The following is a 112,513-nucleotide window of genomic DNA, read 5'->3' as shown; positions in this document are numbered from 1 at the left end:
CCGGCGGCATCGGTGCGGGCGACGACGCCCCGGCGGGGGCCGCGCTCCTCCCGGTCGACACCGACGGCGACGGCGCGGGCGGCCGCGGCGGCGGGGCCGCGCGGGCGGCCCGGCGGGTCCGGCTCCGCGGCCGGGTCGACCGGCTCGAACGCGACGACCAGGGGCGCCCGGTCGTCGTCGACGTCAAGACCGGGAAGACGGCCACCTCGGCCCGGGCCACCGCCGAGCACCACCAGCTCGCCGTCTACCAGCTCGCAGCCTCGCTCGGCGCGTTCGACCAGCTCGTCGGGGGTGGGGTGGAGCCAGGCGGGGCGCGGCTGCTGTTCCTGGCCGACCGCAAGGCCAACGGGGAGGCGAAGGAGCCGCAGCAGGCGGCGCTGCGCCCGGAGGAGATGGGGCACTGGCGCGACGTGCTGATGACCTGCGCCGAGGACTCGGCGGGTGCGGTGTTCGTCGCCCGCGCCGGGCCGGACTGCGACCGGTGCCCGGTCCGCACCAGCTGCCCCGCGGTCGAGACCGGCCGGACGGTGGTGGACGGGTGAGCGGGTCCGGCCCCGTACCCGGACGGGCCCCGCACCCGGCCGTGCCGGCCCCGCGGTCGGGTCGTGCCGCCGGCCCGGGCTCCACACCTGCGGTGCCGGACCCCGGTCAGGTCGTGCGGACGGGCGGGATCCGGCGGTCGGCGACCCGGTCGATGACCAGCGCCGAGCCCAGCCCGAGTGCGACCGCGGCGCAGAACCCGCCGACGGTGTCGGTGGCGTAGTGTGCCCCGATCCGCACCATGCCCGCGCCGACGGTGCCGCCGGCCAGCAGGGCCGTCGCGGCCAGGGTGGCGACGGCGGGCCCGGTGCGGGCCACCGGCAGCAGCCCCACCAGCAGCAGCGCGACGAGGAGCCCGATCGACACCGCGCCGCCGGTGTGGCCGGAGGGGAAGGCGTAGCCGTCCGCGGTGGCGGTGCCGATGGTCCGGCCGATCAGCGGCTTGAGCACCGTCGTCGCGATGCCGGTCAGGCCGGGGCCGACGACGGCCAGCACGGCCAGACGCCGTCGTCCCAGGTACAGGGCCAGCCCGGCGACCAGCAGCGCGCACAGCACGACCGTCGGCGGGGACCCGAAGGTCACCGCGTCGGCGAGCAGGGAGCCCGAGCGGTGCCCCAGCGCGTCCACCGCGGTGTCGGCGCCCCGGTCGATCCGCCCGGCGGTCGCATCGCCGCGGTAGGCCCAGGCCAGGACCGCGAAGACGGCGACGGCCGCCGCCACGATCAGTGGCGCCGGCCGTCGCAACGGTCCCAGCAGGGACGGGTCGTCGGGGGTGGGGCGCACCCGGCCCAGGCTAGCCCGCGCTGCCGAGCCCCAGTGCGCTCGCCAGCCGTCGCAGGTCGCCCTCCGGCTCGGCCATCCCGCGCGTGATGACCTGGGCGCAGACGTGGTCGGCGCCGGCGTCGAGGTGCTCGTCGAGCCGGGCCGCGACCTGCTCGGGGGTGCCGTGCGCGACGAGCGCATCGATCAGGGCGTCGCTGCCGCCGTCGTCGAGATCGGACTCGGCCCAGCCGAGCCGCTTCAGGTTGTTCCGGTAGTTGACCAGGCCCAGGTAGGGCTTCTCGACGGCCGGGCGGCCCAGGGCGCGGGCGGCGGCGGGGTCGTCGTCGAGCACGACCTTGTGCTCCGGGGCGATCAGCGCTCCGGTGCCGTAGCGCTCGCGGGTCGAACGGGTGTGCTCGGGCGTGGTCAGGTACGGGTGCGTCCCGGCGGACCGCTCACGGGCCAGGTCGAGCATCTTCGGGCCCAGCGCCGCGAGGGCACGCCCCTCGGTGGGGACGCCGAGCTCGTCGAGCCGGTCCACGTAGGCGACGAGCGCCGCGTAGGGGCGGGTGTAGTCGCTGGTGGCCTCGGGGTGTCCGACGCCGATCCCGAGCAGGAATCGGCCCGGGTGCCTCTTCTCGATGCGGTGGAAGGACTCCGCGACCTCGTCGGCGGGGGTGGCCCAGATGTTCACGATGCCGGTGGCCACGGCCAGCGACGTCGTCGCGTCGAGCAGCGACTCGGTCAGCGCGAGGTCACCGGGCGGGGAGCCGCCGACCCACACCGCACCGAACCCGAGCTTCTCGATCTCCACGGCGAGATCGGGGGACAACCCGGTCTCGTGCCGCCAGACGCCGTACCGGCCGAGGGAAACACTCATGGTGGGGACTACCACCGCGCGGGTCCGATCATTCCCGGTCCTACGATGGCCCCTCCACTACGCGAGAGGCTGGAACAGCAGTGATCGACCTCAAGGCGGCCCGACAGGACCCGGACACCTTCCGCACGGCGCTGTCCCGTCGCGGCGCGTCCGCGGACTTCGACGCCCTGCTGGAGGTCGACGCCCGCTGGCGGGAGGCCACCGACCGCGTCGGCAGCCTGCGCGCCGCGGCCAAGCAGCGGCCCAAGGGCAAGCCGACCCCCGAGCAGGTCGAGCAGTTCAAGCGGGAGAAGGAGGAGCTGCGCGCCGCCGAGGACGCCCTCGCCGCCGCCGACGTCGAGCGTTCCGAGCTCCTCGCCCGCATCCCTAACCTGCCCGACCCGACCGCCGCCGACGGCATGGCCGAGGAGGACGCGGTCACCGTCCGCACCTGGGGCGAGCCGCCGGTCTTCGACTTCACCCCGCGCGACCACCTGGACCTCGCGTCGTCGACGGGCCGGGTCGACATGGCCCGCGGCGCGCGGCTGTCCGGGTCGCGGTTCGCCTACCGCTTCGGCGACGTCGCGCGGCTCGAGATGGCCCTGTTCCGCTACGTCATGGACAAGCTCGCAGGCGAGGGCTTCGTCCCGGTGCTCGGCCCGGTCCTGGCGAACGAGCGGGCGATGTACGGCACCGGCTTCCTGCCCACCGAGGCGTCGAACCTCTACGAGCTGGAGAAGGACGGCCTCTACCTCACCGGCACCTCCGAGGTCGCGCTCGCCGGGATCCACATGGACGAGATCGTCGAGCTCGACACGCTGCCCGCGCGCTACGTCGCGTTCTCCACGAACTTCCGTCGCGAGGCCGGCGCGGCCGGCAAGGACACCAAGGGCATGTTCCGGGTGCACCAGTTCGACAAGGTCGAGATGTTCGTCTACTGCCTGCCGGAGAACTCCCGGGACGTGCACGAGGAGCTGCTCGCCCACGAGGAGTCGATCGTGCAGGAGCTGGGGCTGCCCTACCGGGTGCAGAACATCTCCGTCGGCGACCTCGGCAACCCGGCCGCGAAGAAGTACGACATCGAGGCCTGGTTCCCGGTCCAGGAGCGCTACCGCGAGATCACCTCGTGCTCCAACACGACCGACTACCAGGCACGACGCCTGAACGTCCGGTTCCGTCGCGAGGCCGGAGCGCCGACCGAGAACGTGCACACGCTCAACGGGACCGGCGCCACCGCCCGCGCCATGCTCGCCATCATGGAGAACTTCCAGGACGTGAACGGGACGGTCACGGTGCCGGAGGTCCTGCGGTCCTACGGTGCCCCCGCGACCGTCGGTACCCCGCCCGCCTGATCCACGGTCGCAGGCGGGGTGACGCGCGCGACCTCCTGACGGGGCAACCGGACGGGGGCCCGCGCGTCCTGCTTGCGTGGAGGAATCGGGGAGTGGTGCGTCGTGGGCCGGGGAGCGCCCGGACACGTCGCGCCACGCCGCCCCCGCCGGGGCCGACGCCCGCCGGCCCGGCTCCCACCGTTCCGAGGAGCGGCCGGACACCGCGGACTCCGGCCGGCACCGCTCGCCCGAGCCGCCCGTCGACGGACGTCGTGCCGTCGCGCCGTGGCCGACCGGGCGACGGGCCGCGTCGTCCACGCCCCGGACGACGGCACCCGCGGTCCCGCCCGCGCCGCAGCCTGCCGCCCGTAGGACGGTGGCGCCGGCGGGCCCGGTGGACGCGGCGTGGCCGACGGCCGGTCGCCGTGGGCCGGTACCCCCGGCCCGCCGGACGTCGTCGGCAGCCGGCTCTGAGCCCACGCGGCCCACCGCCCGCGGACGCGTCGCCCGCCCCGAGGACATCGTGGCGTCGACCGTCGCCCTGCCCGCCGCGGACCGCACCCCCGTCGACCGTGTCCCGGAGTCCCGCCGCCCCGTACGCGGGGTGCCCGCGCCGTCGCGCCCCGCCCCGGGGACGCGTACCGCCCCGGACCCCGTCCCCGGCCCACGCCGAGCGCCCCGGCCTCCGGCGGCAGCGCAGGCACCCGCGGTCCGGCCCCCCGTGGCGAGGACCCCCGTGGTGCGTGTCCCGACGACGCCGGAGCCGGTCGCCACGACCACCCGTATCCGCCCCACCGACCGCGGGGCCCGTGCCACGGTCGTCCGGGCCGAGATCCCGGACGGTGCCGGACGGGCGGACCGTGCCGGGCGGACCGGACGTCGTGAGCGCCCGGACCGCGCCGTCACCGGCCTGCGCCGCCGGATCGCGCACGGCACCGGAGCGATGGCGCTGGTGCTCGTCGCCGCCGCCGGGCTGACCTGGACCGTGCTCGTCCCGCCGGACGGCACGGCCGTCGCCGCCGACCCGGCGACCTCCGCACTGGACAATCAGCTGCCGCCCCCGCCGCCCCCGCCCCCGCCGCAGCAGTGGCGCCAGGTCGGTGGCGACGAGTTCGACGGCTCCCGCGTCGACCGCTCCACCTGGAGCGTCTACAACTCGCCCGGCGGGTTCGGCAACGGCCTGCGCCGCCCGTCCGCGGTCGGCGTCGGCGACGGCCTGCTCACCGTGACCGCGCGCCCCCGGGCCGCGGGCGGGGGCGTCTCCGGCGGTGTCGCGATGCACGACGGCCGGCTCTACGGCCGCTGGGAGTTCCGCGCCCGCACCGACGTCGGCAACGGCTACAGCCCCGCGATCCTGCTCTGGCCGGACTCCGAGCGGTTCCCCGACGACGGGGAGCTCGACATGATGGAGATCCCGTTCGGCGACCGGCACGCGGCCACCGCCTTCGTCCACTACGGCGCGCAGAACCACATCCTGTCCACCGACACCCCCGGGGACTTCACCCAGTGGCACACCTTCGCCCTGGAGTGGCTGCCGGACCGGATCACCTGGTACGTCGACGGGGTGGAGAAGTGGGAGGTCACCGACCGCCGCGCGATCCCCACCACCCCGATGCACCTGGCCGTCCAGCTCGACCAGGGCCCGGCGTCGGGGTGGATCCCCGGCCCGGACGCGACCACCCCCGACGAGGTACGCCTGCAGGTCGACTGGGCCCGCGTCTTCGCACCGGTCGACGCCGCCGGCCGCTGATCCGCCGCCGGTGCCGGGCCGGGACGGCGCCGGGTGGCGGACCTGTCGGTGACGCCGGGTAGAACGGTCCGCGTGGACCCCACCCCCGCCGAGCTGGCACACGCGCTCGGTCTGCACCCGCCGACCGAGGAGCAGGCCGCGGTCATCGCCGCCCCCGCCGGGCCGGCGCTCGTCGTCGCCGGGGCGGGGGCCGGCAAGACCGAGACGATGGCGGCCCGCGTCGTCTGGCTGGTCGCTACCGGCCGGGTGCTGCCCGAGCAGGTCCTCGGGCTCACCTTCACCCGCAAGGCCGCCCAGCAGCTCGGCACCCGCGTCCGGTCCCGGCTGCGCCGCCTCGCCGGGGCCCGGCTGCTCGACGACCTGGACCCGTCCGGTGCCCGGCGCGCCGCGCTGCTGGCGGGCGAACCCACCGTCGCGACCTACCACGCCTACGCCGGTCGCCTGGTCGGCGAGCACGCGCTGCGGCTGCCCGCCGAGCCCGCCGCCCGGCTGCTCGGCCCGACGGCGGCCTGGCAGCTCGCCCACCGGGTCGTGTCCACCTGGGCCGCGGACCTGGAGATCGACCGGGTCCCCGCGACCGTCACCGGCTACCTGCTCTCCCTGGCCGGGGAGCTGGGGGAGCACCTCGTCGACCCGGACCAGGTGCGGCGCCTCGCCGAGCGGATGCTGCCGGTGCTGGAGCACGCCCCGCCCGGCAAGCGGCAGCGCGCCGAGCCCTCGGCCGGGTACAAGGCCCGCATCGCCGGGCAGCGGATGCGCTGCGAGCTGCTGCCGCTGGTCGAGGAGTTCGCCCGGCGCAAGCAGGCCGAGCAGGCCATGGACTTCGCCGACCAGATGGCCCTCGCGGCCCGGATCGCCGAGGCCGACCCGGACGTCGGGCGGATCGAACGTTCCCAGTACCGGGCCGTGCTGCTCGACGAGTACCAGGACACCGGGCACGCCCAGCGGGTGCTGCTCCGCGCCCTGTTCGGCGTGCCGCCCGGGCTCGCCCCGGAGCCGGACGACGGCCCGGACCACCGCTCGGTCACCGCGGTCGGCGACCCCTGCCAGTCGATCTACGGCTGGCGGGGCGCGAGCGCCGGGAACCTGGCGCGCTTCCGCACCGACTTCCCCGCCGCGGGCGGCGACCCCGCGCCCGTGCACGGGCTGCTCACCAGCTTCCGGAACCCGGCCGAGGTGCTCGTCCTGGCCAACCGGGTCTCCGAGCCGCTGCGGACCGCGCCCGGCACCGTGCGGGTGGGGGAGCTGCGCCCGCTCGACGGCGCCGGCCCCGGCGACGTCCGGGCCGCCCTGCTGCCCGACGTCGCGGCCGAGGTGGCCTGGACCGCCGACGGCATCGCCGAGCGCTGGCACGCCGGCCACGACGAGGGCACCCCGCCCACCGCGGCCGTGCTGGTCCGGCGCCGCTCCGACATGGACGCGCTCGCCGCCGCGCTGCGCGACCGGCGGGTCCCGGTGGAGGTCGTCGGGCTCGGTGGGCTGCTGTCCACCCCCGAGGTCCGCGACCTCGTCTCCGCGCTGCGGGTGGTGTCCGACCCGCTCGCCGGGCCGGCCGCCGTCCGGCTGCTGACCGGGCCGCGGTGGCGGCTCGGGATCGCCGACCTGGCTGCGCTGTGGCAGCGCGCCCGCGAGCTCGTCCCGCACCGCCCGGCCCGCCCCGGGCCGCTGTCGGCCGCCGACCTCGCCCTCGGCGCACTGCCCGGCGAGCAGGCCGAGCAGGCCGGTCTCGTCGACGCCCTCGACGACCCGGGTGGTCCGGAGCGCTACTCCCCGGCCGGGTTCGACCGGATCCGGCGGATCGGCCGTGAGCTCGCCCAGCTGCGCGCCCGCACCGCGGCCCCGCTGACCGACCTGGTGGCCGACGTCGAGCGGACCCTGCTCCTCGACGTCGAGACGATGGCCCGCCCCGGCCCCACCGGCCGGGCGCACCTCGACGCGTTCGCCGACGTCGTCGCGGACTTCGCCGCCGGTGCGGACGTGCCGTCGCTACCGGGTCTGCTCGACTACCTGGAGACCGCCGAGCAGGCCGAGGAGGGGCTGACCCCCGGCGAGGTCGAGGTCGCGCCGGACCGGGTGCAGATCCTCACCGTGCACGCGGCGAAAGGGCTGGAGTGGGAGGTCGTCGCCGTCCCGCACCTGGTCGCGCAGGTCTTCCCCGGCCGCAAGATGTCCGGCTCCTGGCTGAAGGACCCGGCCGCGCTGCCGGTCCCGCTGCGCGGCGACGCCGACGACCTGCCCGGCCTGCACCTGCCCCCGCCCGGCGCCGACCGCAAACAGGTCGAGACCGCGCTCGACGACCACGACGACGCCCTCGACGAACGCCGCCTCGCCGAGGAACGCCGGCTGTTCTACGTCGCGCTCACCCGGTCCGAACGGGTGCTGCTGGTGTCCGGGCACCGCTGGCCCGCGACGGGGGAGAAGCCGAAGGAGCCGTCGGTGTTCCTGACCGAGCTCGCCGAGATCCTGGAGGACCCCGGCGGCTCCGAGGTCGGGGTGCTGGAGCAGTGGGCACCGCCGCCCGAGCTGGACACCGGCAACCCGGCGCTGGGCGTCGAACGGACCGCGCAGTGGCCGCCGGACCCGTTCGGCGACCGCGCCGACGACGTGCGCTCCGGGGCCGACCTGGTCCGTACCGCGCTGCGGGCCCGGCGCCCGAAGCGGCCGCGCCGCGCCGCGCCCGCCGACCAGCTCGCGCTGGAGCTGCCCGCGGCTCCCGACGCGGAGCCCGGGGTCGGCGTGGTCGACGCCGAGGGTGACCCCGAGGGCTGGGCCGCCGACGTCGACGTCCTGCTCGCGGAGCGGGCCGCCGCCGCGCAGCGGCCCACGGTGTCGCTGCCCGGGCGGCTGTCGGTGAGCCGGCTCGTCGAGCTCGCCGACGACCCGGACGCGCTCGCCGTGCGGCTGCGCCGTCCGGTGCCGATGCCGCCCGACCAGCACGCCCGCCGCGGCACCGCGTTCCACGCCTGGCTGGAGCAGCGCTTCGGCGCGGAACGCCTGCTGGACATCGACGAGCTGCCCGGCGCCGCCGACGAGTCGGTCACCTCGGAGGCCGACGCGACCGAGCTCGCCGAGCTGCAGGCCGCGTTCGAGGCGTCGGAGTGGGCGGACCGGCGGCCCGTCGACGTCGAGGTGTCGTTCGAGACGGTGCTGGCCGGGGTCGCCGTGCGCGGCCGGATGGACGCGGTGTTCGCCGACCCCGACGGCGGCTGGACGGTCGTGGACTGGAAGACCGGTCGCCTGCCCGCCGAGGACCGCAGGCAGGCGGTCGGGGTGCAGCTCGCCGCGTACCGGCTGGCATGGGCGGCACTGCAGGACGTCGAACCGGACCGGGTGCGGGCGGCGTTCCACTACGTCCGCGACGGCGTCACCCTGCGCCCGGCGGACCTGCTCGACGCCCGCGCGCTGCACGACCTCGTCGCCGGGGTGCCGACCGTCTCCGCCGCCGAGGGGTAGCCGCAGGACGCGGAGAGCCCGCGCCCCCGGTGACGGGGACGCGGGCTCTCCGCGTGGGGTGGCCTGCGGTCAGTGCGCCTCGGCCTTGGCGATGCCGGCACCGGTCAGCGACCGGACCTCCATCTCGGCGTACTTGCTGCCGTCGTGGCGCTTCTGCCCGATGTAGGTACCGATCACGCCGAGCAGGAACGACAGCGGGATCGACACCAGGCCCGGGTTGGCCAGCGGGAACCAGGCGAAGTCCACGGTCGGGAAGATCGAGGTCTCCTTCCCGGACACCACCGGCGAGAAGACGATCAGCACCAGGGTGCTGATCAGACCGCCGTAGATCGAGAACAGGCCGCCGGTGGTGTTGAACCGCTTCCAGAACAGCGAGTACAGGATCGTCGGCAGGTTCGCCGACGCCGCCACCGCGAAGGCCAGCGCCACGAGGAACGCGACGTTCTGGTCCTTCGCGAGGATGCCGCCGACGATCGCGACCACGCCGATCACGATCGCGGTCCGCCGGGCGACCCGGACCTGGGTGGCCTCGGTGTCCGCGACCTCGCCCCGCTTGATCACGTTGATGTAGACGTCGTGCGCGAACGACGCCGACGCGGTGATCGTGAGCCCGGCGACGACCGCCAGGATCGTCGCGAACGCGATCGCGGCGATGATGCCGAGCAGGACCGGTCCGCCGAGGGCGGCGGCGAGCAGCGGCGCGGCGGAGTTCACCTTGCCCGGCGCGGCCTGGATGGCCTCCGGCCCGACGATCGCACCGGCGGCGAAGCCGATGACCAGGGTGAACAGATAGAACAGGCCGATCAGCCAGATCGCGACCTCGACCGACTTCCGGGCCTCCTTCGCCGTCGGCACCGTGTAGAAGCGCATCAGCACGTGCGGCAGGCCCGCGGTGCCGAGGACGAGCGCGATCCCGAGGGAGATGAAGTCGATCTGCGAGGTCAGCGACGCGCCGTACTGCTGGCCGGGGGCGAACAGGCCCTCGCCCTTCGGCGAGCCGTCCGCGGCGGCCTGCATGATCGACGAGAAGTTGAAGCCGAACAGGGCGAGCGCCCAGATCGTCATGACCAGCGCGCCCGCGATGAGCAGCACCGCCTTGATCATCTGGACCCAGGTCGTCCCGCGCATGCCGCCGATCAGGACGTAGGCGATCATCACGACGCCGACGACCGCGATCACGACGCCCTGGGCGAAGCCGCCCGAGATGCCGAGCAGCAGCGAGACCAGCGCACCGGCACCGGCCATCTGCGCGAGCAGGTAGAAGAACGACACCGCGAGCGTCGAGGTGGCCGCCGCGGCGCGGATCGGGCGCTGCTTCATCCGGAACGCCAGGACGTCGCCCATGGTGAAGCGGCCGGTGTTGCGCAGCAGCTCCGCGACCAGCAGCAGCGCGACCAGCCACGCGACCAGGAACCCGATCGAGTAGAGGAAGCCGTCGTAGCCGTTGATCGCGATGGCACCGGCGATCCCCAGGAACGACGCCGCCGAGAGGTAGTCACCGGCGATCGCGAACCCGTTCTGGGTGCCGGAGAAGCCGCCGCCGGCGGTGTAGAAGTCGGCCGCGGTCTTCTTCGCGTGCCGGCTGTTGACGTAGAACACGATCCCCAGCGTCACGATGACGAACGCCAGGAAGATCGAGATGTTGAGCGCCGGGTTGCTGTCCGCGGTCGCCGCCAGGACGGTCGTGCTCATCGGGTCCCCTCGATCTCTCCGCGGAGCTTCGACGACAGCGGGTCGAGCACGCGGTCGGCGTAGCGGATGTAGACCACGGTGATCGCGAAGGTCGACACGAACTGCAGCAGCCCGAGGATCAGCCCCAGGTTGATGTTGCCGAGCACCGGGGTGGCCATGAAGTCCGTCGCGAAGGTCGCGAGCAGCACGTACAGCAGGTACCAGGCCAGGAACCCGGCGGTCACCGGGAACACGAAGCCGCGCAGCCGCCTGCGCAGCTCCTGGAAGTCGGGGCTCGCCTGCACGGCGCCCCAGTCGGGAGTGCCCGGCGTCGGACCGCCTGGCTGCTCGTCGGACTCGGTCGTACTCACGTATGCCTCCTTGCACAAGCCACGCACGGCCACGGGACCGGACCCAGGAAAGGACCTTCGGGCCGTGTGCGGAACCCCACACGCACGCTCCGGGCGGCCCAAGATGCGAGCGGCCGACGACCGGACGATCGAGCGCGGCACCGAACGACGAGCGGTCTTGACGACAATGTCGCCGCTACGCTAAGGCGCTCACTCCCGATCGGCCAGATGGAGCCGCAGCATCGTAACTTCCGCGTCCGACGGAACGTGATCGCCCAGTGACACGGCGATCATGACGAGGAATGCGCAGGGCACCGACCACAGCGCGGGCTGGGCGAGCAGCATGCCCGCCGTCCCGCCGAGCCCGAGCGCGGCGCCCAGCGCCATCGACCCGACCGTCGCGAGCAGCCCGGTGACCATCCCTGCGTACGCGCCGCGCGCGGTCAGCCCCTTCCACCACAGGCCGAGCACCAGCAGCGGGCAGAACGTCGACGCCGCGACGGTGAACGCCGAGGTCACCGCCGCGCTGACGTCGACGCGCACCATCAGCAGCGCCGCCGGTACGACGGCAGCCGACGCGGCCAGCGCGGTCAGCCGCAGCCGGCGCAGACCCGAGGGCATGAGGTCGTGGGCGAGGGCCCCGGACAGCGCGAGCAGCAGCCCGAGCGAGGTGGCCAGGAACGCGGCGAACGCCCCCGCGGTGAGCATCGCGGTCAGTGCCGCCGCGGTGCCGCCGCCGGTGACCCGGCCGGGCAGCGTGACGATCGCGGTGTCGGTGCCCTGCGAGAGGTACAGCTCGGGGGTGAGCACGGTCCCGAGCAGCCCGTAGACGATCGGGAACAGGTAGAACGCGCCGAGCATCGCGACGGTGATCGCCGCGGTGCGCCGGGCACCGCGCCCGTCCGGACTGGTGTGGAACCGCACGATGATGTGCGGCAGCCCCATCGTCCCCAGCGCTGTCGCGACCAGCACCGACCAGGTCGTCAGCAGCGGCGAGGTGTCGGCGGTGCCGAGCAGCGGCAGCGCCCACTCGGCACCGCCGGGCACCGGCAGCGACGCCCGGTCGCCGCCCAGCTCGGGCACGGCGGCACCGTCGGGGAAGACCCAGACGGCGTCGGCGGCGGCGTGGTGCGGGCCGGGGGCGAGCGGGACCGGCACCCCGTCGACGACCACGACGGTCGGCTCGGTCAGCACGAGCTCGGTGTCGAGCCGGAAGTCGACCGGGGTCGCGGCGGTGAACCGGGTGAACTCCGGCGGTGCGGCCATGTCGGCGCGCAGCTGCGGCCCGGCGAGCAGCAGCAGCCAGATCGCGGGCCCGGCGAACAGCAGGAGCTTGAGTGCGAACTGGAACGCCTGCACGTAGGTGGCGGCGCGCATCCCGCCCAGCGCCAGGGTCAGGCCGACGGCGAGCCCGGACACCACGACCCCGACCCAGTAGTCGACGCCCGACACCAGCGTGAGCAGCTGCCCGGCCGCGACGATCTGCGGCACCAGGTAGAGCACCGCGATCACCACGACGACCACCGCGCAGAACCGGCGCAGCGACCGCGACCCGAGGCGGGCCTCGGCGAACCCGGGCACGGTCAGCGCCCCGGAGCGGCGCATCGGCGCGGCGACCAGCGCGAGCATCAGCAGGTAGCCCGCGGCGAACCCGACCGGGTACCAGAGCGCCCCGGTGCCCTCCTTGATCACCAGTCCGGCGACGCCGAGGAACGACGCCGCCGACAGGTACTCCCCGGAGACCGCGGCCGCGTTGAGCATCGGCGAGGTCCGCCGGGACGCGACGAGGAAGTCCGAGGTGGTGCGCATCGCCGCGACGCCACGTGCCCCGATCAGCACCGTGACCAGCAGCAGGGCGACGACCGCGGCGGCCGTCACGGGCGTTCCGCGCGTTCGGCCCGGCGCAGGTGCCACCACGCCAGCACGCCGAGCAGCGGGTACGGCAGCCAGGCGACCGCGATCCAGCCCAGTGGGAGCCCCCCGACCCGCCACTGGGCCAGGTCCGGCGCGAGCCGCAGCAGCACCGGCAGCCCGAACAGCAGCACCGCGGCGCAGGCCAGGGTGACCACGGCGCGCCGCAGCTGGGCCCGGCGCAGCCCGCGGGCCCGCTCGGCCAGCCCCGGGTCGAGCGCCGCGGCCGGCTGTGTGCGCGGTACGGCGGTACCCCGCTCGGGCGGTGCGCTGACCGCGACCCGGCGCGGGCGGGCGGTCACGGCCGCCCCCGGTCGCTTCCCGGGCCGTCGGGGGCGCGGTGGCCGTCGAGCGCCCCGGCGGTGGCCGCGGCGAGCAGCTGGTCGCGCAGGTCCCGGGCGTGGCGACGACTGACCGGCACGTCACCGGCGTCGGTGTGGGCGAGCAGGCCGCCGCCGGCGTCGCTGCGCAGCTCGCGGACCGCGGGCAGGTGCAGCAGGAAGCTGCGGTGCACGCGGACGAAGCGGTGCGGGTCCCAGTGCTCCTCCAGCCGCGACAGCGGGATCCGCACCAGGTGCGAGCCCCCGGGCAGGTGCAGCCGCACGTAGTCGCCGTGGGCCTCGACGAAGCGGACGTCCTCGCGGCGGACGTAGCGGGTGCGCCCGGCGGCCTCCACCGGCAGCACGGCGAGCTCGTCGACGCGGGGGAGCGCGGGCCCGGCCGGTTCCGGTGTGACCGCCCCCGGGATGCCCGGCCCGGCGGCCGAGCGGCCCGCCCGGGCCCGGTGCACCCGGCCGAGCGCGTCGGCGAGCCGGTCCGCGCCGACCGGTTTGAGCAGGTAGTCGACGGCGCCGAGGCCGTACGCGGCGACGGCGTGCTCCTCGAACGCCGTCACGAAGACGATCTCCGGCGGCGTGGCCATCGCGGCCAGCACCCCGCCGAGCTCCAGGCCGTCCATCCCGGGCATGGTGATGTCGAGGAAGACGGCGTCGAACCGGCCGGTGGGTATCGCGCGCAGTGCCTCGACCGCGCCGCCGGCCCGGGCGACCTCGCCGACGTCGGGCGCGTCGGCCAGCAGCGCGCAGATCTCGTCGAGGGCGGGGGCGACGTCGTCGACGGCCAGCACGCGCAGCGGCTCGGCGGAGGGCGTCACCTCAGATCACCACCCCGGGCTGGAACCGCGGGATCCGCAGCACGATCCGTGTACCCGCGCCGGGCGCGGTCTCGATGACCAGGCCGTGACCGGGGCCGTAGACCGCACGCAGCCTGCGGTCGACGTTCACCAGCGCCAGCCCGGCGCCCTCGGCGGTGCCGGCCAGCACGGCGCGGGCGTGCTCGGGGCTCATGCCCGGCCCGTCGTCGTCGACGGTGATCACGCAGACGTCCCCCTCGGCCTCGCCGCTGACCTGCACCAGCCCGCCGTCGGGGGAGCGCTCGACGCCGTGCTGCACCGCGTTCTCGACCAGCGGCTGCAGCGCCAGCACCGGGACCGGCACCGGCAGCACCTCCGGCGCCACCCGCACCTGCACCCGCAGCCGCTCGCCGAGCACGGCGCGGGCGAGGGTCAGGTAGGCCTCGACCGAGCGGAACTCCCCGGCCAGCGGCACGTAGTCGCCCCGTGCGGCGAGCGAGTGCCGGATGAACTCGGCGAAGGTCTCCAGCAGGTCGCGGGCGCGCGCCGGGTCCGAGCGGACGAACGAGGCGATCGTGGTGAGCGCGTTGTAGACGAAGTGCGGCGAGATCTGGGCCCGCAGCGCACGCAGCCGGGCGGCCTCGGCCTCGGCCTCCCCGTCGGTCAGGCGGGCGCGTTCGAGGGCGTCGGCGACGAAGGCGGCGGTCCGGCGGGCGGCGGCCGACCCGACCCCACCGGCCAGGACGAGCACCGGCCCGTCGCCGACGGGCAGCGCGGTGCGGCCGGCCTCGGTGAGCCGTCGCCCGCGGGCCCGCCCGGCGAGCGCGACGCCGTCGGCGCGGCCGGGGCCCCACCACGAGTCGGGCAGCCCGGGCCGGACCAGGCCCGCCGCCTCGGCGCCGCAGAGCCCGGCGAGCCGGCGCAGCGCCTCGGTCGCGGCGGCGGACCCGGCCGGTTCGCGCAGGCCCGCGGCCACGGCGACGCCCGTCTCGAGGACCTCGGTCGGGTCCGGCCCGGGTGCGGCGCCGCCGCGGAACCGGCGCGCGCTCAACCGCGGCCGCAGCGACGTGCGCGCAGCAGGCGTCACACGTTCGTGGTCCCCCTCGGCCGACACCTGAGTGAGGATAGGGCCCGCGCGGTCGGTGCGGCGCGACCTGGGCGCTAGCCTTCGCACGTGATCGGCTCCACCCGGCTCAGCGAACTCGATCCCCAGGTCGAGGGTGCGCTGCGGATGCCGGACCCGCGGTCGGGCCCGGTGCGCTCGCTGGTGACCCGCCTGGCGATCGCGGTGTTCGCGCTCGGCGCGACGACGTTGATCGTCTTCTTCGGGCGCGACGGCTACCTCGACAACAACGGCGCGGGCGAGATCTCGCTGCTCGACGCCCTCTACTACGCGACGGTGTCGCTGTCGACGACCGGCTACGGCGACATCGTGCCGGTCAGCCCGATGGCCCGCTCCATCAACATCGCGGTGATCACCCCGTTGCGGGTGCTGTTCCTGATCGTCCTCGTCGGTACGACCGTCGAGCTGCTCACCGAGCGCTCGCGACAGTCGTTCCGGATCCAGCGCTGGAGGTCGCGCGTGCGCGAGCACATCGTCGTCGTCGGCTACGGCACCAAGGGGCGCGCGGCGGTGGAGACGCTGCTGGGTGACGACGTGGACCCCGGGAAGATCGTCGTCGTCGACACCGACCGGGCGCGGCTGGACGTGGCCTCCGGGCTGGGCCTGGTCACCGTGTCCGGCAACGCGACCCGCTCCGCGGTGCTGCGCATCGCCGGGGTGCAGCTGGCGACGACGCTGGTCGTCGCCCTGGACCGCGACGACACCGCGGTGCTGGTCACCCTGACCGCCCGCGAGCTGTCCAAGTCGATCTCGATCGTCGCCGCGGTGCGCGAGGCGGAGAACGTGCACCTGCTCCGCCAGTCCGGCGCCAGCTCGGTGATCGTGTCCGACGAGACGGCCGGGCGGCTGCTGGGCGTCGCGACCCGCTCGCCCGCCGTCGTCGAGGTGGTGGAGGACCTGCTCACCCCGGACGCCGGCTTCGCGATCTCCCAGCGCCAGGTCGAGCCGACCGAGGTCGGCGGCTCCCCGCGGCACCTGCCCGACATCGTGCTCGGCGTGGTGCGCGGCGAGCAGCTCCACCGGGTCGACTCGGCCGCCGTCGACGCGCTGGAGCGGGGTGACCAGCTGCTCTACGTCCGCAAGGCGACCCCGCCGGACGAGGAGTAGGCCGCCCTCGACCCGAGCCCTTGACCTGAACCGCACTTCAGGTCGCACGGTGGTGACCATGCGATCACCGACCGGTTACGCCGACCTCGCCGGGCTGATGACCCGGATGACCGGCGACGAGAAGCACGAACCCGCCGCGACCTCCACCCTCGACGTCCTGTGGGTCCTCTACGACCGCATCCTGCGCATCGACCCGCAGCATCCCGACGACCCCGACCGCGACCGCTTCCTGGTCTCCAAGGGGCACGGCCCGATGGCGCTCTACGCCGTCCTCGTCGCCCGCGGGTTCCTCGACGACCACCTGCTCGACCGGTTCGCCGGGTACGACTCGCCCCTCGGGCACCACCCCGACCGCACGCTCGTGCCCGGGGTGGAGATCTCCTCCGGCTCGCTCGGCCACGGGCTCGGACTGGCCGTCGGCACCGCGTCGGGGCTGCTGCTGCAGGGCCGCGACGCGCGCACCGTCGTCCTCGTCGGCGACGCCGAGCTCGACGAGGGCTCCAACTTCGAGGCGATCCAGTACGCGGGCCGTGCCGGGCTGTCCGGGCTGAGCGCCGTCGTCGTCGACAACAGCTCGGCCTCGCACGGCTGGCCCGGCGGGATCGCCGGCCGCTTCACCGCGGAGGGCTGGATGGCCGTCGACGCCGACGGCCGCGACCACGACGCCCTGGAGCGCGCGTTCCGCACCGACCACACCGACCGGCCGCTCGCCGTCGTCGCGCACGTCGAACCGAAGGGGAGCTCCCGATGACCGGCTCTGCTCTGCTCACCGATACGCAGCAGCCCACTCCTTCCGACACAGTGACCCCGCCCGACCTGCGGGAACGCTTCTATGCTCTGCTGCCGGAGCTGATCGCGTCCGACCCGCGGGTCGTCGCGCTGCTGGCCGACATCGGCGCCGGCTACGTCGACGTTCCGCCCGACCTCGCCGACCGCGTGATCAACGTCGGCATCCGCGAGCAGCTGCTCGTCTCCGCCGCCGGTGGGCTCGCGCTGACCGGGATGCGCCCGGTCGTGCACACCTTCGCGCCGTTCCTCGTCGAACGGCCCTACGAGCAGCTCAAGCTCGACCTCGGGCACCAGGGCGTCGGGGCCCTGCTGGTGTCGGCCGGCGGGTCCTACGACATGGCGGGCGCGGGGGAGACCCACTTCGGCCCGCGCGACGTGCCGCTGCTCGACACCCTCGACGGCTGGACCGTCCACGTGCCCGGGCACGCCGACGAGGCGCAGGCGCAGCTGTGGGCCGCCCTGCCCGGTGACGACCGGGTCTACGTCCGGCTCTCGGGCGCGTCCAACGCGCGGCCGTACGGGGCGGGCCCGTCGATGACGGTGCTGCGGCGGGGGAGCCGGGGGACGGTCGTCGCGGTGGGGCCTCTGGCGGACCGGACGCTCGCCGCCGTCGCCGACCTGGACGTGACCGTCCTGTACGCCGCGACCGTCCGCCCGTTCGACGCGGCCGGCCTGCGCGCCACGCTGTCCGAGCCGGACGTCGTGCTCGTGGAGCCCTACCTCGCCGGGACCTCGGTGCGGCACGTCTCCGACGCGCTCGCCGACCTGCGGCACCGGGTCCTCGGGCTCGGGGTCGGCGCCGCCGAGCTGCGCCGCTACGGCAGCCCGGAGGACCACGACGCCGCGCACGGCCTGGACGTCGCGGGCATCCGCCGATCGGTGACGCGCTTCCTCTCGTAGGGTCGGGGCGTGCGTCTGGCCACCTGGAACGTGAACTCCGCGAAGTCCCGGCTGCCGCGGCTGCTGCCGTGGCTCGACGAGCGGGAACCCGACGTCGTCTGCCTCCAGGAGACCAAGCTCTCCGACGACGACTTCGCCGCGGCCTTCGACGAGGCCCTGGCCGAGCGCGGCTACGCGAGCGCGCACCACGGCCAGGGCCGGTGGAACGGCGTCGCCCTGCTGTCGCGGGTGGGTCTGGACGACGTCGTGCGCGGCCTGCCCGACGAGCCCGTCTTCACCGAGGGCGGGCTGGCGGTCCCGGACGCGCGCGCCGTCACCGCGACCTGCGGCGGGCTGCGGGTCACCTCGGTGTACGTGCCCAACGGCCGCAGCCCGGAGGACCCGCACTACGCCTACAAGCTGCGCTGGCTCGGTGCGCTGCGCGAGCTGGTCGCGACGGGCGACCCCGCGTCGACCGTGGTGGCCGGGGACGTGAACATCGCCCCCACCGACGACGACGTCTGGGACCGTTCCCTGTTCGACGGCGCCACCCACGTCACCCCCGACGAGCGGGCCGCGCTCGCCGCGCTGCTCGGGACCGGGCTGCGGGACGTCCTGCGCGAGCGCTGGCCCGACGAACGCGTGTTCAGCTACTGGGACTACCGGGCCGGCCGGTTCCACCAGGACCAGGGGATGCGGATCGACCTGGTGCTGGCCGGGTCGGGCCCGGCCGACCGTCGCGCGGCGGTGTGGGTGGACCGCAAGGCACGCAAGGGGAAGCTCCCCAGCGACCACGCCCCGGTCGTCCTGGACCTCGACGAGGCACCCGACGGCGACGTCGGCCCGGTCGTCCCGCCGCCGTCGGCCCCGGCACCGCTCAGCCGTCGGCGATAACCATTCGCCGCCCGGGTGGGACCTGTCGTGTGGTTCGAGTTGCAACGTTCGGAGTAAGTCGATAGCCCATCAGGCGTACACCGCTACCTCCGGGGGATGACTCGCATGACGACGACCACGAACCACCCGCGCCGGATCAGCCGCACCGTCGGTGCCGCCGTCGCCGCGGCCGCACTCGTGGGGCTGACCGCCTGCGGTGGCGAGACGCCGCAGGTGCCGAACCTGCCCGACAACCTCCCGCAGGTCCCGGGCGTCGGCGACCCGCGCCAGGCCTTCGGCGACGCCCACCAGAAGGCCCTCGGCCTCGCCGCGCTCGGCGGCATCGGTCTGGAGCAGGGCGTCGGGGACAAGGTCAAGGAGCTCGCGCCGCAGGTGCAGGGCGAGGGCCAGCAGATCAACGAGAAGCTGCGGGGGCTGGCGTCGTCGATCGGCGTCTCGCTGCCCGACCAGGTCTCCCCGGAGATCCAGTCCCAGGTCGACGACCTCAAGGCCCGCACCGGCGAGCAGTTCGACCAGGGCTGGCTGCAGGCCGCGCAGGAGCAGGTCGGACAGCTCAGCGACCAGGCCCAGCAGCTGCTGAACGTGCCCGGCCTGCCGCCGGAGCAGCTCGACCAGGCCCGCGCGCAGCTCACGAACCTGGGTGAGCTGACGACCAAGCTGGACCAGGCCGCGGCCGAGGCCGGGGCCACGACCCCGGGCTCCGGCACGGACGACCCCGGTAACGGCACCGACGGGAACGCCGCCGGGTCCGGCGACGGGACCGCGCCCGGTGCGGGCACCGGCAACGGCACCGGCACCGGCACCGGCTCGGCCTCCGGTTCCGGTGACGCCGCGGGCCGGGGCGGCTCCGGTGCGCCCGCCGTCGACGCCGGCACCGGTGGCCAGGCCGCATCGGCGTCCGACGCCGCGCTGCCCGTCGCACTCGGCGGTGCCGGGCTGCTGCTGCTCCTCGCCGGTGCCGTCCGGCTGCGTCGCGCCCGCGCGTGACACCGCGGCGCCGGCGCCCGGCCGGGGGCGTACGGGGAGCGGCCGCGCTGCTGCTCCTCGGCGCCGCCCTGCTGGGCGCCGGCGCCGGTCTCGCACTCGGTGACGACGCCCGCGTCGAGGCGAGCGACCTCGGCGCCGTGCCCGCGGGAACCGCCTCCGCCGCGACGCGTGCGGTGCCGGTGGCCCGGGCGCTGCCGGTCCTGGCGCCGCCCGACCCGGCTCCGCCGGTCGGGGCGCCCGACGCCGCGGCGCTGCCGGGGGAGCCCGCTCCGAGGCCCTCCGGTGCGGCTGCGGCGCCCGCCGCCCGGCCCGAGCCCGTCGGTCCGGCTGCGCCTGCCGCGCCGCCCGCACCTGCCGCGCTCCCAGTGGCGCCTGCCGCTCCACCCGTGCTCGCCCCGCCCTCGGCTGCGGCCGCCGCGCCGCCGGCGGCCGACGCGCTTCCGGTGGGCCCGCTCCCCGGTCCCGGCGACCGCACCGGTCCCCCGCCCCGCTCCACCGGCCCGGCACCCATCGCGCCACGCGAACCGTGGACGGTCTCGGCCGTCTACCCGCTCCCCGCGCCCGAGCCCGGCACCGTGTCTCAGCCGGTCGTCCCGGCCGTCCTGGAGCTCCCCGCCCGCGGCCTGTCCGCCCCTGTCGACGCGGTCGGCACCGCCCCGAACGGCGGGATGGTCGTCCCCGACCGGGTGCGTACGGTCGGCTGGTGGGCCCCCGGTGTCCTCCCGGGCGGCGCGTCCGGGAGCGCCGTGATCGCCGGTCACGTCGACTCGCGCACCCAGGGCATCGGGTTCCTGTCCGTGCTGCCGCAGCTCGTCGCGGGCGAGCCGGTCGTCGTCCGTGACGCCGACGGCCGCACCGCGGTCTACCGGGTCGTCGCGCGTCGCGAGTACGGCAAGCACGACCTGCCCCGCGAGGTGTTCCGCCGCGACGGCGACCCGCAGCTCGTCCTCGTCACCTGCGGTGGGGTGTTCGACCCGGCGGCGGGGAGCTACGAGTCGAACATCGTCGTCTACGCAGTGCCGACCGCTGCGTCCTGATCCGCCCTCGCCGGATACCCGGTCGGGCCCGCGACGGCGACCGCCTACCCTGACCTGCGTGAGCAGCACCGTGACCACCCCGCAGGAGACGACCGAGGCGCCCGAGTTCGCCGCCGTCCGTGAGGCCGCGCAGCGCGCCCGGGCCGCCGCCCCGGCCGTCCGCGCCGCGGGCGAGGGCCGGATCGACGACGCCCTGCGCGCCGCCGCCTCGCTGATCCGGGACCGGGCGCACGAGCTGCTCGACGTCAACGCCGCCGACGTCGCCGCCGCCGAGCGGAACGGCATGGCGGCGGGCCTTCTCGACCGGCTGCGCCTGGACCCCGAGCGGCTGGCCGGGATCGCCACCCAGCTCGAGGTGCTCGCCGCGACCCCCGAGCCGCCCACCGAGTGGCCGGTCCGCACGCTGGAGACCGGCGAGCGGGTGTTCGAGCGGCGCATCCCGGTCGGCGTCATCGGCGCGGTGTTCGAGGCCCGGCCGAACGTGACCGTCGACGTCGCCTCGCAGGTCCTCAAGGCCCGCAGCGCCGCGGTCCTGCGCACCGGGTCCGCCGCGCTCGGCAGCGCCACCGCGCTCGTCGAGCAGGTGCTGCGCCCCGCACTGGCCGACGCCGGGCTCCCCGAGGCCGCCGTCCAGCTCGTCCCGCTGCCCGGCCACGCCGGCGCCGAGGCCCTCGTCGGGTTGCCCGACCTGGTGCCGCTGGTCGTCGTCCGCGGGTCCGGGGACGTCACCCGCAAGCTGTCCGTGCTCGGCGCGACCGCGGGCACCCGGGTGCTCGCCCACGCCGACGGCGGCGGCGTCCTCTACCTCGACGCCAGCGCCACCGAGGCCGACGTCACGCGCCTGGTCACCGACTCGACCGACCGGCTCGGCGTCTGCAACCGGCTGAACCTGCTGCTCGTCGACCGGCCCGCCTACGACACCCTGCTGCCGGTCGCGAAGGCCGCCCTCGACGCCCGCGGCATCGCGCTGTCGCTGCCCCCGCACGACCACCCGCTCGGTCACGAGTGGGCACTGGACTCCGGCGCCGAGGCGCACGTGACGGTCGCCGTCGTCGACGGCCCCGACGACGCCGCCGACACCGCCGCCCGGGAGACCTCCGGCCTGGCCGCGACGATCTGCGCCGCCGACGAGCAGGTCGCACACCGTTTCATCGACCGCTACACCGGTACCGGGGTGTTCTGGAACGCGCCGTCGCGGCTGCTCGACGGCTACAAGCTGCTGGGCCTGCCCGAGACCGGCATCAACGTCGATCACACCCCCGGTCCCCGCGGCCCGGTGACCTACCGCGACCTGGGGCTGCGCCAGTTCGTGATCCTGCCGCCCGAGCACGCCTGACCGGGCAGGTTGCCGGGGGTGGGGGATAGCCTCGCTCCCGTGTCCGTGATCGCCGACAAATCCGCTCTCGAGCTGCACCGGGCCACGCTGGCCAACGGGCTGCGCGTGCTCGTCGTCCCGGACCCGGCCACCCCGGTGGTCGGGGTCTCGGTGCACGTCGACGTGGGCTTCCGTTCCGAGCCGGAGGGCCGCACCGGCTTCGCGCACCTGTTCGAGCACCTGATGTTCCAGGGCAGCGAGAGCCTGGAGAAGCTGGAGCACTTCCGGCAGGTCCAGTCCGCGGGCGGGATCTTCAACGGCTCGACCCACCAGGACTACACCGACTACTTCCAGGTGCTGCCCGGTGCGGCGCTGGAGCGGGCGCTGTTCCTGGAGTCCGACCGGTTGCGCGCCCCGAAGCTCACCGTCGAGAACCTGCGCAACCAGGTCGACGTCGTGAAGGAGGAGATCCGGCTCAACGTCCACAACCGCCCCTACGGCGGGTTCCCGTGGATCCTGCTGCCGCCGGTCCTCTACGACACCTTCCCGAACGCGCACAACGGCTACGGCGACTTCTCCGAGCTGGAGCAGGCGAGCCTGGACGACGCGGCCGCGTTCTTCGACACCTTCTACGCGCCGGGCAACGCGCTGGTCACCGTGCACGGTGACCTGTCCGAGCACGGCGTCGACGGCACCCTCGCCCTGGTCGAGCGGCACTTCGGGGACATCCCCGCCCGGCCCGTCCCGCAGCGGCCGTCGTTCGCCGAGCCCGCCCCCGGCGCGGAGCGGCGGCAGACCGTGGCCGACGCCCACGCCCCGCTGCCCGCGCTGGCGCTCGGCTACCGCGTCCCCGACCCGGCCGCCGAGCCCGACGCCTACCTGGCCCACGCCATGCTCGCCACCGTCCTGGCCGACGGCGAGGCCTCGAGGCTGCAGCGCCGCCTGGTCCACGGCGGCGCCGAGGGAGCGGGCCTGGTCACCGACGTCTCGGCGTCCAACGGCCTGATGGGCGGCCCGTTCGACGCCCGCGACCCCGACACCTTCACGATCACCGCGGTGCACCCCGCCGAGGTGTCCGCGGACCGGGTCACCGCCGCGGTCGACGAGGAGCTGGACCGCCTCGCCGAGCAGGGCCCCGGCACCGAGGAGCTGGAGCGCCAGACCGCCCGCTGGGTCGCCGCCCTGCACCGCGAGGACGACCGCGTCATGTACCGGATGCTCGGGCTCGGCGCCCGCGAGCTGCTCTACGGCCGCGCCGAGCTCGCCGTCGAGCTCCCCGGCAGGCTGGCCGCCCTGACCGGCGCCGACGTCGCCGCCGCAGCCGCCCGGCTGCGTTCGGCCGGGCGGGCCGTCCTGCTGGTCGAGCCGGCCGCCGAACCGACCGGGGACGGCGACGCGTGAGCGCCCCGACCCGTCCCGGCACCGTGAACCACACCGAAGGGGGCTCCGCGTGAGCGCCGCCCGCACACACCGCAGCGCGGAGGAGATCGGCCGCACCGAGCGCGGCCCCCGCCCGCTGCCCGCGCTCGGCCGCACCAAGGAGGTGCCGCTGCCGGACGTGCTCACCGAGACCCTGCCGAACGGGCTGACCGTCCTGGCCGCGCGCCGACCCGGGGTCCCGCTGGTCGAGACCGTCCTGCGTATCCCGGCCGCCTCGCCGGAGCCGGTCGCCGACGCCGCCCGCACCGCGGGCACCGAGGTGCTCGCCGAGACCATCCTGACCGGCACCGCGGGCCGCGACCGGATCGGCATCGACGACGCGCTGGCCTCGGTCGGCGGGGAGCTCGGCGTCGCCGTCGACCCGGAGTACCTGCAGGCGGGCGGCTCCGCGCTGGCCACCGGTCTGCCGACGGTCCTCGACGTCCTCGCCGACGTCCTCACCGCCGCCACCCACCCCGACGCCGAGGTCGCCCGCGAGCGGTCCCGGCTGGCCGAGCGGATCGCCGTCGCCCGCGCGCAGCCGCGCACCGTCGCCCGCGAGGCGCTGATGCGCCGCCGCTTCGGCGACCACCCCATCGTCTCGGAGATGCCGACCGCCGAGGCCGTCGCCGCGGTCACCCCGGAGCGGGTGCGGGAGCTGCACGCCGACGTCGTCGTCCCGGACGGGGCGAGCCTGGTCCTCGTCGGCGACATCGACCCCGAGGCCGCGATCGCCGAGGTCGCCCGCCGGCTCGGGGGGTGGACCGGCGACCACCCCGCCCGGTGGCTGTCCACCCCGCCGGTGCCGCAGGCCGGCGACCTGGAGCTGGTCCACCGGCCCGGCTCCGTGCAGTCCCAGCTGCGTCTCACCGCGCCCGGCCTGGACCGCACCGACGAGCGCTACACCGCGTTCCAGCTCGCGAACCTCGTGTTCGGTGGCTACTTCTCCTCGCGCTGGATGGAGAACATCCGCGAGGACAAGGGCTACACCTACGGCGCGCACTCCGGGCAGGAGTTCGTGCCCGGTGGCGCGGTGCTCGGTCTCGACGCCGACGTCGCCTCCGACGTCACGGCCGCCGCCCTGCTCGAGACCCGCTACGAGCTCGGCCGCATGGTGGCGGTCCCGCCGACCGAGCAGGAGGTCACCTCGGCCCGTCGCTACGCGATCGGTTCGCTGCTGATCTCGCTGGACAGCCAGTCCGCGCTGGCCGGCACCCTGTCCGCGCTGCACGCCGCCGGGCTCGACGTCGACTGGCTCCGGGACCGGCCGCGCCGGCTGGAGGCGGTCACCGTCGACGAGGTCGCCGCGGCCGCCACCGCGCTGTTCGCGCCGACCCGGTTCACCGGGGTGGTCGTCGGTGACGCCGACGTGGTCGGGCCACCGCTCGCCGCGCTCGGCGGCGTGGTCCGCGGAGGCGGGCGATGAGCCCCGGGGACTTCTCCCTGACCGAGGAGCCGGTGCTGTCGCGCAACGCGCTCTCCCGCGACGAGAACCGCCGCCTGGACCCGGCCTACGTGCGCGACACGTGGGCGAAGGCGCGCGTGGTCGTCGTCGACGAGTCCGGACGCACCCCGGTGGACTGGGAGGTCGAACCGGGCCGCGAGTTCCGCGAGGTCGACGCCGCCGCCTGGGACGACGCGGCAGGCCGTGGCGGGCACGTCCGGACCCGCGCGGGCACCGACGTCGCCGCGGAGCCGCCGGCCGAGGCCGTGCTGCTCGGCGAGCGCGAGGGCGTCCCGTACTGGGCGGTGCGCGTCGGGACCGAACGCACCGCCGACAGCGACATCTTCACCGGCGAGGGGGAGTGGGCGGACCTGCGCGCCGCGGGCGCGTTCCTCGACCCCCTCGGGTCCGGGCTGCTCACCGGCGCGGTCGCCACGCTGAACTGGCACGACCGGTCCCGGTTCTGCGCGATCGACGGCACCCGCACCCGCCCGCACAACGCGGGCTGGGCCCGGGTCTGCGACAACGGCCACGAGGAGTACCCGCGCACCGACCCGGCGATCATCTGCCTGGTGCACGACGGCGCGGACCGCGTCCTGCTCGCCCGCCAGCCGGTGTGGCCTGCCGGGCGCTACTCGGTGCTCGCCGGGTTCGTCGAGTCCGGCGAGTCGCTGGAGGCGTGCGTGCACCGCGAGATCTCCGAGGAGGTCGGCATCGCCGTGTCCGACGTGCGGTACCTCGGCAGCCAGGCGTGGCCGTTCCCGCGGTCGCTGATGGTCGGCTTCCACGCGATCGGGGACCCGGAGGTCCCGCTGACGCCACAGGACGGCGAGATCGCCGACGCCCTGTGGATCACCCGGGACACGCTGCGGTCGGCACTGGCCCGCGGCGACTGGGGCACCCGGGACGAGCCCGACCCCGCCGACGGACCGGTGGTCATGCTGCCGGGGAAGGTCTCGATCGCACGCACCATGCTGGAGTCCTGGGCCGCCGCCGGGGGCTGACCCCGCAGACGAAGCGGCGGCCCGCCCCCGGTGAGGTACCGGTGGCGGGCCGCCGCGCTCCGTGGTGGGAGATTAGGGGCAGGTGTCAGACCCCGAGCCGGGTCTTCACCTCGGAGAAGCTGGGGTTCGTCGCGACCGACTCGTCCGGGAAGACGACGGTCGGCACCGTGCGGTTGCCGCCGTTGGCCTTCTCGACGAACGCCACGGCGTCCGGCTCACGCTCGATGTCGATCTCGCGGTAGCCGATGCCGGCCTGGTCGAGCTGCAGCTTGAGACGACGGCAGAAGCCGCACCAGCTGGTCGTGTACATCGTCAGGTCCGCCATACCGTGTGCAACGGGCCCGCCCGCGGGATTCTTCCCGCCCCGCTGTGAGCTGCCCGGCACCCGGACGGGCGGGACGGGCGGCCCGTGACCGTCGGGGGCGGGTGTCAGGATGGGTGGGTGCCGTCCCGATCCACCGCCCGCCCCGCCCGTGCGACCCGCGCCGTGCCGGACCCGGCGGCCCCGATCGGCGCGGACGGTCTGGACCCCGAGCAGCGGGCCGCGGTGCACGCGCCGCGCGGCCCGGTCTGCGTCCTCGCGGGGGCGGGCACCGGCAAGACCCGCACGATCACCCGGCGGATCGCCCACCTGGTGACCTCGGGCCACGTCGCCGCCACCCAGGTCCTCGCCGTCACCTTCACCGCCCGGGCCGCGGGGGAGCTGCGCACCCGGCTGCGCGCGCTCGACGCCTCCGGGGTGCAGGCCCGCACCTTCCACGCCGCGGCGCTGCGTCAGCTGCGCTACTTCTGGCCGCAGATGGTCGGCGGCAGCCCGTGGCCGCTGCTCGACGGCAAGCTGCGGCTCGTCGGCCAGGCGGCCGCCCGCGCCCGGGCCGGCACCGACTCCGACGCGCTGCGCGACCTCGCCTCCGAGATCGAGTGGGCGAAGTCGACCCTGGTCGCCCCGTCGGACTACGCGGCCGAGGTCGCCCGCCGTCGCCGCGACACCCCCGGCCCGGCCGAGCAGGTCGCCGCCGTCTACGCCGCGTACGAGGAGCTGAAGAACGCGAGCGAGCAGCTCGACTTCGACGACCTGCTCCTGCACACCGCGATCGCGCTGGAGGAGCACGGCGGCGTCGCCGAGGAGTTCCGGTCCCGTTACCGGTGCTTCGTCGTCGACGAGTACCAGGACGTCACCCCGCTGCAGCAGCGCCTGCTCGACGCCTGGCTCGGCGACCGCGACGATCTCACCGTCGTCGGCGACGCCAACCAGACGATCTACACCTTCGCCGGCGCCTCCCCCCGGTACCTGCTGGAGTTCCCGCGCCGCTTCCCCGACGCCGCGGTCGTGCGCCTGCAGCGCGACTACCGCTCCACCCCGCAGATCGTCGGCTGCGCGAACCAGCTGATCGGCGCCGCCCGCAACCGGCCCGCCGGGTCCCGGCTGCAGCTCATCGGGCAGCTCCCGCCCGGCCCCGACCCGGACTTCTCCGAGCACGACGACGAGGCCGGGGAGGCCGCCGCCGTCGCGGGCCGGATCCTGACCCTGATCAACGACGGCACCGAGCCGTCGGAGATCGCGGTGCTGTTCCGGATCAACGCCCAGTCCGAGGCGTTCGAGCAGGCCCTGTCCGACGCCGGCGTGCCGTACCAGATCCGCGGCGGCGAGCGGTTCTTCAACCGGCCCGAGATCCGCCGGGCGATGCTCGCGCTGCGGACCGCGGCGCCGGACCAGCGGCCGGGCACCGACCTCGTCGACGTCACCCGCGCGGTGCTCACCGCCCGCGCCGGGCTGACCGACGAGCCGCCGAAGGGTGCGACGCTGCGCGCGCAGTGGGAGTCGCTGCTGGCGCTGGTCGGCGTCGCCGAGGAGCTGGCCGCGGTCGAGCCGCAGGCCGACCTGCGCCGGTTGTGCGGGGAGCTGGAGACCCGCGCCGACCACGCGCAGGCGCCCGTCGTCAACGGCGTCACGCTGGCGTCGCTGCACGCCGCGAAGGGCCTGGAGTGGGACGCGGTGTTCCTCGTCGGACTCGCCGACGGCACCCTCCCCATCGGCCACGCCGGCGACGACGAGGCCGCCGTCGAGGAGGAACGCAGGCTGTTCTACGTCGGCGTCACCCGCGCCCGGCGGGTGCTGTCGATGTCGTGGTCGCTGTCCCGGGCCTCCGGGCGCGGGCCGAAGCGACGCCGCTCGCGGTTCCTGTACGGACTGATCCCGGACTCGCACCCGGCGTCCCGGGTGGCCGGAGAGCGCCGGCCCGGGGGAGCCCGGCCCAAGTGCCGCGTCTGCGGGACCCCGCTGTTCGGGACCACCGCCACCAAGCTCCTGCGCTGCGACGACTGCCCGTCCGATGTGGACCTGGAGCTGCTGGACCGGCTGAAGCAGTGGCGGTCGGCGGCGGCGAAGGCGCAGGACGTGCCCGGCTTCGTCGTGCTCACCGACGCCACGCTCACCGCGATCGCGGAGCAACGGCCCGCCGGACCGTCGGCGCTGGTGGGCATCCCGGGGATCGGCGCGGCCAAGCTGGACCGCTACGGCGACGACGTGCTGCGGGTGCTCGCCGAGCATGCCGCCGAGAGCTCACGACCCCCTCTTCGGTAGGGATCGGCGTGAACTTCCGGCGAGACTTCGAATAATCGGTTGCAGTGCCGTGCGCAGCACTTCTACTGTCGTCGGCACCAGGTGGAGCGCCATGCTCCCGACACAGACGCGTCGCGCGGGAGACCGCGGACGGAACCGGAGGAGGTGACGAGATGGGCACGATCGACACGACCGGCCTGATTGGCACCACCCTGTCCGTCCCGGCCCCGGTGTGCGTCCCGGAGCGGACCGTCGTCGCGCGCGACGTCGCTCACGCGGGCATCGCGGTGTCCGGCGTCCGCCGTCGCCACCAGGGGGTGGCGCTGCTCGCGCCGTCGACGCTCCGCGCCACGGGTGGGGTGTACCCGCTGGGCGGCATGCCGGTCGCGGTCACCGGCCCGATCTTCGATGACAAGTGCACAGCTGCGTTCGTTCCCGGGCGCCGAGGGGGTACCTGACCCTCAGCACCCAGCGAGTCCCATCGGGGCCGCGGAACCCACGCACACGGGTTCCGCGGCCCCGATTTTTTTGTCCCCGATTCCGTCCCGAGAGATGACAGGTCCCGACCGGACCGGTCTGACCAGTTGCAGATGAAGTTCGATCGAGGAGGTCGATCGTGTACGTGCGATCCGTTCCGTGTGACGGCGGAATGATCACCGAGCAGTCCGGCGGCGGCGCCGGACCCGACGAGGTGCGGCTGCGGTCCGTGCCGAGCGTGGGCTCGGCCCTGCCCTGCCGCAACGGCGACGCCGACCTGTGGTTCGCCGAGGCCCCGGCCGAGCTGGAGGAGGCGAAGTCCCGCTGCGGCAGCTGCCCGCTCCGGCAGGCCTGCCTGGACGGCGCGCTGGAGCGCGCCGAGCCGTGGGGTGTGTGGGGAGGCGAGATCTTCGACCACGGTCGGGTGATCCCGCGCAAGCGCCCGAGGGGGCGCCCCCGCAAGGCCGACCTGGAGCGCGACCGGGCCCTGGCCCTGGCCGCCAGCCGCTGACCACAGCCGTACCGGCGCGACGCGCACCGCGGCGCCGCCGACCCACCAGACCCGAGGAGACCGAGACATGAACGACCTGAAGCCGGCACCGGCCGCGCGACCGATTCCCCGCACCGACCGTTCGTCCCACCTCGTGAACCAGGAGAACGTGATGACGCTCATCCAGGAAGCGCTGGCGAGATCCCATCAGCAGGAGGCCCAACGGGCGGCGGCCGAGCACCGGCTCGCACGCCGGCTCACCGCGGGCCGCGGCTGGTCCCGGATCGCGGCCTGGGCCGCCTCCCGCGCCGAGCGGGCGCGGCTGCGCGCCGGCTGATCCCGCCGCCGACCGCAGTGATCGGTGCCCCGTCCGGACCCGCGTCCGGGCGGGGCACCGTCGTGTCCGGGACCTGCCGGTCCGCCGGCGGGAGGGGGCCTGCTCGTCGCTTTGCTCTGCTCACCGATACGCAGCACCCCAGGTCAGGGTGCCGACGACCCGGTGAAGACGTCGGCGAACTCCGCCGATGGCGCGATCTCGGTGATCACGTCGACCAGCACCCCGTCCGGCCCGGCGACGACGAAGTGCCGCTGCCCGAAGTCCTCGTCGCGTACCTGGAGCAGCGCCTCCAGCCCGCCGCGGACGACGAGACGGTCCCACTCGGCGTCGACGTCGTCGACCTCGAGGTTCACCAGCGTCCCGGCGGCGGACCGGCCGCGGTACGCCGTCGGGATCGTCGGATGGTCCCGGTCGAGGACGGCGAGCTCGAAGCGTCCGCGACGGAGGCTGACGTACCAGTCGGTGTCGAAGACGATCTCGAATCGCATCAGGCCGGTCCAGAACGCGCGGGCGGCCGGGACGTCGGCCGTCGCGAGGACCGGGTAGCAGCTGTGGAGCACGGCACCCTCCTATACACATACTCTCGGTATGTGAAATCTATCGACGTACCATCAGTACGTCAAACGGAGAGGTGGCACGGGAGTTCGGCCCGAACAGCGCGAGCGGATCCGGCAGGCGGTGCTGGACGAGGCAGCGCGCCCGTTCCCCCGCAACGGGTACGGCGCGGTCGGGCTGCCGGCCGTCGTCGCCGGGTGCCGGGTGTTCCTCGACGCCGGCACCGAGCCGTCGGCGGCGCGGATCGTGCTCGTCGACGGGCCCGTCGTGGCGGGCCGGGCGCGCCGGCTCCAGCCTGCGCCGAATCGTCGGGGCGGCACCTCCCCACGATGCCCCCGAAGGCTCCGCCAGTGGCGCCGACCTGCGCTGCTGCGTATCGGTGAGCAGAGCAAAGCGACGACAGGACACCCCCGTCCCGCAGGACCGGAGTACCGGAGGGGAGGGGTCAGCCGGTCGGGGCGTCCGGCTCGAACATCTCCGGCTGCCACTCGGCGACGATCTCCCGCAGCCGCACGTGGGAGTCGAGCTGGCACAGGATGCCGACGGTCCCCATCGTCACCCTGTGCACCAGCAGGAACCGCGGGGGCAGGTTCAGCGACCGGCCGATCGCCGCGTCCGGGCTGCGCAGATCACCGACCCGCTCGGCCTGCTTCTGGATCCATCGGCGGCTGAAGTGGAACTCCTCGGACCCCAGCGGCTCGGTGAAGGGTGCGAGGTAGCCGAGGATCTGCTCGGACTCGATCCGGGCGCCGTCGCGGACGAACCCGGCCGAGCGCATCAGGGCCATCAGGTCGCCGCTGCGTCCCTCGAGCGCGTACTTGGTCATCGTGACCAGCTCAGGGGGCATGCCGTCGGGCATCCGGGCGACGGCACCGAAGTCGAGGACGAGCAGACGGCCGTCGTCGAGGATCCCGAAGTTGCCGGGGTGCGGGTCGGCGTGCAGCAGGTGCGCGCGGTCCGGCGCCGAGTAGTGGAAGCGGGCCAGCTGGTTGCCCGCGTGGTCGCGCTCCTCGCGGGTGCCGTCGCGGATGATCGAGGCCAGCGGGCGGCCCTGTACCCACTCGGTGATGACGGCCTTGGGCGCGGACCCGACCACGCGGGGGATCTTCACGTCCGGGTCGTCCTCGTAGAACGCGGCGAACTCGCGCTGGTACGCGGCCTCGTCGCGGTAGTCGAGCTCCTCCTCCATGCGGTCCTTGAGCTCCGCGACCAGCGGCTTGATCTCCATGCCGGGGACCAGCGGCTGCAGGATGCGGCTCATCCGCCCGAGCTGACGCAGGTCCGAGCGCAGCGCCTCCTCGGCGCCGGGGTACTGCACCTTGACCGCGACCTCGCGGCCGTCGCGCTTCCAGACCGCGCGGTGCACCTGGCCGATGCTGGCCGAGGCGGCGGGCGTCTCGTCGAAGTCGGCGAACCGGGACCGCCAGGACCGCCCGAACTGCTGGGTGAGCATGTAGTCGACGTCGGCCATGGGCATCGGCGGCGCCGCGGACTGCAACTTGGTGAGCGCCTCGCGGTAGGGCTCCGCGTACTCGTCGGGCACGGCCGCCTCGAACACGCTGAGCGCCTGCCCGAACTTCATCGCGCCGCCCTTGAGCTCGCCGAGCACCTCGAACAGCTGCTCGGCGCTCTTGGCCGCGAGCTGGGCCGCGATCTCGTCGCGGTCACCACCCGTGAGACGGCGCCCGAACCCTGCTGCGGCACGTCCGGCGACGCCGAGCGGGAGGCCGGCGAGCTTGGCGGTGCGCGAGGCGGTTCTTCGGGGAATGTCGCTCACACCGTGATTGTCCACCCGGCCGGGGGAGTCCCGCACGCCGCGGTGGGCCCCGGTGCGCTGTCCGGTACCGCCGCAGCCGCTGTGCCGCAGGAACAACCGGGTCGGCGGAACCCCGGACGGGTGACGACCGTCGCCGTGTCCGTATCGACCTCCAGCGCCGCACCCCACGACGCGGGCGGCCGGCCGCCGCGCACCGGTCCGTCGACGGCGGCGAGCACCTGGCCGACCGCCACCGCCGCCGTCGCGACCAGCACGTGCGGTGCCGCCGACGACGGCCCGCCGGCCGCGCCGGGCGCCCCCGCACAACCGGGACACGGCCCCCGGCCCGGCAGGACGAGCGGCCCCACCACGCCGCGGCCGTCGCGCAGGGCCACGAACAGGTGCTCCGAGGGAGCCTCCGGCGGCACCTGCCCGTCGCCGGCGAGCACCACCAGGTCCGCGGGCACCCGCCGGGGCGGATCGGTGTCGACACCGGCGTCGCGCAGGAACGAGCGCAGCTCCTCCCCGCGGTCCCGGCCCGGCCCCACCGGCAGCCCGGCCAGCACGTCGTCGGCGCCCGTCACCCCGCCGACCTGCGGGTACAGCTGTCCGATCCCGGCCCGGGCCAGCCCGGCGACGACCGCCACGGCGAGCGCGCCGTCGCCGCGGACCTCGACGAGCGTGCCCTCCCGGCGCCGCCGGACCCGGTCCACGACGTCCGGGTCGGCGAGCAGCCCCGCCCGCCACAGGACGGCGAGCAGCACCGCGACCTCGTCCTCGCCCCGGGTGAGCGCACCGGTCGGGCACGGGCCGTCGGCGAGCCGGTCCAGCGCGTCGACGGCGGCGGGGGACAGCTCCTCCAACAGTCGGGCCCGTGGTGGGCCGGACCCGATCCGGCGGGCCCGTGGCCCGGCCGGGAGGACGGCGAGGTGGGCGGCGAGCGCGAGCCGTGCGGGCAGTCCGGTCACCGGCGCCACGGTGCCCGCTCCGTGCGGCGACGGGGCCGGAACGCGTCCGCGCCGTTCGCATCCGCGAACCGGGGCGGCCTACCCTGGAGGCATGGCGAGTCCCCCGGTAGAGGTCCGACGCAGCGCCCGCCGGAAGCGCATGGTCAGTGCCCGGCGGGAGGGGGAACGGCTCGTCGTGTTCATCCCGGGCTGGATGTCCGCCGAACAGGAACGCGACTGGGTCGCGGAGATGGTGCGGCGCGTCGAGGCGAGCGAGGCCCGCCGCCGATCACCTGGCCGCAACAACGACGAGGCCCTGATGCGCCGCGGCCTGGAGCTGTCGAAGCGCTGGCTGGAGGGGCGCGCGCGGCCGTCGTCGATCCGGTGGGTGCCGACGATGCGCACCCGCTGGGCGTCCTGCACCCCCGACGACGCCACGATCCGGATCAGCGAGCGTCTGCGGGACGCGCCGGGCTGGGTCGTCGACTACGTGCTGGTGCACGAGCTGGCCCACCTGCTGTCCGCCGCGCACGACGACGTCTTCTGGTCCTGGGTACGCCGCTATCCGCGCACCGAGCGGGCCATCGGCTACCTGGAGGGCCTCAACGCGGCCGCGGAGCTCGGCATCACCGGTGTCGACGGCGACCCGGCCACCGCCGACGAGCCCGACGGGGTCGCCGACGCCGACGGTGAGGTCGGCGGGTTCGGCAGGACCGGCCCCGGGAGGGAGCCGGCCCGCGCGACCGGGACCTGAGCCGGGCTCAGGAGTCCTTCCGGTCCGTCCCGTCCTCGCCGTCGGTGTCCTCCGCGGAGGACTTCTCCGAGGTCCCGGGCTCCTCCGGGGCCCCGGACGACTCGGCCTTCCTCTTCTCCGCGTCGGCGGCCATCTGGCGCTCCAGCTCGGCGATCGGGTCGTCCGGGACGGCCCCGCCGGTCGCGCCGCCGCGCACGAAGGCGGCCGGGTCGTCCAGGTCCTCGGCCGACGGGATCAGGTCCGGGTGCGCCCAGACCGCGTCGCGGCCCTCGACGCCGCGCTCGGCGCCCAGCAGCTTCCACAGGTCCGCCGCGGCCCGCAGCTTCCGCGGCCGCAGCTCCAGCCCGACGATCGTCGCGAACGCCTGCTCCGCGGGCCCGCCCGAGGCGCGGCGGCGGCGCATCGTCTCGCGCATCGCCTCGGCCCCGGGCAGCCGCTCGGTCAGCGCCTCGGCGACGACGGTGTCCACCCAGCCCTCGATCAGGGCCAGCAGGGTCTCCAGCCGGGCCAGCGCCGCCTTCTGCTGCGGTGTGTCCTCCGGCTCGAACATGCCGGACTGCATGGCCTCCTGGATCGACTCCGGGTTCGACGGGTCGATCCCGCGGGCGAGCTCCTCGATCCGCGAGGTGTCCACGGTGATGCCGCGGGCGTACTCCTCGACGGCGCCGAGCAGCCGCTCGCGCAGCCAGTGCACGTGGGTGAACAGCCGCTGGTGGGCGGCCTCGCGCGCGGCGAGGAACAGCGTGACCTCACCGGCCGGGCGGTCCAGGCCCTCGGTGAACCGGGCGACGGCCTCGGGCAGCAGTGCGGAGGTGCGCTCCGGGCCGACCGGGATGCCGAGCTCGGTGGAGGTCAGCACCTCCTTGCCGAGCTGCGCCAGGCCCTGGCCGAGCTGGCTGCCGAACGCCATCCCGCCCATCTTGCCGAGCATCCCCAGCATCGGGCCCGCCGCGCCGCGGACCTCCTCGGGCAGGCCCTCGACCCAGGCCGAGGACAGCCGCGTCGCCACCGGGTCGCAGAGCCGCTTCCAGGTCGGCATGCCGGCCCGCACCCAGTCCGACGGCGTCCAGGCCTTCACCTCGCCGCCGGAGGAGGGGAACGACGTCGCCGGGTCGAGCCACAGCTCCGCGAGCTTCACGGCCTCGGCGACCCCGTTGCGCTGGGCGTCGGTGAGCGACGACGTCGACTGCGCGAGCTGCTGGGTGGCGATCCGGGCGGCGAGGTCGTAGTCGACGGGACCGCCGTCGGAGGAGCCGCTGCTGGAGAGCATCTGGCCGAGCTGGGACAGCATCTGCCCGAGCTGGCTCATGTCGAACTGGCCCCCGCCGGGCATACCCGGCATGCCGGGGATCCCGCCCATGCCGAACGCCGCGAACGGGTTCTGGCCCGCGCCGCCGGAGGCATCCGACGGGTCGTCGGACCGGGGATGCGACCCGAAGCCGAACGGGTCCTTCGGGCCCTCGGGCTCGCCCTTCCCGTCCTTGCCCGACGTGCCCCCGTCCTTGCCGGAGGCGTCGCCGGAACCCGAGTCGGGCTGGTCGCCGGGCTCGCGGTCGCGGTCACGGTCGGCGGGGCCGAAGCCGAAGGGGACGTCGCTCATGGCGTCCACCGTACGCGGGCCCGGGGGGTGGTCGCCGCCCCCACAGCCGGTGGATCGGGCCTGGTGGGGCGGTGTTCGCTGCGAGCGGACCGGGGAACTACGAGCAGCCGGCGGGCGTACCGCCGGTGTCGAGGGTGGTCAGCGCGCCGACCGCCTCGTCGAGGGTCCCGACGCGCACGAGCTGGAGGCCGTCGGGCGCGTCCTCGGCGGCCTCGGTGCAGTTCGCGGCGGGCACCAGGAACGTCTGCGCACCGACCTCGCGGGCCTTCAGCATCTTGAACCGGATGCCGCTGATCGGCCCGACCCGGCCCTCGGCGTCGATGGTGCCGGTGCCGGCGACGAACCGGCCGCCGGTCAGCGGACCCGGGGTCAGCTTGTCGACCAGAGCCAGGCTGAACATCAGACCGGCCGAGGGGCCGCCGACGTCGCCCAGGGTGATGGTCAGCTTCTGCCCCTCGGCGGGGGAGGTGGCCGGGGTGATGCCCAGGAAGGCCCGCGCCGGGTCGTCCGGGTGGGCGGCCGGGGTGACGGTGACCTGGCGCGGCGCGGCGTCCCCCCGGCGGACGGTGAGGGTGACCGGCTGACCGGGGCGCGCCGTCCCCATGGCGTCGAGCAGGCCCTGGACCGAGGTCACCGGGGTGGCGCCGACGGCGCGGATCTCGTCGCCGGGTTCCAGCACCCCCGCCGACGGCGAGCCGTCGGTCAGCGCGCCGACCGTGACCCGGGTCGGCAGGTGCAGGTGGTTCAGCGCCGCGGCCTCGGCGTTCGCGATCGAGCCGTCGAACTCCTGCTGGTTGGCCTGGGTGACCTGTTCGGTGGACTCGCCGGGCGGGTACAGCGACCAGCGCGGCGCGAGCCGGTAGGTGCCCGAGGCCCACATGCCGAGCGCCCGCAGCGTCGAGATCCCGTCGGTGACGCCGACGGTGGTCATGTTCAGGTGCCCGGTCGTCGGGTAGGTCGGCAGGCCCTCCGCGGACACGACGGGCGTGCCCTCGACCTCACCGAGGGTGTCGAAGGTCGGTCCCGGCCCGAGGGCGACGACCGGCGCGGGGACCACGGTCCCGACCGCAGTGAGGGCGAGCAGTACGAGGACCGCGGTCACCCACGTCGAAGATCGAACGCCCACGGACGGAACCCTACGATCGTGCGACGACGACGGCGCGCCCGACCCCGGCCCGTCCTGCGACGATGCGGTCGGAGAGCCGGGGGACCGCCGCCCGATGTGTCGTTTTCGTCCCGACACACCGGGACCCGACCGCGACTTCACCGAACCTCCGTACAGTTGCCCTCGGAGAACCGTGCCGTCGCCCCAGCCGGCCGCGCTCTCCACGAGTCGTACCCGAACTGTGGAGTGTGCCCGTGTCGTCCATGCGGCCCCCTGTGGGAGCGCCGTCGCTGACCCGCCGAACCCGGATCCTGCTGGTCGCCGCGGGCGTCCTCGTAGTGCTTCTGCTCGGTGGCTCGCGGCTGTTGAACTTCTACGTCGACTACCTGTGGTTCGGCGAGGTCGGTTTCCGGAGCGTCCAGCTCACCCGGCTGTTCACCCAGATCGTGCTCTTCGGGGTCGTGGCCCTGGTGGTGGGCGGCCTGGTCGCGCTGACGCTGTGGCTGGCCTACCGGTACCGCCCGGTCTTCGTGCCGGTGTCCGGCCCCGAGGACCCGGTCGCGCGCTACCGCACCACGATCATCCAGCGCCTGCGCCTGTTCGCCGTCGGCGTGCCGGTCGTGATCGGTCTGATCGCCGGGCTCGCGGCGCCGACGCAGTGGCAGACCGTGCAGATGTTCCTGCACGGCACCCCGTTCGGCCGCGCCGATCCCGAGTTCGGCAACGACATCGGGTTCTACGCCTTCACCCTGCCCTTCCTGCGGATGAGCCTGAACTGGCTGTTCGTCGCCGTCGCGATCTGCTTCGTGCTCGCGCTGGTGACCCACTACATCTTCGGGGGCATCCGGCTGTCCGGCCGCTCCGGCTTCGTCTCCACCGCCGCGCGCGCCCAGCTCGCCGTGCTCGCCGGGGTGTTCGTGCTGCTCAAGGCCGTCGCCTACTGGTTCGACCGCTACGACCTGCTGTGGTCCAACCGCAATGCGCAGACGTTCTACGGAGCCACCTACACCGACCTCAACGCGGTCCTGCCGGCCAAGCTGATCCTGCTGGTCATCGCGGTGATCTGCGCGCTCGCGTTCTTCGTCGCCGCCTTCCGCCAGAACCTGCAGATCCCGGCCGTCGCCGTGGTCATGCTGGTCGTCTCCTCGATCCTGGTCGGCACGGCGTTCCCGCTGGTGCTGCAGCAGTTCGTCGTCGCGCCCAACGCGAACGTCAACGAGGCCCCGTCGATCGAACGCAACATCGCGGCGACCCGGGACGCCTTCGGCATCGGTCCGGACAAGGTCGACATCACGCCCTACGCGGGCACGTCGGAGGCGACACCGGCCCAGGTCCGGGCCGACACCGACACCATCCCCAACATCCGGCTGCTCGACCCGGGCAAGCTCAACCGCACGTTCACCCAGCTCCAGCAGCGACGGAACTTCTACGGGTTCTCGCCCAACCTCGACATCGACCGCTACACCGTCGACGGCGAGACCCGTGACTACGTCGTCGCGGCGCGCGAGATGAACGCCAACGGCCTGGTGAACAACCAGCAGGACTGGATCAACCGGCACCTGGTCTACACCCACGGCAACGGGATCGTGGCCGCTCCGGCGAACCAGGTGAACGAGGCCCTGGAGGACGCGGGCGGCTCCGGCGGCCTGCCGAACTTCCAGGTCTCCGACACCCAGCAGCAGGGCTTCGTGCCCGTCCAGCAGCCCCGCATCTACTACGGCGAGCTGCTCGACAACCAGTACTCGATCGTCGGTGCCGAGCCGGGTACCGCGCCGCGGGAGTACGACTCCGACGAGGCGCAGTACACCTACACCGGTGCCGGCGGCGTCCCGATCGGCGGGCTGTTCAACCGTTCGGTGTTCGCGCTGGCCTACGGCGAGCGGAACATCCTGTTCAACAACTCGATCAACGCCGACTCGAAGATCATGTACGTCCGGAACCCGCGGGACCGCGTGCAGGCGGTGGCCCCGTGGCTGACGCTGGACAACGACCCGTATCCGGCCGTCGTCGACGGACGGGTGCAGTGGATCATCGACGGCTACACCACGCTGCAGAACTTCCCCTACGCCGAGCGCGTGCAGCTGGGTGACGCGACCGCGGACTCCCGGCTCGGGCCGAACGGCCAGCAGCTGCCGAACGACACGATCAGCTACCTGCGCAACTCGGTGAAGGCCACGGTCGACGCCTACGACGGCACCGTGAAGCTCTTCGCCTTCGACGAGTCCGACCCGGTGCTGCAGACCTGGCAGAAGGCGTTCCCGGGCACGGTCGAGCCGCGCTCGGCGATCACCCCGGACCTGCAGGCTCACCTGCGCTACCCGGAGGACCAGTTCAAGGTCCAGCGTGAGCTGCTGACCCGCTACCACGTCGACGACCCGAACGAGTTCTTCTCCACCGTGTCGTTCTGGGACGTCCCGTCCGACCCGACCGTGCAGGGCGGCAACGGCGGCAGCCAGGACGCACAGCCGCCGTACTACATCTACGCGGGTCTGCCGGGGCAGGAGGGCGCGTCGTTCCAGCTCACCAGCGCGCTGGTGAGCCTGCGGCGGCAGTTCCTCGCCTCGTACGTGTCGGCCAGCTCGGACCCGGACACCTACGGGAAGCTGACCGTGCTGCAGCTGCCGAACGAGACCCAGACGCTCGGCCCGCAGCAGGTCCAGGCCCGGTTCCTCGGCTCGCCCGAGGTCTCCTCCGAGTTGAACCTGCTGCGGCAGAACCAGACCACGATCGACTACGGCAACCTGCTGACGCTGCCGGTGGCCGGTGGTCTGCTCTACGTCGAGCCCGTGTACATCGAGCGGGCGGGCGGTCAGGACAACTCGACCTACCCGCAGCTGGCCCGCGTCCTGGTGTTCTACGGCGACCGGCTCGGCTACGACGCGAGCCTGTCCCGTGCCCTCGACGAGGTGTTCGGCGCCGGAGCCGGTGCCGCCGCGGGCGGTGCCGCTCCGACGACCGGGCAGCCCGCCCAGCCGACGACGCCCACGACGCCGGCCACGCCGAACGGACAGGGCGCCCAGACCCCGGCGGCGCCCAACGCGGCGCAGGCGACCGCGGCGCAGCAGATCCGTGCGGCGCTGAACGAGCTCAAGGCGGCCCAGCAGTCCGGTGACTTCGCCAGGCAGGGCGAGGCGCTGGCCGCGCTGGACCGTGCGGTCGCGGCCTTCCAGGGCGCCGGTGGCTGATCATCGTCGGGCCGGACCCCCCTGCGGGTGGGGTCCGGCCCGGTGTGTAAGGTTGCCCCTGCAACACAGACGGAATGCACGCGGTTCCGTTCGGCGCGGGGTGGAGCAGCTCGGTAGCTCGCTGGGCTCATAACCCAGAGGTCGCAGGTTCGAATCCTGCCCCCGCTACCACTCACGAAGGCCCCCAGGATCTCCTGGGGGCCTTCGGTCTTCGTGGGGTCCGGGCCGTCGCCGGGAGCGACCCCCCTCGGAGGTCCGGTGAACGGCCGGTGTACGGTGGTGACACAACACAGACGGGATCGCACGCGGTCCCGGACGGCGCGGGGTGGAGCAGCTCGGTAGCTCGCTGGGCTCATAACCCAGAGGTCGCAGGTTCGAATCCTGCCCCCGCTACCACTCACGAAGGCCCCCGGGGAGTACCCCGGGGGCCTTCGTCCTGTCAGGGGACCCGCGCGTACTCGGCGACGACCACCCCGGAGCGGTACGGCGTCGACCGCACCAGGTCCCAGGACCGCGGCCGGTACCCGCCGCCGTCGTCGAACAGGGGCTTGCCCGCCCCGAGCACGACCGGGTTCACCTTGAGCACCAGCCGGTCGATCTCGCCCGCCAGCGCGGCGGCGAGCCGCCCGCCACCGCAGAGCCAGATGCCGGCGCCGGTGCGTCGCTTCAGCTCGCGGACGAGGTCCACCGGGTCACGCCCGGTCAGGGTGATCCCGGCGGGCACCGCGTCGGCGGGACGGCTGCGCGACAGGACGTACTGCTCCAGGTGCGGGTACGGGTCGGTGGTGGCCGCCAGGCCCGCGGCGTAGGTGTTCCAGCCCATCAGCACGGTGTCGAACCGGCTGTTGTCCGCGGTCAGCCCGAGCATGTCCAGCCCGACGGCCGGGACCGTGTCGGTCCACTCCCGCAGGATCATGTCGATGTGGTCGCCGGTCTGCGGGAAGGCGTCGAAGGTGTCGTCGGGGGCCGCGATGCGGCCGTCGAGCGAGACCGCGACGTAGTAGACGAGCTCGCGCATGCGCGGACCTCCGGGTCGAGGGAACCACGACGGATGTCGTGGTCGCTGAAAGTACAACAGGCGTCGTGGTTCGTCTAGGGTGCCCGCATGGCACGCAACGACGACCGCAGGCAGCGGCTGGCCGACGCGGGGCTGGCCGTCCTGGCCCGCGAGGGCGCCCGGGGACTGACCCACCGCGCGCTGGACCGGGCGGCCGGCGTCCCGACCGGCACGGCGTCGAACTACTTCCGGACCCGCGCCGAGCTCGTCCGTGCGCTGGCCGACCGGATCGGGCAGCGCCTGGCGCCGGACCCGGACACCGTCGCCGGCCTGCGCGCGGGGGAGGCAGGGCCCGCGATGTTCGCCGACCACGTCCGCGACATCGTGCGCCGGCTCGGTGCCGAGCGGGACGTGACGCTGGCGCTGTTCGAGCTCCGTCTGGAGGCCGCCCGGCGCCCGGAGGTCGCCGAGGTCATGGGGGAGTGGCTGCGCACCGGGTTCGCCGCCGACGTCGCCTACAACCGGGCCGCGGGACTGCCCGGCGGGCCCGCGGAGATCGCGCTGTTCCACTACGCGGTCGACGGCCTGCTCCTGGACCGGCTGACCCTGTCCATCGACCCGGACACCCCGACCGACACTGTCGTCGACGCACTCGTCGACGGGCTGCTCCCGCCCCCTCAGGGCGCCGGTGCGACCTCCAGCACCCGGTAGCCGCGCTCGGAGGCCAGGCGGGTCGTCGGGAAGCCCTGCTCGTCGTTCAGCCACCGTTGCAGCGAGTCCGAGCCCAGGTTCTTGGCCACCACCAGGTACGCCCGCCCGTCCGGGAGGAGCCGCGGAAGCCAGCGCAGCAGCAGCTCGTGCAGCGCGGCCTTGCCGGAGCGGATCGGCGGGTTGGAGTAGATCCCGGCGAAGGTGACGTCGTCGGGGACCTCCTCGGGCCGGCAGGCGGTCACGTTGCCCAGCCCGGCCGCGTCGGCGTTCTCCCGGGTGAGGCCCAGCGCGCGCTCGTTCAGGTCCACCGCCCACACCGGAAGCCGGCGGCGCCGGCTGGCCAGGGTGAGCGCGATCGGGCCGTAGCCGCAGCCGACGTCGAGCAGCGGGCCGCGGACCGGCGGCATCGGCGCGGTGTCGAGCAGCACCTTCGTCCCGCGGTCGAGGCGGCTGTGCGAGAAGACCCCGGTGTCGGTCACCAGCGACAGGTCCACGCCGGACGTGTGCAGGCGGACCGACCCGCGGTGGCTCGCGACGGACGGCGTGGCGCTGAAGTAGTGGTCACCCACGCCGGGTGATGCTACGGCGGGGACACTGGGGACATGAGGACGCCACAGCCCCCGCAGGACGTGCCCATCCGTGAGGAGCCGATCCGGATCGGTCAGTTCCTGAAGCTCGCCGGCCTCGCCGAGGACGGCGTGCACGCCCGCGAGATCCTGGAGGCGGGCGAGGTCACGGTCAACGGGGCACCGGAGCACCGCCGGGGCGCCCGGATCCGGCGCGGCGACGTCGTCTCCGTGGCCGGGCGGAGCGTCCGCCCGGCCTGAGGCTCACCAGCCGAGGTGGTCGAACGCCGTCGCGAGCGTCGGGGCGAGGGTCTCGGCGTAGGTCGCGGTCAGGTGGTTGTCGTCCATGTAGACGAGCACGTTGCCCACCTCGCTGCGGCAGACCGCCGGGTCGCAGATGCCGTCGGCCACGTCGGCGAACACCACGTTCGGCGGGACGCCCGGGACCGCCGACCACGGCGGGTACGGCTGGTACAGCGTGTGCCGGTCGACCTCGCAGTCCGGCGCGCCCCGGCCCTGCCTGGCGACGCAGTCGACCACGTTGAAGTCGAACCGGGGGTTGTCGCGGACCGCGACGACCGGGATCCCGGCCGCGTCGAGCCGCTGCCAGGCCTGCACGAACCCCTCGGGGGTCTGCTCGTGCAGTCCGGGCCGCACGTCGCGGCTGGCCAGGGTCAGGACCGCGTCGGGGTGCATCGCGACCAGCTGGTCGTGCACCGCGGCGTTCCAGTCGGTGCACCCCTGGTCGTCGGCGACGGTCTCCGAGCGCACCGACATCGGGCAGGCCCCGCGGAACATGCCCACCATCGACCAGTTGCGCTGCTCGGCGATCACCGCGAGCGAGGCGGCGTACTGCTGGGCGTGCGAGTCGCCGACCACGGCGACCGTCCGCTCCGAGGTCTCCGGGGCCGGCGCGGGCACGGTGCAGACCTCGAGCTCCGCGCCGTGCTCGGAGGGCCCGCAGTCCCAGCTGGTGCCGTGGTAGCTCCAGTCGTCGGGCGCCTGCACCAGCGACGGGGTCAGCTCGGCGTCGGCCGGGTCGAGCGAGGCGAGGTCGAACTGCGGGGACAGCGCCGCCGCGCCCGGGTGCGACGGCGAGCCCGCCAGCACCGGCGTCGACGTCCGCGCGGCGGCCAGCCCGTACCAGGAGCCCGCCGCGACGAGCACGGTCAGCGCGAGCACCCCGCCGGTCCGCAGCGCGTGGCGCACGTCGAGCGCGGCGATCCGCTGCTCCACGAACCGGTGGGTCAACCAGGCCAGCACGAACGACACCGCGATCACGGCGGCGCCCTGCTCGAGGTCCAGCCGGTCCTGCCCGGTGCGCACCAGGGTGAGCGTCAGGATCGGCCAGTGCCACAGGTACAGCGGGAACGAGATGTCGCCGATCGTGCGCAGCACCCGTCCCGACAGCAGTCGGTCGACGCCGAACCGGTGCCCGGACCGCCCGGCGACCAGCACCATCGCCGCGGCCAGCGTCGGCCAGAGCGCCGCCCAGCCGGGGAACGCGCGGTCGACCTGGAGCAGGATCCCGCAGGAGACCAGCGCGGCCACGCCGCCCCAGCCGAGCACCGCGCGGGTGCCGGGGGTCAGCTCCGGCCGGTCCTCGATCCGGGAGATCCACAGCGCGAGCAGCCCGCCGAGCGCGAACTCCCAGATCCGCGTCGCTGAGTGGAAGTAGGCGAGCGGCTGGTTCACCAGCGTCAGGTACACCGAGTACGCGAACGAGGCCCCGCCGACGGCGAGCAGCGTGCCGGTGAGCCGCCGGTGCAGGTCGGCCCCGTCCCGCCGGGTCGCGATCGCGACACCGGCCACGACCAGCGGCGCGAGCAGGTAGAACTGACCCTGGATGGACAGCGACCAGAAGTGCTGGACGATGCTCGCCGCGTTGTCGCGGGCCGCGTAGTCGACCGAGTTGTGTGCCAGCTCCCAGTTCTGCAGGAACAGCAGCGACGCGACCGTCTCCCGGACGGTCGGCATCCACCGGTTCTCCGGCAGCAGCCAGAACCCGGCCACCACGCCCGCGACGAGGACGACCGTGACCGCCGGTAGCAGCCGGGAGAACTGGCGTCGCCACGTGGCGAGTACGTCGACCCCGCCCCGCGCCGCCGCCCGGTGGAGACCACCGGTGATGAGGAAGCCGGTGATCAGGAAGAACACGTCGACGCCGCCGGAGACCCGGCCGACCCAGACGTGGTAGACGACCACCAGCACCACCGCCAGGGCGCGCAGCCCCTGCAGCTCCGGACGGAACCGGGAGCGCGCGACGCCCCCGGCCGTCGTCGTGGTGCGGCTGGCGGGGGCTCCACCGGGGGACGACACGAGTGGCAGCTCCTCGTTGCGGGCACGATCGAGTAAAGGGAAGTTTACGATTCGACCTCTACAACGACGACGGCGGTCACCGGGTTCCCCCGGTGACCGCCGCTCGTGGGGTCAGGGTCTCGCTCAGTATCCGATGTATCCGCCGTGGCTGCCGACCCGGCCACCCGCGTCGAGCGTATCGATGCCGTAGCGGTCGATCATGTAGCGCACGCCCGCGGTGATGTTCGCGATCGGGTCGGTGATCGCCCGGTCGGCGAAGTCCGGGTGCACGTAGGCCGCGAACGTCGAGGGGATGACCTGCATGAGGCCCTCGGACGGGTTGCCGGCCGCGGCGTTGGAGTCCCAGTTGTTGATGGCGTGCGGGTTCCCGTTGGACTCCTTGAGGATGATCCGCTTGAGCCCGCTCGCGTAGGACTGGGACAGCCCCATGTGGTCCAGGGCCTCGGCGATCCAGCCGTCCAGTCCGCCCTGGGCGACGATCGCGTCGATCCGCGCCTTCTCGGCCTGGCGCGCCTTCTCGGCCGCGGCGGCCTTGGCGTGCTCGGCGGCGATCTTCGTCGCGATCTCGTGCGCCTTGCCCATGGACGCGAGGTCGGCGTCCTGGGCGGGGGCGGCGGCCTGCAGCGCGCCCGACGCGGCGGACGGCTGGGCGAAGGAGACCGGGCTGAAGAAGCCGGAGGTCGAGCCGTCCGTGGCCTTCGTGGCCGAGGGGATGTTCGCGGAGTACGCGGCCAGCGTCGTGGCGGCGGTGGTGCCGCCCTCCTCGGCGTCGGCCTGCGTCGAGGTCCCGTCCAGAGTGGTCGGGACGATCGCGGCGAACGCACCGGAGGCGAGCACGCCGAACGCGGCGCCGGTGGCGGCCGTGCGGGTGCCGGCACGACGCGCGGCGTGCGCGGGGCCGCCGTGCCGCGAGGAACGGAGGGACGGTGCAGCGGCCGTCGCTGCGGGTGTGGTCGCCACGGGTCGGGGGAACCCGTGGTGGCCACCGGGGGAGCGGTGTCCGGGCAAGGAAACGCCTTTCAGATCACGGACGGCACCGCGCACGAACGGCCGGGTCGGGGGTCCCGGGTGAGCCGGTCGGGGAGTCCGGCTCCAGCCCGCTCGTGATCGGGCCGTGATGACTGGGGATGACCGTAGAGGGCCCCGTCGCGGGGGTCCAGCCCCGGGGCCGTCGGTCGCCGCGCGACAGGCACCGTTCACCGGTTCCGTGATCTTGAGAGAGTGCGGGGAGCAACCCGATGGACGGTGCCCCTCGGCCGACGGACGGCGGTCCCCGCAGGTGGCGGGCTTGCGATGAACGGCGCAATACTGGAGTCGGCTCGAGGTTTGTACGGGCCGTCCCGATGCGTGGAACGGCGTGTGGGACGGCCGCGGCGGGGTAGTGGGACGGGGGACGGGCATGGACACGGGCGACCTGTTGACCATCGGGGAGATCGTCGAGCGCAGCGGGTTCCCGCACTCGGCGCTGCGCTACTACGAGCGCGAAGGGCTGATCTCCGCGACCCGGACCTCGGGCAACCAGCGTCGCTACCGGCGCAGCGTGCTGCGCAGGCTCGCCTTCGTCCGGGCGGCCCGGTCCATCGGGATCGGGCTGGAGGAGGTCCGCTCCGCCCTCGACGCGCTGCCCGCGGACCGCACGCCGACGCGGTCGGACTGGGCCCGGCTGTCGCGGTCCTGGCGCGGCAGGCTCGACGAGCAGATCGACGCGCTGACCGCCCTGCGCGACGGCCTCGACGGCTGCATCGGCTGCGGCTGCCTGTCGATGACGACCTGCCGGCTGGTCAACCCCGACGACGCCGCCGCCGCGTACGGCGACGGTGCCCGGGTGCTGCCCGCCGCGCTGCGCCGCCCGCCGGTGCACGGCCGGTGAACCCCGCCCGGTGACCGCTGCCGTGGCGCCCCGGGCTGCCTAACCTGGGGTCGTGACCGATCTCGTACCGGACCGCTGGTTGACCGTCGACGGCCTCGCCAACGCCCGTGACGTCGGCGGCCTCCCGCTCGACGGCGGGGGCCGCGTCCGCACCGGCGTCCTGCTGCGCACCGAGTCCCTGGAGGGGCTGGGGCCGGCCGCCGTCGCGTACCTCACCGACGAGCTGGGCGTCGCGCAGGTGCTGGACCTGCGCACCGACCACGAACGCACGACCTACGGCCTCGGTGCGCTCGCCGACGCCGGGGTGCCGGTGCACCGGCTCAGCTTCATCCCCGAGACCGGCATCGCGCTGCCCGAGGTCGACCTCGGCGACTCCCATCCGATGCTCGGCCACTACCTCGCCTACCTGGAGGGTCGTGGCGAGTACGTCGTCGACGGGGTGCGCCGGATCGCGGGGCTGGAGTCCGGCACGACCGTCGTGCACTGTGCCGCCGGCAAGGACCGGACCGGGGTGCTCGTCGCGCTGGTGTGCGCCGCGGTCGGGGTACCGCGGGAGGAGATCACCGCCGACTACGCGCTGTCCGCGACCCGGATCGACGCCCTGTTCCGGAAGTGGACGACCGCCTCGGGCGAGCCGATGCCCGGCGCCGACGAGCTGGACCGGCACCGTCCACGGGCCGAGGTCATGGCCGAGTTCCTGCGGCTGCTCGACGAGCGCCACGGCGGCCCGGTCGGCTGGCTGCGCGAGAACGGCCTCACCGAGGACGAGCTGACGCGCCTCCGGACCCGGCTGCGCGACGGGAGCGCCTGAGCACGCTCAGGGCAGCTCCTCGATCGGCACCATCGGGTCGAGCTTGCGCAGCGACCCCGGGTCCCCGGTGACCGCGGGCCAGCCCCGCCGCCGGGCGGCGGTGACGACCTGGCCGGTCACGATGTCGTCGAGCCCCTGGGAGGCCAGCAGCAGCCCGGCCTCCTGGGCGCTCTCGGGGGACAGCTCGTGGATCACGGTGTTCGGCAGACCCAGCAGGACCTGCAGTGCGGCGTGGTGCTCGGCGTCGACCATCGACCAGGCGCGGCCGAGGGCGGCGCTGGGCACCGCGAGCACGATGTTCTCCTCCACCGCGGCCCAGACCAGCGCACGCATGTAGACGGGGCGACCGGTCGCGAAGGCCGCCAGAGCCGAGGAGTCGAGTACGCGTCCGCCGATCATCGTGGGCTCAGCCGACGGCCACGGGCGGGACCGGGCGCAGCGAACGGCGCGCGGCATCCAGCTCGTCGGCCGGCGGGGGGCCGCCGTAGAGGTCGGCCAGGGTGGCCAGGGAACGGTCCCGGTCCTGCCGTGCCTGCACGGCCTCCGCCACGTAGGCGGACAGGCTCGCCGCCGATCCGCGGGACACCGCGTCCCTCGCCTCGGCCACCAGCTCCGCCGGCAGCGTGACCGTCACCCGCTCGCTGCGCATACCGAAATGCTACTCCCTGCATACCGCCCGGGCCACGGACACGCCGCGGGAGGCAGGTTACCGGCGGGTATGGAAGGCTCCGGGTCGGGACAGTGCCGACCTCACACGACGAACGGGTGCTCATCCATGGACCTGACCTTCACCCCGGCCGAGGAGGAGTTCCGCGCGGAACTGCGCTCCTGGCTCGGCGCCCACATCCCGCAGGAGTGGACCCGCCCCGGGTTCTGGGAGTCCCTGGAGGACTCCGAGAGCTTCCGGCTGCGGCGCGACTGGGAACGGGACAAGGCCGACGCCGGGTTCGCCGGCATCCAGTGGCCCGTCGAGTACGGCGGCCGCGGCGGCACGCCGGGCATGAAGGCCATCTACGACGAGGAGACCGTCCGCGCCCAGGCGCCGCGCACGGTCAACCCGCTCGGGCTGACCTTCCTCGCGCCGACGGTCATGGCGATCGGCACCGACGCGCAGAAGAAGGAGATCATCGGCCCGCTGCTGCGCAACGAGGTCGTGTGGTGCCAGGGCTTCTCCGAGCCCGGTGCCGGCTCCGACCTCGCGGCGCTGTCCACCAAGGGCGTCCGCGACGGTGACGACTTCGTCGTCAACGGCCAGAAGGTCTGGACCACCAACGCCGTGCACGGCGACAAGATCTTCACCCTGGTCCGCACCGAGGCCGGGTCGGAGAAGCACCGTGGCATCTCGATGCTGCTCATCGACATGGACCAGCCCGGCGTCACCGCGCGCCCGTTGCGCCAGATGAGCGGGGCCAGCGAGTTCGGCGAGGTCTTCTTCGACGACGCCCGCGTCCCGGCCGCGGACTGTCTCGGCGAGATCGGTGACGGCTGGCGCACCGCGATGCTGCTGCTCTCGTTCGAGCGCGGCGCGTCCGGCATCTCCCAGTACACCGAGTTCCGTCGTCAGTACGACGAGATTGCCGCCGTCGCCCGGAGGCTCGGCCGCGACACCGACCCGGTGATCCGCGACGACCTGGCCCGCGTCCTGGTCGAGCTGGAGTGCCTGAAGCTGCACTCGATGCACGTGCTCACCCAGGTCGAGCAGGGCCGCGATCTCGGCTTCGAGGCGTCGATGACCAAGCTGCAGTGGTCCGAGGCGTTCCAGGACCTGTGGGAGGTCTACGACCGGATCCTCGGCGAGGACGCCACGCTCGACGCGCTGCCCGACGGCACCGACCTGCGCCCGCTGCACGCCCAGGCCATGTGGTCGCGCTCGGTCACCATCTGGGGCGGCTCGTCGCAGGTGCAGCGCAACGTCACCGCCGAGCGCGTGCTCGGCCTGCCGCGGTAAGGGGAGCGGACACATGTTCTTCGCACTCACCTCCGACCAGCAGGAGTTCGGCGCCGCGGTGCGCGACTACCTGGCCGAGCGCTTCGACCTCGCCGCCGTGCGGACGGTCGTCGAGAACCCGTCCGACGACGGCAACCCGGCGTCGTTGTGGCGCGCCGCGGGCGAGCAGGGGTGGACCGCGGTCACCGTCGACGAGGAGCACGACGGCCTCGGTCTCGGCCTGGTCGAGGCCCAGGTGATCGCCCGGGCGCTCGGGGCGGGTGTCGCCCCCGGCCCGTGGCGCGGCACCGTGTTGGCCGCCGACGCGATCCGGCTCGCCGGCTCCGACGAGCAGAAGGCGGCCTGGCTGCCGAAGCTCGCCGCGGGCGAGGCGGTCGGTGCGTTCACCACCCGGGGCAGCGCCGCGACCGGTCTGCCGGTGGTGGAGTACGGCGCGCTCGCCGACGTCGTCGTCGCCCCGGCCGAGGACGGCCTGCCCGGGCTGGCGCTGGTCACCGGCGCCACGGCGTCGCCGGTCGGCAGCTTCGACGGCACCATCCGGCTCGCGTCGCTGGGCGGCGGGACCGCCGAGGCGCTGCCCGGCACCACCGTCGAGCTGCAGAAGCAGCTGACCGACCGGGCGACCGTGCTGGTCGCCGCGGACCTGGTCGGCATCGCCCGCGAGGCGTTGACCCGCACCGTCGCCTACGACCGCGAGCGCACCCAGTTCGGTGTGCCCGTCGGGTCGTTCCAGGCGCTCAAGCACGCGCTGGCCGACCTGCACGTCGGGGTCACGATGGCCGAGCACGCGGCGCTCTACGCCGCGCACGCGGTGGACACCGGGCTCGACGGTGCCGAGCTCGCCGTCGCCGTCGCCAAGGCCAAGAGCAGCGACGTGGCGCTCCAGGCGACCGCGGCGATGATCCAGTTCCACGGCGGCATCGGCTACACCTGGGAGCACGAGGCGCACTTCTTCTACAAGCGCGCCAAGCGGCTCGCCGGCCAGTACGGTGACGTCGCCGTCTCCCGCGAGCGGATCGCCTCGCTGACCATCGGGGTCTGACCCCTCCGTGGGCCCGCGTGAGGCCACAGTGCACCCCGTCTGCTCAGGGCGGATGTGCGCTGTGGACTCGCGCGCCCGGCGCGGACGTGGGACCGTCGGACGATGGCACCCGTCACACCGGTCAACGCCACCGCCGCCGCCCTCCTCGGTCTGCTCCACGGCGGGCCGATGACCGGTGGGCAGCTGGTGGCGGCGGCCGGTGAGCGGTTCGGGCTGTTCTTCTCGGTCACCCGCAGCCAGGTCTACCGCGAGCTGCCCGCGCTGACCGAGGAGGCGTTGCTGCGCCTGGGCAAGCAGGGCCCGCGGGCCAGTCAGCAGTACGTGATCACCGCCGCCGGCAAGCGGTCGTTCAAGCACTGGCTCGCCACCGGCGGCGACGCCGACGCCGTCCGGAGCCCGCTGGTGCTGCGGCTGCTGCACGCGGGGACGCTGACGGTCAAGCAGCGCACCGAGCTCGTCGCGGCCGCCCGCGAGGCCTACGCCGAGCGGCTCGCGGTGGCCCGCGCCGCCGCCCGTGCGACCGACGACCCCTACGGCCGCCCGGTCGCGGACTTCGCCGTCGCCCACACCCGGGCGATGATCAAGCTGATCGACGCGATCCCCCAGGACTGAACCGGGTCCCACCCCGCGTACCCTCGACCGTTGTGAACTCCGACGTCCAGGCCGACCTGAAGGACCTCGACACCACGCTGTCCAGCATCGAGGCCGTCGCCGACGTGCCCCGGCTGCGCCAGGAGATCGAGGAACTGTCCGAGCAGGCGGGCCGGCCGGACCTCTGGGACGACGTCGACGCCGCCCAGCAGATCACCAGCCGGCTGGCCTACGCCCAGGGCGACCTGCGCCGGCTGGACGACCTGCGCCGCCGGCTCGACGACCTGCCCGTGCTCTACGAGCTCGCCGAGGACGAGGGCGACGAGTCCGCGGTCGCGGACGCCGACGCCGAGCGCGCGAAGCTCCGCAGCGAGATCTCCTCGCTGGAGGTCCGCACCCTGCTCTCGGGCGAGTACGACGAGCGCGAGGCCCTGGTGACCATCCGGTCCGAGGCCGGGGGCATCGACGCCGCCGACTTCGCCGAGATGCTGCTGCGCATGTACCTGCGCTGGGCCGAGCGCCACGGCTACGGCACCGACGTCTACGAGACGTCCTACGCCGAGGAGGCCGGCATCAAGTCGGCCACCTTCGCCGTCCACGCGCCGTACGCGTTCGGGACGCTGTCGGTCGAGGCCGGCACCCACCGCCTGGTGCGGATCTCGCCGTTCGACAACCAGGGGCGGCGCCAGACGTCGTTCGCCGGTGTCGAGGTGGCCCCGGTCGTCGAGACCTCCGACCACATCGAGATCGACGAGAAGGACCTGCGGGTCGACGTGTTCCGCGCGTCCGGGCCCGGCGGCCAGGGCGTCAACACGACCGACTCGGCGGTCCGGCTGACCCACATCCCGTCCGGGATCGTCGTCGCCTGCCAGAACGAGCGCTCCCAGCTGCAGAACAAGGCGTCGGCGATGGCCGTGCTGCAGGCGAAGCTGCTGGAGCGCCGCCGGCAGGAGGAGCGCGAGCTGCGCGACTCGTTCAAGGAGGCCGGGTCCTCCTGGGGCAACCAGATGCGCAACTACGTGCTGCACCCGTACCAGCTGGTGAAGGACCTGCGCACCGAGCACGAGGAGGGCAACCCCTCGCAGGTGCTCGACGGCCAGATCGACGAGTTCATCGAGGCCGGCATCCGCTGGCGCAAGCAGACCGAATCGGCCTCGTGAGCCGGGGTCGCCGGGCGTCCGCCGTCTGCGGCGCCCTCCTCGTCCTCGCCCTGGCCGGATGCACGACGGGATCCCCGGAGCCGACCGCCGACGGGGCTCCGCCCGCCTCCGCCGCGCCGTCGGCGCAGGACACCGTGGCCGCCGCGGGCACCGCGCTCGCCGACGCCGGGTCGTCGCGGGTCGACGTCGAGCTGGACTCGATCACCGGCCCGGTGCGCGCCTCCGGCCCCGCCCGCTTCACCCCGTTCGCCGCGGACCTCACCGTCGCCCTCGGCACTCGTGGTGCCCGGGTCAGGGTGCTCGACGACCGTGCCTGGCTCCGGTTCGGCGGCAGCGACCGCTGGCAGCCGCTGTCCACGGGGCTCCTCCCGGTCGGTGCCGTCGGCGGGATGCTGCACGCCGCGCCCGGACTGCGCGACGTCGTCGCCGCGCCGGGAACCACCGACGTCGGCGGCGTCGCCGCGACGACGTACACCGGGTCGGTGGACCTCGCCGCCGCACGGGCCGGCGCCCCGGACCCGGCGGTCGCGACCCGGCTCGACGAGCTCGCCGGGCTGGTCTCGCCGACCCCGCGGTTCACCGCCTGGCTCGGTGCCCCCGACGCCGCCCCCGCCGACCGCGGACGGCTGCTCCGGCTGCGCCTGGAGCCGCAGGCCCCGGCCGCCGGGACGCAGAACGCCGGCGCCGCGGTCCCGGGTGCGGTGACCGTCACCTTCAGCGACCCCGGGCTGCCGGTGGAGATCACCGCCCCCTGACGACGGCCCCGTGTCCCGTCGCCCGCGCGCCTCGACCCGGGTCGGCGCGGTCCACCGAGATGCAGCTCAGCGGGCCGTGGAGATCGACGATTCCCGCTGAGCTGCATCTCGGCGTCGCGGCGGCCGGGCCGACGAGTGCCCGGGGCGGGGCGGGCTCAGCGCGGCGCGGTCGCGCCGCGGGTCAGGGTGGCGAGCGACACGGCGGAGAGCGTGGCCGCGGTCAGCATGGTCACGGCCATCGCCGTCGCGCTCGACCCGACCAGCGGCGAGACCAGGGCGCCGAGGCCGAACTGGGTGGCCCCCAGCAGGGCCGAGCCCGTCCCGGCGCGGTCGCGGACCTCGCCGGTCGCCAGCGCCGCGCTGTTACCCATCACGAACCCGAGCGTGGCCAGGGTCGCGAACAGCAGCACGAGGACGGGCCAGCGGGCGGCGCCGAGCAGCACCACGACGAGCAGTGCCGCGCACAGCACGACCAGCCCCCCGACGGCGACGACGAGCTGGCGGCGCGGGGCGACCCGAGCGGCGAGCCGGCTGCTGACGATGTTGCCCAGCACCAGCCCGGCCGCGTTCGTCCCGAAGGCGAGGGCGTACTGCGTCGTGGAGAGGCCGAGGGTCTGCTGCAGCACGAACGGCGACCCGGAGATGTAGGCGAACATCATCGAGAACGACGTGGCGAAGGCGAGCACGTAGCCGACGTAACGACGGCGGCGCAGCAGCGCACCGACGTCGGAGAAGGTCCGTCGCACACCGCCGGAGGTACGGGCCGGGGCCGGCAGCGTCTCGTGCACCGCGAGCAGCGACGACACCAGCATGAGCAGCGCCAGCCCGGCGAGCACGACGAAGATGCCCCGCCAGCCGACGACCCCGCCGAGCGAGCTGCCGATCACCGGCGCGACCACCGGCGCGATCCCGTTGATCGCCATCATCAGCGAGAACAGCTGCGCGGTCCGCGCGCCGGTGGTGCGGTCGGAGATCATCGCGCGGCTCAGCACCAGACCGGCCGCACCGCCGAAGCCCTGCAGGAACCGGGCGACGACGAGCACCGCGACCGACGGCGCGACCGCGCTCGCCAGGGATGCGACGAACAGCAGGACCGTGCCGGCGAGGACCAGGCGTCGCCGCCCCCAGCTGTCCGAGAGCGGGCCGATCACCAGCTGCCCGACCGCCAGCCCCACCAGGAACGCGGTCAGGGTCAGCTGCGCCGCCGACGCCGACGCCCCCAGCTCGGTCGCCACGGTCGGCAGCACGGGCAGGTACATGTCGGTGGCCAGCGGCGCCACGGCCGTCAGCAGCGCGAGGACACCGATCCACACGCCGTCCGGCACGGTGCGGCCGCGCGCGGTCCTCGGTGCGGCCTGCTCGGTACCCACGGTCATGACGGTCCTCTCTCCCATGGCGATCAGTTATGAAAATATATATGAACGGCCGAGTAGTATCGTGTCTGTGACGGAGATCAAGGAGCGCGAGGACTGGGCGGCGCTGGTGGCCGCCGTCCACGACCTGTCGCGGGTGCTGCGGGCGTCGGGCGAACGCGCGGTCGGCCTGGACGCGATCACCGGATCCGAGCACGAGGTGCTCCGGTGGGTCTCGGCCCGGCCCGGGCATCCGGTGTCGGCGGTGGCCCGCGGTCTCGGGCTGCAACCCAGCAACGTCAGTACGACCGTCCGGTCACTGGTCGAGCGCGACCTCGTCGAGCGCCGTGCCGACCCGGCCGACGGCCGTCGTGCGCTGCTGTACCCCACGGCCCGGGCGGTCCGGCACCGCGAGCTCCTCGACGCCGCCTGGACGCGGCAGATCCGGCGCGCGCTCGGCGACCTGGACGGTGCCGACGCGGTCGCGCTGCGTGCGGCGGTCCCCGTCCTGGACCGGCTCGCCGGTGCGCTCGACCCGTCGCGGGACCCGGTCGCCGCCGGACCGGCCTGACGGGCGTGTCGTCACGGCCCGTGTACTCCGGGCGGCGGTACCGTCCCGCTCCGTGATCGAGCTGCGGGACGTCACCAAGCGCTACCCGGCGTCCGGGCGTCCGGCGCTGGACCGGGTCTCCGCGACGGTCGGTGCGGGCGAGTTCGTGTTCCTGATCGGACCGTCCGGGTCGGGCAAGTCGACGCTGCTGCGGCTGCTGCTGCGCGAGGACGTCCCCACCTCGGGATCCGTCCTCATCGACGGCCTCGACGTCGCCGGGCTGCCCCGGCGCAAGGTGCCGAAGCTGCGCCAGCGGATCGGGTGCGTGTTCCAGGACTTCCGGCTGCTGCCCAAGCGCACCGTCGCCGGCAACGTCGCGTTCGCGCTCGAGGTGCTGGGGCGCAGGCCCTCGGAGATCCGGATCGCCGTCCCGGAGCTGCTGGAGATGGTGGGGCTGCAGGGCAAGGCCGAGCGGCTGCCGCACGAGCTGTCCGGCGGCGAGCAGCAGCGCGTCGCGATCGCCAGGGCGTCGGTCAACCGGCCACCGCTGCTGCTGGCCGACGAGCCCACCGGCAACCTCGACCCCGAGACCGGGCGGGAGATCATGCAGGTCCTGGAGCGCATCAACCGCGCGGGCACCACGGTGCTGATGGCCACCCACGACTCGTCCATCGTGGATGCGATGCGCCGCCGGGTGATCGAGCTGGCCGACGGCGGCGTGCTGCGCGACGAGGCCCGCGCGGTGTACGGGGCGGGCCGGTAGATGCGCCCCGCCCTGCTCACCCGCGAGGTCTCCTCCGGCCTGCGCCGCAACGTCACGATGACCGTCGCGATGGTGCTGACCACCGCGGTCACCCTCATGTCGGTCGGTGCGGGCCTGCTCGTGCTGCGCACGATCGACGACATCTCCGCGCTCTACACGAACCGGCTCGAGATCCAGGTGGCGCTCACCCCGGACGTCTCGGAGACCGACCCGGACTGCAGCGGCCCGACGTGCGCGTCGGTGCGGAGCGCGCTGGAGGCCGCCCCGGGCGTCGGCTCGGTCTCGTTCGAGTCCCAGCAGCAGGCCTGGACCCGCTTCCGCGAGCTGTTCGCCGGGCAGTCGGTCGCCGACGTCGCCCGGCCGCAGTCGCTGCCCGCCACGCTGCGGGTCACGCTGACCGACCAGCAGGCGGGTGCCGCGGCCGCCCGGGCCGCCGTGGAGGGCCGGCCGGGGGTGCGCGGGGTGATCGACCAGCGCGACGTCGTCGGGACCCTGTTCGACTTCCTGAACGGGGTGCGCAACGTGGCGTTCGCGCTCGCCGTCGTGCAGGCGCTCGCGGCGATCCTGCTGATCTCCAACACGGTGCAGGTCTCGGCGTTCATGCGGCGCACCGAGGTCGGCGTGATGCGCCTGGTCGGTGCGACGCGCTGGACCACCCAGCTGCCGTTCCTGGTCGAGGCCGCCATCGCCGGGGCCGTCGGCGGGGCGCTCGCCGGGATCGGCCTGGTCGCGGCCAAGTACGCCGTCGTCGACGACCTGTTCGCCGCGATGGGTCAGGCCGGGGTGATCCCGCCGGTCCGGATCACCGACGTGCTGGTGGTCTCGGCGCTGCTCGTGCCCACCGGGGCCCTCGTCGCGGGGGTCACCGGCTACGTGACCCTGCGCGCCTACGTGAAGGTCTGAGCGCTCACCCCGCGGGGGCGAACGCCGCGGCGTGGTCGCGGGCGAACTCCTCCAGGGTGCGGGCCGGGTGGCCGGTGAGGACGGCCACGGCGTCGTCCACCCGTGCGGCCTCGCCCCGCCCGTAGTGGGCGTAGTCCTCGACCAGTCCCGCGGCCTGCCAGGGCGGCAGCACCCCGTCCAGGGCGGCGGCGAACGCCTCGGGGGTGAGGTCGTCGAACGTGACCGGGTGTCCGGTGGCCCGGGTCAGGGCCGCGGCGATCCCGGCGTGGGTGACCGCGCGCGGCCCGGTGAGGTCGTGCACCGCACCGTCCGGTCCGGCGCCGGTGAGCACGGCCGTGGCGGCGTCGGCGATGTCGCGCACGTCGACCGCGCTGACCGCGGCGTCGCCGATCGGGGCGCCGAACCGGCCGGTCGCCGCGACCAGGGGGGCGAAGGCCAGCAGGCCCTGCAGGAACAGGTTCGGCCGCAGCACCACGTGGCCGATCCCCAGGTCGTGGACGTGCTGCTCCACCGCGGCGTGCCAGCGCAGGAACCGCACCGGGGAGTCCTCCCGTGCCGCGAACTGCGACAGCAGCACCAGCCGGGACACCCCGGCGGTCGCGGCGGCGTCGGCCACCGCGATCTGGGTGGTCGCGGCGTCGGGGGCCGAGGGTGAGTTGAGGAACGCCGCGTCGACCCCGTCCAGTGCCGCGGCGACGGCGTCCGGGTCGCGCAGGTCGCCCCGCACGACCTCGACGCCGCCGGCACCGGCGAGGCGGTCCGGGTCGCGGACCAGCGCCCGCACCGTCACGTCGCGGCCGGCCAGTGCGGTCAGCAGGTGCCCGCCGATCCCGCCGGTCGCCCCGGTCACCAGCACCGTCGTCGTCATGTCCGTCTCCTGTGATCGTCGATCCGATATGAGAGCACTGCTCTCGTGATCGAGTCTGCACGCGGCGCCGCCGACACGCAAGAGCGGTGCTCCGGCGATGCCGCGGTCGGATACCGGTGGCGGTACGCGGGTAGGCTGGTCGTGTGAAGGAACAGGGCCGGAAGGTGATCGCGCAGAACCGTCGGGCCCGGCACGACTACGCGATCCTGGAGGAGTTCGAGGCCGGGGTCGCGCTCAAGGGGACCGAGGTGAAGAGCCTCCGTCTGGGCCGGGCGTCGCTGGTCGACGCCTTCGCCACCATCGACGACGGCGAGATCTTCCTGCGCAACCTGCACATCCCGGAGTACGTGCGCGGCAGCTGGACCAACCACGAGCCGCGCCGCACCCGCAAGCTGCTGCTGCACCGCGGGGAGATCGACCGGCTGATGGGCAAGACCCGTGAGGGCGGGCTCACCCTGGTGCCGCTGTCGCTGTACTTCAACGACGGCAAGGTCAAGTGCGAGATCGCCCTCGCCAAGGGCAAGAAGGACTACGACAAGCGCCGCGACCTGGCCAAGAAGGACGCCCAGAAGGAGATCGCGCGCGCCGTCGGCCGTGCGGCCAAGGGGCGGGCCCGGGACCTGCGCGGCTGAGCCACGGCCCGCCTAGGGTGGGGCCGTGGATCTTCCCGTGCCACCCTCCGACGACGCCGACGTGCCCCGCTGGACCGCCGAGCTGGACCTGCCCGGCCTGGTCGACGTGCACGTGCACTTCCTGCCCCAGCGGATGCTCGACAAGGTCTGGGCCTACTTCGACGACGCCGAGACCCACTACGGCACCCCGTGGCCGGTGCAGTACCGGCTGCCCGAAGAGGAGCGCTACGCGATCCTCGAACGCCTCGGGGTGCTCGCGTTCGCGCCCCTGACCTACCCGCACAAGCCGGGCATGGGGGAGTGGCTCACCGACTGGGCCGGCGGGTTCGCCGACGCCCACCCGCGCGCGGTGCGCACCGCGACGCTCTACCCGGAACCGTCCGTGGTGGACTACCTCGGCCGCGCCGTCTCCGACGGTGCGCGGATGGTGAAGGTGCACGTCCAGGTCGGCGGGTTCGACCCGCGCGACCCCCTGCTGCGCGACGCCTGGGGCCTGCTGGCCGACGCGGGCGTGCCCGCCGTCGTCCACTGCGGCGACGGCCCGATCCCCGGCGAGCACACCGGGCTCGGGATCTTCGCCGAGGTGCTGGCGGCGCACCCCGATCTGCGGATCGTGCTGGCGCACGCGGGCATGCCGGACTTCCGGGGCGCGCTGGAGCTGCTGGACCGGTTCCCGAACCTGGTGCTGGACACGACGATGGTCGGCACCGCGTTCTCCCAGGCGATCGCGCCGCTGCCGCCGGACTGGCCGGCACGCCTGGCCGAGCACCCGGGGCGGATCGTGCTCGGCACCGACTTCCCCAACATCCCCTACGCCTACGCCGAGCAGCTCGCCGCGATCGCCGGCTGGGCCGCGGCCGAGCCCCGCCTCGGCGCGGCCTTCCTGCGCTCGGTCCTGTACGACGCCCCGGCCGCGCTGCTGGGCGTCGACCCCGTCCGACACGCCGCCCCCGGCCCCGCGGCCGAGACCCCGAGGAGCTCCTAGACATGGTCAGCCCGCAGAACGACGGGAACGGCGCGGCCGCCCCGGTCGACATCGCCCTCTACGGCGCGACCGGCTTCGTCGGCGGTCTCATCGCCCGTCACCTCGCCGAGCACGCCCCGCCCGGGGTGCGCATCGCGCTGGCCGGCCGCTCCGAGGTGAAGCTCGCCGCGACCCGGGCGGCGCTGCCGGCGTCGGCGCGGGACTGGCCGCTGATCGTCGCCGACGCCGCCGACCCGGCCGCGACCGACCGGCTCGCCGCGGGCGCGCGCGTCGTGCTGAGCACGGTCGGCCCGTATGCGAAGTACGGCCTGGGGCTGGTCGGGTCGTGCGCGAGGGCCGGCACCCACTACGCCGACCTCACTGGCGAGGTGCTGTTCGTCCGCGAGGCGATCGACCGCTTCCACGACACCGCCCGTGCGAGCGGCGCCCGGATCGTGCACTCCTGCGGTTACGACTCCGTCCCGTCCGACCTGGGGGTGTGGCTCGCGCACCGGGCCGCACAGGCCGACGGTGCGGGTGGGCTCACCGAGGTCCGGACGGTCGCGACGATGCGCGGCGGGGTCTCCGGTGGCACGGTCGACTCGCTGCGCGGGCAGCTCGACACGGTCCGCACCGACCGCGACGCCCGGCGCCTGGCCGCCCGCCCGCACTCGCTGAGCCCCGACCCGTCGGCCGAGCCGACGCCGTCGCAGCCGGGTGACGCGGGACCGCCCGCCCGGCTCCCGGACGGCACCTGGACCGCGCCGTTCGTGATGGCGTCCTACAACACCCGGATCGTGCGCCGCTCCAACGCGCTGCTCGACCACGCCTACGGTCGCGGCCTGCGGTACGGCGAGCTCCAGGGCTGTGGTCGCGGGGTGTCCGGGGCGGTCACCGCGGGTGTGGTCACCGGCGGGCTCGGCGCGCTGGTCGGGGCGTTCATGGTGCCGCCGATCCGCCCGCTGCTCGACCGGGTGCTGCCCGCGCCCGGGACCGGGCCGTCGGAGCGGACCCGCGAGCGCGGCTGGTTCCGGATGGACGTGCGTGCCGAGACCGAGTCCGGGCGTCGCTACCGGGTGCGGGTCTCCGGCCCCGGCGACCCCGGCTACGGGGCCACCGCGGTCATGCTCGGCGAGGCGGGCCTCGCACTGGCCCTGGGCGGGTCCGCGCTGCCCGACCGTGCGGGCTGCCTCACCCCGGCCACCGCGCTGGGTGACGTGCTGGTCGACCGGCTGCGGGCCGCGGGACACACCTACGAGGTCGCGGCGGGGTGACACACCACCGGGAACCGGGATGATCGGGCGGGCGCGGGGCGTTATGCTGTGCGTCCGCCCGGGTACGTCCGTGCGGAGTGCAGGTGGACTGCGGGTCCTCCGGGACCCGACCAGGGGGTGAACGGTTTCGACTCCGATCGTTGATCGAGGTGAAGCGTGCCGAGGAAGGCGACGATGATCTCGTTAACCATGCGTCGCAAAAAAATAAGTGCCGACAACAGTCGCACTGCCCAGAGCGCTTACGCGCTCGCTGCCTGATCACCAGGTAGGGGCTGTCGGGCCGGAGGCGTCCCCGCTCCGGTTCCCGACATCATTCAGGGGACTCACCCTGCGGTTCGGCCGCGGAATCGCAGGGGACATCCAACAGCGGCTGGGATCGTCACACCGGCTTGTTCGCGTGACCGGTGGATCCGAGTAGAGGCCCAGCGGACTGCGCACGGAGAAGCCCTCGTGAACCGACGGAGGACCCGGGTTCGATTCCCGGCACCTCCACCGCCCAGCGGCCCCGTCCCGACCCGGGACGGGGCCGTTCCCGTGTCCGGCGAAGATCGTTGCGCGATGAAACTGTGCATTGCTAACATCCTTGGGGGGTGATGCCGATGACCGCCGTGACCGACCACGTGCCCACCTACCCGATGACGCGCGGGTGCCCCTTCGATCCGCCCGCGGAGCTCGCCCGCATCCGGGACGGCGAGTTCCCGGCCGGACCGGGGGTCGCCCGGGTCAGGATCTGGGACGGCAGTACGCCGTGGCTCGTCACCCGCTACGACGACGTCCGCGCCGCACTCGCCGACGAGCGGCTGTCCGCCGATGCCGACCGCGACGGCTACCCGGCCGCGTCGCGGTCGCGCCGCGTGCGCTCCCAGGGGCGCCGGCGCAGCTTCATCATGATGGACGGCCCCGAGCGCGCCCGGCACCGGCGGATGCTCATCGGTGAGTTCACCGTGCGCCGCATCGAGCGCCTCCGGCCACTGGTCGAGCAGACCGTCACCGAGCTGCTGGACGCCATGGCGGCGGGGGAGAACCCGACCGACCTGGTGCAGGCGTTCGCGCTGCCGCTGCCGTCGCTGGTGATCTGCCACCTGCTCGGGGTCCCCTACGCCGACCACGCGTTCTTCGAGGCACAGAGCCGGATCATGGTCGACCTGACCTCGGGCGCGGAGGTGTCGGCCGCGGCGTCGGACGCGCTGCAGGACTACCTCGCCGGCCTCGTCCGGGAGCGGCTGGACGAGCCGCGCGACGACGTGCTCGGCGGGATGGCCGCCCGGGTCGCGGCCGGGGACCTCACCGTCGACGAGGCGAGTGCCTCGGCGCTGCTGCTGCTCGTCGCCGGGCACGAGACGACGGCGAACATGATCGCGCTCGGCACGCTGACCCTGCTGCACCACCCCGACCAGCTCGCCGTCGTCCGCGACGGCGACGCCGGGCAGGTCCGCGCCGCGGTCGAGGAGCTGCTGCGGGTCCTGACCGTGACCCACATCGGCCGTCGCCGGGTCGCGACCGAGGACCTCGAGATCGGCGGGGTCACGGTGCGGGCGGGGGAGGGCGTGGTGCTCGCCGCCGAGGCCGCCAACCGCGACCCCCGGCAGTGGCCGCACCCCGACGAGGTCGACGTGTCCCGCGGGACGAACCGGCACGTCGCGTTCGGGTTCGGGGTGCACCAGTGCCTGGGGCAGCCGCTGGCCCGCCTGGAGCTGCAGATCGCCTACCCGGCGCTGCTGCGGCGCTTCCCGGGACTGCGGGTCACCGTGCCGGACTCGGAGATCCCGTTCCGCGACGACATGGCGATCTACGGCGTGCACGCGCTGCCGGTGGCATTCTGATGGCCATGCGCGTGATCGTGGACAAGGAACTGTGCATCGGGGCCGGTCAGTGTGTCGTGACCGCGCCCGACGTCTTCGACCAGGACGACGACGGGATCGTCGCGCTGCTGACCGACTCGCCCGCCGAGGGCGACCGGGACGCGGTGAAGGAGGCCGAGCACGTGTGCCCGGCCCGGGTGATCAGTGTGGAGGACTGACCCTCAGGCAGCGCTGACGCCGATCAGCATGCCGACCAGGTACGTGGCGCCGGCGGCGATGGCGCCGAACGCCAGCTGGCGCAGCGCCGCCGACCACCACGACCGGGAGGTGAACCGCGAGGTCAGCGCCCCTGCGACGAGCAGGCCGACGCCGCCGACGGCGAGGCCGAGCGCGAGCGAGCCGTAGCCGAGCAGGAACGTGATCAGCGGGATCAGGCCGCCGACCGCGAACGCGGCGAACGACGACACCGCCGCCACCCACGGCGACGGCTTGTCGTCCAGGCTCACGCCCAGCTCCTGGCTGATGTGCATCCGCAGCGCCAGCTCGGGGTCGCGGTGCACCTCCCGGGACACAGCGTCGGCGGTCTGCTCGGACAGGCCCATCTCCCGGAACCGGGCGGCCAGCTCGTGCTGCTCGGCGCGGGGGTGCTGGGCCAGCTCACGGCGCTCGACGGCGGCCTCGGCGTCGAGGGCGTCGTTCTGGGTGCCGACCGAGGCGAACTCGCCGAGCGCCATCGAGAACGCGCCCGCGACGACACCCGCGAGCCCGCTGAGCACGATGACGTCCCGGCCCGCCCCGCCGCCCCCGACGCCCGCGATCAGTGCGATCGTGGTGACCAGGCCGTCCATCGCGCCGAAGGTGGCCGCGCGCAGCCAGCCGCCGGAGATGTCACGGTGGGAGTGGTCGTGGCTGTGGTCGGCGAGTTCCGCCTCCAGCTCCGGATCGTTCACGGATGCAACAGTAGGTCGCCGCCGCTCGCCGCGCGGCGCCGCGCGACCACCCCGACACTGGGTCGATGTCGTCCGATGACGCGGCTCCGCTCTGGCTGTTCGCCGACCAGCTCGGCCCGCACGTGTGGGACACCGAGGAGTTCGCCGGCCGCGAGATCGTGATCGTCGAGTCCACCCGGGCGCTGGGCCGGCGTCGCCACCACCGCCAGAAGCTGCACCTGGTGCTGTCCGGGATGCGCCACCTCGCCGAGCAGCTCGGCGACCGGGCCACCTACCTGCGCACCGACACCTACCGCGAGGCGCTGGAGCAGGTCGGCCGCCCGGTGGTGGTGCACCAGCCGACGTCGTTCCCGGCCTCGGACATGGTGCGCCGCTTCGTGAAGGAGGGGCTGGTCACCGAGGTCCGGCCCACCCCGACCTTCGCGCTGGGCAAGGACGAGTTCGACGACTGGGCCGGCGACCGCGAGACCTTCCGGATGGAGGAGTTCTACCGCGCCCAGCGCGAGCGGTTCTCCGTGCTCATGGACGGCGAGAAGCCCGTCGGCGGGAAGTGGAACTACGACCACGACAACCGCGAGTCCCCGCCGAAGGGCGCCGAGCGCCTGGAGGTGAAGGCGCCCTGGAAACCCCGCGAGGACGGGATCGACGAGCAGGTCCGCGCCGACCTCGACGCGGCCGGTTACCCCACGGTCGGCAACGACGGGCCGCGCCGCTTCGCCGTCACCCACGAGGAGGCCACCCGGGCGCTGCGGCACTTCGTTCGGCACCGCCTCGACACCTTCGGCCCGTACGAGGACGCGGTGCTGGAGCAGGACTGGGCCATGGCGCACTCGTTGCTGTCGGTGCCGATGAACCTGGGCGCGCTGCACCCGCTGGAGGCGGTGCACGCCGCCGAGCAGGCCTACCACGACGGGGACGCGCGGCTGTCCAGCGTCGAGGGGTTCGTCCGGCAGATCCTCGGCTGGCGGGAGTACGTCTGGCAGCTGTACTGGCGCTTCGGGCGCGGCTACACGCGTCGCAACCACCTGCGGGCCCGCACCCCGCTGCCGGACTGGTGGACCGACCTGGACGCCGACGCCGTCACCGCGAACTGTCTGTCGCACGCCCTGGGCGGGGTCCGCGACCGCGGCTGGACCCACCACATCCCGCGCCTGATGATCCTCGGCAACCACGCCATGCAGCGTGGCTACCGGCCCGCGGAGCTCAACGACTGGTTCGCGACGGCGTTCGTCGACGGGTTCGCCTGGGTGATGCCCGCCAACGTGATCGGGATGAGCCAGCACGCCGACGGCGGCCGGATGGCCACCAAGCCCTACGCCTCCGGCGGCGCCTACATCGACCGGATGACCGACCTGTGCTCGGGCTGCGCGTTCGACCCGAAGGTGCGGGTGGGGGAGAAGGCCTGCCCGTTCACCGCGGGCTACTGGCAGTTCGTGCACCGCCACGAGGAGATGATGGCGGGCAACAACCGCACCGCCCGCGCCGTCGCCACGATGAAGCGGCTGACCGATCTCGACGCGCTGCTGGAGCAGGAGTCCGCCCGCGAGGAGTTCTGAACCGGCGGGCTCGCTAGGCTCCCGGGTCGTGACCGCAGTCCGCCCGCTCGACGTGCTGGGCACCGTGCTGCGGCTGGGGCTGGCGGTGGTCTGGCTGGTGTCGGGGGCGGTGAAGCTGTCCGAGCCGTTCACCACGGCCGTCGCCGTCGCCGCCTACCGGGTGCTGCCGGACGCGCTCGTCGTGCCGGTCGCGACCCTGCTGCCGCCGCTGGAGATCGCACTCGGCCTGCTGCTGCTCGCGGGCCTCGCCACCCGGCTCGCCGCGGTGGTGGGCACCGTGCTGCTGCTCGCGTTCGTCGCCGGTCTGGTGCAGGCGTGGGCGCGCGGGCTGGCGATCGACTGCGGCTGCTTCGGCGGTGGCGGACCGGTCGACCCCGACGACACCGGCTACGGCCTGGCCCTGCTGCGCGACCTCGCCTTCGTCGCGGCCGCGGTGTACCTGGTGGTGCGCCCGCGCACGCTGTTCTCCCTCGACGGGCGCGGGGACCGGGCCGCGGCACACGACCACGACCGGCGGGCGCCGGCGGACGCGACGGAGGAGCACTGATGGGACAGAGCGAGCGCGAGCGCCGGCAGGCCGCGCAGGCCCGGCTGCAGGCGGCGGGGATCAACTCCGCACGCACCTCGAGCGGGCTCGGTCGCAACCTCGGGATCGGCGCGCTCGTGCTGGTCATCGCCCTGGCCACGGGCGTGTACGTGCTGTACCAGAACTACCAGAAGGCGACCGTCGCGACCTACCCGGTGACCCGCGACGGCGTCGTCGTGAAGGCCGGGAACCAGGCGGCCCCGGTGACCGTCGACCTCTACGAGGACTACCTCTGCCCCGCCTGCAGACAGCTGGAGAGCAGCGTCGGGAACCAGCTCACCACCGCGGTGAACGAGGGCAAGGCGAAGATCAACTATCACCACGTCGTGATCCTCGACGAGCGCTCGACCCCGCCCGGCTACTCGACCCGCGCCGGCAACGCCGCGCTGTGCGCCGCCGACGCCGGGATCTTCCCCGCCTACCACTCCCGCCTGTACGCCGACCAGCCCGCCGAGGGCAGTGCCGGCAGGACGGTGCAGGAGCTGGCCGCGCTCGGCACCGAGCTGGGGGCCACGGGCGACTTCGCGGGCTGCGTCGCCCGGCAGGCGAACACCCAGGCGATCGCCGACGCGACCAGGGCGGCCGTCGCCGACCCGGCGGTGGCGCCCGGCGGCCGTTTCGGGACCCCGACGGTGATGGTGAACGGGGTCAAGATGGATCTGAGCAACGGGGACTGGCTGCCGAAGGTGACGGGCTGACCGCACCCACGGTGAAGCGCGGCAGGAACCACTGCACCAGCGGCCCGACGGCGAGTGCGTAGACCACCGTCACCGGGCCGAAGACACCGCCGAGCGCCCATCCGACGAGCACGACCGTCACCTCGATCGCGGTCCGCACCAGCCGCACCGACAGGCCGGTGCGGGCCGCGAGCCCGGTCATCAGCCCGTCCCGCGGGCCCGGCCCCAGCCCGACCCCGATGTAGGCCGCCGTCGCCGCCGCGTTCAGCACGATCCCGGCGACGGCGTACGCCGTCCGCAGCCACAGCGCCTCCGGGGCGGGCAGCACCGCGAGCGCGGTGTCCACCGTGGCCCCGATGACGACGACGTTCGCCACCGTCCCCAGCCCCGGTCGTTCCCGCAGCGGGATCCACAGCAGGAGCACCCCGACCGCGACGACCACGGTCACCGCGCCCACCGGCAGGGCCGTACGGCCGGCGACGCCCTGGTGGAACACGTCCCACGGCATCGAGCCGAGGGCCGCGCGCATCATCAGCGCCATCGAGACCGCGTAGGCGACCAGGCCGGCCACGAGCTGGATGAGCCGCCGGGTGCGCCGCGGCATCCGCAGCGACCAGCGGGAGCTGTCGATCGTCACGAGATGGCATGCTGCCCCTGTCGGTGGCCTGTCGTCACCGTGCCACCCGAGCGGAAGTGGATCGGGAATGACGCAGGGGATCGGGGCGGAGCGCCTCGCCGCGCTGTGTGGTGACGTCCACGGCGGGCGCGGCCCGGCGTACCGGGTGCTGGCCGACGCCGTGCGGGTGCTGACCGGTGACGGCAGGCTGCCGTCGGGTACCCGGCTGCCGGCCGAGCGGGCGCTGGCCGAGGCGCTGGGCGTCAGCCGGGTCACCGTCGCCCGCGCCTACCGCGACCTGCGCGACGACGGCTGGGCCGACGCCCGGCACGGGGCGGGCACCTGGGTGCGGCTCCCGGACCGCACCGGGGGCGTCGACGGGGTCTGGGCGCCCGGGCCGGTGGACCGCGGCACGATCGACCTCGCCCACGCCGCGCCCGCCGCGCCCGCGGTGCTGCCCGACCTGGTCGCCCGCGCCGTCGAACGGGGTGCCGCGGAGCTGGCCGGACACGGCTACGGCCCGGACGGCCTGCCCGCGCTGCGGGCCGCGATCGCCGACCGGTTCACCGCCCGGGGGCTCCCGACCGGGCCGGAGCAGGTCGTCGTGACCGGCGGGGCCCTGCAGGCGATCGGGATCGTCGTCGCCGAGCTGGCCGGGCCCGGCGACCGGGTGCTCGTCGAGCACCCCACCTACCCGTCGGCGCTCGACGTCGTCGCCGACGCGGGGGCGGTCGCCGTCCCGGTGGCGGCGGACGGCGCCGACGCGACCCCGCAGACCGTGCTGCCGCGGGCCGCCCGGCAGACCGCTGCGCGGGTCGCGTACCTGATGGCGGACTTCCAGAACCCCACCGGCCGCCTCCTCGACGACGACGCCCGCGCCCGGCTCGTGCAGCGCCTCTCCCGCCAGGGCACGGTCGCCCTGGTCGACGAGACCTTCGCCGAGCTGGACCTGCGCGAGTGCGCCACGGGGCCGCTGCCGTGCGCCGCGCACGCCGCCGGTCCCGACGACGTCGTCACCGTCGGCGGGCTGAGCAAGATCGTCTGGGGCGGGCTGCGGATCGGCTGGATCCGGGCCGGCCGCGAGCGCGTCGCCCGGATGCGACGACGGCTGGCCCGCGCCCAGCTGGCGCTGCCGGTGCTGGAGCAGCTCGTCGCCGTCGAGGTGCTGGAGCGGCTCGACGTGCTGCGGGCCGAACGGGCCGGGGTGCTGCGCACCCGGCGCGACCTGCTGGCCGCCGAGCTCGCCGCGGCCCTGCCGGACTGGCGCTTCACCGTCCCCGACGGCGGGCTGGCGCTGTGGTGCGACCTCGGTGCGCACGTCTCGACGGCGCTGACCGCGGCCGCCCCGCGACACGGCCTGGTGCTGGCGCCCGGCCCGCGGTTCGGGGCCGGGCACGCGTTCACCGACCGGTTGCGGGTGCCCTTCACCCATCCCGGTCCGGTGGCGGCCGAGGCGGTACGGCGCCTGGCCCGCACCGCCCGCGACGTCGACGGGCCGGGCCGGACGGCCGGCGCCGACCCGGCGACCCGGGCCGGCGTCGTCGTCTGAGCGGGGTCAGATCACCAGGTCGATCACCAGTACCAGGACCAGGCCGGAGACCGAGATGACGGTCTCCATGATCGACCAGGTCTTGATGTTCTGGCCGACGGTGAGCCCGAAGTACTCCTTGACCAGCCAGAACCCGGCGTCGTTGACGTGGGAGAAGAACAGCGAGCCCGCGCCGATCGCCAGTACCAGCAGCGAGGTCTGGGTCGGGTCGAGCGTCGGCAGCAGCGGGACGAGGATGCCCGCGGCCGTCACCGTCGCGACGGTCGCCGACCCGGTCGCGAGCCGGATCGCCACCGCGACCAGCCAGCCCAGGAGCAGCGCGGAGATGCCGGCGCCGGTGGCCCAGCCGGCGATCATCGCACCGATCCCGGTGTCGACCAGGGTCTGCTTGAACCCGCCGCCCGCGGCGACGATCAGCACGATCCCGGCGATGGCGGGCAGCGACTTCTCCAGCGAGCCCATGATCCCGGCGCGGTTCATGCCGGATCCGGTGCCGAGGGTGACCATCGCGACCAGCACCGAGAGCAGCAGCGCGACCAGCGGGGTGCCGACGAAGTCCAGCGCGGCGCGCACCGGGTTGCCCTCGGGTGCGGCGATGTCGCCGACGGCCTTGCCCATCATCAGCACGACCGGCAGCAGCACGGTGAGCAGGGTGGCGGCGAACCCGGGGCGCCGGGTGGGCCCGCCGTCCGGGGCGTCGCGATCGACGGCGGCGTCGCTGCCGGACCCGCTGCCGGACCCGCTGTCCGGGTCGGTGCCGGTGGTGGCGGCGGCCGATCCGCCGGACGCGGTGCTGCTCCCGGCCGCGACCCGGGACTCGAAGAGCGCCGGCGGGGACACGTCGACCCAGCGGGCCGCGACCTTGGCGAACAGCGGCCCGGCCAGGACGACGACCGGGATCGACACGAGCACGCCGAGGACCAGGGTGATGCCCAGGTCGGCGTCGAGGATGCCGATCGCGGCGAGCGGGCCGGGGTGCGGCGGGACCAGGCCGTGCATGGCGGAGAGCCCGGCCAGCGCCGGGATGCCGACGGCGATCAGCGAGACCTGGGCGCGGCGCGCGACCAGGAAGATGACCGGCATCAGGATGACCAGGCCGATCTCGAAGAACATCGGCAGGCCGATCAGTGCGCCGACGGCGGCCATCGACCACGGCAGCGTCCGCGGGCCGGAGCGGGAGACGATCGTGTCGACCAGCCGGTCGGCACCGCCGGAGTCGGCGAGCAGCTTGCCGAACATCGCGCCCAGCGCGATCAGCGTGCCGACGCTCGCGGCGGTGGAGCCGAAGCCGTCGGAGAAGGCCTCCACGGCGTCGCCCATCGACATGCCCGCCACGCCCGCGACGAGCAGCGAGCCGATGGTCAGTGCGAGGAACGGGTGCAGCGAGAACTGCGTGATCAGCAGGACCAGCGCGACGATGCCCACCAGCGCGGCGGTCACCAGGCGACCGGCGGAGGCGACCGGCTGGGCCTGCTCCGCGGCCAGGACGAGTGCGGGGTGCAGTGTCATCGCGGGGCCACCTCCGGCCCGGTGACGGCGACGGCGCCCGCGACGATCTCGTCGACCGGCCGGCGGATGTCCAGCGTCGTCCCGGCCTCGTCGGCGGCCAGCGGCTCCAGGGTGGCCAGCTGGGAGTCGAGCAGCGCGGTCGGCATGAAGTGCCCGGAGCGCCCGCCCATGCGCTCGGCGAGCACGGCGGCGTCGCCGGACAGGTGCACGAACACCGTCGACGGCGCGTGCGAGCGCAGCCGGTCTCGGTAGGCGCGGCGCAGCGCCGAGCAGGCGACGACGAGCCCGGTGCCGGTGTGCTCGGCCAGCCGGGCGCCGACGGCGTCGAGCCAGGGCTCGCGGTCGGCGTCGGTGAGCGGGATCCCCTGGGTCATCTTCGCGACGTTCGCGGCCGGGTGCAGGCCGTCGGAGTCGGTGAAGGGGACACCGAGGGCGTCGGCGAGGGCGGCGCCGACGGTGGACTTCCCGGAGCCGGACACCCCCATCACGACGACGAGCGGGTGGGGTGGTGGCTGCTGTGTCGCCGGCTGTTGCGTCACTGCATCGGCTCCTCACGGGTGTGGCGGCATCGGCACGCGGACCGGGAGTACCCGGACCGTTGTGGGAACCAGCGTGAGCTATTAGTAGTACTTTTTCAACACCGAATCGTTTCAGGTATGTCGTATCGCGTCGTCGGGTCCATGGAGTGGCACGATTCGGGTCGTGGGTGGCGCAACGGAGGGTCTGCACGGGGACGTCCTGGACCGGCTCGGTACCGCGATCGCCGCGGGGGCCATCGGGGCGGGCGAGGTCCTGCGGGCCGAGGAGCTGGTCGCGCGCTACGGCGTGTCGCGCACCGTCGTCCGGGAGGCCGTGCGCGTGCTGGAGTCGATGGGTCTGGTGCGCAGCAGGCGCCGGGTCGGCACGACGGTCGCCCCGCGGGAGCAGTGGAACGTGCACGACCCGCGGGTGATCCGCTGGCGGCTGGACGGTCCCGGCCGCGACGAGCAGCTGCGGTCGCTGTCCGAGCTGCGCTGCGGCGTGGAGCCGCTGGCCGCGGAGCTGGCCGCCGACCGGGCCACTCCCGAGCAGTGCGGTGCGCTCGTCGGCGCGGTGATGGACATGACCGTGCACGGCCGGTCCGGAGACCTGCTGGCCTACCTGGAGGCCGACGTCGTGTTCCACCGCACGCTGCTGGCGGCCTCGGGCAACGAGATGGTGGCCGCGCTGGGCGACGTCGTCGCCGAGGTGCTGGCCGGGCGCACCCGGCACCACCTGATGCCCAGCCGGCCGGAGCCCGACGCGATCCGGCTGCACCGCGACGTCGCCGACGCCGTCCGGTCCGGTGACCCGGCGGGTGCCGGGGCGGCGATGCGCGAGATCCTGCGTGAGGCGGACGCGGCGATGCGGGCCGGTGTGGCGCGCGCTCCGGGTCCTCGATTGTGATGATGGTGCGGATTCGGACGTACCAATCCGTCGTCCGCAATCGAACACAGGGGAGACCGTCGTGTGCGACGGCGCCGCGGCACCACGTCGCGGAACGGTGCCGAATGAGTGAGATGATCTCGCAATGTCCGTGCGGCGGGTGACGGAAGAACTGCAACGGCTGGGCATGTCGGGCTACGAGGCCAAGGCCTACGTCGCCCTGGTCAGCGCGGGCGAGGCGGTCAACGGCTACGAGGTGGCGAAGCGGTCGGGGGTGCCGCGCAGCACCGTCTACGAGACGCTGGGCAAGCTCGTCGGCCGCGGCGCGGCGTTCGAGGTGCGGGCCGCCGACGGCACCGGCTACGTCCCGCTGCCGCCCGCGACGCTGCTGGAGCGGATGCGCCGCGACTTCGACCGCACGCTGGGCATCCTGCAGAACGAGATCCCGCGGCTGACCGCGCCACCGCAGGTGCGGCTGGTGCACTCGCTGACCGAGCGCCGGATGCTTCTCGAACGGGCCGAGGACGTCGCCGCCGCGGCCCGCTCCGAGCTGTACGTGCTCGGCTGGCCGGAGGACGTCGAGGCGCTCAAGCCCACGATCCGCCGGGCCGAGGAGCACGGCGTCGACGTGGCCACGGTCGTCTTCGGCGCCGACGACGACCCGGTCGGCTGGCACACCGAGCACCGCTACTCGGCCCCGTCGGCGGTCGAGGCCAACCTCGGCCGGCGGATGCTCATCGTCGTCGCGGACCGGGACCAGGCCGTGATCGGGGGACTCACCGCCGACCGCACCTGGGGCCTCTACACCGACGACCCGGCCGCGGTGCTGCTCGCGCACCTCTACGTGCGCCACGACATCGCGATCCACCGCGTCGCCGACCGGTTCGCCGAGCACGGGTTCGACGAGTTCTGGGTCGACGACCCCGCCCTGCGACGGCTGCGCGAGCCCGTCGGCGAGCCCGTCCGGGCCGTCGACGGCGCGCCGCGGTCCGTCGGCCCGGAGACCGACGACCAGGGCGTCGACATCGAGGACCTGGGCGACGACGAGGACGGGCGCAGCCGGGCCGGCTGAGCGTCGCAGCTCAGCCGGCGGGGACCTGCTCCGGCCTGCGTCCGCCCAGGTGCCGGCCGACGAAGCCGAGGACGATCTGCGCCCGCTGGACGCGGTGGCGCGGCGACCCGTCGCGCGACATCCCGTGGCTCTCCTCCGGGAACCGCCAGTGCTCCACCGGCCGCCCGAGCAACCGCACCGCGGCGAACAGCGCGTCGGCCTGCTCGACCGGGCACCGCAGGTCGTCCTCGGAGTGCAGGATCGGCATCGGCACGTCGATGCCGCGGACGTGGTGCAGCGGGGACATCCGCCGGTACCCCTCCGGCGCGTCCAGCAGCGAGCGGCCCAGCTCGTGGCCGAACCACCCGGCGGCGTCGGAGCTCCAGTCCAGCGACTCCAGGTTGCCCACCGCCCGCTCGCTGCACGGCGGCGAACCGGGCGGAGTGGTGGCGGCCGGCCACGAGGTGAGGTGGCCGCCGCAGGACCCGCCGAGGACGCCCACCCGGTCCCGGTCGAGCCGGTCGACGGCCGCAAGGGCGCCGCCGAGCGCGGCGAGCACGTCGTCGCCGTCGTCCGACGTCAGGGGGCTGCACGGGGCCGACGGCAGGTATCGGCTCCGGAAGGGGCACCCCCCTTTCCGGGCCGGAAACCGGCCCGTGTAGTGTTCTTCATGTCGCAAGGGGCTGTGGCGCAGCTGGTAGCGCACTTGACTGGCAGTCAAGGGGTCAGGGGTTCGAATCCCCTCAGCTCCACCCGATACGAAAAGCCAGGACTCCGGTCCTGGCTTTTTTGTCGGTCCGAAGGGCCGTACTGCCTCGAGGGGCTTCGGCGCCCTCGCATCCCGCTCTGCCGTGCCCGGTGGTCCCGGACGGTGGGCACGGCCACGGCCTGCACCACGACGTGGCTCAGGACGAACGGCAGCATCCGACGTCGCGTCGCGCGGGCGAGCCCCACCCGGCGGACCCGAGCACGAGCAGCAGCACCCCGAGGGCGAACGGCCCGTCACCGGCCGCGACCCCGGCCGCCCGCGTGACGACGAGCCCGAGGAACCAGCCCGGCCAGGCCGACAGCGGCCTGATCAGCAGAAGGCCGCCGACACCGGGCGGACCGACTTCCGGCCTGCTCCCGGTGGCCGGCGCACGATGCCGACGCCGAGGCCGAGCGGTGCGGCTCCGCCGATCAGCTGCATCGCGGAGACGAACTCGGTGGCCCGGCCGACCTTCTCCTGCGGCATCGCCCGGGCGGCGACGAGAGAGCCGAGAAGCCCCGCGGCGGAGTCGAAGACCGATGTCGGCGTCAGAGCCGGCGGGTCACCGGGCCCACCACCCCTCCCGACGACGGGTCCGCACACCCGATCGTCGCGCTACGCTCCCGCCGGCACTGCCTGCCCGGTCGAAGGGGTGGAATCCCGGCCTGTGACGCAGTCGTGACTGCACACGCCCGGTTCCGGCATTACCTTCCGAAAGGCCCGCGACCAGCGTGAGCGACGGAGCGCGCGCGAGATCGAGGAGAGTGCATGAGCGACAGCCCTGACCCGTCGGGACCGGCGATGCGGATCGGTGTGGCCGCGGAGGCGGAGCCCGAGACCCGCGTGGCGATGAGCCCCGAGACGATCGCGAAGGTCGTCGGCCTCGGTTACGCCGTCACGGTCGAGTCCGGGGCGGGTGCCCGTGCCGGGTTCACCGACGAGGCGTACGCCGAGGCCGGTGCCGATGTCGTCGACGGTCCCGTCTGGGACACCGACATCGTGGTGCGGATCAACGCCCCGCAGCCCGACGAGATCGGCAAGCTGCGCGAGGGGGCCGTGCTGATCGCCATGCTCGCGCCGCGCTTCGAGGCCGAGCGGACCGAGGCGCTCACCGCCCAGGGCGTCACCGCACTGTCGATGGACGCGGTGCCGCGGATCTCGCGGGCCCAGTCGATGGACGTGCTGTCGTCGATGGCCAACATCGCGGGCTACCGGGCGGTGATCGAGGCGGCCCACGTGTTCGGCCGGTTCTTCACCGGTCAGGTCACCGCGGCGGGCAAGGTCCCGCCGGCGAAGGTGCTCGTGGCCGGGGCGGGCGTCGCCGGGCTCGCCGCCATCGCCGCGGCCAACAGCCTCGGCGCGGTCGTGCGGGCCACCGACCCGCGCTCCGAGGTCGCCGACCAGGTGCGGTCGCTCGGCGGCGAGTACCTGGCGGTCGAGGTGGAGCAGGAGGCCTCCACCGACGGCTACGCCAAGGCCACCTCGGCGGACTACGACAAGCGCGCGGCCGAGATCTACTCCGAGCAGGCCGCGGACTGCGACATCATCATCACCACCGCGCTGATCCCGGGGCGCCCCGCGCCCAAGCTGATCACCGCCGCGGACGTGGCGTCCATGCGCCCGGGCAGCGTGGTCGTCGACATGGCGGCCTCGCAGGGCGGCAACGTCGAGGGCTCGGTGGCGGGGGAGTCGGTCGTCACCGACCACGGTGTCACGATCATCGGCTACACCGACCTGGCCGCCCGGCTGCCCGCGCAGGCGTCGCAGCTCTACGGCACGAACGTGCTCAACCTGCTCAAGCTCATGACCCCGGAGAAGGACGGGCGGCTCGCGCTCGACCTCGACGACACCGTGGTCCGCGGCATCACCACCGCGCACGCGGGGGAGACGCTCTGGCCGCCGCCCGAGGTCACGGTGAGCGCGGCGCCCGCGGCACAGCCGGCCGAGGAGCCGAAGGAGAAGGAGCCGGAGAAGCCGCGTTCCCCGTACGCGGGTCTCGCCGCCGGGATCGTCGGCGCGCTGGCGCTGTTCGCGGTCACGGCGCTGGCCCCGGCCGAGCTCGCCGGGCACCTCACGGTGTTCGTGCTGGCGATCGTCATCGGCTTCTACGTCATCGGCAACGTGCACCACGCGCTGCACACCCCGCTGATGTCGGTCACGAACGCGATCTCCGGGATCATCGTCGTCGGCGCGATCCTGCAGATCGGCACGGGCGGCGACGCCCTGGTCATCGGGCTCGCCGCGGTCGCGGTGCTGCTCGCCGCCATCAACATCGTCGGTGGCTTCGCGGTGACCCGCCGCATGCTGCAGATGTTCACGAGGAGCTGAGCCGTGCAGACGTGGACCACTGCGGCGTACCTGATCGCCGCGATCCTGTTCGTGATCAGCCTCGCGGGGCTGTCGAGGCACGAGACATCGCGCTCCGGTGTGCTGTTCGGCATCGCCGGCATGACGATCGCGCTGGTCGCCACGGCCGTCGTCGCGCTCGGCCAGGCGTCCGGGCTGGGCGTCGCCCTGCTGCTGGTCGCCGTCGTCGTCGGCGGGGCGATCGGGCTCTGGCGGGCACGCGTCGTCGAGATGACGGGGATGCCCGAGCTCATCGCGCTCATGCACAGCTTCGTCGGCCTCGCCGCGGTGCTGGTCGGTTGGAACGGCTTCCTGGAGGTCGAGTCCGGTCACCTGCAGCTCGAGGGCTCGCTGCTGGGCATCCACCACGCCGAGGTCGCCGTCGGCGTCTTCATCGGCGCGGTGACCTTCACCGGCTCGGTGGTCGCCTACCTGAAGCTGTCGGCGAAGATCAAGTCGGCGCCGCTGATGCTGCCCGGCAAGAACGTCCTGAACCTCGGCGCGCTCGTGGCGTTCGCGGTGCTGACGGTCGTCTTCGTCCTCTCGCCGCAGATGTGGATCCTCGCCGTGCTCACGGTGCTGGCGCTGCTGCTCGGCCTGCACCTGGTCGCCTCGATCGGCGGCGGTGACATGCCGGTCGTGGTGTCGATGCTGAACTCGTACTCCGGCTGGGCCGCCGCGGCGGCGGGCTTCCTGCTCGGCAACGACCTGCTGATCATCACCGGCGCGCTCGTCGGGTCCTCCGGTGCCTACCTGTCCTACATCATGTGCAAGGCGATGAACCGGTCGTTCGTCTCGGTCATCGCCGGTGGCTTCGGCGCCACCTCCTCGGCGGCCGCCGCGGTGGAGGGTGAGCACCGCGAGGTCGACGCCGACGGCGTCGCCGAGCTGCTCGCGAACGCCGAGAGCGTCGTGATCACCCCCGGCTACGGGATGGCGGTCGCCCAGGCCCAGTACCCGGTGGCGGAGCTGACCCGCTCACTGCGCGACGCCGGCGTGAACGTGCGCTTCGGCGTCCACCCGGTCGCGGGGCGGCTCCCCGGGCACATGAACGTGCTCCTCGCCGAGGCCCAGGTGCCCTACGACATCGTCCTGGAGATGGACGAGATCAACGACGACCTCGCCGAGACCGACGTCGTGCTGGTGATCGGCGCCAACGACACCGTCAACCCGGCCGCGTCGGAGGACCCGGGCTCGCCGATCGCCGGGATGCCGGTGCTGCGGGTGTGGGACGCCAAGGACGTGATCGTGTTCAAGCGGTCGATGGCCACCGGCTACGCGGGCGTGCAGAACCCGCTGTTCTTCCGTGACAACACCCAGATGCTGTTCGGCGACGCCAAGGAGCGCGTGCAGGACATCCTGTCCTCGATCAAGAGCCTCACGAAGACGGGCTGACCGGCGGGCGACTTCACCCGGGCGGGGCGCAGGTGTTACCGAGCCGACTCCTGCGCTCCGCTTGCCCGGAACGTCCGGTGGGCACTCTGTGTCCATGAGTGAGAGCAGCACGCAGCACGCGAACACGACCTGGCCCCACCCCGAGAGCGAGCAGGCCCGCCACGACGGGCGCTACACCCCGGTCGCCCGGGCGGGACACCGCGGACACCGGTCCGACGACCCGTCCGCCTCCATGCGGGACTGACCACCGCACCACCACGCCCGGTCCGCAGCCGGATCGGGCCCGATGAGAACCGGTCGCCGTCACCCGCCCTCGGGCGTGGGGTGCGGCGACCCTGTCGTTGCTGGGGTCCCCGGGCGCGGGGACGGGTCAGGACGCCGGGACGCAGAGCCCCGGACAGCGGCCGATCCGGCCCCGGAACGACACCGTGGTCCCGTCGGGACCCGGCACCACCCGTACGTCCTCCGCGACCGCCTCGATCATCCCGATGCCCCGTCCGCGGTGTCCGGGGTCGGTGGGCGGGTCGCGCCAGCGCCCGCGGTCGCTGACCTCCATCCGCACCCGGTACCCCTCGGCGTCACCGCGCAGCAGGACCGTCGCGTCCCCGCCCGGGCCCGTGGCCCCGTAGGCGTGCTCGATGCTGTTGGAGACGGCCTCGTTCACCGCGAGGACGAGATCCTGCACGGTCGGGCACTGTTCGTCGGTCCCGCACAGCGACGCGAGCCACCTCCCGGTCTCCCGGCGGGAGCGACCTGCCGACCCGGGTTCGACGGGCAGCTCGACACGCAGAGTCGGGGGCATGGGAGAGCAGTACCCACCAGGTCGCCGTGCAACTCATCGGAGTGACCGTCGATCGACGGTCGACCAGGTCACGCGACGTTCGACATGCGGGCCCGCGCCACCCGGCCTACCGTCGGTCGGTGATGACAGTCGATCATCGCCGGCCGCGGAGACGGCATGGCTGAGCCGAGCACGGACGCCGAGGGAGTCGAGGCGTCGCGGGCCGACGACACGGTGGGGGACCCGGTGGACGGCACGAGCGGGCACGTCGGGACCGTGCACACCGGTCCCGGGCACCCCGTGGACGAGGCCGCCGGGCACGCCCACGAGACCGCGGACGCCCGTCCCGACGAGTACGCCCACCTCCTCGCGCCCCTGCACGCCTTCGCCGCCGCCGGATCCGACGACCCGGAGCGGGAGCGACTGCGCTCGGAGCTGGCGAGGGGCTTCCACCCGGTGGTCCGGCACATCGCCGGGCGCTACCGGCACCGCGGCGAGCCCGTCGAGGACCTGGAGCAGGTCGGCACGATCGGGCTGATCAACGCGCTGGACCGGTTCGACCCGGGCCAGGGCACCCCGTTCCTGGCCTACGCCGTCCCCACGATCACCGGGGAGATCCGCCGGTACTTCCGCGACCGCACCTGGTCGATGCGCGTGCCGCGGCGGCTCAAGGACATCCAGAGCCGCATGACCCGCGCCCAGGAGGAGCTGGCCTCGCGGCACGGCCGTGCCCCCAGGGTCTCCGAGCTCGCCGAGCACCTCGGCATCAGCCGCGAGGAGGTCATCGAGGGGCTGCAGGCCCAGGACTCCTACCGGTCGGACTCGCTCGACCAGCTCGTCGGCGACACCGACAACCCGCTCGGTGAGATCGTCGGGGGCATCGACGCCGGGATGGACGCGGTCGAGGCCCGCGAGTCGCTGCGTCCCGCGCTGCGCAAGCTCCCCGAGCGGGAGCGGACCATCCTCATGCTGCGGTTCTTCGGCAACCAGACCCAGACCCAGATCGCCGCCCAGGTCGGGCTCTCGCAGATGCACGTGTCGCGGCTGCTCGCCCGGACCCTGGTGACCCTGCGCGGGCACCTCGCCGACGAGCAGACCCACCACGACGGGGTCCCCGAGGCCGGCTGACGCCCGCCCGCTACGACGACCGGGTGGTCGTGATGGTCCGACCGGGGCAACCGGACCGGTCCGGATCACCTCGCCGTCACCTGCGCGTTTCCCCTCCGGCCTCCCGGGGCACCCTGTCGTGTTCCGCGCACGCCGTCGTCCGTCCACCGGGCCACGGTGTCGCGCATACCGAGACATCAGCGAGACCGTCGTCCCGCGACCCGTCACCCGCGCCTCCACGGCCGGTCGGTGCTCCCACCGACCGGTCCCGCGCCGTGCCGCCGGTCGCGACGACAGGAGAGGAACCGGGTATGGCCGTGCAGGACAAGACGTTCGCCACCGAGCGTGACGGCAAGCAGGCGGAGCGCTCGTCGGCCGCGGCCGCCGGGCGCGCCGAGGTGGCGGCCGCCAGGGCGGAGCGGGCCGCCGCGACGGCGCAGCAGGCCGCGCTGATCGCGGCCGGTGCCGCCGGCTCGGCCCGGGAGGCCGGGACGTCGGGCCCGTCGGCGAAGGACGCGAAGGCCGGGAAGAAGGCCGACGCGAAGAAGGGCAAGAAGGACAAGAAGAGCGGCCGGAAGGCCGTCGAGGCCGCGAAGGCCGACACGAAGAAGGCCCGCCGCAAGGAGGAGAAGGACGCCGAGAAGGCCGTCCGCGCCGCCGAGAAGGCCGAGAAGAAGGCCCGCAAGCAGGCGAAGGCCGAGCGTGCCGAGCAGGAGAGGGCCGCGGCCGCGGAGAAGAAGGCCGCCCGGAAGGCCAAGGCCGCGCGGCTGGAGAAGGTCGCCAAGCGCGACGCCGCCGCGAAGGCGGAGAAGAAGGCCCGCAGGCTGGCGAAGGAGCAGGTCGTCGCCGACCGGCCGGGCAGCGGGGTCGGTACGCCCGAGACCACGCCCGCCGAGCGGGAGAACCGACGTCGCGAGGCCGAGCAGGAGGCGGGCCGGCTGGCCGCCGCGGCCGAGCACAAGGCCACCGCAGAGCGCCCCGCGGAGGTGCACCACACCAACGGCCTGCGCCTCTGACGGCACACCGCAGCCACCGGCGACGCCCGGACCCGGCCGGGTCCGGGCGTCGCTGTGTGTCAGAGCCTGCACACCTGACCGGATGTTCAGGCTTGCACGATCGAACGACGTGGCCGTAGCGTTCGCCCGTGCACATCGCCGAGGGGTATCTGCCGCCGCTGCACGCGGCGGCCTGGACCGTCGTCGCCGCGCCGTTCGTCGTGCACGGCGCCCGCGCCGTGGTGCGCCGCGTGCGGGAGGACCCGGACACCAAGCTGCTGCTCGCCGCGGCGGGCGCGTTCACCTTCGTCCTGTCGGCGCTCAAGATCCCGTCGGTGACCGGGTCGTCCTCGCACCCGACCGGAACCGGGCTGGGCGCGGTGCTGTTCCGACCACCGGTGATGGCCCTGCTCGGGACGGTGGTGCTGTTCTTCCAGGCCGTCCTGCTCGCCCACGGCGGGCTCACCACGCTCGGCGCCAACGCCTTCTCGATGGCGATCGCCGGGCCGTGGATCGCCTACGGCGCCTACGTCGTGGTCCGCAGGATCGGGGACTCGCTGGGGCCCGCGGTGTTCGCCGCGGCCTTCCTCGGTGACCTCGGTACCTACACGATCACCAGCGCGCAGCTCGCGCTCGCGTTCCCCGACCCCACCTCCGGGTTCGGCGGAGCGTTCGTCACCTTCGCCTCCATCTTCTCGATCACGCAGATCCCGCTGGCCGTGGCCGAGGGGCTGCTGACCGTGCTCGTCGTGCGGCTGCTCGTGCGCATCACCCCGGACGAGCTGCGCCGCCTCGGCGTGCTGCGCCCGGCCGCGGGCACCGACACCGGCGGCCCCGCCCCGGCCGCGACCGTGCAGGGCCCGGAGAAGGAGGCGTCGGCGTGAGCCGCTCGACCGTCGTGAACATCCTGCTGGTCGTCGCCGTCGTCGCGTTGTTCGCGGTGCCGGTGCTGTTCGTGCCCGGCGAGTACGCCGGGTCCGACGGCCAGGCGGGCGAGGCCATCGAGGCCACCGGCTACCAGCCGTGGTTCAGCCCGGTGTGGGAGCCGCCGTCGGGCGAGATCGAGTCCGGCATCTTCGCGATGCAGGCCGCGGCCGGCGCGGGCGTGCTCGGCTACTGCATCGGCGTCGCCCGCACCCGCAGCCGGGAGAAGGCCGCCCGGCAGAGCTGATGCTGCTGATCGACGAGACCGCCCACGCCAACCGCTGGCGATCCCGGCACCCCGGGGAGAAGGCGTTCCTCGCCCTGGGGCTGCTGCTGCTCGCCGTCGCGCTCCCACCGTGGCCGGGGGCCGTGCTGACCGGTACCGCGGCGCTGGCGCTGCTGCTGGGCGGGGCCCGGGTGCCGTGGCGGACCGCGCTGCGGCTGCTCGCGCTGCCCCTCGGGTTCGTGATCGTGGGGGCGCTGCCCCTGCTGGTGACCGTCGGCGGGGACCCGTGGCTCGCGCTCGCGCCGGGCGGACCGGCCCGGGCGGCCGCGCTCGTCGGACGCTCGCTGGCGGCGGTGTCCTGCCTGATCCTCTTCGCCGCGACGACGCCGCTCGCCGACACCCTGCCCCGGCTGCGGTGGGTGCCGCCGGCCGTCCTGGAGATCACCCTGCTCGTCTACCGGATGCTGTTCCTGTTGCTGGACTCGCTGACCGCGGTCCGGGAGGCCCAGTCCCTCCGGATGGGATTCCGGACGCGGCGGACCACCTTCCGGTCGCTGGCCGGGCAGGGCGGGGCCGTGTTCGTCCGCGCCTTCGACCGTGCCCGCCGCCTCGAGGCCGGCCTCGCCTCCCGCGGCTACGACGGCTCGCTGCGCGTCCGGGTACCCGCCCGCACCGTCTCGCCCGCCTTCGTCGCGGCGAGCACGGTGCTGCTCGTCGCCGTGCCCGTACTGGCGCTGGTGGTCGTCCCGTGACCGCGGTCCTGGAGGCCCGCGGGCTGGTCTTCGCCTACCCGGACGGGCCGGTCGTGCTCGACGGGGCGGATCTCGTCGTCGACCCGGGGCGCAGGCTCGCGGTGCTCGGCCCCAACGGCGGCGGCAAGACCACCCTGTTCCGGCTGCTGCTCGGGCTGCTCGCCCCGTCGGCCGGGCAGGTCCTGCTCGACGGCGAGCCGGTCCGCCGCACCCGCCGCGGGCTGCTGCGGCTGCGCGAGTCCGCCCAGCTCGTCCTGCAGGACCCCGACGACCAGCTGTTCTCCGCCGACGTCGCGCAGGACGTGTCGTTCGGCCCGCTCAACCTCGGTCTCGACGAGACCGAGGTCGACGCCCGGGTGCACGACGCGCTGTCCGCCGTCGGCATCGCCGACCTCGCCGACCGGCCGACGCACCGGCTGTCGTTCGGGCAGCGCAAGCGGGTCGCGATCGCCGGGGCACTCGCCGTCCGGCCCCGGGTGCTGGTGCTCGACGAGCCGACCGCGGGCCTGGACCCGGCCGGGGTGGAGGAGCTCGTCGTCGTGCTGGCGGACCTGCAGCGCGCCGGGACCGCGGTCGTGCTGTCCACACACGACGTCGACCTCGCCCACCGCTGGGCCGACGACGTCGCCGTCGTCGCGCGCGGGCGCGTCCGGCGCGGCCCGGCCGCGGAGGTCCTCGGCGACGCCGCGCTGCTCTCCGACGCCCGGCTCGGTCCTGCCTGGGCGCCCGCGGTCGCGCGGCTGCTCGCGCTGGCGGGCCGCCCCGGCGTCGCCCCCGGCACCGCGGCGGAGCTGCACGATGTCCTGTCGGGACTTGCGACCCGGGAGACACCGGCGAGAGGGTGACGCCCATGACCGCCCCGGAGCCCGTGCCCGACCCGGTGGACGACATCGACCTGACGCTCCCCAACCCGGCCCGCGTCTACGACTACATGCTCGGCGGTGCCCACAACTTCGCCACCGACCGGGAGTTCGCCGAGCGTGTGCTCGCCGCCCTGCCCGACACCCGGGAGGTCGCGCTCGCCAACCGGGCCTTCCTCGGCCGGGCCGTGCGGGCCTGCCTGGACCGCGGGGTGCGCCAGTTCCTCGACCTCGGTTCCGGCATCCCGACCGCCGAGCCGGTGCACGAGATCGCCCACCGGGCCGACCCCGCGGCGCGCGTGGCCTACGTCGACGTCGAGCCGGTGTCGGTCGCGATGAGCCGCCAGATCCTGACCGGTGTGGACGGTGCCTCGATCACCGCCGCCGACCTCACCGACGCGGGGGCCGTGCTCGCCGCGCCGGGTGTGGCGGGCCTGCTCGACCCGGCCGAGCCGGTCGCCGTGCTCGCGGTGTCGGTGCTGCACTTCGTCCGCGACGACGACCTGCTCGGCGCCCTGTTCGACCGCTACGTGACGGCGTTCGGGCCGGGCAGCATGCTCGTCGTGTCGCACGGCAGCACCGACGTCGACGACCCGCACACCGCCGAGCGGATGCGCACCATCGAGCGGTTCACCCGGGACACCACGCAGCCGGCGCGCTCCCGCGACCGCGCACTGCTGCGCAGGCTGTTCATCGACCGGCCCGGGCACCGGCTGGAGCTGCTGGAACCGGGCCTGGTCGACGTCAGCGACTGGCGGGCCGAGGACGGGCAGCCACCCGCAGGGATGTACGCGGTCGTCGGGGAGGTCGTCGGGCGACGGTAGGGCGGTCAGTTCCGGTAGACGCCCTGGCGCTTCTCTATGAACGCGCTGACGGCCTCGGTCAGGTCGGCCGAGACCAGCTGGCCGCCGTTCCAGGTGGCGATCTGGTCGAGCCCGTCGGCGACCGAGTGGTCGCGGGCGTAGGTGATCGCGTGCTTGGTGCCGCGCAGGGCCAGCGGCGACTTCGCGGCCAGGGACGCGGCCAGCTCGGCGACGCCCGCCTCGAGCGCGTCGGCGTCGGCGTACACGCCGTTGACCAGGCGCAGCTCCTTCGCCTCGGTGCCCGACACCGGCCGGCAGGTGTAGGCCATCTCGCGGGCCACACCCTCGCCGACGATCCGCGGCAGCCGCTGCAGCACGCCGACGTCGGCGGCCAGACCCATGTCGACCTCCTTCAGCACGAAGGACGCGTCGGCGGTCGCGTAGCGCAGGTCGCAGGCGACGGCCAGGTCCAGGCCTGCCCCGAGGCAGACGCCCTGGATCGCGGCGACGACCGGCTTCCGGCAGCGCTCGATCGCGGTGAGGCAGTCCTGCAGGTCGAGGATGGTGCGGCGCAGCGCGTCGGCGCCGTGCCCCACCGAGTCGTCCGACGCGGTCTCGCGCAGCCCGCCCAGCATCGACACGTCGATGCCCGAGCAGAAGTGCCGCCCGTTGCCGCTGATCACCACGACCCGCACGGCGGGGTCGGCGTCCAGCTCGCGCACCGCGTCGCGCAGCCCGAACCACATCGGCTCGTGCAGCGCGTTCGCCGCCTTCGGGCGGTCCAGGCGCAGCCGCGCGACCCCGTCCGCCACCTCGACCGCGATCCCCGTCGGTTCACCCATGTCGCGTCACTCCGTCCTCGTCGCCGGTCCTCGCTGCGGAGGCTACCGGTAGGTAACCCCCGGGTGGCAGGATGCGGCGGTGCGGCAGGGAGGCCGGGGGGACCGGACGTGGCTCGCGGCCTGCGGGCTGCTGTTCGCGACCGCCTTCGGCACGAACGTCCCGACCCCGCTGCTGCTGGTCTACCGGGCCGAGCTCGATCTGTCGGCGAGCACGCTCGCCGCGATCTTCGGGGTGTACGCGCTCGGGCTGGCGCCGTCGCTGCTGCTGGGCGGGCCGGCGTCGGACCGGTTCGGGCGGGTGCGGGTGCTGCTGCCGGTCGCCGCCGGGGTCGCCGGGGCGTCGCTGCTGTTCCTCGGCGGGGCGTCGGCGCTGTGGCTGCTGTTCGCGGCCCGGTTCCTGCAGGGACTGGCGTCCGGCGCGGTGTTCTCGGTGGGCAGCGCCTGGCTGCAGGACCTCGCCGGGCCGGACGGCGCGCCGCGGGCCGCGCGGGCGGCGTCGGTCGCCCAGACCGCCGGCTTCTGCCTCGGGCCGCTGACCTCCGGGCTGCTCGCGACCTCCGGGCCGCTGCCGCTCGCCCTGCCCTACCTCGTGCACGTGGCCCTGGTGGTGGCGGCGGTCGCCGCGGTGCTCGCCACCGTCGGGACGGGGACCCGCCCGGCCGGGCCGCCGTCCCGCGGCCTGCTGCCCCGGCCGGGCCTGACCCCGGCCGCACGGCGGGTGTTCGTGCGGGTGGTCGTGCCGACCGCGGTGTGCGTGTACGCGTTCCCGTCGGTCGCCGTGACCGTGCTGCCGCTGCTGCTGCCCGGGATCTCCGGCGCGGTCGCGTTCACCGGGCTGCTCGCCGCGCTGACCCTGGGCACCGGGACGCTGGTGCAGCCCTTCGCGCACCGCCTCGGCCGCCGCACCGGGCCCGCCGGGGCCGGGCTGGGCGCCCTCGGGGCCGCCGCCGCGACGGTCACCGCGCTGCTCGCGCCACCCGGACCGGCCGCGGTCGCGGGTGTCGCGGTGGCCGGGGTGCTGTTCGGCGCGGGCGGCGGGCTCTGCCTCAACGCCGGCCTCACCCGCGTCGGCCGGCTGGCGCCGGCGTCCGGGCGGGGCGCGGTGAACGGGCTGTTCTACACCGCCGCCTACTCCGGGTTCGCCGCGCCGTGGCTGGCCACCGCATTCGTCGCGACGACGGCGCTCGCCGCCCCGCTGGCGGTGCTCGCCGCCGCGGCCGCGGTCACCGCCGGGTGGCTCGCGGTCCGCTCCGGGGACCCGGACCGGGCACCCGGTCCCGGCCGGTCCCCGGACGTCCCGCCGTCCTAGGCTCGTCGGGTGCCCGACCTGACCAGTACCGCCAACCCGCGTGTCAAGAACCTGGTCCGGCTGCGCACCCGCCGCCACCGCGACGCCGCGGCCGTCACCGTGATCGAGGGGCACGACGAGCTGGCGCTCGCGCTCGACGCCGGCGTCGAGCCGACCGAGGTGTACTGGGCGCCGGACCTCGTGCGGTCGGACGCGCTGCTGGCCCGGATGCCGTCGGCGCGGGTGTTCTCGGTGACCCGCGAGGTGTTCGCCCGGATCGCCTACCGCGAGTCCCCGGACGGCTGGCTCGCCGTGGCCCCGGCCCCCGGCCGCCCGCTCGACGAGCTGGACCTCGGCCCGGACCCGCTGGTGCTCGTCGCCGAGGGTGTCGAGAAGCCCGGCAACGTCGGCGCGATGCTGCGCACCGCCGAGGCGTGCGGGGTGGACGCGGTGGTGATCGCGACCCCGGAGCGGGGCGGCACCGACTTCGCCAACCCCAACGTGGTGCGGGCGTCGAAGGGGACGGTGTTCGCGGTGCCGGTCGCGTCCGCGTCCACCACCGAGGTCCTCGACTGGCTCGACCGGCGCGGCATCGCGACCCTCGTCACCACCCCGGCCGGGACGACCGGGCTCGCCGGCACCGACCTGACCGGGCCGACCGCGCTGGTCATCGGGACCGAGGCCACCGGGGTGACCGACGCGTGGCTCGACCGGGCCGACGCCACGGTGGTCATCCCGATGCGCGGGCGGGTCAACTCGCTCAACGCCTCGATCGCCGCGGCCGTGGTGCTCTACGAGGCGGTCCGTCAGCGCGGCTGACCGACGAGCTCGGCGCGCAGCCGCTTCTTGTCGGTCTTGCCGATCCCGGTCAGCGGGATCCGCTCGACGAACTCCACGGTGTCCGGCACGTACATCGCGCCGGCGCGGTCGGCGACCAGGCCGGTCAGCTCGTCCGGGCTCGGCGCCGGGGAGTCGGTGACGACGGCGGCGTGCACGGTCTCGGTGCCGTCGTCGTCGGGCACCCCGAAGACCGCGGCGTGCCGGACGGCCGGGTGCTCCATGAGCAGGTCCTCCAGCTCGGAGGTGTACACGTGCCCGCCCACGACGACGATCATGTCCTTGACCCGGTCGAGCAGGTGCAGGTAGCCGTCGGCGTCCTGGCGGGCGACGTCGCCGGTCCGCACCCACCCGTCGACGACGGTGGCGGCGGTCAGCTCCGGCTGCTTCCAGTAGCCGTCCATCTCCATGCCGGTGTGCACCCACAGCTCACCGCGCCCGCCCGGGGCGACGGGGCGGCCGTCGGCGTCGGTGATCGCGATCGTGGTGGTGGGGATCGGCCGCCCGACGGTGCCGAGCAGGTCCGGGTTGCGGTGCTCCTCGGCGGTGAGCACGCTGATCCCGCCGGCCTCGGTCTGGCCGTAGAACTGGGTGAACACCGGGCCGATCCGGCGCAGCGCCTCGGCGATGCGCCGCGGGTTGGCGGGGGCACCGCCGTAGACCAGCGACCGCAGCGACGACAGGTCGGTCCGGTCCAGGTCGGGGTGGTCGAGCAGGCGGTAGATCAGCGGCGGCAGCAGGAAGCCGTGGGTGATGCGCTCCCGCTCGACGGCGGCGAGGTAGGCGCCGGGCTCGAAGTCGTCCTGCAGGACGACGGTGCCGCCGTCGGTGAGGGTGCGGTCGGCGAGCGACCCGCCGACGTGGGCGACCGGCGTGGCGACGAGCAGGCGCGCGCCGGTGTCGCCGCTGCCGAACCCGCCTGTCCCGCGGCGCATCGCGGCACCGCGACGGTGGTGGTCGAAGGTGTAGGTGATGCCCTTCGGGTGGCCGGTGGTGCCGCCGGTGTGCCGGATCTGCTCGATGGCGTCCGGCCGGGCGCGGCCCCGGACCGGCTCGGTGGACGCCGTCGCGGCCTCGGCCGTCACGTCGGTGTCGGTGCCGTGCGGGCCGAGCCAGAGCACGTCGACGCCGGGGACCAGCGCGAGGACGGGCTCGGCGGCCGCCGCGGCGTCGGCGTCGGCGAGGACGAGCGGCGCCTCGACGTCGTCGACGATGCGGGCCTGCGCGGCGGCGGACAGGCCCTCGTGCGGCTGGGCGATGCCCGCCCCGAGCAGCGTCACCGCGAGCCGCGCGACGACCGCCTCGGGCGTGTTGCCGGCCAGCAGCGCCATGACCCGGCCCGGCTCGACCCGGCCGTCGAGGGCGTGGGCGAGCCGGTGCACGGAGTCCACGAGCTCGCCCGCGGTGATCCTGCGGTCACGGTGCACCAGGGCCTCGCGGCCGCGGTCGGCGGCGAGGGCGTCGAGGAGCTCCTCGACGTCGCTGTGCAGCGCGGCCCCGCTCTGCGTGGCGGCACCGTTGCGCGGCGCGGTGGCGCTGTCCGGATCGACGGACATGTCCGGGCTCCTCTCGACGGGATCGTTGTCTTACGCAACGATCAACTCGAGGGCAGGCTTCCCGGAGGTGATCTGATCGACACCTCTCGCTTGTGTGACCTACCAGGCGGTCCTCAGGCGGCCAGGGCGAGCTCCTCACGCCGCTCGGAGCGCTCCATCCGGACCGCCACACCCAACGCGGCCAGCCCCAGCAGCGGCAGCACGGTGGCGACCGCGGCGGGCGCGGTCCAGCCCCATCCGGCGGCCAGGACCAGGGCGCCCAGCGCGGCCCCGAGGGCGTTGGACACGTTGAACGCGGCGTGGTGCAGTGCCGCGCCCAGGGTCGGACCCTCGCGACCGGCGTCCATCAGCCGGGTCGCCAGCGCCGGGGTGGTCGCGGTGGTGGTGAACGCCAGTGCGAACAGCGTGACCAGCGCGAACACCGGCGAGGACGCGGTGAGTGCGAACAGGGCCATCGACACCGCGGCGGCGGCGAGCCCCGAGGCGATCGTGCGGACCGGCGCAGCCTCGGCGAGCCGGCCGCCGACCTGGTTGCCCAGCGTCATGCCGAGCCCGAACACGGCCAGTGCGAGCGGCACGGCTGCGGTGGCGAGCCCGGACACCTCGGTGAGCACCGGGGTGATGTAGCTGTACACGGCGAACGAGCCGCCGAACCCGGTCGCGATGACCGCCATCGTGATCCAGACCTGGCCGCGGCGCAGTGCCGACAGCTCACCCAGCACCGAGCCGCGGCGCTCGTCGCGGACGTCGGGGACCAGTCGCCAGACGGCCAGCATCGTGAGCGCCGCGACGGCGCCGACGGTCAGGTAGGCCGCGGGCCAGCCCGCGTTCTGCCCGAGCCAGGTCGCGCCCGGGACGCCGACGATGTTGGCGATCATCAGCCCACTCATCACCGTCGCGATCGCCCGTGGCCGCCGCTCGCGGGGGACCAGGGAGGCGGCGAGCACCGAGGCCGTGCCGAAGTAGGCGCCGTGCGGCAGCCCGGCCAGGAACCGGGTGGCGACGAAGGTGCCGAACGTCGGGGCGAACGCCGACGCCACGTTGGTCACCGCCAGCGCGCCCGCCAGGGCCAGGACGAGGTGCTTGCGGGGCCACCGCGCGCCGAGCACGGCGAGCACCGGCGCGCCGACGACGACGCCGAGCGCGTAGGCGCTGATGGCCGTGCCGGCCTGCGGCACGGTGGCGCCGAGGTCGGCGGCGAAGGCCGGCAGCAGACCCATCGAGGCGAACTCGGTGGTGCCGATGGCCAGACCGCCGAGGGCCATCGCGGCGAGCGCGGGCCCGGTGGTGGAAGACTGGGACGAGGTGAGAGCCTTTTTCATCGTGACACGAGGATAAATCTCGGGAGGCCGGAGGTGTCAAACCGGATGACGTCGATGTCGGCCGGTTCACGTTCCGGCACGGATGCGCCCGGGCGCGCCGAGACCGACCGCTGGCGCGCCACCGCCGAGGTCCTGGACGAGGTCCGCCGCGAGCCCGGCCTCACCCGCGTCGAGCTCGCCCGGCGGCTGCGCCTGGCCAGCGGCTCGGCCACCGAGATCGCGGCCCGGCTGCGCGACCTCGGCTGGGTCACCGAGGAGCGCGCCCCCTGCGGCGGGCGCGGGCGGCCGACCACGACCCTGACGCCCAACCCGGACGGGCCGGGCGTCGTCGCCGTCGACGTGCGGTTCGAGGGCTGGCGGGCCGGGTTCGCCGGGCTCGACGGGACCCCGGTCGCGGTGCGCTCGGGGCGGCACCGCCGTCGCGACCCCGACGCCGTCGCCGCGGAGCTGGCCGGGGTGGTCGGTGAGCTGGTCGCGGACGCGCCCGGACCGGTCGTGGCGGTCGGGATCGGGGTCGCGGCGACCGTCGTCGACGAGTACCTGGCCGAGACGGGCGGCGGGCAGGGCTGGAGCCCGCTCGACGTGCGCCGGATCGGCGCCGGGCTGGGCCTGCCCGTGCTGGTCGGCAACGACGCGAACCTGGCCGGGGTCGCCGAGGTCCGGGACGGGGCCGCGGCCGGCGCGGGCACCGCGCTGTTCCTCACCGTCGAGGTGGGCATCGGCGGTGCGCTGCTGCTCGGGGGGCGGGCCCAGGCCGGCGCCCGCGGTGCGGCGGGGGAACTGGGGCACCTGCCCTTCGGCGATCCGGCCGCCCGGTGCGCCTGCGGTGCCCGCGGCTGCTGGACCACCGGGGTCGACGGCCGGGCGCTCGCCCGGATGCTGGGCGAGCCGGAGCCGGACGCGCCCTACACCTACACCCGCGCGGTCCTCGACCGCGCCGCCGCCGGGGAGCCCGGCCCGTCGGCGGCGGTGACCTCGGCGTCGGCGTCGCTGGCCCGCGGGATCGCCGGGCTGGTCAACGCGCACGACCCGGAGGTCGTCGTGCTGGCCGGGCTCGGGCCCGCGCTGCGGGCCGCGGCACCGGAGGCGTTCGCCGTCGCCTACGACGCCGGGCTGATGGCCTTCCGCCGCGCCGTCGCGCCGCCGGTGCACGACGACGCGCACGGCGAGGACGGCGTGCTCCGGGGTGCCGCCGCGATCGCGCTCGACCACGCGGTCTCGGCCCCCGGGCTCGCCGCCCGCGCCGGCTGACCCGCCCCGCTCAGGGCCGGGGGATCGACCGCAGGTTGCTGCGCGCCAGCTCGACCATCTTCCCGACGCCGCCGTCGAGCACCGTGCGGGTCGCGGCGAGTGCGAACCCGCGGACCTGCGCGGCGGTGATGTGCGGCGGGATGGACAGCGCGTTCGGGTCGGTGCGCACGTCGACCAGGGCCGGACCGCGGTGGTCCAGCGCCCGGCGCAGCGCGGCGCGCACGTCGGACGGGTCGTCGACGGCCTCGGCGTACAGCCCGGCGGCGCGGGCGATCCCGGCCAGGTCGGCCGGGCCGTGGTCGGTCTGGAACGACGGGTAGCCCGCCACCATCATCTCCAGCCGGATCATGCCCAGCGACCCGTTGTTGAACGCGACGACGGTGAGCGGCAGGTCGTGCTCGGCCGCGGTCAGCAGCTCGCCGAGCAGCATCGTCAGCCCGCCGTCGCCGGACAGCGACACCACCTGCCGGTCCGGGTACGCGAACTGGGCGCCGATCGCGTGCGGCAGGGCGTTCGCCATCGTCCCGTGCCGGTAGGAGCCGATGATCCGGCGCCGGCCGTTGGGGGACAGGTAGCGGGCCGCCCACACGTTGCACATGCCGGTGTCGACGGTGGCGACGGCGTCGTCGGCCATCTCCTCGTCGAGGACCGCCGCGACGTGCTCGGGGTGGATCGGGCGCAGGTCGGAGACCTTGCGGGTGTAGGCGCCGACCACCTTCTCCAGCGCCTCGGCGTGCCTGCGCAGCATCCGGTCCAGGAAGGAGCGGTCGGTCTTCTCCGCGATCCGCGGCAGCAGCGCGTCCAGGGTGGACGCGGCGTCGCCGTGCACACCCAGCTCCAGCAGCGTGCGACGCCCGAGGCGCGCGGGGTCGGTGTCGATCTGCACGGTCCGCGCCTGCGGCAGGAACGAGTCGTAGGGGAAGTCGGTGCCGATCAGGACGAGCAGGTCGGCCTCGTGCGTCGCCTCGTAGCAGGCGCCGTAGCCGAGCAGCCCGGACATGCCGACGTCGTGGGCGTTGTCGTACTGGATCCACTCCTTGCCGCGCAGCGAGTGGCCGATCGGCGCCTTCACCTTCTCGGCGAGGGCGAGCACCTGCTCGCGGGCGTGCTCGATCCCGGCGCCGACGAACAGCGTCACGGTGTCCGCGGCGTCGACGAGCCGGGCCAGCTCGGCCACCTGCTCCTCCGACGGCGCCACGACGCCGGTGGGCGGCGACAGGTGCGAGGTGCCGGTGTCGTTCGGGGCGTCCAGCGCGCTGACGTCGCCGGGCAGGACCAGCACCGCCACGTCGGACTCGGCGAGCGCGGTCTGCATCGCGATCCGCTGCATCCGGGGCATCTGCTCGGGCCGCGAGATCAGCTCGCAGTACGCCGAGCACTCGGTGAACAGCCGCTCCGGGTGGGTCTCCTGGAAGTAGCCGGTGCCGATCTGGACCGAGGGGATGTGCGAGGCGATCGCCAGCACCGGCGCACCGGTGCGGTGGGCGTCCATCAGGCCCTGGATCAGGTGCGTGTTGCCGGGGCCGCAGCTGCCGGCACAGACCGCGAGCCGCCCGGTGAGCTGGGCCTCCGCGGCGGCCGCGAGCGCGGCGGCCTCCTCGTTGTGCACGTGCACCCACCGGATGCGGCCGTCGCGGCGGATCGCGTCCGCGATCGGGTTGAGGCTGTCACCGACCAGGCCGTAGATCCGTTCGACGCCGGCCTGGTGCAGCAGCTCGATCATCTGGTCGGCCACGGTGCGGCCCATGTGGTCCTCCTCGCGCTCGGGTGCGAGGGCCGTGTTCCCCTCCGGTGGCGGACCGAACCGTTCCGGCGTGTGACGGTCCCCGCGCACCGTCCGGCGCACGGCAGGTCACGACTCGAACATCGGAATCGATTCCCGCGCTGCGGAGTCCCCCGGACGTGAGTATTTTCTCCTCACATTCCTGGGAGGGGACACGAAATGATCATTCTCGGTCTGATCCTGCTGCTGGTGGGGTATTTCACCAGCATCTCCATTCTCTACTACCTCGGTGGTCTGCTGGTCATCGTCGGTGTGGTCCTGTTGATCCTGGGAGCGATCGGACGGCCGGTGGGCGGGCGGAAAGCCTGGTTCTGACCGGGCCGGCCGGACCCGCCCGCGGACATCCGCGGACCGGGTGACGGCCGGCGTCGTCGAATTCTCCGCGGGGGTGCGTGTCCGGGTCGACCGGAAACGCGCCCCCGTGGTGTGTCACGGCGAAAGGATCACCTGCGTGGCCGGATTCCGAGAATGTCGCGGGCGGCCGCGGGGGAGGCCGGTGTCGCGCCCACCCGGTCCAGCACGCGCAGTGCACCGTCGAGCAGCTCCCGGTTCGACGGCGCCGTGCCCCGGCCGTCGTCGAAGTCCTCCAGGCCGACCCGCAGGTGCCCGCCGCGGCGCACCGCCAGCTCGGCCAGCCCGGAGGCGACGACGTCACCGCCCAGCACGGCCACCGACCACGGCAGGCCCGAGGGCTCCAGCAGTTCCAGGTAGGCCTCCAGCGCGGCGGGCGTCGGCGGCAGCCCGAACTGCAGCCGGTCGGCGAAGTACAGCTTCACGATCGCGCCCGGCGGGACCCTGCCGTGCCGGTGCAGGGTCAGCGTGGTGCGCAGGAACCCCGGCTCGAAGATCGAGATGCTGGGGGCGGCGCCCAGCTCGGCGGTGCGGGCGAACATGTACTCGGTGTCGGCGAAGGAGTTCTGGTACGGCTCCGGCGCCGCCGCGTCCGGGCAGGTGCCGTCGTCGAGCAGGCCGACGTTGACCGAGCCGGGGTCGACCAGCGTCATGTGTCCGCGCCGGCCCAGCTCCTCGACGTGCGCCCACCGCCGGGTCACCGGGATGTCGCGGGCCCCGGCCGCCATCGTCGGGTAGAGCAGTGCGTCGGGGTGCGCGGCCAGGACCGGGTCCCAGGCCGCCAGGTACGGCTCGACGGCGTGCACCCCGTCGACGGTGAACATCGGCTCGTCGTTGTGGTGGTGCACGATCGCCGCGCCCGCGTCGAGCACGTCGACGGCCTGGTCGGCCACCTCCGCCGGGGTGCGGGGCACGCGCGGGTTGCGCTCCCGCGTCGTCGTGCCGTTCAGCGCCACTTCCAGGATGACCGCGGTGTCCACGCCCGCCAGCATCGCCGCAGGCGGCGGTGGGCCGCGACCGCTGCGGTCGTAGGCTCGCCGCTGTGATCGGCACACGCGGTACCGCACTGGCCGGGTCGCTCCTGGTCCTGGGACTGCTGGCCGGGTGCGGCGACCAGCCCCTCCCGCTGACCGAGGGCCCGCCCGGCGCGTCCCCGGCCGACGGGCTCATCCGGGTCGTGCAGCTGTCCGCGCAGCGCGCCCAGGTCTCCGACCAGGTCGCCGCGGCGAAGTTCGGGACCGGGACGGCCGTCACCGACCCGGCGCGGGAGGCGGCCGTCGTCGCGCAGGCGCGGGCGGACGCGACCCGCGACGGCGTCGACCCCGACTGGACGGCCCGGATCGTCGCCGACCAGATCGCGGCGAGCACCCAGGTGCAGAACGACCTGATCCGGCAGTGGACCGACCGGCCCGACACGCGTCCGGCGCAGCGGCCCGAGCTGGCCCGGGTGCGGCCGCAGCTCGACCGGATCGGCGACGATCTCGTGGCCGCCCTGAAGCTGGCCGGACCGGCCCGGGCGAACGAGGAGTGCCCGTCGACCCTGGCCCAGGCCGCGGTCGAGCAGGCGCAGGGGCTCGACGAGGTCCACCGCAACGCCCTCGGGCGGTCGCTGAAGTCCGTCTGCGACGGCGCCCCCGGATGATCCGCCCCGTGTGACGGTGCCGTTTCCGCTCGTCCGAAGGTCTTGCGTATCCGGATAGTACGTGCTCGGATTAATAGGACGAGACACGGAGGTGCGCGATGGACCAGAACCTGTTCAACGACATCTGCCTGCAGCAGCTGACGCTGTCGGGCGTGCACGAGGGGGAGACGGTCGTCGTGCTCACCCGGGGCGCGGAACGGACCGAGTACGCCGACGCGTTCCTCTGGGCGATCCAGAAGCTGGGCGCGACCGGCTACCACATGCGGCTGCCGTCGCCGGCGAGCGCGGGCGGCGCCTGGGCGGTCGGCGACTCCGGCCTGGGGAACATCCCCCTGGCCGTGGACGCCCTCAAGGCCGCGGACATGGTCGTGGACTGCACGTTCCTGCTGTTCAGCGCCGAGCAGTTCGCCATCCAGGACGCGGGCACCCGCATCCTCACCGCGGTCGAGCCGCCCGAGCTGCTGGCCCGGCTGATGCCGACCACCGAGCTGCGCGAGCGCGTCGAGACCGGCGCGGAGCTGCTGGCCAAGGCCTCGACCATGCGGATCACCAGCCCGCACGGCACCGACGTGACCTACCAGCTCGGCATGTACCCGACGCTGAGCGAGTACGGCTACACCGACACCCCCGGTCGCTGGGACCACTGGCCGGCGGCGTTCGTGTTCACCGGCGGCTCCGACGACGGTGTCGACGGGAAGATCGTCCTCGCCCCCGGGGACGTGCTGCTGCCGTTCAACACCTACGTGCAGACCCCGGTGGAGATCACCATCGAGCAGGGCTTCATCCGCGACATCCGCGGCGGCGCCGGCTCCTCCGGTCTCGACGCGGACCTGCTCCGCTCCTACATCGAGTCCTTCGACGACCCGCGCGGCTACGGCATGAGCCACGTCGGCTGGGGCCTCGACGAGCGCGCCCACTGGCACGGCCTGACCCAGTTCGGCGGCGGCATGGGCATGGAGCTGCGCAGCTTCTACGGCAACGTCATGTTCTCCATCGGCCCGAACAACGAGCTCGGCGGCCCGAACGACACCGCCTGTCACTTCGACATCCCGATGCGCGGCAACTCCCTGTTCCTCGACGACGAGCTGATCGTCGACGCCGGCGAGCTGACCGTGCCGGAGATGAAGCCGGTGGCGCGCCGATGACGCGCGACCACCACATCGGGATGATCGTTCCGTCGTCGAACCTCACGATGGAGACCGAGCTCCCGCGGATGCTGCGCGCCCGGGAGGACGTGCTGCCCGAGGACCGGTTCGTCTTCCACGCGGCGCGGGCCCGGATGCAGCACGTGACCCCCGAGCAGCTGCGCGCGATGAACGCCCAGGCCCAGCGGGCCGCGGCCGAGCTGGCCGACGCCCGGCCGGACGTCGTCGCGACGGCCTGCCTGGTCGCGATCATGGCGCAGGGCCCCGGCTACCACTGCACCGCCGAGGACGACATCACCGCCGCGCTGCGGGCGGAGGGCTCCGACGCCCCCGTCGTCTCCAGCGCCGGAGCGCTGCTGTCGGGGATCGCCGCGCTCGGTGCGACGCGGGTCGCGATCATCACCCCGTACATGGAGCCGCTGACGAAGGCGGTCGTGGACTACATCGAGGACGCGGGGGTCGAGGTCGTCGACTCGCTGTCGCTGCAGGTGCCCGACAACCTCGCCGTCGCCCGGCTCGATCCGGCCGACCTGCGCGAGCACTGGCGCAGGCTGGACCTGACCGGCGCCGACGCGCTGGTGCTCAGCGCGTGCGTGCAGATGCCGTCGCTGCCGTCGATCGAGGCGGTGCAGGACGAGGCCGGCATCCCGGTCCTGTCCGCCGCCACCGCGACCACGCACCGCATCCTCACCGGGCTCGGGCTGGAGCCACGGGTGCCCGGGGCGGGGGCGCTGCTCGCCGGCTGAGGCCGTACGACCGGGACCCGCGTGCCGCGCCGGCACGCGGGTCGTCGTCGTGTCCGCGGGCCGGGTGTCCACGTGGTCCTCCTCCGAGGAGTGCGGGGGCCCCGGAGGATGCGCCCGGCTCCGCGCAGCTGGATCACGGGGCGCCGGGCGTCCGGGACGGGGGGTGGACGCGGCCGGCCCTGTGCTGTACATGTTTGTACATGTCTGAACAGGGTGGGCGCTCCAAGAGGGCGCGCCTCGTCGAGGACCTCGCCGGGCGGATCCGCTCCGGCCGGTTGCCGCACGGCGAGCAGCTCCCGGGGGAGAACCAGCTCGCCCGCACCTACGCCGTCTCCCGCGGCACCGTCCGCAGCGCGCTGGCCGAGCTGGCCCGTCGCGACCTGATCACCACCGAGACCGGCGTCGGGTCGTTCGTGACCTTCGACGGGTCCCCGCTGGACCAGCGGCTCGGCTGGGCGCAGGCGCTCGCCGCGTCCGGCGCGGCCGTGAGCACCGAGCTGCTCGGCATCTCGCCCGGCGGCGACCCCGGCCCCACCGCCCACGACGGCCCGCTGGTCACCGTGCGCCGGCTGCGCCGGGCCGGGACCGTCCCGGTGTCGCTGGAGACGGCGTCGCTGCCCGCGACCGGCGCGCTGGCGCAGCTGCCCGCGACCGGGCTGGTCGACGGCTCGATCACCGCCACCCTCGCCGCCGCCGGGCTGACCGGCGTCGCGGGGGAGCAGTGGATCTCGGTGGCCCCGCTCGACGCCGCGGACGCCGCCACCCTCGAACGCGCCCCCGGCGAGCCGTTCCTGCAGGCCGTGCGCGTCACCCGGGACGCGACCGGCGGGCTCGTCGAGCACGTGGTCAGCCTCCTGGACCCGCAGCGCTTCCGGTTCCACCTCGAGTTCGGCGGCGGGCGGTGAACCCGGCCCGCGACCGCGCGCTCGGCGCGCTGCTCGGCCTGGCCGTCGGCGACGCGCTCGGCATGCCCACCCAGTCGCTGTCCCGGTCGGCGATCGCCGAGCGCTACGGCGTCGTCGACCGGCTCCTCGACGGCGCCGACGACCAGCCGATCGCCCCGAAGCTCCCCGCCGGCACCGTCACCGACGACACCGAGCAGGCGCTGCTGCTCGCCCGGATCCTGCTCGACCACGACGGCCGGGTCCCGCCCCGGGTGTTCGCCGCCGCCCTGGAGGAGTGGGAGCAGGACATGATCCGGCGCGGGTCGCTGGACCTGCTCGGCCCCTCCACCCGCCGGGCCCTGACCCGGCTCGCGGACGGCGAGCCCCCCGAGGTCGCCGGCCGCGACGGCGTCACCAACGGCGCCGCGATGCGTGTCGCGCCGGTCGGCATCGCCTACGCCGGCCCGCGGCTCCTCGACGCCGTCGTCGAGTCGGCGGTCGTCACCCACCACACCGCACCCGGGATCGCGGCCGCCGCCGCGGTGGCCGCCGCGGTGTCGGCCGGGGTGTCCGGCGCGGGGCTCCCTGCCGCGCTGGACGCCGCGCTCGACGCCGCCCGGGCCGGCGCCCGGCGCGGCGGCTGGGCGGCCGGCGCCGACGTCGCCGCCCGCCTGGACGTCGCACTGCGGGTGCTGCCCGGGCTGGACCGGGCCGCGCTCGCCGACACCGTCGCCGACGTCGTCGGGACCTCGGTCACCGCGACCGAGTCCGTCGTCGCGGCCCTCGGGCTCGCCGCCGCCCTCGGCGACGACCCCCGGGCCGCGCTGGTCACCGCCGCCTCGCTGGGTGGTGACACCGACACCGTCGCCGCGATCTGCGGCGCGGTCCTCGGGGCGGCGCACGGCGCCGCCGCACTGCCCGCCGACCTCGTGGGCACCGTCCGCCGGGTCAACGCACCCCTGCTCGACCCCCTCGACGACGTGGTCGAGGGACTGCTCCACCTCCGGTCCACCTCCTGAACGGAGGCCGCCATGGCCACCAGCACCACCGACACCGGCACCACCGCCGAGGGCGGCGCCCTCGAGACCCGGGGCATCGAACCGGTCCCCGTCGCCGAACGGCACGGCCGGCCCGGCCAGCTGTTCTGGGTCTGGTTCGCCGCGAACATCTCCATCCTCGGCCTCCCGCTGGGTGCGACCCTGGTCGCGTCGGGGCTGAACATCACCCAGGCCGTGCTGGCCGCGGTGCTCGGCAGCGTCGGGTCGTTCGCGATCGTCGGCGCCGTGTCGATCGCCGGACGGCGCGGCGGGGCACCCGGCCTGACGCTGTCGCGGGCGGTGTTCGGGGCCCGCGGCAACATCGGCCCGACGCTGGTCTCGCTGCTGTCGCGGCTCGGCTGGGAGACCGTCAACACCACGACGGCGGCGTTCGCGCTGCTGTCGCTGGTCACGATCGTCGCGGGCACCAGCCCGTCGGCGAAGGACCACCCGGTGATCACCATCGCGTGCATCGCGGTGTTCGTGCTGTGCACGGTGCTGGTCGCCGGGCTCGGACACGCCGTGCTCGTCGCGGTGCAGCGCTGGGCGACCTGGGTGTTCGGTGCGCTGAACATCGTCGTCGGCGGGTTCCTGGTCGCCACCGTCGACTGGGCCGCGGTCGCCGCGGCCGCCCCCGCGCCGTCGGGCGCGGTCGTCGCCGCGGTCGGTGTGATCGCCGCCGGGACCGGCATCGGCTGGGCCAACGCCTCGGCCGACATGTCCCGCTACCAGTCCCCGTCGGTGCGCGCCGGGTCGCTGGTCGCCTCGGCCGCGGCCGGCGCGGGCATCCCGCTGGTCCTGCTGATCTCGCTGGGCAGCCTGCTCGCCGCCGGGGACCCGACCCTGGCCACCGCGGACGACCCGGTCGCCGCGATCCGCGACCTGCTCCCCGCGTGGATGGCGATCCCGTACCTGGTCGCCGCGTTCGGCGGGCTGCTGCTGTCCAACCACCTGTCGGTCTACTCGGCCGGGCTGACCACCCTGACCCTGGGCGTGCGGCTGCCGCGGGTGTACGCCGTCGTCGTCGACGTGCTGGTGACCTTCGCCGGCGCGATCTACTTCATGCTGATCGCCGACGGGTTCTACCCGCCGTTCATCGCCTTCATCAGCGCCCTCGCCGTCCCGATCACCGCCTGGGTCGGGGTGTTCGCCGTCGACATGCTGCGTCGCCGCCACTACGACCCGGTGGCCCTGATGGACACCTCGCGCGGCAGCGGCTACTGGTACCGCGGCGGGATCGAGCCGCGGGCGACGGCGGCCTGGGCGCTGGCGATCGTCGTCGGCTACCTGTTCGCCACCGTCGGGCCGTCGGCGCAGCCGTGGTTCACCGGGCCGCTGGCCGGCACCTGGTTCGGCGAGAACGGGCTGGCCTGGGTGATCACCTTCGTCGTCGCCGCCGGGGTGTACGCCGCGCTGGGCGGGGCCCGGGAGCAGCGGTGACCGGCAGGCTCGTCCACTCCGGACAGGTCCTGGTCGACCTGGTCATGCGGGTGCCCGCGCTGCCCCCGCCCGGCGGCGACGTGCTCGCCACCGGCACGACGATGCTGCCCGGCGGCGGGTTCAACGTCGTCGCCGCGGCCGCCCGGGCCGGGGCCGAGGTCCTCTACGCCGGCGGGCACGGCACCGGTCCGCACGGTGACCTCGTGCGGGCCGCGCTGGCCGCGGAGGGCGTCACGGCGACCACGCCGCCCGATCCCGGCGGCGACACCGGCGTCTGCGTGACCCTGGTCGACCCGTCCGGGGAACGGACCTTCGTCACCGGCAGCGGGGTCGAGACCGCGCCGCCCGCCGGGCTCCCGGCGACCACCGCCGACGACGTGCTCTACGTCTCCGGCTACAGCCTGCTCGTCCCGGACAAGGCCGCGTCGCTGGTCGCCGCGGCCGAGGAGTCGTCGGCGACGGTCCTGCTCGATCCGGGGCCCCTGGTCACGGACGTGCCGGACGCGCTGTGGGAGCGGATGCTCGCCGCCACCGGGGTGCTGAGCACCAACGCGCGGGAGGCGCGACTGCTCACCGGGGAGCCGACCGCGGCGCGTGCCGCCGGTGCCCTGGCCCGGCGGTTGCGCGACGACGCGGCCGTGGTCGTCCGCGACGGTGCCGCGGGCTGCGTGGTCGTCCGCGACGGGGCGGTGGAGGCCGTCCCGGCGCCGGTGGTCGACGCCGTCGACACCAACGGGGCCGGGGACGCCCACTGCGGGGTCCTGGCCGCGGAGCTGCTGCGCGGCACCGCGTGGTCCGAGGCGGTCGCGCGGGCCGGTGCGGCCGCGGCGCTCGCGGTCACCCGGTACGGGCCGGCCACCGCGCCGACCCGGACGGAGCTCGACGCGTTCCTCGCCGGGGCCGCCGCGGGGTGACGGCGCGCTCCGACGGGCGAGCTGCGCTCCGACGGGCGAGCTGCGCTCCGACGGACGAGCTGCGCTCCGACGGACGAGCTGCGCTCCGACGGGCGAGCTGCGCTCCGTCGGCAGGGCGCTCGTCGGCAGGGCGCTCCGTCGACAGGGAGCTCCGTCGACAGGGAGCTCCGTCGGCAGGGCGCATCCGTCGGCGCGGTGCGGGCCGCCGGTCGGCGCGGCGTCGTCGCTCCATGATCGGCAGAAGTGGAGCGTGGAGGCCGGTGGACTGCGCTCCGGACTCCACACTCGGCGATCATGGACGGGGCCGCCGGTCGAGGTCCCGGGCCGACGGGGTGCCGGGCCGTCGGGGTGCCGGGCCGTCGGGGTGCCGGGCCCGTGGGGTGCGGCGGCCCACTCGCCGTCGACTGCCGGCGCGGCTCCATCCGGTTCATGATCACCGGTTGTGGAGCGCGGAGGTCGTCGAGCGCACTCCTCGCTCCACAACCGGTGATCATGGACGGGGCAGGGGCCTCAGGTCCCGGCGCCGGCGGCCGTCGCCATGCCCTGGGCGGTCTCCTGGACCGCACGGAAGGCCGGGCCGCAGACGGCGGCGTCGCCCTCGGCGAGGGTGCCCGGGTCGGCCTGGCAGCCCTGCGCGGCGAAGTCGTCGAGCGCCTTCCCGACGAGGTCGGCCTGCGCGGCCGCGGCCGGTGCGTCCTGGCGGACCTGGGGCAGGGCGTTGCGGATCTCGGTGGTGAACCGGCCACAGCGCGGGAAGACCGTCGCCGGGTCGCTCGACCAGCAGGGGTCCTGGGCGTAGAAGCGGAACTTGGTCCGCAGCGCCTCCAGCCCCGGTGCGCCGACGCGCTCCGAGGCGGTCTGTCCCGGCCAGGGCTCGGTGTCCTGCGCCGACGAGGCGGCGGGGCGGTCTGCGGAGCAGCCGGCGAGGAGCAGGGCGGCCACCAGCAGGGTGGCCGCCCGCAGCAGGGAGGCGGTCGGGCGCGGACACGGTTGCACACCGCGACGGTAGGCCCGTCCGATCCGCCCCGCCGCTCCGGCCCGGGGCGTCGGACGGGTCCGGCCGGCCCCGGAGCGGATCAGCCCCGGTCCGGGCCGCCCAGCGCCCCGCGCAGCAGCCGCAACGCCTCGGCCGGGTTGTCCCAGAACACCATGTGCCCGGCGTCCGGGACGGCGACGAGCCGGGCGTCGGGCCGGGCGGCGGCGATCTCGGCGGCCCCGGACGCGGGCACGACGGGGGAGTCCGCGCCGTACAGCAGGGTCACCGGCGCCGGGACGTGCGGCCACGCCTCGAAGAAGTCCTCGGACTCGAACCCGGCGTGCGTCGCGGCGATCGCGGCCTCGTCGCAGGAGGACAGCCAGCGCGCGCGCAGCTCCTGCTCGCGGCGTGGCCAGCGCGGCCAGGACCGGGCGACCCCGTCGGCGTCGGTGCCGCGCTGCGCCTCGTGCAGCTGGCCCAGGAACGCCTCCAGCGTCGTCGGGTACGGCGTGCGGCCGGGGCCGGACAGCGGCGGGTCGACGAGCACGGCGCCGCCGACGGGCCGGCGCGTCGCGGCGACGGCGGCGATCCGGGCACCCATCGAGTGCCCGAACAGGATGGTGTCGGGGCCGAGCTCCAGCGCGTCGAGCACCGCCAGGACGTCGCCGGCGTAGTCGTCGAGGGTCCACGAGGTTCCGCTGCCGGACAGCCCGCGGCCGCGGACGTCGAGCACCACCGGGCGGCACAGGTCGACGAGCTCGCGGGCGACGAAGTCCATCGTCACCGCCGGGCTGGTGATGCCGGGCAGGACCAGGACGGGGGCGCCGTCGCCGCCGTAGTCGAGGGCGTGCAGCGCCAGGTCGCCGCGGCGGACCCAGCGGGACACGGCGGGGACGTCGGCGAGGTCGGCGAGCGCGTCCTGGCGGACCTGCCGGACCAGGGTGGACGTGACGGTCACAGGAGTCCCTTCAGGTAGGCGAGCGCGTCGTCGAGACCGACCACGTCGCCGTACTTCGCGTGGATGTCGAACAGGTTCGCCTCGTGCGGCCCGGCCGCGCGGTCGCCGACGCAGTCCCGCGGCACCAGCACACCGAACCCGGACTGGACGGCGTCGACGGCGCTCGCGCGGACGCAGCCCGAGGTGGTGGCCCCGCACACGAGCACGGTGTCCACACCGGACGACCGCAGCAGGGTCGCGAGCCCGGTGTCGAAGAACGCCGACGCGCCCTTCTTGGTGAGCGTGTGGTCGGTGCCGCGGACGTCGAGCCGGGGGTCGAAGCCGACGGCGGCCGAGCCCTCGACCAGCGAGCGCATCCCGGGCGCCTTCACCAGCCAGGGCAGGGTGTCGAGCTCGGCGGGGGTGTAGGCGATCGTCGTCCACACCACCGGCGCGCCGAGCGTGCGGGCCGCCTCGACCAGCGTCGAGGTCGCCGCGACGACCTCGGACAGCTCGCTGCCGGTGGGCAGCGCGGGGTCGGTGAACCCGACCGTCAGGTCCACGACGACGACCGCGGGCCGGGTCCCGCGCCGGGCGGCGGCGCCGAACCCGGCGGTCGCGTAGGTCGCGTCGGTACCGGCCCCGTGCAGACCGGTGGGGTGCGGGCTCATGCGGATGCTCCGTCCAGTGCGGACTGCGGTGCGGACTGCGTCGCGTGCTGCGGGGCGGAGTCCAGTGCGGACTGCAGCGCGGCGCGGCGGCGGCCCGCGCAGTCCTCCACGGCGTCGACGATGGTCTGGTAGCCGGTGCACCGGCACAGGTTCGACGCGACGACCTCGCGGATCTCCTCGCGGCTCGCGTCGGGCTCCTCGGCGAGGTAGCCCTCGGCCAGCATCAGGAACCCGGGCGTGCAGAACCCGCACTGCAGCCCGTGGTGCTCGCCGAAGCACTGCTGCAGGTCCGACAGCCCGCCGTCGGGCCCGGACAGCGACTCGACCGTGCGGATCGCGGCGTTCTCCACCTGCACGGCGAACAGCAGGCAGGCGCGGGCGGGCGCGTCGTCGACGAGCACGGTGCACGCCCCGCAGATGCCGTGCTCGCAGCCGACGTGGGTGCCGGTCAGACCCAGGTCGTGGCGGAGCACGTCGGCCAGCGTGCGGCGCGGTGGGATCGCCAGCTCGTGACGCTCCCCGTTGACGGTCAGCTCGACCAGCTGGATGTCGGTCACGGTGCCTCCCGGTTCAGCGCGGCGAACAGGTCCGCGCGCGACAGTGGGGTGGAGTCCAGCTCGACGCCGGTGGGGCGCAGCGCGTCGTTGACGGCGTTGAGCACGGCCGCGGGCGCGCCGATGGTGCCGCCCTCACCCGCACCCTTCGCGCCGTCGGCGGTGAACGCGCACGGCGTCTCGAGGTGCTCGATCCGCACGTCGGGGATCTCGGCGGCGGTCGGGACCTTGTACTCCATGAAGCTCGGCGCGAGCGGCTGGCCGAGCTCGTCGTAGACGACCTGCTCGAACAGCGCCCCGGCGATGCCCTGGGCGATGCCGCCGCGCGCCTGCCCCTCGACGACGCGCGGGTGGATGGCGACGCCGCAGTCCTCGACGCAGACGTAGCGCAGGATCTCCACGCCGCCGGTGCCCGGGTCGAGCGCGACGACGCAGCCGTGGGTGGCGTTGGAGAACGTGCCGTCGCCGCCGACGTCGAAGCTCGCCGTCGCGGTCAGGCCCGGCCCGACCTCCTTGGGCAGCAGGTGCGCGCGCAGGTAGGCGACGTCGGCCAGCTCGGCGTAGGAGAACGTGCGGTCCCCGGCGCGCACCCCGCCGCGGCCGTCGAGCTCGGCCGAGTCCACGTCGGCGTCGGCCAGGTGGGCGGCCAGCGCGCGCAGCTGGTCGCCCAGCTTCACCGCCGCCGCGGCCGCCGCGGACCCGCCGATCGTCACCGAGCGGGACGCGAACGAGCCCCAGCCGTAGGTGATCCGGTCGGTGTCGCCCTGGACGATCTTGACCTTGTCGTAGGGCAGGCCGAGCCGGTCGGCGACGATCTGGGCGAAGGTCGTCTCGTGGCTCTGGCCGTGCGACAGCGTGCCGGTGGTGACGGTGACCGTGCCGTCGAGGTCCATCGTGATCTGGGACAGGTCGAACCCGGGGACGACCTGCATCTTCCGCGCCGCGAACGCGCCGGAGCCGTAGCCGGTGCGCTCGGAGAAGCAGGAGTAGCCGATGCCCAGCACCCGGCCGTCGGGCAGGGTGCGCCCGGGCCAGCCCTCGTCGCGCAGCACCTGCTCGCACAGGTCGAGGGACTCCCGGTAGGAGCCCGGGTCGTAGGTGATGGCGTTGACCCCGCGGTAGGGGAACTCGGTGATCAGGTTGCGCCGGCGGACGTCCAGCGCGTCGAGCCCGAGCTCGCGGGCGGCGCGCTCCATCAGCCGCTCCATCACCATCACGTACTGCGGCCGGGACACACCGCGGTACGGCGCGGTCGGCGCCTTGTTCGTGGTGACCGCGCGCCCGCGCACCCGGTAGGCGGGGACCCGGTAGACGCCGGGCATCTCCGCCGAGGCCATCAGCGGCTCGATCCCGGCCGTGAACGGGTAGCAGGAGTAGGCGCCCATGTCGCAGACGACGTCGGACTCCAGGGCGAGGATCTCCCCGTCGGCGGTGAACGCGGCGCGGGCGGTGTAGTGCTGCTCGCGGGCCAGGAAGCTCGCGGTCAGCGCCTCGCGCCGGTCCTCGATCCACTTCACCGGACGGCGGAGGCGCCGCGCGGCGGCCGCGGCGGCGATCTCCTCCCGGCCGACGACGCACTTCTGCCCGAACCCGCCGCCCATGTCCGGCACGACGACCCGGACCTGCTTCTCGTCGAGCCCGGCGCAGCGGGCCAGGACCGTGCGGACCTGGTGCGGGACCTGGGTGCAGGTGCGCACCACCAGCTGCTCGTCGCGGTCGTCCCAGTCGGCGACGACGCCGCGGGTCTCCAGCGGCAGCGCGTTCTGCCGTCCGGTGCGGGCCTCCACGGTGACCACCGTGTGCGCCTCGTCGAAGATGCCGTCGATGCCCTCGGTGGCGAACAGCGATACGTCGACGAGCACGTTGCCGGGGGCCTCGTCGTGCACCGGGGGACCGGCCGCGGCCAGCGCGGCGGTCTCGGTCACCACCGGGTCGAGCGGGTCGAGCTCGACGACGGCGGCCTCCACCCCGTCCTCGGCGGCGTAGGGGTCGGTGGCGATCACGACGGCCAGGGGCTCGCCGACGTAGCGGACCTTGTCGCCGGCCAGCACGGGCATCGAGGTGGGGACGAACTCCTCGAGCGGCCGGTCGAGGAGCGCGGTGATGTCGCCCAGGGCGAGATCGGCGGCGTCGAACGCGGCGACGACGCCGGGCACCCGCCGGACCTCGGACAGGTCGACGTCGACCACCCGGGCGTGCGCCTCGGTGCTGCGCACGAACGCCGCGTGCAGCATCCGGGGCAGGGTGATGTCGTCGACGAACCGGCCGCGGCCGGTCAGCAGCCGCGGGTCCTCCCGCCGCGGGACCGACGCGCCGACCCAGGTGCCGTCGCGGCGCAGTCCGGGCTCAGCCACGGCCGGCCTCCTCCCGGGCCCGGGCGACGAGGGTGCGGACCAGCCCGCGGCGGTACTCCGCGGGGATCCCGGCCTCGTCGCGCAGCTCCAGACCGTCGGCGACCTCGTCCGGCGTGCCGGCGTCGGGCGCCAGCACCGGGACGGCGCCGACCCCGCCGAGCACGACCTCCCCGGTGCCCAGGTCCACCCCCGCCGCGACGACGGCGAAGTCGCCACGGCGGTCGGCGTACTCGGTGAGCGCCGCGCGCGGCGCGGGACGGGGGAAGACGATCTCCACGATCACCTCGTCGGGGTCCAGGGCGGTGGTGAACGGGCCGAGGAAGAACTCCCGCGCCCGGACCTCCCGGCGCCCGCCCGGCCCCTCGGCGACGACGACGGCGTCGAGCAGCACGGCCAGCAGGCACCACTCGGCGGTGGCGTCGCCGTGCGCGATCGAGCCGCCGACGGTGCCCCGGGTGCGGATGGGCAGGTGCCCGACCCAGCGCATCGCGGCGGACAGGACCGCGAAGTCCGGCCCGAGGTCGGCCCGCTCGACGGCCCGGTGCGTGGTGAGCGCGCCGATCCGCAGCGCCCCGTCGGCGTGGTGGATGCCGGCCAGGCCCGGCACGTGGGTGAGGTCGATCAGGTGCCCGGGCCGGGCCATGCGGTAGTTCATCATCGCGACCAGGCTCTGCCCGCCGGCGAGCAGCTTGGGCTCGTCGTCGGCCAGCTCGGTCAGCAGGTCGACCGCCCCGCGCACCGACGACGCCCGGTGGTAGGTGAACGCGGCGGGCTTCACGCCTTCTCCACCCGCTCCACGGCCGGCGCGTCGAGCGTCTCCTCGTCGCCGGTGATGCGGTCCAGCTCGCGGCCCCGGGTCTCGGGGGCGCCGAGGGCCATGAAGGTCACGGCGGCGAACACGAGCAGCGCCATCAGGGTGAAGGTCAGCGGCAGGCCGAGGACCGGCCACAGCAGGCTGCCGAAGATCAGCGGGACGAACCCGGTGACCGCCCGGCTCGACGACGACGCCCAGCCGAAGCCCGAGGCCCGCAGCTCGGTCGGGTAGAGCTCGGAGACGTAGGCGTACATCACGGGGATGACGACCAGGGCGAAGAACCCGAACACCGCGATCATCGCGACCGCCGCCGTCGGTGAGCCCATGACCAGCGAGAACACGACCAGCGACAGCGCGGCGCACGGACCGGCGACGCCGATGACCCACTTGCGGCCGACGACCTCGACCAGCAGCACCGAGGTGATGACACCGAGGATGCCGACCGCGTTCATGACGGTGGTGGAGGCGAACGCGGCGACCTCGCCCATGCCCTGGGCGCGCAGGATCGACGGCATCCAGGACAGCGCGGCGTAGTAGACGACCATGACGGTGATGAACAGCGACCAGGCGACGCCGGTGATGCGCGGGTTGAACGCCCACACCATCTTCAGCTGCTCGCCCAGCGCGCCGAGACCGCGGCGGCGCGAGGTGGTCGGTTCCGGTGCGGCGGCGGTGATCGCGTACTGCTCCACCGGGGCGCCGGTGCGGCGGACCATGTCGTCGATGACGGCGCGGGCCTCGGCCTCGCGGCCGGTGCGGGCTAGGTAGATCGGCGACTCCGGGACGCCGCGGCGGATCCAGAACAGCAGCAGCGCGGGCAGCACCATCAGCGCGAGCATCCAGCGCCAGTTGCCCTCGACCGGCACGAGCAGTGTCGCCGAGAGCCCGGCGAGGGTGGTGCCGATCGGCCACCAGCCGTCCATCGCGGCGAGCACCTTGCCCCGGTAGCGCCGGGGTGAGAACTCGCTGACGATCGCGTAGTCGACCGGGATGCAGCCACCGAGCCCGATGCCGGCCAGGAAGCGCAGCGCCAGGAAGACCTCCCAGCTGGGGGAGAAGGCGCCGAGCACCGAGAACAGGGCGAAGATCAGCAGGGTGATGCTGAAGACCCGCTTGCGGCCCATCCGGTCGGCGATCGTGCCGAACGCGACGGCGCCGACGGCCATGCCGATGAGGTTGGCCGTCGCGACGAGGCCGCGCTGGCCGGTCGAGAGGTCGAACTCGACGCCGAGCAGCGGGGTGAGGAAGCCGTTGAGGGCGACGTCCCAGGCGTCGAACATGTAGCCGAGGCCGCCGATGAGGAAGATCTTCCCCTGGACGCCCCAGCGCCAGGGCAGGTCCTGGACGACCTGGTCTCCGGTACGCATGTCGGTGCTCCTCTATCGGGAGAAGGGGTAGGTGACGGACTCGTCGTCCGGGTCGTTCAGCGGGGAGCCCCGCCACAGCCAGTCGTAGGACACGTCGGACTCGCCCTGGAAGCGGCGCAGCTTCTCGTCGCGTTCGCGCTGCTCGGGGCCGTCGGGCAGGTGGTAGAAGTCCATGTTCCGCAGCGAGGCGTCCTGCACGACGCCCGCGTGCTTGGCGCGGCGCTGCACGTAGCGGGCGAGCGCGGTGTCGATCCCGCCGCGGCCGACCGCACCGAGCTCCTTGGCCAGCACGGCGGCGTCCTCCATCGCCTGGGAGGCGCCCTGGGCCTGGTAGGGGAGCATCGCGTGGCAGGCGTCGCCGAGCAGCGCGACCCGGCCGTCGATCCAGACCGGGTCGCGGCGGCGGCGGTGGAGCGCCCACACCGAGACGTCGTCCTTGGCCTTGGACAGCATCGCCGGGACGCGGTCGTCCCAGTCGGCGAAGTCGGCGACGAGGTCCTCGGCGGTCGCCGGTGCGCTCCAGTCGCGCTCGACCTGCTCGGTGCAGGGCACGATCGCGACGACGTTGAGGTACTCGCCGCGGCGGATCATGTAGTGCACCAGGTGCTTGCCGGGGCCGTACCAGATCGTGGAGTGGTAGCGGTCGAGCAGGAACCGGGTCGCCGGGTCCGCGGCGATCAGCTCGCCGGGGATCAGGGCGCGGTAGGCCATCTCGCCGGAGAAGACGAGGGTGTCGTCGAACCCGGCGAGGTCGCGGACACCGGACCGGATGCCGTCCGCGCCGACCAGCACGTCGCCCGCGACGCGCAGCCCGCGCGCGGTGACGGCGACCGGGCGGTCCGGGTCGGTGCGGTCGAGCTCGACGACCTTCGCGTCGGTGTGCACGGTGACCGCGGGGCCGGGGCCGTCCGGGTCGAGGCAGGCCTCGAGCAGGATCCGGTGCAGGTCGGCGCGGTGGTAGTGCCAGTACGGGGCGCCGTAGGTGTCGACGACCTGCTGCCCGAGCGGGAGCTGGGCGATGATCGAGCCGTCGGCCCAGCGGCGCCGCACCTGGTCCTGCGGGGCGGTGTGGATCCGCTCCAGCGACCGGCGCAGCCCCAGACCGAACAGGATCCGGCTGGCGTTGGGGGCGGTCTGGATGCCGGCACCGACCTCGCCGAGCTGCGGCGCGGCCTCCAGCACGGTGGCCCGGAAGCCCTGACGGCGCAGGGCCAGTGCGGCGGTCAGTCCGCCGAGACCGCCGCCCGTGACCGTGATCTCCAGGGACTGGCTGGGTGCCACGACTACCTCCTCGCGTCCGTCGGGCCTGTGACGTGGCCCGCACGAGAAGTAATCCGAGCACGTACTATCCGGATACGCAAGGTTTTCGTGCGAACGACCCGGAAGGGAAACCGGGACGTAACCCGGGCGGCCGGGGCTCAGTCGTTGCCGGGCAACGACGTCCGCTCCGCGACCGCCTCCCAGTGGGCGCCGAGGGTGTTGAGCAGACCGGCGATCTCCGAGCGCCGGTCCTCGGGCACCGCGGCGAGCAGCTCCGCGTCCAGGCGCCGGGTCCGGCGGGTGACCTCGACGAGGGCGGCCGCGCCGTCGTCGGTGAGGGAGAGGATCTTGCGCCGGGCGTCGCGGGGGGACTCGGTGCGCTCGATCAGCCCGCGGCGCTCCATCCGGCGGCAGACGTCGGCCATCGTCGAGGTGTCCAGGGCGACGGCGCCGGCCAGCGAGCTCTGGTCGGACTCCGGGTAGGCACGGATCGCCGAGAGCACCGCGAACTGCGGGCCGGTCAGCACCGGGTCGACGTGACGGCTCCAGGCGGCGAGGTAGGCCTGGTACATCCGGCGCGCCCCGTAGCCGGGGGCGGCGACGAGGTCGGCCGGGGGAGCGGGTGCGACGCCTGTTCCGCCGCGCAACAGCTCACCCATCATGCCTCCGTGCTCGTCCGGGCCGCGGCCCTCGTCCGCGGGAGATCCTACGTGTCCGGACGATCACCCGGGGTGGCCGGGCCGGGGCTCAGCGCGGGCGCAGGCCGTCGACGAGCAGGTCCAGCAGGCGTCCGGCCTGCTCGCGGCCCTGCGGGTCGGCGACGGCCATGCAGATGCCGCTGGTGCCGACGAGCACGTCCGCGGCGTCGACGTCGGCCCGCAGGGTGCCGTCGGCGATGCCCGCCTCCTGGAGCAGGCGGACCGCCTCGACCATCCGCTCGCGGCTCTGCGCGAACGGGTTGTGCCCGCAGGCCACGAGTGCGTGCAGCGAGTCCGCGAGGTGCTTCTTGGTGATCACGTAGTCGACGAAGCGGTCCATCCAGGCCCGCAGTGCCCGGTCCGCGGGCAGCTCGGTGCGCAGCTGTTCGGCGGCGGCGCAGAGCCGGTCGAGCTCGTTGCGGTACACGGCCTCGACCAGGGAGTCCCGGTTCGGGAAGTGCCGGTAGAGCGTGCCGATGCCGACTCCGGCGTCCTTCGCGATGCCGTCGAGGGTCGTGGCGGGGCCGCCACGACTCTCCGCGGTGAACGCGCGCACGGCCGCGGCCAGCAGCAGCTCACGGTTGCGCGCGGCGTCCGCACGCAGGCCGGAACGTGTGCTGGTGCCCATGGCGGTGCCTCCTCGGGTGGGACTGACGATCCCACGATACGTCTTGCGATCCGGAGGATGCTCCGGATAGAGTCCCGAGTCATACGGAGGATCCTCCGCTTACTTGTCCCCGGGGACACGGCGACGCAACGACGACGTCACCGACCGCGTACCCGGTGCTCAGAAGGGATCACGCCATGCTGTTCCGCTCCACGACCGACCGATCCCGTCCGCTGTCCACCACCGGCACCTCCCGTGCCGTCCTGCCGGCCGCACCGGCCGGGACCACCGCCTCCGACGTGCTCGCCGGCGTCGACCTCACCGGCCGGCGCGCCGTCGTCACCGGTGCGACCACCGGGGTCGGCCTCGCCGCCGCCCGCGCACTGGCCGCCGCCGGGGCCGAGGTCACCCTCGCCGTGCGCGACGCCGAGGCCGGTGCCGTCGCCCGCGACGGCATCGTCGCCGACACCGGCAACGAGTGCGTCGCCGTCGGCGAGCTCGACCTGTCCGACCAGCGCTCCATCGCCCGCTTCGTGCGCCTGTGGGACGGTCCGCTGCACATGCTCGTGCACGCCGCGGCCGTCACCGGTGCCCCGCTGACCCGCACCGTCGACGACTGGGAGCTGCACCTGGCCGTCAACCACCTCGGGCCGGCGTCGCTCACCTCGGGGCTGCACTGGGCGCTCACCGCGGTCGACGGGGCGCGGGTGGTCACCGTGACCTCCGCGGCCCACCGGGACGCGGCGTTCGACCCGGAGGACCCGCACTTCTCCGACGAGCGCTACGACGCCCACCTCGCCCACGCCCGGTCCCGCAGCGCGGCGCTGCTGCACGCGGTCGAGGCCGCGCGTCGGTGGTCGGGCGACGGGATCGCGGTGAACGCGGCCGACCCCGGGCCGGCGGGGGCCGACCCCGAGCAGGGGGCCGCCACGGTCGTGCTGGCAGCGGCGTCGCCGCTGGTCGGGGGGATCAGCGGGCGCTACTTCGCCGGGCTCGCGGAGGCGGGACCGGCCGGGCCGGGCGTGGCGGGCGGGGTCGCCACGCACGCACTCGACCCGGTCGCCGCACGGCGGGTCTGGCGCTGGACCGAGCGCACGCTGCGCGAGGTCTGGTTCGCCGGGCTGCCGATCGTGGCCTGACCCCGGGGGCTGCCCCGAGGGGAACCCTCGTGGCGCTAGAAGCCACGAGAGTTCCCCCGGGGGCGTCCGGGACGGGCGCGCCGGTCAGTGGCGCAGCCACACCGCGGTGTCGGCGGGGACCTCGCCGCGGGCGGTGAGCGGGCCGCTGGACAGCATCACCTCGGCGTCCTCGGGCAGCGACACCGGCGCCGAGGAGACGTTCACCAGGCAGGTGAAACCGCCGTCGCCGGAGTCCGAGGTGCGGGCCAGGGCCAGCGTGCCCTCCGGCGACTCCTGCCAGGTCAGCGTGCCGCCGCCGAGCGCGGGGTGCGCGCGGCGGATCGCCAGGGCGTCCCGGTAGAGGTGCAGCACCGAGTCCGGGTCGGCCTCCTGCACGTCGGCCGCGTGCCGGGCGAACACGTCGGGCTGCGGCAGCCACGGCGTCCCGGACGGGCCGAACCCGAAGCCGGGCTCGCCCGCGGCCCAGGGCAGCGGGACGCGGCAGCCGTCGCGGCCGCGCAGCGTGTGCCCGGACAGCTCCCAGGTCGGGTCGTCGAGCCGGTCGGTCGGGATGTCCTCGACCTCGGGCAGTCCGAGCTCCTCGCCCTGGTACAGGTACGCGGTACCGGGCAGCGCGAGCATCAGCAGCGTCGCCGCGCGGGCCCGGCGCAGGCCGAGCTCGGGGTCGGCGGGCAGGGCGATCACGTCGTCGAGGTTCCAGCCGCGCCCGGCCTCGGGCTTGCGGGCCAGCCGGCTCGGGTGCCGGCAGACGTCGTGGTTGGACAGCACCCAGGTCGCCGGTGCGCCGACCCGGGTGTTCTCGGCGATCGCGTCGTCGATGTTGGCGCGCAGGTCCTCGGCCAGCCAGGCGGCGGTCAGGAAGTTGAAGCTGAACGCGGTCTGCAGCTCGTCCGGGCGCAGGTAGCGGGCCAGGCGCTGCGGGTCCGGCACCCAGGCCTCGGCGACGAACACCCGCGGCGGGTCGTAGGTGTCGCCGATCCGGCGCCACGACCGGAAGATCTCGTGGACGCCGTCGCGGTCGAGGTAGGGGTGGCCGCCGTCCTGGGCGTCGTTGACGCCCTTCACGATGTCGGGCAGCCCGGGCTCCTTCACCATCGAGTTCGCGACGTCGACCCGGAACCCGTCCACGCCCCGGTCGAACCAGAAGCGCAGGGTCTCCTCGAAGTCGGCACGGACCTCCGGGTGCTCCCAGTTCACGTCCGGCTGCCGGATGTCGAACAGGTGCAGGTACCACTGCTCCGGCGTCCCGTCGGGGGACACGACCCGCTCCCACGCGGGCCCGCCGAACATCGACTCCCAGTTGTTCGGCGGGAGCTCACCGTTCTCGCCGTGGCCGTCGCGGAAGAGGTAGCGCTCGCGCTCGGGCGAGCCGGGGCCCGCGGCCAGCGCCTGCCGGAACCACACGTGCTCGTCGGAGTGGTGGTTCGGGACGATGTCGAGCAGCACCCGGATGCCGCGCGCGTGGGCCTCGGCGATCAGGGCCTCGGCCTGCGCGGTGTCGCCGAACATCGGGTTGATCGCGCGGTAGTCGGCCACGTCGTAGCCGCCGTCGGCCAGCGGCGACGGGTACCAGGGGTTGATCCAGATCGCGTCGACGCCCAGGCGGGCGAGATGGTCGAGCCTGCTGCGCAGACCGGCGAGGTCACCGGTCCCGTCGCCGTTCCCGTCGGCGAAGCTGCGGATGTAGACCTGGTAGACGACGGCGTTGCGCCACCAGTCCTGCTCGTGCACGGACATGATGCTCCCGGGTACGGATCGTGGGGCGGGGCGGTGTTGCAGAGTGTTTCATCCGGTTGCAACCGCTGTCGAGGCGCGGGCACGATGACCCCCGTGACGGACGAGCCGGTGCACGAGGTCGT

Annotated in this window: 111 protein-coding genes, 3 tRNA genes, 1 other RNA gene and 1 pseudogene (2 of these 116 only partly in view); 71 read left to right on the top strand and 45 right to left on the bottom strand. The window is 74.5% G+C overall.

The annotated features are described in order from the left end of the window. Positions 1-542: the 3' portion of an ATP-dependent DNA helicase gene (locus KPF22_RS24995; protein WP_208819219.1), read on the top strand. Its footprint begins 2,950 nt before the window's first position; only the last 542 of its 3,492 coding nucleotides appear in the window; its start codon lies beyond the left edge, outside the window; the stop codon is at positions 540-542. A 106-nt stretch (positions 543-648) separates the two neighbouring features. Here KPF22_RS24995 and KPF22_RS24990 read toward each other — a convergent pair whose 3' ends face one another. After that, complete coding sequence (locus tag KPF22_RS24990; RefSeq protein WP_208819217.1) at positions 649-1,323, bottom strand: phosphatase PAP2 family protein; 675 nt, start codon at positions 1,321-1,323, stop codon at positions 649-651. Between the two features lie 10 nt (positions 1,324-1,333). After that, positions 1,334-2,182: an LLM class F420-dependent oxidoreductase gene (locus tag KPF22_RS24985; RefSeq protein WP_208819215.1), complete on the bottom strand. Its 849-nt coding sequence runs from the start codon at positions 2,180-2,182 to the stop codon at positions 1,334-1,336. Positions 2,183-2,262: 80 nt separating this feature from the next. On the opposite strand from KPF22_RS24985, the gene serS reads away from it, so the two are divergent. The 3 genes from serS to KPF22_RS24970 all read left to right on the top strand — a co-directional run bounded on the left by serS (position 2,263) and on the right by KPF22_RS24970 (position 8,695). Next, entirely contained in the window at positions 2,263-3,513 is a 1,251-nt protein-coding gene (serS, locus tag KPF22_RS24980) for a serine--tRNA ligase (RefSeq protein ID WP_208819204.1), read from the top strand. A gap of 718 nt (positions 3,514-4,231) precedes the next feature. Next, positions 4,232-5,242, top strand: a complete 1,011-nt coding sequence (locus KPF22_RS24975) for a family 16 glycosylhydrolase (RefSeq protein WP_224403454.1) — start codon at positions 4,232-4,234, stop codon at positions 5,240-5,242. 72 nt (positions 5,243-5,314) lie between these two features. Next, complete coding sequence (locus tag KPF22_RS24970) at positions 5,315-8,695, top strand: ATP-dependent DNA helicase (protein ID WP_224403453.1); 3,381 nt, start codon at positions 5,315-5,317, stop codon at positions 8,693-8,695. A 69-nt stretch (positions 8,696-8,764) separates the two neighbouring features. On the opposite strand, the gene KPF22_RS24965 is transcribed toward KPF22_RS24970, so the two are convergent. The 6 genes from KPF22_RS24965 to KPF22_RS24940 form a co-directional block, all read right to left on the bottom strand. Then, positions 8,765-10,387 (bottom strand): cation acetate symporter, encoded by a 1,623-nt coding sequence (locus tag KPF22_RS24965; protein ID WP_208826177.1) that lies wholly within the window; start codon positions 10,385-10,387, stop codon positions 8,765-8,767. Further along, complete coding sequence (locus tag KPF22_RS24960) at positions 10,384-10,737, bottom strand: DUF485 domain-containing protein (protein WP_224403452.1); 354 nt, start codon at positions 10,735-10,737, stop codon at positions 10,384-10,386. The genes KPF22_RS24965 and KPF22_RS24960 overlap by 4 nt, the downstream gene beginning before the upstream one ends. A 189-nt stretch (positions 10,738-10,926) precedes the next feature. Then, positions 10,927-12,594 carry a cation acetate symporter gene (locus KPF22_RS24955; protein WP_224403451.1) on the bottom strand — a complete coding sequence of 556 codons (1,668 nt, stop codon included), beginning with the start codon at positions 12,592-12,594 and terminating at the stop codon, positions 10,927-10,929. Then, positions 12,591-12,929, bottom strand: a complete 339-nt coding sequence (locus tag KPF22_RS24950; RefSeq protein ID WP_224403450.1) for a hypothetical protein — start codon at positions 12,927-12,929, stop codon at positions 12,591-12,593. The genes KPF22_RS24955 and KPF22_RS24950 overlap by 4 nt, the downstream gene beginning before the upstream one ends. Beyond that, the gene (locus tag KPF22_RS24945) at positions 12,926-13,780 is read right to left on the bottom strand and encodes a LytTR family DNA-binding domain-containing protein (protein ID WP_224403449.1); all 855 of its coding nucleotides are present in this window, start codon (positions 13,778-13,780) and stop codon (positions 12,926-12,928) included. Before KPF22_RS24945 ends, KPF22_RS24950 begins: the two co-directional genes overlap by 4 nt. A 1-nt stretch (position 13,781) precedes the next feature. Continuing rightward, positions 13,782-14,873, bottom strand: a complete 1,092-nt coding sequence (locus tag KPF22_RS24940; protein WP_224403448.1) for a sensor histidine kinase — start codon at positions 14,871-14,873, stop codon at positions 13,782-13,784. Between the two features lie 117 nt (positions 14,874-14,990). On the opposite strand from KPF22_RS24940, the gene KPF22_RS24935 reads away from it, so the two are divergent. The 10 genes from KPF22_RS24935 (at position 14,991) to nudC (ending at position 25,757) form a co-directional block, all read left to right on the top strand. Then, on the top strand, positions 14,991-15,989 hold the full coding sequence (locus KPF22_RS24935) for a TrkA family potassium uptake protein (RefSeq protein WP_218622353.1): 999 nt from the start codon (positions 14,991-14,993) through the stop codon (positions 15,987-15,989). 58 nt (positions 15,990-16,047) lie between these two features. Then, entirely contained in the window at positions 16,048-16,740 is a 693-nt protein-coding gene (locus KPF22_RS24930; protein WP_224403447.1) for a transketolase, read from the top strand. Next, the gene (locus KPF22_RS24925; RefSeq protein WP_224403446.1) at positions 16,737-17,678 is read left to right on the top strand and encodes a transketolase family protein; all 942 of its coding nucleotides are present in this window, start codon (positions 16,737-16,739) and stop codon (positions 17,676-17,678) included. Before KPF22_RS24930 ends, KPF22_RS24925 begins: the two co-directional genes overlap by 4 nt. Before the next feature lie 9 nt (positions 17,679-17,687). Then, complete coding sequence (locus KPF22_RS24920) at positions 17,688-18,551, top strand: exodeoxyribonuclease III (RefSeq protein WP_208826162.1); 864 nt, start codon at positions 17,688-17,690, stop codon at positions 18,549-18,551. 105 nt (positions 18,552-18,656) lie between these two features. After that, positions 18,657-19,538: a DUF4142 domain-containing protein gene (locus KPF22_RS24915; RefSeq protein WP_224403445.1), complete on the top strand. Its 882-nt coding sequence runs from the start codon at positions 18,657-18,659 to the stop codon at positions 19,536-19,538. After that, complete coding sequence (locus tag KPF22_RS33325; RefSeq protein WP_224403444.1) at positions 19,535-20,575, top strand: class F sortase; 1,041 nt, start codon at positions 19,535-19,537, stop codon at positions 20,573-20,575. The genes KPF22_RS24915 and KPF22_RS33325 overlap by 4 nt, the downstream gene beginning before the upstream one ends. Before the next feature lie 58 nt (positions 20,576-20,633). Beyond that, positions 20,634-21,911 (top strand): aldehyde dehydrogenase family protein, encoded by a 1,278-nt coding sequence (locus KPF22_RS24905; RefSeq protein WP_208826156.1) that lies wholly within the window; start codon positions 20,634-20,636, stop codon positions 21,909-21,911. 39 nt (positions 21,912-21,950) lie between these two features. Continuing rightward, the gene (locus KPF22_RS24900; protein ID WP_224403443.1) at positions 21,951-23,291 is read left to right on the top strand and encodes a pitrilysin family protein; all 1,341 of its coding nucleotides are present in this window, start codon (positions 21,951-21,953) and stop codon (positions 23,289-23,291) included. Between the two features lie 49 nt (positions 23,292-23,340). Continuing rightward, entirely contained in the window at positions 23,341-24,735 is a 1,395-nt protein-coding gene (locus tag KPF22_RS24895) for a pitrilysin family protein (protein ID WP_224403442.1), read from the top strand. Continuing rightward, positions 24,732-25,757 (top strand): NAD(+) diphosphatase, encoded by a 1,026-nt coding sequence (gene nudC, locus KPF22_RS24890; RefSeq protein WP_208826149.1) that lies wholly within the window; start codon positions 24,732-24,734, stop codon positions 25,755-25,757. Before KPF22_RS24895 ends, nudC begins: the two co-directional genes overlap by 4 nt. An 85-nt stretch (positions 25,758-25,842) precedes the next feature. On the opposite strand, the gene KPF22_RS24885 is transcribed toward nudC, so the two are convergent. Then, positions 25,843-26,067 (bottom strand): glutaredoxin domain-containing protein, encoded by a 225-nt coding sequence (locus tag KPF22_RS24885; protein ID WP_280118320.1) that lies wholly within the window; start codon positions 26,065-26,067, stop codon positions 25,843-25,845. 177 nt (positions 26,068-26,244) lie between these two features. Between KPF22_RS24885 and KPF22_RS24880 the strand changes: the two genes are divergently transcribed. The 4 genes from KPF22_RS24880 to KPF22_RS24865 all read left to right on the top strand — a co-directional run bounded on the left by KPF22_RS24880 (position 26,245) and on the right by KPF22_RS24865 (position 29,624). Beyond that, the gene (locus tag KPF22_RS24880; protein WP_307799155.1) at positions 26,245-28,341 is read left to right on the top strand and encodes an ATP-dependent DNA helicase UvrD2; all 2,097 of its coding nucleotides are present in this window, start codon (positions 26,245-26,247) and stop codon (positions 28,339-28,341) included. Between the two features lie 152 nt (positions 28,342-28,493). After that, positions 28,494-28,778, top strand: a complete 285-nt coding sequence (locus tag KPF22_RS24875) for a hypothetical protein (RefSeq protein ID WP_224403441.1) — start codon at positions 28,494-28,496, stop codon at positions 28,776-28,778. Between the two features lie 191 nt (positions 28,779-28,969). After that, positions 28,970-29,308: a WhiB family transcriptional regulator gene (locus KPF22_RS24870; protein ID WP_224403440.1), complete on the top strand. Its 339-nt coding sequence runs from the start codon at positions 28,970-28,972 to the stop codon at positions 29,306-29,308. A gap of 67 nt (positions 29,309-29,375) precedes the next feature. Continuing rightward, positions 29,376-29,624 (top strand): hypothetical protein, encoded by a 249-nt coding sequence (locus KPF22_RS24865; protein WP_062400576.1) that lies wholly within the window; start codon positions 29,376-29,378, stop codon positions 29,622-29,624. A 143-nt stretch (positions 29,625-29,767) separates the two neighbouring features. Here the strand turns inward: KPF22_RS24865 and KPF22_RS24860 are convergent, their stop codons facing one another. Beyond that, positions 29,768-30,184 carry a VOC family protein gene (locus tag KPF22_RS24860; RefSeq protein ID WP_224403439.1) on the bottom strand — a complete coding sequence of 139 codons (417 nt, stop codon included), beginning with the start codon at positions 30,182-30,184 and terminating at the stop codon, positions 29,768-29,770. 118 nt (positions 30,185-30,302) lie between these two features. Here KPF22_RS24860 and KPF22_RS33735 point away from each other — a divergent pair. Next, positions 30,303-30,452, top strand: a pseudogene (locus tag KPF22_RS33735) (hypothetical protein); the annotation flags it as partial. A gap of 172 nt (positions 30,453-30,624) precedes the next feature. Here the strand turns inward: KPF22_RS33735 and KPF22_RS24855 are convergent. Next, the gene (locus KPF22_RS24855; RefSeq protein ID WP_208819940.1) at positions 30,625-31,956 is read right to left on the bottom strand and encodes an AarF/ABC1/UbiB kinase family protein; all 1,332 of its coding nucleotides are present in this window, start codon (positions 31,954-31,956) and stop codon (positions 30,625-30,627) included. Beyond that, positions 31,953-32,903, bottom strand: coding sequence for a hypothetical protein (locus tag KPF22_RS24850; protein WP_224403438.1), 951 nt, complete (start codon positions 32,901-32,903; stop codon positions 31,953-31,955). Before KPF22_RS24850 ends, KPF22_RS24855 begins: the two co-directional genes overlap by 4 nt. A gap of 91 nt (positions 32,904-32,994) precedes the next feature. On the opposite strand from KPF22_RS24850, the gene KPF22_RS24845 reads away from it, so the two are divergent. Beyond that, positions 32,995-33,636 carry a M48 family metallopeptidase gene (locus KPF22_RS24845; protein ID WP_224403437.1) on the top strand — a complete coding sequence of 214 codons (642 nt, stop codon included), beginning with the start codon at positions 32,995-32,997 and terminating at the stop codon, positions 33,634-33,636. 7 nt (positions 33,637-33,643) lie between these two features. Here the strand turns inward: KPF22_RS24845 and KPF22_RS24840 are convergent, their stop codons facing one another. Together KPF22_RS24840 and KPF22_RS24835 are read right to left on the bottom strand one after the other, a co-directional pair. Continuing rightward, positions 33,644-35,236 (bottom strand): zinc-dependent metalloprotease, encoded by a 1,593-nt coding sequence (locus KPF22_RS24840; RefSeq protein WP_208819937.1) that lies wholly within the window; start codon positions 35,234-35,236, stop codon positions 33,644-33,646. Positions 35,237-35,333: 97 nt separating this feature from the next. Further along, complete coding sequence (locus KPF22_RS24835) at positions 35,334-36,338, bottom strand: PDZ domain-containing protein (RefSeq protein WP_208819936.1); 1,005 nt, start codon at positions 36,336-36,338, stop codon at positions 35,334-35,336. Between the two features lie 266 nt (positions 36,339-36,604). Between KPF22_RS24835 and KPF22_RS24830 the strand changes: the two genes are divergently transcribed. The 3 genes from KPF22_RS24830 to KPF22_RS24820 all read left to right on the top strand — a co-directional run bounded on the left by KPF22_RS24830 (position 36,605) and on the right by KPF22_RS24820 (position 39,922). Further along, on the top strand, positions 36,605-39,526 hold the full coding sequence (locus tag KPF22_RS24830) for a UPF0182 family protein (RefSeq protein WP_224403436.1): 2,922 nt from the start codon (positions 36,605-36,607) through the stop codon (positions 39,524-39,526). Between the two features lie 94 nt (positions 39,527-39,620). Beyond that, positions 39,621-39,697: transfer RNA gene (locus KPF22_RS24825), tRNA-Met, on the top strand. A 148-nt stretch (positions 39,698-39,845) separates the two neighbouring features. Continuing rightward, positions 39,846-39,922, top strand: a tRNA-Met gene (locus KPF22_RS24820). A gap of 43 nt (positions 39,923-39,965) precedes the next feature. Here the strand turns inward: KPF22_RS24820 and KPF22_RS24815 are convergent. Beyond that, the gene (locus KPF22_RS24815; RefSeq protein ID WP_208819933.1) at positions 39,966-40,544 is read right to left on the bottom strand and encodes a dihydrofolate reductase family protein; all 579 of its coding nucleotides are present in this window, start codon (positions 40,542-40,544) and stop codon (positions 39,966-39,968) included. Between the two features lie 87 nt (positions 40,545-40,631). On the opposite strand from KPF22_RS24815, the gene KPF22_RS24810 reads away from it, so the two are divergent. Continuing rightward, a complete protein-coding gene (locus tag KPF22_RS24810; RefSeq protein WP_224403435.1) occupies positions 40,632-41,234 on the top strand; it encodes a TetR/AcrR family transcriptional regulator in 603 nt (200 codons plus the stop codon). Here KPF22_RS24810 and KPF22_RS24805 read toward each other — a convergent pair. Next, positions 41,201-41,803 (bottom strand): class I SAM-dependent methyltransferase, encoded by a 603-nt coding sequence (locus tag KPF22_RS24805; protein WP_208819930.1) that lies wholly within the window; start codon positions 41,801-41,803, stop codon positions 41,201-41,203. The two genes, KPF22_RS24810 and KPF22_RS24805, sit on opposite strands and share 34 nt — an antisense overlap. A 33-nt stretch (positions 41,804-41,836) precedes the next feature. Between KPF22_RS24805 and KPF22_RS24800 the strand changes: the two genes are divergently transcribed. Then, on the top strand, positions 41,837-42,061 hold the full coding sequence (locus tag KPF22_RS24800; protein ID WP_208819928.1) for an RNA-binding S4 domain-containing protein: 225 nt from the start codon (positions 41,837-41,839) through the stop codon (positions 42,059-42,061). A gap of 3 nt (positions 42,062-42,064) precedes the next feature. Here KPF22_RS24800 and KPF22_RS24795 read toward each other — a convergent pair whose 3' ends face one another. Further along, positions 42,065-44,119 (bottom strand): acyltransferase family protein, encoded by a 2,055-nt coding sequence (locus KPF22_RS24795; RefSeq protein ID WP_208819926.1) that lies wholly within the window; start codon positions 44,117-44,119, stop codon positions 42,065-42,067. Positions 44,120-44,242: 123 nt separating this feature from the next. Continuing rightward, entirely contained in the window at positions 44,243-45,079 is an 837-nt protein-coding gene (locus tag KPF22_RS33320; RefSeq protein WP_224403434.1) for a transglycosylase SLT domain-containing protein, read from the bottom strand. 439 nt (positions 45,080-45,518) lie between these two features. On the opposite strand from KPF22_RS33320, the gene soxR reads away from it, so the two are divergent. Next, complete coding sequence (gene soxR, locus KPF22_RS24785) at positions 45,519-45,989, top strand: redox-sensitive transcriptional activator SoxR (protein WP_062400605.1); 471 nt, start codon at positions 45,519-45,521, stop codon at positions 45,987-45,989. Positions 45,990-46,041: 52 nt separating this feature from the next. After that, complete coding sequence (locus KPF22_RS24780; protein ID WP_224403433.1) at positions 46,042-46,800, top strand: tyrosine-protein phosphatase; 759 nt, start codon at positions 46,042-46,044, stop codon at positions 46,798-46,800. 6 nt (positions 46,801-46,806) lie between these two features. Here KPF22_RS24780 and KPF22_RS24775 read toward each other — a convergent pair whose 3' ends face one another. Next, positions 46,807-47,199, bottom strand: a complete 393-nt coding sequence (locus KPF22_RS24775; protein WP_062400607.1) for a hypothetical protein — start codon at positions 47,197-47,199, stop codon at positions 46,807-46,809. Between the two features lie 7 nt (positions 47,200-47,206). Further along, on the bottom strand, positions 47,207-47,449 hold the full coding sequence (locus KPF22_RS24770; protein ID WP_020621780.1) for a hypothetical protein: 243 nt from the start codon (positions 47,447-47,449) through the stop codon (positions 47,207-47,209). A gap of 126 nt (positions 47,450-47,575) precedes the next feature. Between KPF22_RS24770 and KPF22_RS24765 the strand changes: the two genes are divergently transcribed. From KPF22_RS24765 to KPF22_RS24745, 5 genes are all read left to right on the top strand, one after another. Further along, positions 47,576-48,748 carry an acyl-CoA dehydrogenase family protein gene (locus tag KPF22_RS24765; RefSeq protein WP_062400611.1) on the top strand — a complete coding sequence of 391 codons (1,173 nt, stop codon included), beginning with the start codon at positions 47,576-47,578 and terminating at the stop codon, positions 48,746-48,748. 13 nt (positions 48,749-48,761) lie between these two features. Then, a complete protein-coding gene (locus tag KPF22_RS24760; protein WP_224403432.1) occupies positions 48,762-49,790 on the top strand; it encodes an acyl-CoA dehydrogenase family protein in 1,029 nt (342 codons plus the stop codon). A gap of 102 nt (positions 49,791-49,892) precedes the next feature. Continuing rightward, complete coding sequence (locus tag KPF22_RS24755) at positions 49,893-50,402, top strand: helix-turn-helix transcriptional regulator (protein WP_020621783.1); 510 nt, start codon at positions 49,893-49,895, stop codon at positions 50,400-50,402. Between the two features lie 32 nt (positions 50,403-50,434). Continuing rightward, complete coding sequence (gene prfB, locus KPF22_RS24750) at positions 50,435-51,541, top strand: peptide chain release factor 2 (protein WP_062400615.1); 1,107 nt, start codon at positions 50,435-50,437, stop codon at positions 51,539-51,541. Beyond that, a complete protein-coding gene (locus KPF22_RS24745) occupies positions 51,538-52,296 on the top strand; it encodes a hypothetical protein (RefSeq protein WP_224403431.1) in 759 nt (252 codons plus the stop codon). Before prfB ends, KPF22_RS24745 begins: the two co-directional genes overlap by 4 nt. A 155-nt stretch (positions 52,297-52,451) precedes the next feature. Here the strand turns inward: KPF22_RS24745 and KPF22_RS24740 are convergent, their stop codons facing one another. Beyond that, the gene (locus tag KPF22_RS24740; protein WP_224403430.1) at positions 52,452-53,672 is read right to left on the bottom strand and encodes a multidrug effflux MFS transporter; all 1,221 of its coding nucleotides are present in this window, start codon (positions 53,670-53,672) and stop codon (positions 52,452-52,454) included. A 67-nt stretch (positions 53,673-53,739) separates the two neighbouring features. Here KPF22_RS24740 and KPF22_RS24735 point away from each other — a divergent pair, with 67 nt between their 5' ends. From KPF22_RS24735 to ftsX, 3 genes are read left to right on the top strand one after another with little or no spacing between them, the layout of a single operon-like run. After that, a complete protein-coding gene (locus KPF22_RS24735) occupies positions 53,740-54,219 on the top strand; it encodes a MarR family winged helix-turn-helix transcriptional regulator (RefSeq protein ID WP_208819916.1) in 480 nt (159 codons plus the stop codon). Between the two features lie 52 nt (positions 54,220-54,271). Continuing rightward, entirely contained in the window at positions 54,272-54,961 is a 690-nt protein-coding gene (gene ftsE, locus KPF22_RS24730; protein ID WP_208819913.1) for a cell division ATP-binding protein FtsE, read from the top strand. Next, positions 54,962-55,864, top strand: a complete 903-nt coding sequence (gene ftsX, locus KPF22_RS24725) for a permease-like cell division protein FtsX (RefSeq protein WP_208819911.1) — start codon at positions 54,962-54,964, stop codon at positions 55,862-55,864. Positions 55,865-55,868: 4 nt separating this feature from the next. Here the strand turns inward: ftsX and KPF22_RS24720 are convergent, their stop codons facing one another. Beyond that, the gene (locus tag KPF22_RS24720) at positions 55,869-56,732 is read right to left on the bottom strand and encodes an NAD(P)H-binding protein (protein ID WP_224403429.1); all 864 of its coding nucleotides are present in this window, start codon (positions 56,730-56,732) and stop codon (positions 55,869-55,871) included. Between the two features lie 143 nt (positions 56,733-56,875). Here KPF22_RS24720 and smpB point away from each other — a divergent pair, with 143 nt between their 5' ends. The 6 genes from smpB to KPF22_RS24690 all read left to right on the top strand — a co-directional run bounded on the left by smpB (position 56,876) and on the right by KPF22_RS24690 (position 61,622). Further along, on the top strand, positions 56,876-57,364 hold the full coding sequence (gene smpB, locus KPF22_RS24715) for an SsrA-binding protein SmpB (protein WP_060713108.1): 489 nt from the start codon (positions 56,876-56,878) through the stop codon (positions 57,362-57,364). 25 nt (positions 57,365-57,389) lie between these two features. Next, positions 57,390-58,349: an amidohydrolase family protein gene (locus KPF22_RS24710; protein ID WP_224403428.1), complete on the top strand. Its 960-nt coding sequence runs from the start codon at positions 57,390-57,392 to the stop codon at positions 58,347-58,349. Between the two features lie 2 nt (positions 58,350-58,351). Beyond that, complete coding sequence (locus KPF22_RS24705) at positions 58,352-59,602, top strand: trans-acting enoyl reductase family protein (RefSeq protein ID WP_224403427.1); 1,251 nt, start codon at positions 58,352-58,354, stop codon at positions 59,600-59,602. A 113-nt stretch (positions 59,603-59,715) separates the two neighbouring features. After that, positions 59,716-60,097, top strand: a transfer-messenger RNA (tmRNA) gene (gene ssrA / locus KPF22_RS24700). A 98-nt stretch (positions 60,098-60,195) separates the two neighbouring features. After that, positions 60,196-61,425, top strand: a complete 1,230-nt coding sequence (locus KPF22_RS24695; RefSeq protein ID WP_374107528.1) for a cytochrome P450 — start codon at positions 60,196-60,198, stop codon at positions 61,423-61,425. A gap of 5 nt (positions 61,426-61,430) precedes the next feature. Next, on the top strand, positions 61,431-61,622 hold the full coding sequence (locus tag KPF22_RS24690) for a ferredoxin (RefSeq protein WP_208819900.1): 192 nt from the start codon (positions 61,431-61,433) through the stop codon (positions 61,620-61,622). Between the two features lie 3 nt (positions 61,623-61,625). On the opposite strand, the gene KPF22_RS24685 is transcribed toward KPF22_RS24690, so the two are convergent. Then, positions 61,626-62,354 carry a VIT1/CCC1 transporter family protein gene (locus KPF22_RS24685; protein ID WP_224403425.1) on the bottom strand — a complete coding sequence of 243 codons (729 nt, stop codon included), beginning with the start codon at positions 62,352-62,354 and terminating at the stop codon, positions 61,626-61,628. Positions 62,355-62,419: 65 nt separating this feature from the next. Here KPF22_RS24685 and KPF22_RS24680 point away from each other — a divergent pair, with 65 nt between their 5' ends. Genes KPF22_RS24680 through KPF22_RS24670 form a run of 3 tightly spaced genes read left to right on the top strand, consistent with a single transcriptional unit; the run spans position 62,420 to position 65,194 of the window. Next, positions 62,420-63,910 carry a cryptochrome/photolyase family protein gene (locus KPF22_RS24680; protein ID WP_224403424.1) on the top strand — a complete coding sequence of 497 codons (1,491 nt, stop codon included), beginning with the start codon at positions 62,420-62,422 and terminating at the stop codon, positions 63,908-63,910. 28 nt (positions 63,911-63,938) lie between these two features. Further along, entirely contained in the window at positions 63,939-64,457 is a 519-nt protein-coding gene (locus tag KPF22_RS24675) for a MauE/DoxX family redox-associated membrane protein (RefSeq protein ID WP_224403423.1), read from the top strand. After that, positions 64,457-65,194 (top strand): thioredoxin domain-containing protein, encoded by a 738-nt coding sequence (locus KPF22_RS24670; protein WP_208819892.1) that lies wholly within the window; start codon positions 64,457-64,459, stop codon positions 65,192-65,194. The genes KPF22_RS24675 and KPF22_RS24670 overlap by 1 nt, the downstream gene beginning before the upstream one ends. Here the strand turns inward: KPF22_RS24670 and KPF22_RS24665 are convergent. Further along, positions 65,145-65,810, bottom strand: coding sequence for a YitT family protein (locus KPF22_RS24665; protein WP_224403422.1), 666 nt, complete (start codon positions 65,808-65,810; stop codon positions 65,145-65,147). The two genes, KPF22_RS24670 and KPF22_RS24665, sit on opposite strands and share 50 nt — an antisense overlap. Before the next feature lie 67 nt (positions 65,811-65,877). Here KPF22_RS24665 and KPF22_RS24660 point away from each other — a divergent pair, with 67 nt between their 5' ends. Further along, positions 65,878-67,338, top strand: a complete 1,461-nt coding sequence (locus KPF22_RS24660; RefSeq protein WP_224403421.1) for a PLP-dependent aminotransferase family protein — start codon at positions 65,878-65,880, stop codon at positions 67,336-67,338. A 6-nt stretch (positions 67,339-67,344) separates the two neighbouring features. On the opposite strand, the gene KPF22_RS24655 is transcribed toward KPF22_RS24660, so the two are convergent. Both KPF22_RS24655 and KPF22_RS24650 read right to left on the bottom strand, forming a co-directional pair. After that, positions 67,345-68,847 (bottom strand): SLC13 family permease, encoded by a 1,503-nt coding sequence (locus KPF22_RS24655; protein ID WP_224403420.1) that lies wholly within the window; start codon positions 68,845-68,847, stop codon positions 67,345-67,347. After that, positions 68,844-69,332 (bottom strand): gluconokinase, encoded by a 489-nt coding sequence (locus tag KPF22_RS24650; protein ID WP_224403973.1) that lies wholly within the window; start codon positions 69,330-69,332, stop codon positions 68,844-68,846. The genes KPF22_RS24655 and KPF22_RS24650 overlap by 4 nt, the downstream gene beginning before the upstream one ends. Before the next feature lie 217 nt (positions 69,333-69,549). On the opposite strand from KPF22_RS24650, the gene KPF22_RS24645 reads away from it, so the two are divergent. Both KPF22_RS24645 and KPF22_RS24640 read left to right on the top strand, forming a co-directional pair. After that, positions 69,550-70,272 (top strand): FadR/GntR family transcriptional regulator, encoded by a 723-nt coding sequence (locus KPF22_RS24645; RefSeq protein WP_224403419.1) that lies wholly within the window; start codon positions 69,550-69,552, stop codon positions 70,270-70,272. A gap of 124 nt (positions 70,273-70,396) precedes the next feature. Further along, entirely contained in the window at positions 70,397-71,323 is a 927-nt protein-coding gene (locus KPF22_RS24640) for a TrmB family transcriptional regulator (protein WP_224403418.1), read from the top strand. A gap of 10 nt (positions 71,324-71,333) precedes the next feature. On the opposite strand, the gene KPF22_RS24635 is transcribed toward KPF22_RS24640, so the two are convergent. Next, a complete protein-coding gene (locus KPF22_RS24635) occupies positions 71,334-71,861 on the bottom strand; it encodes a S9 family peptidase (protein ID WP_224403417.1) in 528 nt (175 codons plus the stop codon). A gap of 120 nt (positions 71,862-71,981) precedes the next feature. Here KPF22_RS24635 and KPF22_RS24630 point away from each other — a divergent pair. Then, positions 71,982-72,054, top strand: a tRNA-Ala gene (locus tag KPF22_RS24630). Positions 72,055-72,380: 326 nt separating this feature from the next. On the opposite strand, the gene KPF22_RS24625 is transcribed toward KPF22_RS24630, so the two are convergent. Next, on the bottom strand, positions 72,381-72,536 hold the full coding sequence (locus KPF22_RS24625; protein WP_224403416.1) for a hypothetical protein: 156 nt from the start codon (positions 72,534-72,536) through the stop codon (positions 72,381-72,383). A gap of 315 nt (positions 72,537-72,851) precedes the next feature. Between KPF22_RS24625 and KPF22_RS24620 the strand changes: the two genes are divergently transcribed. The 3 genes from KPF22_RS24620 (at position 72,852) to KPF22_RS24610 (ending at position 76,035) form a co-directional block, all read left to right on the top strand. Beyond that, on the top strand, positions 72,852-74,378 hold the full coding sequence (locus tag KPF22_RS24620) for a Re/Si-specific NAD(P)(+) transhydrogenase subunit alpha (protein ID WP_224403972.1): 1,527 nt from the start codon (positions 72,852-72,854) through the stop codon (positions 74,376-74,378). A 3-nt stretch (positions 74,379-74,381) separates the two neighbouring features. After that, positions 74,382-75,791 carry a Re/Si-specific NAD(P)(+) transhydrogenase subunit beta gene (gene pntB / locus KPF22_RS24615; RefSeq protein WP_208819884.1) on the top strand — a complete coding sequence of 470 codons (1,410 nt, stop codon included), beginning with the start codon at positions 74,382-74,384 and terminating at the stop codon, positions 75,789-75,791. Positions 75,792-75,885: 94 nt separating this feature from the next. After that, complete coding sequence (locus tag KPF22_RS24610; RefSeq protein ID WP_161151901.1) at positions 75,886-76,035, top strand: hypothetical protein; 150 nt, start codon at positions 75,886-75,888, stop codon at positions 76,033-76,035. Between the two features lie 126 nt (positions 76,036-76,161). On the opposite strand, the gene KPF22_RS24605 is transcribed toward KPF22_RS24610, so the two are convergent. Beyond that, positions 76,162-76,593, bottom strand: coding sequence for an ATP-binding protein (locus KPF22_RS24605; protein WP_224403415.1), 432 nt, complete (start codon positions 76,591-76,593; stop codon positions 76,162-76,164). A gap of 279 nt (positions 76,594-76,872) precedes the next feature. On the opposite strand from KPF22_RS24605, the gene KPF22_RS24600 reads away from it, so the two are divergent. From KPF22_RS24600 to KPF22_RS24570, 7 genes are all read left to right on the top strand, one after another. Next, entirely contained in the window at positions 76,873-77,700 is an 828-nt protein-coding gene (locus KPF22_RS24600; protein WP_374107538.1) for a SigB/SigF/SigG family RNA polymerase sigma factor, read from the top strand. 290 nt (positions 77,701-77,990) lie between these two features. Beyond that, positions 77,991-78,695, top strand: a complete 705-nt coding sequence (locus tag KPF22_RS24595) for a hypothetical protein (protein ID WP_224403413.1) — start codon at positions 77,991-77,993, stop codon at positions 78,693-78,695. Positions 78,696-78,823: 128 nt separating this feature from the next. Next, positions 78,824-79,558 carry an energy-coupling factor ABC transporter permease gene (locus tag KPF22_RS24590; protein ID WP_224403412.1) on the top strand — a complete coding sequence of 245 codons (735 nt, stop codon included), beginning with the start codon at positions 78,824-78,826 and terminating at the stop codon, positions 79,556-79,558. Then, on the top strand, positions 79,555-79,845 hold the full coding sequence (locus KPF22_RS24585) for an energy-coupling factor ABC transporter substrate-binding protein (RefSeq protein WP_062400669.1): 291 nt from the start codon (positions 79,555-79,557) through the stop codon (positions 79,843-79,845). Before KPF22_RS24590 ends, KPF22_RS24585 begins: the two co-directional genes overlap by 4 nt. Beyond that, on the top strand, positions 79,845-80,576 hold the full coding sequence (cbiQ, locus tag KPF22_RS24580; protein ID WP_208819876.1) for a cobalt ECF transporter T component CbiQ: 732 nt from the start codon (positions 79,845-79,847) through the stop codon (positions 80,574-80,576). The genes KPF22_RS24585 and cbiQ overlap by 1 nt, the downstream gene beginning before the upstream one ends. Further along, on the top strand, positions 80,573-81,421 hold the full coding sequence (locus tag KPF22_RS24575; protein WP_208819875.1) for an energy-coupling factor ABC transporter ATP-binding protein: 849 nt from the start codon (positions 80,573-80,575) through the stop codon (positions 81,419-81,421). The genes cbiQ and KPF22_RS24575 overlap by 4 nt, the downstream gene beginning before the upstream one ends. A 5-nt stretch (positions 81,422-81,426) precedes the next feature. Further along, the gene (locus KPF22_RS24570; RefSeq protein WP_208819874.1) at positions 81,427-82,260 is read left to right on the top strand and encodes an SAM-dependent methyltransferase; all 834 of its coding nucleotides are present in this window, start codon (positions 81,427-81,429) and stop codon (positions 82,258-82,260) included. 5 nt (positions 82,261-82,265) lie between these two features. Here KPF22_RS24570 and KPF22_RS24565 read toward each other — a convergent pair whose 3' ends face one another. Next, complete coding sequence (locus KPF22_RS24565; RefSeq protein WP_224403411.1) at positions 82,266-83,081, bottom strand: crotonase/enoyl-CoA hydratase family protein; 816 nt, start codon at positions 83,079-83,081, stop codon at positions 82,266-82,268. A gap of 79 nt (positions 83,082-83,160) precedes the next feature. Here KPF22_RS24565 and KPF22_RS24560 point away from each other — a divergent pair, with 79 nt between their 5' ends. Together KPF22_RS24560 and KPF22_RS24555 are read left to right on the top strand one after the other, a co-directional pair. Then, positions 83,161-84,390, top strand: coding sequence for an MFS transporter (locus tag KPF22_RS24560; RefSeq protein WP_224403410.1), 1,230 nt, complete (start codon positions 83,161-83,163; stop codon positions 84,388-84,390). A 9-nt stretch (positions 84,391-84,399) separates the two neighbouring features. Then, positions 84,400-85,188, top strand: coding sequence for an RNA methyltransferase (locus tag KPF22_RS24555; RefSeq protein ID WP_062400680.1), 789 nt, complete (start codon positions 84,400-84,402; stop codon positions 85,186-85,188). Here the strand turns inward: KPF22_RS24555 and KPF22_RS24550 are convergent. Both KPF22_RS24550 and KPF22_RS24545 read right to left on the bottom strand, forming a co-directional pair. After that, positions 85,176-86,762 carry an AMP-binding protein gene (locus tag KPF22_RS24550; protein ID WP_224403409.1) on the bottom strand — a complete coding sequence of 529 codons (1,587 nt, stop codon included), beginning with the start codon at positions 86,760-86,762 and terminating at the stop codon, positions 85,176-85,178. The two genes, KPF22_RS24555 and KPF22_RS24550, sit on opposite strands and share 13 nt — an antisense overlap. 113 nt (positions 86,763-86,875) lie before the next feature. Beyond that, positions 86,876-88,084: an MFS transporter gene (locus KPF22_RS24545; RefSeq protein ID WP_224403408.1), complete on the bottom strand. Its 1,209-nt coding sequence runs from the start codon at positions 88,082-88,084 to the stop codon at positions 86,876-86,878. 45 nt (positions 88,085-88,129) lie between these two features. Between KPF22_RS24545 and KPF22_RS24540 the strand changes: the two genes are divergently transcribed. Continuing rightward, a complete protein-coding gene (locus tag KPF22_RS24540; protein WP_224403407.1) occupies positions 88,130-89,335 on the top strand; it encodes an ROK family transcriptional regulator in 1,206 nt (401 codons plus the stop codon). 10 nt (positions 89,336-89,345) lie between these two features. On the opposite strand, the gene KPF22_RS24535 is transcribed toward KPF22_RS24540, so the two are convergent. Then, complete coding sequence (locus KPF22_RS24535; protein ID WP_224403406.1) at positions 89,346-91,082, bottom strand: pyruvate dehydrogenase; 1,737 nt, start codon at positions 91,080-91,082, stop codon at positions 89,346-89,348. Positions 91,083-91,277: 195 nt separating this feature from the next. On the opposite strand from KPF22_RS24535, the gene KPF22_RS24530 reads away from it, so the two are divergent. Then, entirely contained in the window at positions 91,278-91,433 is a 156-nt protein-coding gene (locus tag KPF22_RS24530) for a hypothetical protein (protein WP_178374212.1), read from the top strand. Between the two features lie 128 nt (positions 91,434-91,561). Here KPF22_RS24530 and KPF22_RS24525 read toward each other — a convergent pair whose 3' ends face one another. Next, complete coding sequence (locus KPF22_RS24525) at positions 91,562-92,449, bottom strand: 3-keto-5-aminohexanoate cleavage protein (protein WP_224403405.1); 888 nt, start codon at positions 92,447-92,449, stop codon at positions 91,562-91,564. A gap of 62 nt (positions 92,450-92,511) precedes the next feature. On the opposite strand from KPF22_RS24525, the gene aroQ reads away from it, so the two are divergent. From aroQ to KPF22_RS24490, 7 genes are all read left to right on the top strand, one after another. Beyond that, the gene (gene aroQ, locus KPF22_RS24520; RefSeq protein ID WP_208819860.1) at positions 92,512-93,111 is read left to right on the top strand and encodes a gamma subclass chorismate mutase AroQ; all 600 of its coding nucleotides are present in this window, start codon (positions 92,512-92,514) and stop codon (positions 93,109-93,111) included. Positions 93,112-93,209: 98 nt separating this feature from the next. Next, positions 93,210-94,256 (top strand): leucyl aminopeptidase, encoded by a 1,047-nt coding sequence (locus tag KPF22_RS24515; protein WP_062400690.1) that lies wholly within the window; start codon positions 93,210-93,212, stop codon positions 94,254-94,256. After that, positions 94,253-95,002: an aspartate/glutamate racemase family protein gene (locus KPF22_RS24510; RefSeq protein WP_208819858.1), complete on the top strand. Its 750-nt coding sequence runs from the start codon at positions 94,253-94,255 to the stop codon at positions 95,000-95,002. Before KPF22_RS24515 ends, KPF22_RS24510 begins: the two co-directional genes overlap by 4 nt. A gap of 200 nt (positions 95,003-95,202) precedes the next feature. After that, on the top strand, positions 95,203-95,907 hold the full coding sequence (locus KPF22_RS24505; protein ID WP_224403404.1) for a GntR family transcriptional regulator: 705 nt from the start codon (positions 95,203-95,205) through the stop codon (positions 95,905-95,907). Then, positions 95,904-96,905, top strand: coding sequence for an ADP-ribosylglycohydrolase family protein (locus tag KPF22_RS24500; protein WP_224403403.1), 1,002 nt, complete (start codon positions 95,904-95,906; stop codon positions 96,903-96,905). The genes KPF22_RS24505 and KPF22_RS24500 overlap by 4 nt, the downstream gene beginning before the upstream one ends. Before the next feature lie 12 nt (positions 96,906-96,917). Next, positions 96,918-98,363, top strand: coding sequence for a cytosine permease (locus KPF22_RS24495; protein ID WP_062400696.1), 1,446 nt, complete (start codon positions 96,918-96,920; stop codon positions 98,361-98,363). Next, positions 98,360-99,277, top strand: coding sequence for a PfkB family carbohydrate kinase (locus tag KPF22_RS24490; RefSeq protein ID WP_224403402.1), 918 nt, complete (start codon positions 98,360-98,362; stop codon positions 99,275-99,277). The genes KPF22_RS24495 and KPF22_RS24490 overlap by 4 nt, the downstream gene beginning before the upstream one ends. 510 nt (positions 99,278-99,787) lie before the next feature. On the opposite strand, the gene KPF22_RS24485 is transcribed toward KPF22_RS24490, so the two are convergent. From KPF22_RS24485 to KPF22_RS24440, 10 genes are all read right to left on the bottom strand, one after another. Further along, complete coding sequence (locus tag KPF22_RS24485) at positions 99,788-100,273, bottom strand: hypothetical protein (RefSeq protein WP_224403401.1); 486 nt, start codon at positions 100,271-100,273, stop codon at positions 99,788-99,790. An 80-nt stretch (positions 100,274-100,353) separates the two neighbouring features. After that, a complete protein-coding gene (locus KPF22_RS24480) occupies positions 100,354-101,211 on the bottom strand; it encodes an alpha/beta fold hydrolase (protein WP_224403400.1) in 858 nt (285 codons plus the stop codon). Further along, positions 101,208-101,861 (bottom strand): isochorismatase family protein, encoded by a 654-nt coding sequence (locus tag KPF22_RS24475; RefSeq protein WP_073576213.1) that lies wholly within the window; start codon positions 101,859-101,861, stop codon positions 101,208-101,210. The genes KPF22_RS24480 and KPF22_RS24475 overlap by 4 nt, the downstream gene beginning before the upstream one ends. After that, positions 101,858-102,418 carry a (2Fe-2S)-binding protein gene (locus tag KPF22_RS24470; protein WP_062400706.1) on the bottom strand — a complete coding sequence of 187 codons (561 nt, stop codon included), beginning with the start codon at positions 102,416-102,418 and terminating at the stop codon, positions 101,858-101,860. The genes KPF22_RS24475 and KPF22_RS24470 overlap by 4 nt, the downstream gene beginning before the upstream one ends. Next, positions 102,415-104,769: a xanthine dehydrogenase family protein molybdopterin-binding subunit gene (locus KPF22_RS24465; protein ID WP_224403399.1), complete on the bottom strand. Its 2,355-nt coding sequence runs from the start codon at positions 104,767-104,769 to the stop codon at positions 102,415-102,417. The genes KPF22_RS24470 and KPF22_RS24465 overlap by 4 nt, the downstream gene beginning before the upstream one ends. Beyond that, a complete protein-coding gene (locus tag KPF22_RS24460) occupies positions 104,762-105,547 on the bottom strand; it encodes a xanthine dehydrogenase family protein subunit M (RefSeq protein ID WP_224403398.1) in 786 nt (261 codons plus the stop codon). The genes KPF22_RS24465 and KPF22_RS24460 overlap by 8 nt, the downstream gene beginning before the upstream one ends. After that, positions 105,544-106,950 carry an MFS transporter gene (locus KPF22_RS24455; RefSeq protein WP_208819843.1) on the bottom strand — a complete coding sequence of 469 codons (1,407 nt, stop codon included), beginning with the start codon at positions 106,948-106,950 and terminating at the stop codon, positions 105,544-105,546. Before KPF22_RS24455 ends, KPF22_RS24460 begins: the two co-directional genes overlap by 4 nt. A 12-nt stretch (positions 106,951-106,962) precedes the next feature. Further along, on the bottom strand, positions 106,963-108,231 hold the full coding sequence (locus KPF22_RS24450) for an FAD-dependent monooxygenase (RefSeq protein ID WP_224403397.1): 1,269 nt from the start codon (positions 108,229-108,231) through the stop codon (positions 106,963-106,965). A gap of 137 nt (positions 108,232-108,368) precedes the next feature. Continuing rightward, a complete protein-coding gene (locus KPF22_RS24445) occupies positions 108,369-108,869 on the bottom strand; it encodes a MarR family winged helix-turn-helix transcriptional regulator (protein WP_244326204.1) in 501 nt (166 codons plus the stop codon). An 88-nt stretch (positions 108,870-108,957) separates the two neighbouring features. Beyond that, on the bottom strand, positions 108,958-109,536 hold the full coding sequence (locus KPF22_RS24440; RefSeq protein ID WP_208819837.1) for a TetR/AcrR family transcriptional regulator: 579 nt from the start codon (positions 109,534-109,536) through the stop codon (positions 108,958-108,960). Positions 109,537-109,712: 176 nt separating this feature from the next. Between KPF22_RS24440 and KPF22_RS24435 the strand changes: the two genes are divergently transcribed. Then, positions 109,713-110,654 carry an SDR family NAD(P)-dependent oxidoreductase gene (locus KPF22_RS24435; RefSeq protein WP_224403396.1) on the top strand — a complete coding sequence of 314 codons (942 nt, stop codon included), beginning with the start codon at positions 109,713-109,715 and terminating at the stop codon, positions 110,652-110,654. Positions 110,655-110,738: 84 nt separating this feature from the next. On the opposite strand, the gene KPF22_RS24430 is transcribed toward KPF22_RS24435, so the two are convergent. Continuing rightward, the gene (locus tag KPF22_RS24430; protein WP_224403395.1) at positions 110,739-112,391 is read right to left on the bottom strand and encodes a glycoside hydrolase family 13 protein; all 1,653 of its coding nucleotides are present in this window, start codon (positions 112,389-112,391) and stop codon (positions 110,739-110,741) included. Positions 112,392-112,484: 93 nt separating this feature from the next. On the opposite strand from KPF22_RS24430, the gene KPF22_RS24425 reads away from it, so the two are divergent. Further along, positions 112,485-112,513, top strand: the 5' end (the start) of a protein-coding gene (locus KPF22_RS24425) for a LacI family DNA-binding transcriptional regulator (RefSeq protein ID WP_224403394.1). The gene runs 976 nt beyond the window's last position; the window shows 29 of its 1,005 coding nt (coding positions 1-29); its start codon is at positions 112,485-112,487; its stop codon lies off the right edge, out of view.

Source organism: Pseudonocardia sp. ICBG1034, from assembly GCF_020131375.1.
Classification (GTDB): domain Bacteria; phylum Actinomycetota; class Actinomycetes; order Mycobacteriales; family Pseudonocardiaceae; genus Pseudonocardia; species Pseudonocardia alni.
This window is presented reverse-complemented; position numbering and strand designations above follow the sequence as displayed.

Coding starts and splice junctions, on each gene's coding strand:
- KPF22_RS24985 (WP_208819215.1), bottom strand. CDS start 2,182: ATGAGTGTTTCCCTCGGCCGGTACGGCGTCTGGCGGCACGAGACCGGG.
- KPF22_RS24965 (WP_208826177.1), bottom strand. CDS start 10,387: ATGAGCACGACCGTCCTGGCGGCGACCGCGGACAGCAACCCGGCGCTC.
- KPF22_RS24935 (WP_218622353.1), top strand. CDS start 14,991: ATGCCGGACCCGCGGTCGGGCCCGGTGCGCTCGCTGGTGACCCGCCTG.
- KPF22_RS24930 (WP_224403447.1), top strand. CDS start 16,048: ATGCGATCACCGACCGGTTACGCCGACCTCGCCGGGCTGATGACCCGG.
- KPF22_RS24925 (WP_224403446.1), top strand. CDS start 16,737: ATGACCGGCTCTGCTCTGCTCACCGATACGCAGCAGCCCACTCCTTCC.
- KPF22_RS24915 (WP_224403445.1), top strand. CDS start 18,657: ATGACGACGACCACGAACCACCCGCGCCGGATCAGCCGCACCGTCGGT.
- nudC (WP_208826149.1), top strand. CDS start 24,732: ATGAGCCCCGGGGACTTCTCCCTGACCGAGGAGCCGGTGCTGTCGCGC.
- KPF22_RS24885 (WP_280118320.1), bottom strand. CDS start 26,067: ATGTACACGACCAGCTGGTGCGGCTTCTGCCGTCGTCTCAAGCTGCAG.
- KPF22_RS24875 (WP_224403441.1), top strand. CDS start 28,494: ATGGGCACGATCGACACGACCGGCCTGATTGGCACCACCCTGTCCGTC.
- KPF22_RS24870 (WP_224403440.1), top strand. CDS start 28,970: ATGATCACCGAGCAGTCCGGCGGCGGCGCCGGACCCGACGAGGTGCGG.
- KPF22_RS24865 (WP_062400576.1), top strand. CDS start 29,376: ATGAACGACCTGAAGCCGGCACCGGCCGCGCGACCGATTCCCCGCACC.
- KPF22_RS24845 (WP_224403437.1), top strand. CDS start 32,995: ATGGCGAGTCCCCCGGTAGAGGTCCGACGCAGCGCCCGCCGGAAGCGC.
- KPF22_RS24840 (WP_208819937.1), bottom strand. CDS start 35,236: ATGAGCGACGTCCCCTTCGGCTTCGGCCCCGCCGACCGTGACCGCGAC.
- KPF22_RS24830 (WP_224403436.1), top strand. CDS start 36,605: ATGCGGCCCCCTGTGGGAGCGCCGTCGCTGACCCGCCGAACCCGGATC.
- KPF22_RS24815 (WP_208819933.1), bottom strand. CDS start 40,544: ATGCGCGAGCTCGTCTACTACGTCGCGGTCTCGCTCGACGGCCGCATC.
- KPF22_RS24810 (WP_224403435.1), top strand. CDS start 40,632: ATGGCACGCAACGACGACCGCAGGCAGCGGCTGGCCGACGCGGGGCTG.
- KPF22_RS24800 (WP_208819928.1), top strand. CDS start 41,837: ATGAGGACGCCACAGCCCCCGCAGGACGTGCCCATCCGTGAGGAGCCG.
- soxR (WP_062400605.1), top strand. CDS start 45,519: ATGGACACGGGCGACCTGTTGACCATCGGGGAGATCGTCGAGCGCAGC.
- KPF22_RS24775 (WP_062400607.1), bottom strand. CDS start 47,199: ATGATCGGCGGACGCGTACTCGACTCCTCGGCTCTGGCGGCCTTCGCG.
- KPF22_RS24770 (WP_020621780.1), bottom strand. CDS start 47,449: ATGCGCAGCGAGCGGGTGACGGTCACGCTGCCGGCGGAGCTGGTGGCC.
- KPF22_RS24765 (WP_062400611.1), top strand. CDS start 47,576: ATGGACCTGACCTTCACCCCGGCCGAGGAGGAGTTCCGCGCGGAACTG.
- KPF22_RS24760 (WP_224403432.1), top strand. CDS start 48,762: ATGTTCTTCGCACTCACCTCCGACCAGCAGGAGTTCGGCGCCGCGGTG.
- KPF22_RS24755 (WP_020621783.1), top strand. CDS start 49,893: ATGGCACCCGTCACACCGGTCAACGCCACCGCCGCCGCCCTCCTCGGT.
- KPF22_RS24740 (WP_224403430.1), bottom strand. CDS start 53,672: ATGACCGTGGGTACCGAGCAGGCCGCACCGAGGACCGCGCGCGGCCGC.
- ftsX (WP_208819911.1), top strand. CDS start 54,962: ATGCGCCCCGCCCTGCTCACCCGCGAGGTCTCCTCCGGCCTGCGCCGC.
- KPF22_RS24720 (WP_224403429.1), bottom strand. CDS start 56,732: ATGACGACGACGGTGCTGGTGACCGGGGCGACCGGCGGGATCGGCGGG.
- KPF22_RS24705 (WP_224403427.1), top strand. CDS start 58,352: ATGGTCAGCCCGCAGAACGACGGGAACGGCGCGGCCGCCCCGGTCGAC.
- KPF22_RS24695 (WP_374107528.1), top strand. CDS start 60,196: ATGCCGATGACCGCCGTGACCGACCACGTGCCCACCTACCCGATGACG.
- KPF22_RS24690 (WP_208819900.1), top strand. CDS start 61,431: ATGCGCGTGATCGTGGACAAGGAACTGTGCATCGGGGCCGGTCAGTGT.
- KPF22_RS24680 (WP_224403424.1), top strand. CDS start 62,420: ATGTCGTCCGATGACGCGGCTCCGCTCTGGCTGTTCGCCGACCAGCTC.
- KPF22_RS24670 (WP_208819892.1), top strand. CDS start 64,457: ATGGGACAGAGCGAGCGCGAGCGCCGGCAGGCCGCGCAGGCCCGGCTG.
- KPF22_RS24660 (WP_224403421.1), top strand. CDS start 65,878: ATGACGCAGGGGATCGGGGCGGAGCGCCTCGCCGCGCTGTGTGGTGAC.
- KPF22_RS24655 (WP_224403420.1), bottom strand. CDS start 68,847: ATGACACTGCACCCCGCACTCGTCCTGGCCGCGGAGCAGGCCCAGCCG.
- KPF22_RS24650 (WP_224403973.1), bottom strand. CDS start 69,332: ATGGGGGTGTCCGGCTCCGGGAAGTCCACCGTCGGCGCCGCCCTCGCC.
- KPF22_RS24640 (WP_224403418.1), top strand. CDS start 70,397: ATGTCCGTGCGGCGGGTGACGGAAGAACTGCAACGGCTGGGCATGTCG.
- KPF22_RS24625 (WP_224403416.1), bottom strand. CDS start 72,536: ATGCCGCAGGAGAAGGTCGGCCGGGCCACCGAGTTCGTCTCCGCGATG.
- KPF22_RS24620 (WP_224403972.1), top strand. CDS start 72,852: ATGCGGATCGGTGTGGCCGCGGAGGCGGAGCCCGAGACCCGCGTGGCG.
- KPF22_RS24610 (WP_161151901.1), top strand. CDS start 75,886: ATGAGTGAGAGCAGCACGCAGCACGCGAACACGACCTGGCCCCACCCC.
- KPF22_RS24605 (WP_224403415.1), bottom strand. CDS start 76,593: ATGCCCCCGACTCTGCGTGTCGAGCTGCCCGTCGAACCCGGGTCGGCA.
- KPF22_RS24595 (WP_224403413.1), top strand. CDS start 77,991: ATGGCCGTGCAGGACAAGACGTTCGCCACCGAGCGTGACGGCAAGCAG.
- cbiQ (WP_208819876.1), top strand. CDS start 79,845: ATGCTGCTGATCGACGAGACCGCCCACGCCAACCGCTGGCGATCCCGG.
- KPF22_RS24570 (WP_208819874.1), top strand. CDS start 81,427: ATGACCGCCCCGGAGCCCGTGCCCGACCCGGTGGACGACATCGACCTG.
- KPF22_RS24565 (WP_224403411.1), bottom strand. CDS start 83,081: ATGGGTGAACCGACGGGGATCGCGGTCGAGGTGGCGGACGGGGTCGCG.
- KPF22_RS24550 (WP_224403409.1), bottom strand. CDS start 86,762: ATGTCCGTCGATCCGGACAGCGCCACCGCGCCGCGCAACGGTGCCGCC.
- KPF22_RS24545 (WP_224403408.1), bottom strand. CDS start 88,084: ATGAAAAAGGCTCTCACCTCGTCCCAGTCTTCCACCACCGGGCCCGCG.
- KPF22_RS24540 (WP_224403407.1), top strand. CDS start 88,130: ATGACGTCGATGTCGGCCGGTTCACGTTCCGGCACGGATGCGCCCGGG.
- KPF22_RS24535 (WP_224403406.1), bottom strand. CDS start 91,082: ATGGGCCGCACCGTGGCCGACCAGATGATCGAGCTGCTGCACCAGGCC.
- KPF22_RS24530 (WP_178374212.1), top strand. CDS start 91,278: ATGATCATTCTCGGTCTGATCCTGCTGCTGGTGGGGTATTTCACCAGC.
- KPF22_RS24515 (WP_062400690.1), top strand. CDS start 93,210: ATGGACCAGAACCTGTTCAACGACATCTGCCTGCAGCAGCTGACGCTG.
- KPF22_RS24510 (WP_208819858.1), top strand. CDS start 94,253: ATGACGCGCGACCACCACATCGGGATGATCGTTCCGTCGTCGAACCTC.
- KPF22_RS24505 (WP_224403404.1), top strand. CDS start 95,203: ATGTCTGAACAGGGTGGGCGCTCCAAGAGGGCGCGCCTCGTCGAGGAC.
- KPF22_RS24495 (WP_062400696.1), top strand. CDS start 96,918: ATGGCCACCAGCACCACCGACACCGGCACCACCGCCGAGGGCGGCGCC.
- KPF22_RS24475 (WP_073576213.1), bottom strand. CDS start 101,861: ATGAGCCCGCACCCCACCGGTCTGCACGGGGCCGGTACCGACGCGACC.
- KPF22_RS24455 (WP_208819843.1), bottom strand. CDS start 106,950: ATGCGTACCGGAGACCAGGTCGTCCAGGACCTGCCCTGGCGCTGGGGC.
- KPF22_RS24445 (WP_244326204.1), bottom strand. CDS start 108,869: ATGGGTGAGCTGTTGCGCGGCGGAACAGGCGTCGCACCCGCTCCCCCG.
- KPF22_RS24440 (WP_208819837.1), bottom strand. CDS start 109,536: ATGGGCACCAGCACACGTTCCGGCCTGCGTGCGGACGCCGCGCGCAAC.
- KPF22_RS24435 (WP_224403396.1), top strand. CDS start 109,713: ATGCTGTTCCGCTCCACGACCGACCGATCCCGTCCGCTGTCCACCACC.
- KPF22_RS24430 (WP_224403395.1), bottom strand. CDS start 112,391: ATGTCCGTGCACGAGCAGGACTGGTGGCGCAACGCCGTCGTCTACCAG.